The organism is Nitrospirota bacterium (assembly GCA_030645475.1).
In the GTDB taxonomy this organism is placed as follows: domain Bacteria; phylum Nitrospirota; class Nitrospiria; order Nitrospirales; family Nitrospiraceae; genus Palsa-1315.
Genome location: JAUSMA010000017.1, coordinates 1 through 114,847, shown reverse-complemented (window position 1 = coordinate 114,847; position 114,847 = coordinate 1). Strand labels below are relative to the sequence as shown.

The 114,847-nt window shown below is 56.3% G+C and carries 124 protein-coding genes (1 of these 124 cut by a window edge); 17 read left to right on the top strand and 107 right to left on the bottom strand.

Going from position 1 to position 114,847, the window contains the following annotated elements; translation table 11 throughout:
- The 8 genes from aspS to Q7U76_05380 all read right to left on the bottom strand — a co-directional run.
- Window positions 1-257, bottom strand: partial view of an aspartate--tRNA ligase gene (gene aspS, locus Q7U76_05415; GenBank protein ID MDO8355812.1) — the 5' end (the start) only. The gene continues 1,507 nt to the left of window position 1, outside the view; 257 of the gene's 1,764 nt are visible here — the first part of the coding sequence; it begins with the start codon at window positions 255-257; its stop codon lies beyond the left edge, outside the window.
- On the bottom strand, window positions 254-1,141 hold the full coding sequence (locus Q7U76_05410) for a pseudouridine synthase (GenBank protein MDO8355811.1): 888 nt from the start codon (window positions 1,139-1,141) through the stop codon (window positions 254-256). Before Q7U76_05410 ends, aspS begins: the two co-directional genes overlap by 4 nt.
- Window positions 1,142-1,195: 54 nt before the next feature.
- Entirely contained in the window at window positions 1,196-2,755 is a 1,560-nt protein-coding gene (guaA, locus tag Q7U76_05405) for a glutamine-hydrolyzing GMP synthase (protein MDO8355810.1), read from the bottom strand.
- A gap of 117 nt (window positions 2,756-2,872) precedes the next feature.
- Entirely contained in the window at window positions 2,873-4,339 is a 1,467-nt protein-coding gene (guaB, locus tag Q7U76_05400; GenBank protein MDO8355809.1) for an IMP dehydrogenase, read from the bottom strand.
- Between the two features lie 40 nt (window positions 4,340-4,379).
- Complete coding sequence (locus Q7U76_05395; protein MDO8355808.1) at window positions 4,380-7,361, bottom strand: SMP-30/gluconolactonase/LRE family protein; 2,982 nt, start codon at window positions 7,359-7,361, stop codon at window positions 4,380-4,382.
- 540 nt (window positions 7,362-7,901) lie between these two features.
- Window positions 7,902-8,762, bottom strand: coding sequence for an SMC-Scp complex subunit ScpB (gene scpB, locus Q7U76_05390; protein MDO8355807.1), 861 nt, complete (start codon window positions 8,760-8,762; stop codon window positions 7,902-7,904).
- Window positions 8,759-9,559 (bottom strand): segregation/condensation protein A, encoded by an 801-nt coding sequence (locus Q7U76_05385; GenBank protein ID MDO8355806.1) that lies wholly within the window; start codon window positions 9,557-9,559, stop codon window positions 8,759-8,761. Before Q7U76_05385 ends, scpB begins: the two co-directional genes overlap by 4 nt.
- Window positions 9,560-9,639: 80 nt before the next feature.
- A complete protein-coding gene (locus Q7U76_05380; GenBank protein MDO8355805.1) occupies window positions 9,640-10,701 on the bottom strand; it encodes a pentapeptide repeat-containing protein in 1,062 nt (353 codons plus the stop codon).
- 198 nt (window positions 10,702-10,899) lie between these two features.
- Between Q7U76_05380 and Q7U76_05375 the strand changes: the two genes are divergently transcribed.
- Entirely contained in the window at window positions 10,900-11,544 is a 645-nt protein-coding gene (locus Q7U76_05375) for a S16 family serine protease (GenBank protein MDO8355804.1), read from the top strand.
- A 214-nt stretch (window positions 11,545-11,758) separates the two neighbouring features.
- Here Q7U76_05375 and Q7U76_05370 read toward each other — a convergent pair whose 3' ends face one another.
- Both Q7U76_05370 and Q7U76_05365 read right to left on the bottom strand, forming a co-directional pair.
- Window positions 11,759-12,205: a hypothetical protein gene (locus Q7U76_05370; protein MDO8355803.1), complete on the bottom strand. Its 447-nt coding sequence runs from the start codon at window positions 12,203-12,205 to the stop codon at window positions 11,759-11,761.
- Between the two features lie 127 nt (window positions 12,206-12,332).
- The gene (locus tag Q7U76_05365) at window positions 12,333-12,842 is read right to left on the bottom strand and encodes a hypothetical protein (GenBank protein MDO8355802.1); all 510 of its coding nucleotides are present in this window, start codon (window positions 12,840-12,842) and stop codon (window positions 12,333-12,335) included.
- 257 nt (window positions 12,843-13,099) lie between these two features.
- On the opposite strand from Q7U76_05365, the gene Q7U76_05360 reads away from it, so the two are divergent.
- A complete protein-coding gene (locus Q7U76_05360) occupies window positions 13,100-13,477 on the top strand; it encodes a cupredoxin domain-containing protein (GenBank protein MDO8355801.1) in 378 nt (125 codons plus the stop codon).
- Window positions 13,478-13,911: 434 nt separating this feature from the next.
- On the top strand, window positions 13,912-15,402 hold the full coding sequence (locus tag Q7U76_05355) for a methyltransferase domain-containing protein (protein MDO8355800.1): 1,491 nt from the start codon (window positions 13,912-13,914) through the stop codon (window positions 15,400-15,402).
- 46 nt (window positions 15,403-15,448) lie between these two features.
- On the opposite strand, the gene Q7U76_05350 is transcribed toward Q7U76_05355, so the two are convergent.
- The 8 genes from Q7U76_05350 to recG form a co-directional block, all read right to left on the bottom strand.
- A complete protein-coding gene (locus Q7U76_05350) occupies window positions 15,449-15,733 on the bottom strand; it encodes a helix-turn-helix transcriptional regulator (protein ID MDO8355799.1) in 285 nt (94 codons plus the stop codon).
- Between the two features lie 7 nt (window positions 15,734-15,740).
- Window positions 15,741-15,953 carry a hypothetical protein gene (locus tag Q7U76_05345; GenBank protein ID MDO8355798.1) on the bottom strand — a complete coding sequence of 71 codons (213 nt, stop codon included), beginning with the start codon at window positions 15,951-15,953 and terminating at the stop codon, window positions 15,741-15,743.
- Between the two features lie 443 nt (window positions 15,954-16,396).
- Entirely contained in the window at window positions 16,397-16,942 is a 546-nt protein-coding gene (locus Q7U76_05340; GenBank protein MDO8355797.1) for a DUF4136 domain-containing protein, read from the bottom strand.
- Window positions 16,943-17,140: 198 nt separating this feature from the next.
- On the bottom strand, window positions 17,141-17,557 hold the full coding sequence (locus tag Q7U76_05335; protein MDO8355796.1) for a hypothetical protein: 417 nt from the start codon (window positions 17,555-17,557) through the stop codon (window positions 17,141-17,143).
- A 324-nt stretch (window positions 17,558-17,881) separates the two neighbouring features.
- Window positions 17,882-18,502, bottom strand: coding sequence for a DUF1080 domain-containing protein (locus Q7U76_05330; GenBank protein MDO8355795.1), 621 nt, complete (start codon window positions 18,500-18,502; stop codon window positions 17,882-17,884).
- A gap of 181 nt (window positions 18,503-18,683) precedes the next feature.
- Complete coding sequence (locus Q7U76_05325; GenBank protein ID MDO8355794.1) at window positions 18,684-19,646, bottom strand: Ppx/GppA phosphatase family protein; 963 nt, start codon at window positions 19,644-19,646, stop codon at window positions 18,684-18,686.
- On the bottom strand, window positions 19,643-19,966 hold the full coding sequence (locus tag Q7U76_05320; GenBank protein ID MDO8355793.1) for a hypothetical protein: 324 nt from the start codon (window positions 19,964-19,966) through the stop codon (window positions 19,643-19,645). Before Q7U76_05320 ends, Q7U76_05325 begins: the two co-directional genes overlap by 4 nt.
- Before the next feature lie 102 nt (window positions 19,967-20,068).
- Entirely contained in the window at window positions 20,069-22,621 is a 2,553-nt protein-coding gene (recG, locus tag Q7U76_05315) for an ATP-dependent DNA helicase RecG (protein MDO8355792.1), read from the bottom strand.
- Window positions 22,622-22,825: 204 nt separating this feature from the next.
- Here recG and Q7U76_05310 point away from each other — a divergent pair, with 204 nt between their 5' ends.
- On the top strand, window positions 22,826-24,256 hold the full coding sequence (locus Q7U76_05310; GenBank protein MDO8355791.1) for a hypothetical protein: 1,431 nt from the start codon (window positions 22,826-22,828) through the stop codon (window positions 24,254-24,256).
- Between the two features lie 98 nt (window positions 24,257-24,354).
- On the opposite strand, the gene Q7U76_05305 is transcribed toward Q7U76_05310, so the two are convergent.
- From Q7U76_05305 to Q7U76_05205, 21 genes are all read right to left on the bottom strand, one after another.
- On the bottom strand, window positions 24,355-25,275 hold the full coding sequence (locus Q7U76_05305) for a hypothetical protein (GenBank protein MDO8355790.1): 921 nt from the start codon (window positions 25,273-25,275) through the stop codon (window positions 24,355-24,357).
- A 170-nt stretch (window positions 25,276-25,445) separates the two neighbouring features.
- A complete protein-coding gene (locus Q7U76_05300; GenBank protein ID MDO8355789.1) occupies window positions 25,446-25,862 on the bottom strand; it encodes a DUF393 domain-containing protein in 417 nt (138 codons plus the stop codon).
- Between the two features lie 465 nt (window positions 25,863-26,327).
- Complete coding sequence (locus Q7U76_05295) at window positions 26,328-27,404, bottom strand: class I SAM-dependent methyltransferase (protein MDO8355788.1); 1,077 nt, start codon at window positions 27,402-27,404, stop codon at window positions 26,328-26,330.
- Window positions 27,401-27,838 (bottom strand): hypothetical protein, encoded by a 438-nt coding sequence (locus tag Q7U76_05290; protein MDO8355787.1) that lies wholly within the window; start codon window positions 27,836-27,838, stop codon window positions 27,401-27,403. Before Q7U76_05290 ends, Q7U76_05295 begins: the two co-directional genes overlap by 4 nt.
- The gene (locus Q7U76_05285; GenBank protein ID MDO8355786.1) at window positions 27,835-28,659 is read right to left on the bottom strand and encodes a tetratricopeptide repeat protein; all 825 of its coding nucleotides are present in this window, start codon (window positions 28,657-28,659) and stop codon (window positions 27,835-27,837) included. The genes Q7U76_05290 and Q7U76_05285 overlap by 4 nt, the downstream gene beginning before the upstream one ends.
- On the bottom strand, window positions 28,656-29,258 hold the full coding sequence (locus tag Q7U76_05280) for a hypothetical protein (GenBank protein ID MDO8355785.1): 603 nt from the start codon (window positions 29,256-29,258) through the stop codon (window positions 28,656-28,658). The genes Q7U76_05285 and Q7U76_05280 overlap by 4 nt, the downstream gene beginning before the upstream one ends.
- Window positions 29,259-29,303: 45 nt before the next feature.
- Window positions 29,304-29,543, bottom strand: coding sequence for a hypothetical protein (locus Q7U76_05275; GenBank protein MDO8355784.1), 240 nt, complete (start codon window positions 29,541-29,543; stop codon window positions 29,304-29,306).
- A gap of 73 nt (window positions 29,544-29,616) precedes the next feature.
- Window positions 29,617-30,150, bottom strand: a complete 534-nt coding sequence (locus Q7U76_05270; GenBank protein MDO8355783.1) for a TlpA disulfide reductase family protein — start codon at window positions 30,148-30,150, stop codon at window positions 29,617-29,619.
- Window positions 30,151-30,376: 226 nt separating this feature from the next.
- Window positions 30,377-31,495, bottom strand: coding sequence for a hypothetical protein (locus Q7U76_05265; GenBank protein MDO8355782.1), 1,119 nt, complete (start codon window positions 31,493-31,495; stop codon window positions 30,377-30,379).
- 260 nt (window positions 31,496-31,755) lie between these two features.
- Window positions 31,756-33,204: an amidophosphoribosyltransferase gene (purF, locus tag Q7U76_05260; GenBank protein MDO8355781.1), complete on the bottom strand. Its 1,449-nt coding sequence runs from the start codon at window positions 33,202-33,204 to the stop codon at window positions 31,756-31,758.
- Between the two features lie 59 nt (window positions 33,205-33,263).
- Window positions 33,264-35,495 (bottom strand): phosphoribosylformylglycinamidine synthase subunit PurL, encoded by a 2,232-nt coding sequence (gene purL / locus Q7U76_05255; protein MDO8355780.1) that lies wholly within the window; start codon window positions 35,493-35,495, stop codon window positions 33,264-33,266.
- Between the two features lie 97 nt (window positions 35,496-35,592).
- Window positions 35,593-36,315, bottom strand: a complete 723-nt coding sequence (purQ, locus tag Q7U76_05250) for a phosphoribosylformylglycinamidine synthase subunit PurQ (protein MDO8355779.1) — start codon at window positions 36,313-36,315, stop codon at window positions 35,593-35,595.
- A 100-nt stretch (window positions 36,316-36,415) separates the two neighbouring features.
- The gene (purS, locus tag Q7U76_05245) at window positions 36,416-36,655 is read right to left on the bottom strand and encodes a phosphoribosylformylglycinamidine synthase subunit PurS (GenBank protein MDO8355778.1); all 240 of its coding nucleotides are present in this window, start codon (window positions 36,653-36,655) and stop codon (window positions 36,416-36,418) included.
- 115 nt (window positions 36,656-36,770) lie between these two features.
- Entirely contained in the window at window positions 36,771-37,007 is a 237-nt protein-coding gene (locus Q7U76_05240) for a hypothetical protein (protein MDO8355777.1), read from the bottom strand.
- 155 nt (window positions 37,008-37,162) lie between these two features.
- Complete coding sequence (locus Q7U76_05235) at window positions 37,163-37,867, bottom strand: phosphoribosylaminoimidazolesuccinocarboxamide synthase (protein ID MDO8355776.1); 705 nt, start codon at window positions 37,865-37,867, stop codon at window positions 37,163-37,165.
- 31 nt (window positions 37,868-37,898) lie between these two features.
- Complete coding sequence (locus Q7U76_05230; GenBank protein MDO8355775.1) at window positions 37,899-38,690, bottom strand: chlorite dismutase family protein; 792 nt, start codon at window positions 38,688-38,690, stop codon at window positions 37,899-37,901.
- A complete protein-coding gene (gene purB / locus Q7U76_05225; GenBank protein MDO8355774.1) occupies window positions 38,687-40,015 on the bottom strand; it encodes an adenylosuccinate lyase in 1,329 nt (442 codons plus the stop codon). The genes Q7U76_05230 and purB overlap by 4 nt, the downstream gene beginning before the upstream one ends.
- Window positions 40,016-40,104: 89 nt before the next feature.
- Window positions 40,105-40,560 (bottom strand): transcription antitermination factor NusB, encoded by a 456-nt coding sequence (gene nusB / locus Q7U76_05220; GenBank protein ID MDO8355773.1) that lies wholly within the window; start codon window positions 40,558-40,560, stop codon window positions 40,105-40,107.
- Window positions 40,561-40,562: 2 nt separating this feature from the next.
- Entirely contained in the window at window positions 40,563-41,102 is a 540-nt protein-coding gene (gene ribH, locus Q7U76_05215; GenBank protein ID MDO8355772.1) for a 6,7-dimethyl-8-ribityllumazine synthase, read from the bottom strand.
- Between the two features lie 151 nt (window positions 41,103-41,253).
- A complete protein-coding gene (locus Q7U76_05210) occupies window positions 41,254-42,462 on the bottom strand; it encodes a bifunctional 3,4-dihydroxy-2-butanone-4-phosphate synthase/GTP cyclohydrolase II (protein MDO8355771.1) in 1,209 nt (402 codons plus the stop codon).
- A 99-nt stretch (window positions 42,463-42,561) separates the two neighbouring features.
- Entirely contained in the window at window positions 42,562-43,788 is a 1,227-nt protein-coding gene (locus tag Q7U76_05205; GenBank protein ID MDO8355770.1) for an MFS transporter, read from the bottom strand.
- 222 nt (window positions 43,789-44,010) lie between these two features.
- Between Q7U76_05205 and Q7U76_05200 the strand changes: the two genes are divergently transcribed.
- From Q7U76_05200 to Q7U76_05175, 6 genes are all read left to right on the top strand, one after another.
- Window positions 44,011-45,009 carry an RNA polymerase factor sigma-32 gene (locus tag Q7U76_05200; protein ID MDO8355769.1) on the top strand — a complete coding sequence of 333 codons (999 nt, stop codon included), beginning with the start codon at window positions 44,011-44,013 and terminating at the stop codon, window positions 45,007-45,009.
- A gap of 260 nt (window positions 45,010-45,269) precedes the next feature.
- Window positions 45,270-45,578 carry a co-chaperone GroES gene (locus tag Q7U76_05195; GenBank protein MDO8355768.1) on the top strand — a complete coding sequence of 103 codons (309 nt, stop codon included), beginning with the start codon at window positions 45,270-45,272 and terminating at the stop codon, window positions 45,576-45,578.
- Window positions 45,579-45,624: 46 nt separating this feature from the next.
- Complete coding sequence (gene groL / locus Q7U76_05190; protein MDO8355767.1) at window positions 45,625-47,262, top strand: chaperonin GroEL; 1,638 nt, start codon at window positions 45,625-45,627, stop codon at window positions 47,260-47,262.
- 137 nt (window positions 47,263-47,399) lie between these two features.
- On the top strand, window positions 47,400-47,705 hold the full coding sequence (locus Q7U76_05185; GenBank protein MDO8355766.1) for a BrnT family toxin: 306 nt from the start codon (window positions 47,400-47,402) through the stop codon (window positions 47,703-47,705).
- 1 nt (window position 47,706) lies between these two features.
- The gene (locus Q7U76_05180; protein ID MDO8355765.1) at window positions 47,707-47,907 is read left to right on the top strand and encodes a hypothetical protein; all 201 of its coding nucleotides are present in this window, start codon (window positions 47,707-47,709) and stop codon (window positions 47,905-47,907) included.
- Between the two features lie 107 nt (window positions 47,908-48,014).
- The gene (locus Q7U76_05175) at window positions 48,015-48,407 is read left to right on the top strand and encodes a hypothetical protein (GenBank protein MDO8355764.1); all 393 of its coding nucleotides are present in this window, start codon (window positions 48,015-48,017) and stop codon (window positions 48,405-48,407) included.
- Window positions 48,408-48,525: 118 nt separating this feature from the next.
- Here Q7U76_05175 and Q7U76_05170 read toward each other — a convergent pair whose 3' ends face one another.
- The 5 genes from Q7U76_05170 to Q7U76_05150 all read right to left on the bottom strand — a co-directional run bounded on the left by Q7U76_05170 (window position 48,526) and on the right by Q7U76_05150 (window position 55,997).
- Window positions 48,526-48,936 carry a hypothetical protein gene (locus tag Q7U76_05170; protein MDO8355763.1) on the bottom strand — a complete coding sequence of 137 codons (411 nt, stop codon included), beginning with the start codon at window positions 48,934-48,936 and terminating at the stop codon, window positions 48,526-48,528.
- A 117-nt stretch (window positions 48,937-49,053) separates the two neighbouring features.
- Window positions 49,054-49,929 carry a hypothetical protein gene (locus Q7U76_05165; GenBank protein ID MDO8355762.1) on the bottom strand — a complete coding sequence of 292 codons (876 nt, stop codon included), beginning with the start codon at window positions 49,927-49,929 and terminating at the stop codon, window positions 49,054-49,056.
- Complete coding sequence (locus Q7U76_05160; protein ID MDO8355761.1) at window positions 49,926-51,377, bottom strand: hypothetical protein; 1,452 nt, start codon at window positions 51,375-51,377, stop codon at window positions 49,926-49,928. Before Q7U76_05160 ends, Q7U76_05165 begins: the two co-directional genes overlap by 4 nt.
- A 22-nt stretch (window positions 51,378-51,399) precedes the next feature.
- The gene (locus Q7U76_05155) at window positions 51,400-53,472 is read right to left on the bottom strand and encodes an OmpA family protein (protein MDO8355760.1); all 2,073 of its coding nucleotides are present in this window, start codon (window positions 53,470-53,472) and stop codon (window positions 51,400-51,402) included.
- A 788-nt stretch (window positions 53,473-54,260) separates the two neighbouring features.
- Window positions 54,261-55,997, bottom strand: coding sequence for a hypothetical protein (locus Q7U76_05150; protein MDO8355759.1), 1,737 nt, complete (start codon window positions 55,995-55,997; stop codon window positions 54,261-54,263).
- Between the two features lie 66 nt (window positions 55,998-56,063).
- Here Q7U76_05150 and Q7U76_05145 point away from each other — a divergent pair, with 66 nt between their 5' ends.
- Window positions 56,064-58,334: a hypothetical protein gene (locus Q7U76_05145; GenBank protein MDO8355758.1), complete on the top strand. Its 2,271-nt coding sequence runs from the start codon at window positions 56,064-56,066 to the stop codon at window positions 58,332-58,334.
- A gap of 296 nt (window positions 58,335-58,630) precedes the next feature.
- Entirely contained in the window at window positions 58,631-59,146 is a 516-nt protein-coding gene (locus Q7U76_05140; protein MDO8355757.1) for a hypothetical protein, read from the top strand.
- Window positions 59,147-59,172: 26 nt separating this feature from the next.
- On the opposite strand, the gene Q7U76_05135 is transcribed toward Q7U76_05140, so the two are convergent.
- Window positions 59,173-60,201, bottom strand: coding sequence for a trypsin-like peptidase domain-containing protein (locus Q7U76_05135; protein MDO8355756.1), 1,029 nt, complete (start codon window positions 60,199-60,201; stop codon window positions 59,173-59,175).
- Window positions 60,202-60,730: 529 nt separating this feature from the next.
- Here Q7U76_05135 and Q7U76_05130 point away from each other — a divergent pair.
- The 3 genes from Q7U76_05130 to Q7U76_05120 all read left to right on the top strand — a co-directional run bounded on the left by Q7U76_05130 (window position 60,731) and on the right by Q7U76_05120 (window position 62,515).
- Window positions 60,731-60,961, top strand: coding sequence for a hypothetical protein (locus tag Q7U76_05130; protein ID MDO8355755.1), 231 nt, complete (start codon window positions 60,731-60,733; stop codon window positions 60,959-60,961).
- Between the two features lie 10 nt (window positions 60,962-60,971).
- Window positions 60,972-61,208, top strand: a complete 237-nt coding sequence (locus Q7U76_05125) for a hypothetical protein (protein ID MDO8355754.1) — start codon at window positions 60,972-60,974, stop codon at window positions 61,206-61,208.
- A gap of 233 nt (window positions 61,209-61,441) precedes the next feature.
- A complete protein-coding gene (locus Q7U76_05120) occupies window positions 61,442-62,515 on the top strand; it encodes an alkene reductase (GenBank protein ID MDO8355753.1) in 1,074 nt (357 codons plus the stop codon).
- A gap of 255 nt (window positions 62,516-62,770) precedes the next feature.
- Here Q7U76_05120 and Q7U76_05115 read toward each other — a convergent pair whose 3' ends face one another.
- From Q7U76_05115 to Q7U76_05105, 3 genes are all read right to left on the bottom strand, one after another.
- Window positions 62,771-63,133 (bottom strand): hypothetical protein, encoded by a 363-nt coding sequence (locus tag Q7U76_05115; protein MDO8355752.1) that lies wholly within the window; start codon window positions 63,131-63,133, stop codon window positions 62,771-62,773.
- Window positions 63,134-63,330: 197 nt separating this feature from the next.
- Window positions 63,331-63,993, bottom strand: a complete 663-nt coding sequence (locus tag Q7U76_05110) for a response regulator transcription factor (GenBank protein MDO8355751.1) — start codon at window positions 63,991-63,993, stop codon at window positions 63,331-63,333.
- Between the two features lie 15 nt (window positions 63,994-64,008).
- Complete coding sequence (locus Q7U76_05105) at window positions 64,009-65,208, bottom strand: sensor histidine kinase (GenBank protein ID MDO8355750.1); 1,200 nt, start codon at window positions 65,206-65,208, stop codon at window positions 64,009-64,011.
- A 353-nt stretch (window positions 65,209-65,561) separates the two neighbouring features.
- Between Q7U76_05105 and Q7U76_05100 the strand changes: the two genes are divergently transcribed.
- Entirely contained in the window at window positions 65,562-66,605 is a 1,044-nt protein-coding gene (locus tag Q7U76_05100) for a DUF2157 domain-containing protein (GenBank protein ID MDO8355749.1), read from the top strand.
- A 385-nt stretch (window positions 66,606-66,990) separates the two neighbouring features.
- Here Q7U76_05100 and Q7U76_05095 read toward each other — a convergent pair whose 3' ends face one another.
- From Q7U76_05095 to Q7U76_05035, 13 genes are all read right to left on the bottom strand, one after another.
- Window positions 66,991-68,550 (bottom strand): ferredoxin--nitrite reductase, encoded by a 1,560-nt coding sequence (locus Q7U76_05095; protein ID MDO8355748.1) that lies wholly within the window; start codon window positions 68,548-68,550, stop codon window positions 66,991-66,993.
- Window positions 68,547-68,765, bottom strand: a complete 219-nt coding sequence (locus Q7U76_05090; protein MDO8355747.1) for a hypothetical protein — start codon at window positions 68,763-68,765, stop codon at window positions 68,547-68,549. Before Q7U76_05090 ends, Q7U76_05095 begins: the two co-directional genes overlap by 4 nt.
- 30 nt (window positions 68,766-68,795) lie before the next feature.
- Window positions 68,796-69,623, bottom strand: coding sequence for a formate/nitrite transporter family protein (locus Q7U76_05085; protein MDO8355746.1), 828 nt, complete (start codon window positions 69,621-69,623; stop codon window positions 68,796-68,798).
- 151 nt (window positions 69,624-69,774) lie between these two features.
- Window positions 69,775-70,215, bottom strand: coding sequence for a cyanase (gene cynS / locus Q7U76_05080; protein MDO8355745.1), 441 nt, complete (start codon window positions 70,213-70,215; stop codon window positions 69,775-69,777).
- Window positions 70,216-70,266: 51 nt separating this feature from the next.
- Complete coding sequence (locus Q7U76_05075; protein ID MDO8355744.1) at window positions 70,267-71,115, bottom strand: nitrate ABC transporter ATP-binding protein; 849 nt, start codon at window positions 71,113-71,115, stop codon at window positions 70,267-70,269.
- Between the two features lie 2 nt (window positions 71,116-71,117).
- Complete coding sequence (locus Q7U76_05070) at window positions 71,118-71,999, bottom strand: ABC transporter permease subunit (GenBank protein MDO8355743.1); 882 nt, start codon at window positions 71,997-71,999, stop codon at window positions 71,118-71,120.
- Between the two features lie 21 nt (window positions 72,000-72,020).
- The gene (locus Q7U76_05065) at window positions 72,021-73,319 is read right to left on the bottom strand and encodes a CmpA/NrtA family ABC transporter substrate-binding protein (protein MDO8355742.1); all 1,299 of its coding nucleotides are present in this window, start codon (window positions 73,317-73,319) and stop codon (window positions 72,021-72,023) included.
- A 389-nt stretch (window positions 73,320-73,708) separates the two neighbouring features.
- Window positions 73,709-75,118 carry a type I glutamate--ammonia ligase gene (gene glnA, locus Q7U76_05060; protein ID MDO8355741.1) on the bottom strand — a complete coding sequence of 470 codons (1,410 nt, stop codon included), beginning with the start codon at window positions 75,116-75,118 and terminating at the stop codon, window positions 73,709-73,711.
- 47 nt (window positions 75,119-75,165) lie between these two features.
- On the bottom strand, window positions 75,166-77,850 hold the full coding sequence (gene glnD, locus Q7U76_05055) for a [protein-PII] uridylyltransferase (protein ID MDO8355740.1): 2,685 nt from the start codon (window positions 77,848-77,850) through the stop codon (window positions 75,166-75,168).
- Window positions 77,851-77,852: 2 nt separating this feature from the next.
- Window positions 77,853-78,191: a P-II family nitrogen regulator gene (locus Q7U76_05050; protein MDO8355739.1), complete on the bottom strand. Its 339-nt coding sequence runs from the start codon at window positions 78,189-78,191 to the stop codon at window positions 77,853-77,855.
- Between the two features lie 97 nt (window positions 78,192-78,288).
- A complete protein-coding gene (locus tag Q7U76_05045; GenBank protein MDO8355738.1) occupies window positions 78,289-79,689 on the bottom strand; it encodes an ammonium transporter in 1,401 nt (466 codons plus the stop codon).
- 30 nt (window positions 79,690-79,719) lie between these two features.
- Window positions 79,720-81,081 carry an ammonium transporter gene (locus Q7U76_05040; GenBank protein ID MDO8355737.1) on the bottom strand — a complete coding sequence of 454 codons (1,362 nt, stop codon included), beginning with the start codon at window positions 81,079-81,081 and terminating at the stop codon, window positions 79,720-79,722.
- A gap of 44 nt (window positions 81,082-81,125) precedes the next feature.
- Window positions 81,126-82,604: an outer membrane beta-barrel protein gene (locus Q7U76_05035; GenBank protein ID MDO8355736.1), complete on the bottom strand. Its 1,479-nt coding sequence runs from the start codon at window positions 82,602-82,604 to the stop codon at window positions 81,126-81,128.
- Window positions 82,605-82,913: 309 nt separating this feature from the next.
- Here Q7U76_05035 and Q7U76_05030 point away from each other — a divergent pair, with 309 nt between their 5' ends.
- On the top strand, window positions 82,914-83,900 hold the full coding sequence (locus Q7U76_05030) for a hypothetical protein (protein ID MDO8355735.1): 987 nt from the start codon (window positions 82,914-82,916) through the stop codon (window positions 83,898-83,900).
- Between the two features lie 15 nt (window positions 83,901-83,915).
- Here Q7U76_05030 and Q7U76_05025 read toward each other — a convergent pair whose 3' ends face one another.
- The 46 genes from Q7U76_05025 to tuf all read right to left on the bottom strand — a co-directional run.
- Window positions 83,916-85,694, bottom strand: coding sequence for an NAD+ synthase (locus Q7U76_05025; GenBank protein ID MDO8355734.1), 1,779 nt, complete (start codon window positions 85,692-85,694; stop codon window positions 83,916-83,918).
- A gap of 108 nt (window positions 85,695-85,802) precedes the next feature.
- The gene (locus Q7U76_05020) at window positions 85,803-87,068 is read right to left on the bottom strand and encodes a GAF and ANTAR domain-containing protein (protein ID MDO8355733.1); all 1,266 of its coding nucleotides are present in this window, start codon (window positions 87,066-87,068) and stop codon (window positions 85,803-85,805) included.
- Window positions 87,069-87,075: 7 nt separating this feature from the next.
- Window positions 87,076-88,245, bottom strand: coding sequence for a 3-dehydroquinate synthase (gene aroB / locus Q7U76_05015; GenBank protein MDO8355732.1), 1,170 nt, complete (start codon window positions 88,243-88,245; stop codon window positions 87,076-87,078).
- A gap of 289 nt (window positions 88,246-88,534) precedes the next feature.
- Window positions 88,535-90,478, bottom strand: a complete 1,944-nt coding sequence (gene pilQ / locus Q7U76_05010; GenBank protein ID MDO8355731.1) for a type IV pilus secretin PilQ — start codon at window positions 90,476-90,478, stop codon at window positions 88,535-88,537.
- On the bottom strand, window positions 90,475-90,855 hold the full coding sequence (locus tag Q7U76_05005; GenBank protein ID MDO8355730.1) for a pilus assembly protein PilP: 381 nt from the start codon (window positions 90,853-90,855) through the stop codon (window positions 90,475-90,477). Before Q7U76_05005 ends, pilQ begins: the two co-directional genes overlap by 4 nt.
- 282 nt (window positions 90,856-91,137) lie before the next feature.
- Complete coding sequence (pilO, locus tag Q7U76_05000) at window positions 91,138-91,764, bottom strand: type 4a pilus biogenesis protein PilO (protein ID MDO8355729.1); 627 nt, start codon at window positions 91,762-91,764, stop codon at window positions 91,138-91,140.
- Between the two features lie 5 nt (window positions 91,765-91,769).
- On the bottom strand, window positions 91,770-92,321 hold the full coding sequence (locus Q7U76_04995) for a PilN domain-containing protein (protein MDO8355728.1): 552 nt from the start codon (window positions 92,319-92,321) through the stop codon (window positions 91,770-91,772).
- Window positions 92,318-93,436: a type IV pilus assembly protein PilM gene (pilM, locus tag Q7U76_04990; GenBank protein ID MDO8355727.1), complete on the bottom strand. Its 1,119-nt coding sequence runs from the start codon at window positions 93,434-93,436 to the stop codon at window positions 92,318-92,320. Before pilM ends, Q7U76_04995 begins: the two co-directional genes overlap by 4 nt.
- 356 nt (window positions 93,437-93,792) lie before the next feature.
- Window positions 93,793-94,659 carry an RNase adapter RapZ gene (rapZ, locus tag Q7U76_04985; protein MDO8355726.1) on the bottom strand — a complete coding sequence of 289 codons (867 nt, stop codon included), beginning with the start codon at window positions 94,657-94,659 and terminating at the stop codon, window positions 93,793-93,795.
- A 13-nt stretch (window positions 94,660-94,672) separates the two neighbouring features.
- Window positions 94,673-95,191: a ribosome-associated translation inhibitor RaiA gene (gene raiA / locus Q7U76_04980; protein MDO8355725.1), complete on the bottom strand. Its 519-nt coding sequence runs from the start codon at window positions 95,189-95,191 to the stop codon at window positions 94,673-94,675.
- Window positions 95,192-95,327: 136 nt separating this feature from the next.
- Window positions 95,328-96,839: an RNA polymerase factor sigma-54 gene (gene rpoN / locus Q7U76_04975; protein MDO8355724.1), complete on the bottom strand. Its 1,512-nt coding sequence runs from the start codon at window positions 96,837-96,839 to the stop codon at window positions 95,328-95,330.
- Window positions 96,840-96,858: 19 nt separating this feature from the next.
- The gene (gene lptB, locus Q7U76_04970; GenBank protein ID MDO8355723.1) at window positions 96,859-97,578 is read right to left on the bottom strand and encodes an LPS export ABC transporter ATP-binding protein; all 720 of its coding nucleotides are present in this window, start codon (window positions 97,576-97,578) and stop codon (window positions 96,859-96,861) included.
- 59 nt (window positions 97,579-97,637) lie between these two features.
- Complete coding sequence (locus Q7U76_04965; GenBank protein MDO8355722.1) at window positions 97,638-98,219, bottom strand: LptA/OstA family protein; 582 nt, start codon at window positions 98,217-98,219, stop codon at window positions 97,638-97,640.
- Entirely contained in the window at window positions 98,194-98,766 is a 573-nt protein-coding gene (lptC, locus tag Q7U76_04960) for an LPS export ABC transporter periplasmic protein LptC (protein MDO8355721.1), read from the bottom strand. Before lptC ends, Q7U76_04965 begins: the two co-directional genes overlap by 26 nt.
- A gap of 191 nt (window positions 98,767-98,957) precedes the next feature.
- Window positions 98,958-99,380 carry a 50S ribosomal protein L17 gene (gene rplQ / locus Q7U76_04955; protein MDO8355720.1) on the bottom strand — a complete coding sequence of 141 codons (423 nt, stop codon included), beginning with the start codon at window positions 99,378-99,380 and terminating at the stop codon, window positions 98,958-98,960.
- Between the two features lie 18 nt (window positions 99,381-99,398).
- Window positions 99,399-100,400: a DNA-directed RNA polymerase subunit alpha gene (locus tag Q7U76_04950; GenBank protein ID MDO8355719.1), complete on the bottom strand. Its 1,002-nt coding sequence runs from the start codon at window positions 100,398-100,400 to the stop codon at window positions 99,399-99,401.
- A gap of 86 nt (window positions 100,401-100,486) precedes the next feature.
- Window positions 100,487-101,113 carry a 30S ribosomal protein S4 gene (rpsD, locus tag Q7U76_04945; GenBank protein ID MDO8355718.1) on the bottom strand — a complete coding sequence of 209 codons (627 nt, stop codon included), beginning with the start codon at window positions 101,111-101,113 and terminating at the stop codon, window positions 100,487-100,489.
- An 81-nt stretch (window positions 101,114-101,194) separates the two neighbouring features.
- Window positions 101,195-101,578 (bottom strand): 30S ribosomal protein S11, encoded by a 384-nt coding sequence (gene rpsK, locus Q7U76_04940; protein ID MDO8355717.1) that lies wholly within the window; start codon window positions 101,576-101,578, stop codon window positions 101,195-101,197.
- A gap of 37 nt (window positions 101,579-101,615) precedes the next feature.
- Complete coding sequence (rpsM, locus tag Q7U76_04935; GenBank protein MDO8355716.1) at window positions 101,616-101,996, bottom strand: 30S ribosomal protein S13; 381 nt, start codon at window positions 101,994-101,996, stop codon at window positions 101,616-101,618.
- 137 nt (window positions 101,997-102,133) lie between these two features.
- A complete protein-coding gene (rpmJ, locus tag Q7U76_04930) occupies window positions 102,134-102,247 on the bottom strand; it encodes a 50S ribosomal protein L36 (GenBank protein MDO8355715.1) in 114 nt (37 codons plus the stop codon).
- Between the two features lie 15 nt (window positions 102,248-102,262).
- The gene (gene infA / locus Q7U76_04925; GenBank protein ID MDO8355714.1) at window positions 102,263-102,481 is read right to left on the bottom strand and encodes a translation initiation factor IF-1; all 219 of its coding nucleotides are present in this window, start codon (window positions 102,479-102,481) and stop codon (window positions 102,263-102,265) included.
- Window positions 102,482-102,511: 30 nt separating this feature from the next.
- Window positions 102,512-103,261 (bottom strand): type I methionyl aminopeptidase, encoded by a 750-nt coding sequence (gene map, locus Q7U76_04920; GenBank protein ID MDO8355713.1) that lies wholly within the window; start codon window positions 103,259-103,261, stop codon window positions 102,512-102,514.
- Window positions 103,258-103,914, bottom strand: coding sequence for an adenylate kinase (locus tag Q7U76_04915; GenBank protein MDO8355712.1), 657 nt, complete (start codon window positions 103,912-103,914; stop codon window positions 103,258-103,260). The genes map and Q7U76_04915 overlap by 4 nt, the downstream gene beginning before the upstream one ends.
- A 9-nt stretch (window positions 103,915-103,923) precedes the next feature.
- Window positions 103,924-105,243 carry a preprotein translocase subunit SecY gene (gene secY, locus Q7U76_04910; GenBank protein ID MDO8355711.1) on the bottom strand — a complete coding sequence of 440 codons (1,320 nt, stop codon included), beginning with the start codon at window positions 105,241-105,243 and terminating at the stop codon, window positions 103,924-103,926.
- Complete coding sequence (gene rplO / locus Q7U76_04905; GenBank protein MDO8355710.1) at window positions 105,236-105,691, bottom strand: 50S ribosomal protein L15; 456 nt, start codon at window positions 105,689-105,691, stop codon at window positions 105,236-105,238. The genes secY and rplO overlap by 8 nt, the downstream gene beginning before the upstream one ends.
- Complete coding sequence (gene rpmD, locus Q7U76_04900) at window positions 105,688-105,897, bottom strand: 50S ribosomal protein L30 (protein ID MDO8355709.1); 210 nt, start codon at window positions 105,895-105,897, stop codon at window positions 105,688-105,690. Before rpmD ends, rplO begins: the two co-directional genes overlap by 4 nt.
- A complete protein-coding gene (rpsE, locus tag Q7U76_04895) occupies window positions 105,897-106,406 on the bottom strand; it encodes a 30S ribosomal protein S5 (protein ID MDO8355708.1) in 510 nt (169 codons plus the stop codon). The genes rpmD and rpsE overlap by 1 nt, the downstream gene beginning before the upstream one ends.
- Window positions 106,407-106,465: 59 nt before the next feature.
- Complete coding sequence (gene rplR / locus Q7U76_04890) at window positions 106,466-106,831, bottom strand: 50S ribosomal protein L18 (GenBank protein MDO8355707.1); 366 nt, start codon at window positions 106,829-106,831, stop codon at window positions 106,466-106,468.
- Window positions 106,832-106,839: 8 nt separating this feature from the next.
- Entirely contained in the window at window positions 106,840-107,376 is a 537-nt protein-coding gene (gene rplF, locus Q7U76_04885) for a 50S ribosomal protein L6 (GenBank protein ID MDO8355706.1), read from the bottom strand.
- A 56-nt stretch (window positions 107,377-107,432) separates the two neighbouring features.
- On the bottom strand, window positions 107,433-107,825 hold the full coding sequence (rpsH, locus tag Q7U76_04880; GenBank protein MDO8355705.1) for a 30S ribosomal protein S8: 393 nt from the start codon (window positions 107,823-107,825) through the stop codon (window positions 107,433-107,435).
- A 74-nt stretch (window positions 107,826-107,899) separates the two neighbouring features.
- Window positions 107,900-108,085, bottom strand: coding sequence for a type Z 30S ribosomal protein S14 (locus Q7U76_04875; GenBank protein ID MDO8355704.1), 186 nt, complete (start codon window positions 108,083-108,085; stop codon window positions 107,900-107,902).
- A gap of 21 nt (window positions 108,086-108,106) precedes the next feature.
- The gene (gene rplE / locus Q7U76_04870) at window positions 108,107-108,676 is read right to left on the bottom strand and encodes a 50S ribosomal protein L5 (protein MDO8355703.1); all 570 of its coding nucleotides are present in this window, start codon (window positions 108,674-108,676) and stop codon (window positions 108,107-108,109) included.
- 102 nt (window positions 108,677-108,778) lie between these two features.
- Window positions 108,779-109,114 carry a 50S ribosomal protein L24 gene (rplX, locus tag Q7U76_04865; GenBank protein ID MDO8355702.1) on the bottom strand — a complete coding sequence of 112 codons (336 nt, stop codon included), beginning with the start codon at window positions 109,112-109,114 and terminating at the stop codon, window positions 108,779-108,781.
- A gap of 19 nt (window positions 109,115-109,133) precedes the next feature.
- Entirely contained in the window at window positions 109,134-109,502 is a 369-nt protein-coding gene (gene rplN, locus Q7U76_04860; GenBank protein ID MDO8355701.1) for a 50S ribosomal protein L14, read from the bottom strand.
- Between the two features lie 36 nt (window positions 109,503-109,538).
- Entirely contained in the window at window positions 109,539-109,805 is a 267-nt protein-coding gene (gene rpsQ, locus Q7U76_04855; protein ID MDO8355700.1) for a 30S ribosomal protein S17, read from the bottom strand.
- Between the two features lie 2 nt (window positions 109,806-109,807).
- Entirely contained in the window at window positions 109,808-110,029 is a 222-nt protein-coding gene (gene rpmC, locus Q7U76_04850) for a 50S ribosomal protein L29 (GenBank protein MDO8355699.1), read from the bottom strand.
- 42 nt (window positions 110,030-110,071) lie between these two features.
- Window positions 110,072-110,485 (bottom strand): 50S ribosomal protein L16, encoded by a 414-nt coding sequence (gene rplP / locus Q7U76_04845; GenBank protein ID MDO8355698.1) that lies wholly within the window; start codon window positions 110,483-110,485, stop codon window positions 110,072-110,074.
- 14 nt (window positions 110,486-110,499) lie between these two features.
- Window positions 110,500-111,171, bottom strand: coding sequence for a 30S ribosomal protein S3 (gene rpsC, locus Q7U76_04840; GenBank protein MDO8355697.1), 672 nt, complete (start codon window positions 111,169-111,171; stop codon window positions 110,500-110,502).
- Between the two features lie 56 nt (window positions 111,172-111,227).
- A complete protein-coding gene (gene rplV / locus Q7U76_04835) occupies window positions 111,228-111,581 on the bottom strand; it encodes a 50S ribosomal protein L22 (protein ID MDO8355696.1) in 354 nt (117 codons plus the stop codon).
- Window positions 111,582-111,625: 44 nt separating this feature from the next.
- Window positions 111,626-111,913, bottom strand: coding sequence for a 30S ribosomal protein S19 (rpsS, locus tag Q7U76_04830; protein MDO8355695.1), 288 nt, complete (start codon window positions 111,911-111,913; stop codon window positions 111,626-111,628).
- A 9-nt stretch (window positions 111,914-111,922) separates the two neighbouring features.
- Window positions 111,923-112,747 (bottom strand): 50S ribosomal protein L2, encoded by an 825-nt coding sequence (gene rplB / locus Q7U76_04825; GenBank protein ID MDO8355694.1) that lies wholly within the window; start codon window positions 112,745-112,747, stop codon window positions 111,923-111,925.
- Between the two features lie 50 nt (window positions 112,748-112,797).
- Entirely contained in the window at window positions 112,798-113,091 is a 294-nt protein-coding gene (locus Q7U76_04820; GenBank protein MDO8355693.1) for a 50S ribosomal protein L23, read from the bottom strand.
- Entirely contained in the window at window positions 113,088-113,711 is a 624-nt protein-coding gene (gene rplD, locus Q7U76_04815; protein MDO8355692.1) for a 50S ribosomal protein L4, read from the bottom strand. The genes Q7U76_04820 and rplD overlap by 4 nt, the downstream gene beginning before the upstream one ends.
- Window positions 113,712-113,714: 3 nt before the next feature.
- Window positions 113,715-114,335: a 50S ribosomal protein L3 gene (rplC, locus tag Q7U76_04810; GenBank protein ID MDO8355691.1), complete on the bottom strand. Its 621-nt coding sequence runs from the start codon at window positions 114,333-114,335 to the stop codon at window positions 113,715-113,717.
- A 29-nt stretch (window positions 114,336-114,364) separates the two neighbouring features.
- Window positions 114,365-114,679, bottom strand: a complete 315-nt coding sequence (rpsJ, locus tag Q7U76_04805) for a 30S ribosomal protein S10 (GenBank protein ID MDO8355690.1) — start codon at window positions 114,677-114,679, stop codon at window positions 114,365-114,367.
- Window positions 114,680-114,706: 27 nt separating this feature from the next.
- On the bottom strand, window positions 114,707-114,847 hold a 141-nt coding region (gene tuf / locus Q7U76_04800), incomplete at its 5' end, for an elongation factor Tu (GenBank protein MDO8355689.1).

The following is a 114,847-nucleotide window of genomic DNA, read 5'->3' as shown; positions in this document are numbered from 1 at the left end:
TTCGACTCGTCGGGGCGGGCCATGACTTGACCGGTCACCGACACGACGCATTCGCTCCGTAACGCATGGGAAGCTTGGTGCATGCCGGCATTCCGCTCGGCATTGAACACCACCTGCGTCAGCCCGGTTCGATCACGCAGGTCGATGAACAGCACGACGCCATGGTCGCGCCGCCGCTGCACCCACCCGTTTAAAACGACGGTTTGCCCGACCGCGGCTTTGGTAAGTTCGCCGCACCGATGAGTCCTGACCTTCATACCACCTTCGCTTTCTTCGAACGAGCCCATCCAACCCGGCTGATCCGCTTCTTCGGCCTGGGAACCTGCTTTTCTGCAGCCTCTTCCGTGGCGAGTTTATGCTCGGCGAGTTCGCGCAGGGCGTTCGCTTCACGGTCGGTCAGGTACCGAAACTCTCCGGCCCCCAAATCGCCCAACGACAACGGTCCCATCTTAATTCTCGTGAGCTTCAAGACCGGATGGCCGACCGCTTCCATCATTCGCTTCACTTGATGCTGGCGCCCTTCGCGGATCGTAATCTCCAGCCAGGAATTCAGCTTGGCTTTCTTCACCTTCTTCACCACAGCTGGACCGGTCATGCCGTCTTCCAACTGCACACCCTGCTCTAACTGCCGGATATGGTCATCCGTCACCACCTGCTTCACTTTAATCAGATAGGTCTTCGGCACATGGTAACGGGGGTGGAGCAGCGTCTGCGCCAAATCGCCGTGATTGGTCAAGAGCATCAACCCTTCGCTATCGAAGTCCAATCGCCCGACGGGAAATACCCGCACCGAAATTCCCCGGAGATAGTCCTTCACCGTCGGCCGACCTCCCGGATCGTTCAACGTCGACATCACGTTCTTCGGCTTATTCAGCAGCAGATAGACATACGGCTGAGCGGAACTCAGGTGCTTGCCGTCCACCTTGATGTGGGCGCGCTCCGGATCGACCTTGGTGCCGAGCTCCGTCACGACTTTACCGTTGACGGTCACGCGCCCGGCGGCAATCCACTCCTCGGCCTTCCGCCGCGAAGCGAGCCCTGATCCGGCAATGATTTTCTGCAGGCGTACCCCGCCTTCAGGCAAAGGGTCAGCGGCATTAGGCAAGGGGCGCGGAGTATTTTTTCCAGTCTTGTCTGTCATTTCAATCTATCCCCTAATCCCCTAGCCTCTCGCCTCGTGCCACTAACCAGCTCTTTATTCCCACTCGATTGTGGCCGGCGGTTTCGAACTGATGTCGTACACCACCCGGTTCACACCCTTCACTTCGTTGATGATCCGGTTCGAGATCTTGCCCAATACGTCATTCGGAATCTTGGCCCAATCGGCCGTCATGCCATCCAAACTGGTCACGGCACGAAGCGCAATGACATGCTCATAGGTCCGTTGATCGCCCATGACGCCCACAGTCCTAATCGGCAGAAGCACGGCGAGCGATTGCCAAATCTCCCGATACAAACCGGCGGCGCGAATCTCCTGATCGAGAATGGACTCGGCCGCTCGAAGGATCGTCAATCGCTCCTTCGTCACTGCGCCGAGCACCCGGATCGCCAGACCAGGTCCTGGGAAAGGCTGCCGCCACACGATCTCATCGGGAAGGCCCAATTCCTTCCCCAATACCCTGACTTCGTCCTTGAACAGTTCGCGCAACGGTTCGATCAGCTTCAGCTTCATCCGCGCCGGCAACCCGCCAACATTGTGATGCGTCTTGATCGTGGCCGACGGCCCCTTGAAGCTCACACTTTCAATGACATCGGGATAGAGCGTGCCTTGAACGAGAAATTTCACTCCGCCCGATTTCTTCTTCGCTTCCGCATCGAATTGTTCGATGAACTGTTTCCCGATAACTTTCCTCTTACGCTCGGGATCGATCACCCCTTTGAGCTTAGCCAGAAACGAATCGGACGCGTCGATCATGCGCAAGTTCAAGTGGAGCTGTTTGGCAAACGTCTGTTTGACTTGCTCCTTCTCCCCCGTCCGAAGCAGGCCGTTGTCGACGAAAATGCAGGTGAGCTGATCGCCGATCGCGCGATGCGTCAATGCCGCAGCCACAGAAGAGTCGACGCCCCCGCTCAAGGCACAGATCACCCGCTCCTTGCCGACCTGCTCGCGAATCTGCTGCACCGCCGTCTCCACATAGGACTCCATCGTCCACGTCGGCTTACAACCGCAAATGTCGTAGACGAAGTTACGAAGCAACGTCGTCCCTTCAGGCGTATGCACCACTTCCGGATGAAACTGCAGGCAATAGATCCGACGCTTGTGATCGTCGCGCTTCATCGCAGCAATCGGCGAATTACCGGTATGCGCGATGGATCGGAAGCCAGGCGGCATCCGTTCGATACGGTCCCCATGCGACATCCAGACAACGGTCGACCCGTTTGTGCCGATGCCCTTGAAGAGATCGCTCTTGTCGTCGATGGTCAGATCGGCTCGGCCGTACTCCCGATGCTTGGACTTGGCCACCTCTCCGCCGGAGAGGTGTGTCACCAGCTGCATGCCATAACAAATGCCGAGGATGGGAATCCCGAGGTCGAATAGTTCCTTAGAAACGCTCGGCGCCTTCTTCTCATACACGCTGGAGGGGCCACCGGATAACACGATGCCTTGCGGGCGATAGGCGAGAATGGTCGCCATGGAAGCGGTACAGGGCAAGATCTGAGAATAGACATGCGCCTCGCGGATGCGTCGCGCAATCAGCTGGGTATATTGCGACCCGAAGTCGAGAACCAGAATTCTATTGTGCCAAAGTTCCATGTTTTGAAAAGAGCTTATAGCTGAGGGCTGATAGCAGTAGAAAGAAAATGGGTGAGCAACGGAGGAGATACGCGACCGGCGTTCAGGCTATCGGCCATACGCCATTCGCTCTTGGCTCTATTCCCAATCCATCCGGTAATTCGGCGCTTCCTTGGTGATAATCACATCGTGCACATGACTTTCGCGGAGACCCGCAACCGTCTGCCGGATAAACGTGGCCTTCTGTTGGAGGTCCGAAATCGTCTTACACCCGCAGTAACCCATGCCGGACTTCACTCCGCCGATCAATTGGTAGATGACGGCTGAGAGTTTCCCCTTATACGGTACGCGGCCTTCAATCCCTTCAGGGACCAGCTTCTGCACCGGACGGCCGCCTTGGCCGTACCGATCTCCGCCGCCGCGCTCCATCGCGCCGATTGAACCCATGCCTCGGTATACCTTATAAGTTCCGGCTTGGTAGAGTTCGGTTTCACCAGGCGATTCGTCTGTGCCTGCCAAGAGTCCACCGAGCATCACAGAGGAGGCCCCGGCTGCCAACGCTTTCGTGATATCGCCTGAGAACTTGATCCCGCCATCGGCAATGATCGGAACCCCGGTGCCCGCGAGGACTTTTGCGCAGTCGGCAATCGCCGTCAACTGCGGCATCCCGGCACCCGACACAATGCGGGTGGTGCAAATTGAACCAGGCCCCACGCCCACCTTGACGGCATCGACACCGGCACGAAGAAGATCCTTCGCCGCCTCGGCAGTGGCAATATTCCCGGCGATCAGTTCAAGCTCCGGATACTTTCGCTTGATCATCTTGACCGTGTCCAGCACTGCACGGGAATGTCCATGAGCGGTATCGACCACGATCACATCCACCCCCGCCTTCTTGAGCCGCGCCACACGATCTGGCGTATCCGGCCCTACTCCGACAGCCGCACCCACGCAGAGCCGGCCATGTCCGTCCTTGCAGGAGTTGGGATACATAATGCGCTTTTCGATGTCTTTGATCGTAATGAGCCCCTTGAGCTCGAAATGCTTATTGACGACGGGGAGCTTCTCGATCCGATGCTCGTGCAGCACCTCGCGAGCTTTTTCCAAGCTCGTCCCTTCGGGCGCCGTGATCAGCTTATCCCGCTTCATCACTTGCGAGACCTTCAGATCCATTCTGGTTTCGAACCGCAGATCGCGATTCGTGAGAATACCCACCAGCTTTTTATCTTTCGTCACGGGAATACCTGAGATCCGGTATTTGGCCATCAAGCCGTGGGCATCGCGAATCGTTTGATCGGGCGAAATCGTAATCGGATCGAGAATCATCCCGCTCTCTGATTTCTTGACGCGGTCCACTTCAACCGCCTGATCCGTCGGCGACAAGACGCGATGAATAATCCCAAGACCGCCTTCGCGGGCCATGGCGATGGCCAGACGGGACTCGGTCACGGTATCCATCGCCGAACTGATAATGGGGACATTGATTTTGATATGGCGCGTGAGCATCGTACGCATGTCGACCTCACTCGGCAAAATCTGAGACTTGGCCGGAATCAACACGACGTCGTCGTAGGTCAATCCTAAGCGTGGTTCTTTATCGAGCATGTCGTCCCTTCACTAGATCCTCAATCCCTTGTCGCCGCGCTTACGACTTCTTCGACGCTACTCCTGTCACTTGTGCATTTTCGATTTCAGCCACGCTCTCGGCATCTTCCTGGAGCCGTTCGCTCCCCTCGTCGGCCGGCATGAACTGTTCGACCCTGGTATTTCCGCTATCGACGGCAAATACGCTGCCCCTGACATCGACCGCGATACCGTAGGGGAAATTGAATTGCCCTTTTCCGTTTCCGAACCCACCCCACTGGGTGATGAAATTGCCTTCTTTATCGAACTTCTCGATGCGATGGTTGCCGGTGTCCGTCACATACACATCGCCGGCGCCATCGACCGTAATACCCCAGGGAGACCGCAACTGACCGGCCTCTTGGGCCAGCGGACTGCTGGCATGGCCCGGCTCAGAGCTGCCGCCCCACTTGGTCAACAACTGTGGCAACACGTTGGTGCTGGTGTCGAACTTCTGAATCCGATGGTTTCCCATATCGACGACGTACACAAATCCATCTGTCTGATCCACAGCCACACCGCGCGGGAAGTAGAACTGGCCATCTCCGTTCCCGAAGCTGCCCCAGGACATGATGAACTCGCCGTTCATGTCGAACTTCTGCACGCGGAAGTTGGCGCTGTCGACCACGTAGACATACCCGCGCACCCGGTCGACCGCGATACCCCAGGGTGAGTTGAATTGGCCTTCGCCGTTTCCGCGCGACCCGAATTTCATGAGATAGCCGCCGAGTTTCCCGTCGAACTTCTGAACGCGATGATTGTTCGTATCGACCACCCAGACGTCGCCCTTGCCGTCGCAGGCGATGCCGGTCGGGTTGTGGAAATTCGAATTGGCAGAACCGAAGTTACCCCAGAGAATGATGAAGTTTCCGGCATTGTCGAATTTCTGAATGCGGTTGTTGCCGTTATCGACCACGAACAACGACCCTTGCTGATCGACACACATGCCATACACCGGAGCCATAAATTCGCCGCCATGCAACAGCGACGCACCGCGGCCGGTCCGGCCCCATTCAGCCACGCACAGGTACCCCGACGTGTTGACCAAAATCGTGGTGCTGGCCGGAGTGGAGACGTTTCCGCCCAAATCCTTAAACCAGACGTAGATCGCTTTCTGCCCGTCTCCCAGCGACAAAATAAACGGAATCGTTGCGCCGAACTTGGTAGCCGGCGTCACATCGACCCATCCCGGCGTCCCCGCCATGGGGGTCATCGGCGCCTCGGAGATAAAATAGGCCGCCACTCCGGTATCGACATCGTTCGCTGAAATCGTGACGATGACTTCCGGCGTATTCGTCATGAAGGCGCCATGATTGATCACGGCATAGGGATTTTGCGGCGCCGTGATATCGATGAGGACCGGCGTGGCCGTGACTTCGCTCGACAACGCACTTTCAGCGCCGGTCTCGAATACGGCGGTCACGGCATAGAAATAGGGGGTATCGTTCGAAAGCCCGGTGTGCGCATAGGGGTTCGTCACGCCTTCGATTTTTGTCGCCGTCTGCGTGGTGAGCTCCGGAATGGTATTGAAGTACAGGTTATAGGAATGGGCGCCAGGGACCTCCATCCAGCTCAGGAAGGCTTCCGTATCTCCTGCTTTGACTGCCACACTGTAGGGCGGCGGCGTCTCACTCGGGACCTGACTGATGGCCGCGGCGTCCTTCCCGCGATTGAGCTCTTCCTCCGTCGGCACATACTTGAGGATGCGGCCATTGCCGCTGTCGACTACATAGACCGCGCCTTCTTTGTCAACCGCGATCCCGTAGGGATAATTGAGCTGCGACTCTGCCCGTCCGCGATTACCCCAGGCACAGAGGAACGTCCCGTTGCCGTCAAACTTCTGAATGCGGTGGTTCCCGGTGTCGACCACATAGACATTGCCGAGCGCATCGCAAGCAATGCCCCAGGGGGACTTGAACTGCCCAGGGCCTGCGCCCTCACGGCCCCACTTGGCCAGGAAGCTCCCGCGCGCATCGAACTTCTGAATACGATTATTGCTTTCATCCGCCACGAAAATGTTGCCGACAAAGTCGACGGCTACGCCACGCGGGAAAAAGAACGCGCCATCGAAGCTGCCGTCACGACCCCACTTGAGCAGAGCCTGTCCATCAGACGTGAACTTCTGAATCCGCGCGTTGCTCGTGTCGGAGACATAGAGGTTCCCCTCGGCGTCCGTCGCCAATCCCCAGGGCACGTCGAACCGGCCCAGATCCGCCCCACGCCATGCAAACCCGAACTTGCCCCAGGCCTGCATCACATTGCCGTCGAGGTCGAATTTCTGGATGCGGTTATTCCCGCTGTCTGCGATGTACAACACGTCGTTCGGCCCGACCGCCAAACCACGCGGATAGTAGAAGCTCCCTTCCTGAGAAGAGGGATCGCCGCCCCAACGCGCGAGAAATTTTCCGGTTTTATCGAGCTTCTGAATCGAATGGTTATCGGTGTCGGCCACGTAGATATTGCCGTCTTTATCGAGCGTGATTCCCGTGGGCGAGCTGAACTCCCCGTCATCCACGCCTTCTCGGCCGATAGACATCGCCAACAGATAGGGCGAGGGAATCGCCATGACCTCTTTCGACTCGAGGCTCTCCCCCTTTTGCGTGACGACGGTCACCACATAGTAATAGCAAGTCCCGTTGGCCAGATCGTCATGGACAAACGGACTCTGAATGCCTTCCACACAGGCGCCATTCTCTTTTGTCACCCCAATGACGGCTTTGAAATCATCGTCGCCGGCAATCGGACGCGTGAGGTCGGAGAACTTGATCATCACGCCCTTGGTCGTCTTGAAATAGAGATTGTAGTACATGGCATCGGGAACGGAGTCCCAGGTAATGGTCACCCGGCCATTCCCCGGTTTTGCGGCCACGTTCGCCGGAGCCGGAGGGAGCTCTTCTTCTTCGGCGATTGAATCACCGGCACCCCATTCTCCCTGAATTTCTTCGATGGTCAGATGCGTTCGATCAAACCGAAACATCTCGTCGAATAGCCATGCTTTAATCATTGGTGGTGCCTCGTGTGACAGGACCGGGTGAAATCGAAGAACTTCGCCTCTTTCAACAACTTAGATTGAGAACGGGAAGTCTAACAAAGCGGCTTGAGGGGAGTCAACGGGGGAACGGGGATGGAGCCTGATGATCTTCTGTGCTCGCGGAACGCGCACGATAAGAATGTGCTCGTCCGACGCGCGCCAGTGGAAGATCAATCAGCCCCCATCCCCTGAAGAGAACATGAGCGGCTTGGAGGGATCACTTCGAGGTGTGGGATCGTCCAAATGCGCACAGTGAAGAACAGCCTGCCGACTCCCTGCCGGGACAAAAGGCCCTCGTTGACGCGCGCAATTCAAGGAGCACTCAGGCTCCCGTTTTTGAAAGATGTGGGGAGGTGGAAGGAAATGGGGAATCAAGGGGGGCGGGAGTCTCGGTTCTAAGTCCGAGGCTTCCAGAACTTCGAACCGCAAACTTCGAACTTCTAATCGCGCTATTCTCGCCTGTCTCGCGCTTCGTGCGCTATCAAGACGCTGGCGAACTTTTTCAGCATCCTATTACGCCTGTTCAACCGGCTCTTCGAGCGAATCTTGAAGTACCGTCTCGTTGGTTTCTACATCAAAGGCCAATACCGCCTCACCTTCCGCAAGGTCACTCGTGACGGGAAGGTCTTCAGAATAGGACGATTCGGATGTCTCAACCGTTAGCAACGACTCCTGTTCAATCGGCAAGAGCGCCTGCTCGGATTCGCCCAGTTCTTTGAACTCACGCAACGGAGGAAGCTGGGTCAGGTCTTGTAGGCCGAAATGCTCAAGGAAGAACTTGGTGGTGCCGTACATGATAGGCCGGCCTGGCACGTCTTTTCGCCCGACGATCCGCACCAGCTTACGCTCGCACAGGGTGCGTAACACACCGGACGTTTCGACGCCACGAATCTCTTCGATCTCAGCCCGCACGAGCGGCTGCTTGTAGGCAATAATGGCGAGGGATTCGAGGGCGGAGCGCGAGAGCTTTTGCGCCGCCTTCGCCTTATCCATTCGCTTCAACCAGGGCCCATACTCCTGCTTCGTCACCAGCCGATACCCGCCTGCAACCTGCACCAGCTGAATGCCGCGCCCTTCCTGATCCAAGTCGTGCGCGAGAATATCCAAAGCCTGCACCACTTCGGCTTTTGAGACCGTCCCCACAATCGACATCAACCTCGCCACCGGCACCGGTTCGGGCGACACGAACAAGACGGCTTCAAGAATCGCTTTCAGTTCCCGCACGTCGATGGCGACAGCCTGGCTGTTCATCGTCGTCTCGGCAACGGCTTCCTGAGCAACGACTTCAGGCTCCGGCACCTCGCCGCCGTCAAGAAGCGGCGTTGGTTCCACCAATGTCATGTCGACTGTTTCCTGTTCCACGGTTGAGCTCATGCTCCCCTCCATTCAGCATCATCTAATTCCGCCGGGTCTGGCACGAGTGAAAAGGCGCGCGACACAAGGATCGGCCCAAAATGCTCCGCCTGGAATATCCGGGCCGTTCGAAGCTTCATGAGCTCCAGCAAGGCCAAAAATGTCACGATGATCACCAGCCGATGACAGGACGGCTCGAAGAGATCGACGAAGTTTACCGACTCCTGCCCTTCCAACATTTCTAAGATCGAATTCATCCGATCCCGAACCGTCAAATTATCGGGTAGGATATCCATGAAGGTCTTGCCGGGATTGCGATTCAAAATCCCCTGCAACGCATCCACGAGATCGAACAAGCTGACATCGACCATCAGCGACTCATCCGACTCCAATTCGACCGTCGGGCTCTGTTCACGACTGTAGATCTCCCGCCACAACCGCTCGTGCTCGTCCAACTGGTTGGCTGCCTCTTTGAACTGCTTATACTCGAGCAAACGCCGTACCAATTCCTCACGAGGATCCGGCCCATCTTCCTCGTCAACCGCCGTCTCATCGACGGGAAGCAGCATCTTGGATTTAATCTGAATCAGGGTCGCCGCCATGACCAGAAACTCCCCTGCGACCGTCAGGTTGAGGTCTTCCATCGCCTCAATATAAGTGAGGTATTGCTGGGCAATCAGATGGATGGGAATGTCATAGATATTGATCTCGCTCTTCTTAATCAGATGGAGCAGGAGATCAAGCGGCCCCTCAAAGTTCTCGATGCGAACCTGATAGGGCAATTCGGTTTGTTCGGTATCGTCTGAGTGGTTATCCACAAGCGGACTTATACCAGCTTTGGGGGGAGAGGAGCAAGCCTCCATCTATTAGTAGTGGTCACAGAGAGAAACCGCCATCTTCACCGCGAACGAATCAGATAGGCAATCAGCATGGCACTGAAGATCAGGAGGGAGAGGATGATCGCATACTGCACAGTCTGATTTTCGAGCCCCAGGGGAGCCTGTCCGGTCGCCGATCTGGTCGCTCGGGTAAACAGTGGACCCTGTTCGAAAAAGACTTTGGAAAAGTCCTCTCGCCCTTTGAACTTCGCATCGGAAAAGTCTGCCGTCGATCGGAACGTCGCCCGGCGGAAGTAGGCGTCTCCCTCGAACAGGGTAAAGGTAAAGAACGCCTCCCGATCAAACGTGGCTTCAGAGAAATCCGCCAAACCCTGGAACCGGCTTCCGGAAAACCCGGTGCCCAACTTGAAATAGGTACGCGACAGATTGGCATCCTTCTCGAAGACCACTTCCAAGAACTCCACCAGCCCATTGAATCCCGATTGCTGGAATGTCACCGGCCCGTGAAAGACAGATCGATGGAATCGCGCATGGGGGCCAAAGGCCGTCTTCTCCGCAAAGAGGTCGCGCAGAAATCGCCCCTGCACAAAATAGCTCTCTTGCAAGAACACCGCACCTGACAACGTCACAGGCTGCACGAACAGAGACTGTGAGAGATCCACGATCTGTTCGAACTTAGTCCCGCTGAACGTCACAGGCCCCTTCACCACCAGCAGCCCTTGCCTCGATTGGTGCCTGATCGCTCCGCGCACCACCGAATTGACGATCGTCAGGGAACCGGCAATCACGCGGACCTCCCGCCCCTGCAGTTCCTTCATCCCCTCAAGCTCGGACGGCAACGAACCAACTGGCAAGGTATCCAGCGACAGATCGCCGCGAACCACCACCCCTGAAAGATCGAGCCCCTTCCCCTCCTTGAGCGCCTGGAGTAACTGCGCCGCATCCACCGCTCGCGCCTCTCGCTCCGGTTCCGTGCAGTCCGCGCCAAGATGCAGCGTAAACGCCGCGCCTGGCCCTGAAGCAGACTGCTCCACCGAACAGGTTGACGCCACGGCACCGATCGGCAGACCGAGAAGCGCCATCCCGCCCGCTATGATCCCTGCACATATCCGATTCATCATGCAGGCCCTTATACGGAATGCCAAGGCCCAACGCAAGACAAGAACCGCTGAATGACTGTACGGCCCAACAGAAATTGCTACACTTTCGAGAACGAACAGCGCTGAACGAGAAACGCGGAACGCTGAAGGGACAATCGTGCCTCTCATCATCGTTCATCGCTCACTGCTCAGCGTTTCATCCCACGAAGGAGCCCCACGATGCCACGTCATCTTGCTGCCATTTGCACGTTAGTCCTCACCCTTCTCTGTGGAATCCCAGCCTCAGTCCGCGCGGATACGGTCATTGAGCTCCCAGTCCTGGCGGCGATTCACCAAAATAATCTCGGCGTGTTTGAAGTCCTCATGATGTGGTGGGATAAAAACCCCGACCCGAATCCCATTCGACTCCAATGGCTCCTTGCCGGCGTACGGCTGGGCGATGCCCATTTAGGCGCCATGGCTCAGGCCTTTAGCTATGCCGTCGAACGGACACCCTCGCTCCAGCATAGTGGAACCGTCTCGGTGCAAGGGGTCGCCTATCGGCCCACCGGCAGCGACGGACCGAGCGCCGGGGCGGCGATGACAGTCGGATTCATTGCCCTATTCAAGGGCGACCGCATTCAGCGAGGCATTGCTTTGACCGGAACCATTGAGCCGGGAGGACAGATCGGCCCGGTGGGCAGTATCCCCGATAAGATTCGGGCGGCTGCACGAGAAGGGTTTCGCACCGTGCTTGTTCCGCGCGGGCAGATGTATGACGCGAGATGGAACCTGAACGAATTGGGGCTTCAGCTCAATGTGACGGTGAAAGAAGTCGACACAATCGATGAGGCGTATCTGCTCATGACAGGCCAACGAATCTAGAACAGGATGCTGAAACAGTCCGCCAGCTTCGTTCTCGCATCGTTCAGACCCTCAACGTACCGAAGAGAGGCTCACGGATATCGGAATCACTGGAGGGGCCTTTCCGTTCGCCAAGATCCATTCAAAGGGCGAACGGCCCACACGAAGTGCGGTTTGTACCTCCTCGGCTCTTCACTCGCTGCGGCCTTGCTGAACGGCCTTTTTGAGCATCCTGTTAAGCTGCGGCGACTTGCATGATTGCGTCATACTCCGCTTGCGTCAACCGATGCATGCCCAAGGTTAAACGTCGCGTGAGTTCGGCCTGATCGGCAATCTGCAACACGTTCAGCAAGAGGGGTTGACTCACAGCGGATGGGCAAGCCAACCGACGTACGCCGTCGATCCGCACAAAGCCAAATCTGGCCTCCGTTCTCAACTCATCGCTGAGGAACGCGTCCAACGCGGAAAAATCTAACACGGGAGAGAGGATTCGAAACTCGGCACAGAGCCCGACCTTCAGCACATACACCAACCCACGAGACTCTGCATCGAGGTAGGTCTGGAGATTCGTCCGGATCAGTCCGGTGCAGAGGCCCCAGAGGCCATGCCCGAGTTGCAACTCAGCACTTTCCTCCGAGGTGCGCTCTCGCAAAGCCCCGGCCACGAACAAAAAATGACTCATAGGCAATTCATCGCGGGTATTCAGCAGGAAGATATTACACGGGCAGAACGGATACCATGAAACCGGAACAGAGTCCCAGCCTCATCTCGCCGGACGACTCGGCGAGACCTGGCATCCCATGCGGGTGTCAATGCGTGTGGTAATCGTCTGAGTCCTCGAGCAGGCTCTCTGGTTTTTCGAGGAAATCCGAGTCTTCATCTTCCCCATCCAGCGTAAGCTCTTCTTCCACGTCTTCATCGGTCTCGTCGGCGTCATCGGCCAGATCGACATCGTCATCGAGCAACTCATCCTCAAGATCGGCATCTTTCGGCATCGGAGACGCCGTCGGCCGCGAGGATACTGGCCTCTGGACCTCGTCCTCATCCATGAACGACTGCACGGGCTTCTTGACGTGGGCTGGAGACGCGGACTTGGACGACGGGGCTGACACCGTTTTTGCTGCCGGTTTTTTCAGCGCGGGCTTGGGTGCCGCCGCAGAACGTTTCGGGGCAGCCTTCTTGGCAGTTTTCATCGTGACTTTCTTCGCAGCAGATTTCTTCACGGCCTTCTTGACTGCGGGTTTTGCTTTGGGTTTTGCTTTGGCTTTGGCCGTTGCCTTCGCAGAGGCTTTCTTCGCCGGTTGTTTCTTCTTCACCATCGAAATTCTCCTCTTTCATCCAGTGGATGTGTGACGCGGCCTCCATCTAGCATGAACTTATGGGGTCTTGCAACTCACACCCCCCATCGCCTCCGAAAGGATGCCACAAACCCGCTCCTGCAACCAATCCGCTCCACGACGGCTCACCCCCATACGCGCGCGTCACCGGCATGATAAAATAGGCAGTAGAAGAGAGCCGAATCCTTCTCCATCCAAACGGCTCTATGGTATAGAAAGAAAACTGTCTGGGAGCCCTCATGAACCCTCGCCTCCTCATAGCCCTGCTTCTCACCCTGGGACTGTTCTCGGCCTGGCCGACGGCCGCGACACCCCCTTACACAGCCATCATTATCGAGAGTGGTTCCCCCTACTTTGTGCCGAAATCCGTCACCGTCTCGACTGGATCTCCCATCCAGTGGGAAAATCCCACAGCAACGGAACATACCGTCACCCATACCGGCTGTTTGGAGGACGGCGATCACTGCGCCTTCGACTCCGGCCTCATGCTTCCGAACGGCACATTTACACTCCCCGGACTCGCTCCCGGCCGTTACCCCTACCTCTGCCGCATTCATCCCATCATGCGCGGAGTCATCACCGTTACCGACGGCCCCCAGATCCCATCCCAGCTCTAACGTTTGTCTGAAGAAAAGAGCCTATAGTGTATGGCTGATGGCTAGAAACCAGAGCCGGAACTGCCCAACCCGATGATCGACTGATTCTCACGACAGATCGTGCGTTCCCCGAGCCATCATCTATACGCCATTCGCGATCAGCTCCCCCACCAACGGCGCTTCACGTCCCTTTGGGCCTTGCGAGAATCCTGGCCCCTCGTGTAGGCTGCGGCGCTCACACAGGTTGTCCAACAGGCTGCGGAAAACTCTGTGAAAGAAAAAAGTACAGCTCAAATGTTTCGCATGCATAGAAACTCCAATAGCTTCAGGATGCTCAAAAAGGCCGTCCAGCAAGGCCGCAGCGAGCAAAGAGGCGAGGCGGACCCTTGTGGTACGTTGAGCCTTTTCGTGAAGCGAGAACGCCGCTGGCGGTCTTTTTCAGCATCCTGCTAAACATGAAACCAGCTGTCGCCGCGCATCAACCGCTCAGCCTCACCGGAGAGACGCTCAGTCTCCTGGCCTGGCATATCCCCGATCTCATCGCCTATCAGCACCACGAAGACGAATGGTGGTTCGCCCCCCTCGATGACAATCTGCCCATCGTGCGATTGAATCGCACCGGCCTGGAGATGCTCCAGGCGATGAACGGCCACACCTCCGTTAGCGCACTGGTGGAAAAATATGGGACGAAGATCTGCGGACCGGATGGACAGCCTGGGCAGTGGCATTTGGAACATTGGTCCCTGCCCACCTACTCGCTGTGCTACTTCGGAACGGAACCTCCTGGCGGCCACCGCCACAAGGCCAAGTGGGACCTGCTCCTCCAAGAAATCAGGGAAGGCTGGTCAGGGCAAGAGGGGTTCGAGGGGGAAGAACACCTTGAAGACTTTCATCATCACGAACTCTCCGACAGCGGCGAAGACGACGGCCACTTCGACCTCATCGAAACCACCGTGTCACACCTCTTCCGGGAGCCGAACGAGACACTCAACGGCTTGACCTATGGCCGGCTGCTGATGAAACAATTGCGGAAGCTCGGCTGGTTCAACCCCAAGCCCCGCGTCATCGTGGAAGTAGGCGGCGGACTCGGCTACCTCGCCCGAGAGTTGGGCAAGGAACTGTTGCCGTTTGAAAAGCAGACCATCCGCTACATCTCCCTCGACATCACCCAGCCCTTCCTCAAGCTGCAAGTCACCCGCGCCAAGACCGGAGGCTGGGGTGGCATCGGCACCCGCGCCAACGGCGAAATGCTGCCCTTCAAAGACAACTCCGTCGACCTCGTCATCGACAACGAAAACATGGCCGACATGACCCCGGTAAAGCTGACCAGGAAAGAACTCCAAGAGGGAACGGGCGAGACGCCGCAGCATCAGGAAGCATTAGATTGGATCAGACGCACAAGGCTGCCGCTGGGCCAGGACCTGCCGGAAGATGTGATCTTCAACCTCGGCCCCTTTCGCTTCGTGGCGGAGCTCTGGCGCGTCTTGAAGCCGGGCGGCAGGGCTTTTCTCACGGAGTTCGGGATCGAAGAAGGCTGGCCGGCACCGGTCAAGCTGCCGGGCCATACGGAATACGAAGTCCAATACAGCCACTTGCGCCAAGCCGTGCGCTGGCTGGGATTCCAGGAACGTTATCTCTCGCTGCCACAGTTCCTCGCCATGAAGCCTGACACCAAAGTGCTTTGCACCGGCGCGGCCTATACCATTCAGCGGTTCTGCCAGGCTATGAACAAGCCCTTCCCCGTGCGTGCCTATACGGAGAAGGAACTGCAACAGGCTCTGGGCGACATGCTCCCCAAACTCCATGGTTGCCACTACCACGACGTGGTCGATCCCGCCTGGTTCGGCCTCCTCGACTTCAAAGTCTTGTTATTGGAAAAGCCAGGCGGAGCCCCGAAAGCCAGCTTCTCTGAGAACCAAGGCTATCGGTGGTATTCGCAGAAATAGGCAGGGAAGCTGTCAGCCTTCAGCGATCAGCCGCGACAAAGACTCTCTACTCTGCGAATTCAACTCGAATGGTACGTCCCAGCCGCACTTCAAGGGTGATAAGCATTTCGAGGCTGAACTTGTCCCATTTGCCACACACAAGATCGGACACACGGGATTGTGCGATGCCAAGACGCTTGGCGGCTGCTGCCTGAGTGAGCTTCTGCTTTTCGATGTAGAGGCGAAGATCGCTCATGAGATTGGCTCGCATCTGGAGCACGGCTGCCTCGGCTGGATCGAAGCCGAGATCAACAAAGATATTGTCGCTGGATTTAGTAATTTTCTTTTTCATGACCGGTCTATGCCCACTCGTCGCGCAAGCGACGCTGATAGTCAACAGGGTCCTCCGACAATCGGATCACACCCTCGTGATGCCGGAGTTGTTCAACTCCGCATGCCGAGGCAGCACCCAACAACTGCCGTTCGATGCGCAGCCACTCCTCATAGGGGATTAAAACCCCGACAGGGCGCCCCTCTTCGTCAGTCACAATCTGCTTGTGAATCGCGCTCATCAAAACACCACTCCAGACGCCCTATTATAATCAACGACGAGCAAAAGGGAACGCTGAATTGGGAGCACAGAGACTGACCATGCACCCTGTGCTCCCGGAACAGAGGAAGGGATGGAGCCTGATGATCTTCCGTGCTCGCGCAACGCGCGGCCTCCGAAGGGGAAGAGGGGGCAGCCTGGCCGTCCTCCTGCTCGCGGAACGCGCACGATGAGGCTGTGCTCGTTCGACGCGCGCATTCGAGGATCGACCAGGCCGCCCCATGAATAGAAAAGGAAGCGAGCTTGGAAGGGTCACTTCTAGAATAATGCCGAGCTGGATGCGCACAGTGAAGGAATGCCTGGTTAGCCTACTTGAAGAGTAACGGGGAGAGCACGGAAAGGAGTCGTTCGATCGGAAGACGAGATGTATGATTACAAGACCTGACCCTGAATGCCGCCGCACAATCAGTCGATAAATTGGGTGAATCGTCTATTTGTGACAGTCGCCCCGTAGTTCTCAAAAAGGACATCAATAAAGTGTGGAGCCAGTCTGGAAATGTTTGTTGATGAACCTGAACTATATACCTCCCCCTGCCAAATAGTTCTGATGGCTTCAGGAGCCTGGGATTTCTCAAGATCTACCAAGACGATCTCGAAAAACCGGGCATACTCAGAAGAAGATTCTACCCTTTGACCTCCCCAAACAAAGTCTGGGCTGCTACTAACGCTGGCTATGCCAGAACCAACTGAGTATTTGTAGATAACGGCAACATTCGGAACCTCTTCGGGGGAAGCCTTTCGATACCCATGCTCTGCCATTTTCTTTTCAATATGCTCTCTGATAATGCGTTCGGTTAGGCTTATGGAATCTGGAGAGATAACTTTGAACAGAGGATTATGTGGAGGCTCCATATGCGACAAAGTGCTTACTCTACCAGTAAGCGCAGCACAGCCAGCAAGCAAAGAGCCAACAACAATGAATGATGCCAGTCGCGAAGGTTCCGTCCGCATCCAGTGCCTCCCCCTTGAAACATTAAAAAGGCTTCGACAACCATTCGCCCCATAGTCGTTTATCGAGCATATTCACGCGTTTCGTTAGTCGAGGTATCCAATTAGATAGATGATCCCCCCTGAGTTTTCCTGACAATCCAGTGAATGGTTCCTTCTTTAAAGCAAAATGAGCTAACCCTACTTTTCCAATAGAGCAGTTCAGGCTCTAAGTCTCAGAGCCTGTTCAATGTTCTGCTGTCGCCTACTGTTGTCGAGGCTCTGTCCTTGAACTCCCACTGCGTTGGACAAGCCAATTAGGTTCGCCCGTGCCTTTTCGATGTCCTTAAACGTAGGAGTAATGCGCAGACACGACCAGACGCCATAGAAGGGTATTGAGTTAGCTTGTGCTATCAGCGTACTGGCCAGTTCACGATATTTCGCCCTCGCCTCCCGAGCCCGAGCATCATCGGAGCCCGTAACATTCACCACCGTGTCTGCATTCGCGAAGAGCACAAGTGACTTGGCAATCGCCTCTCTAGTCGTTCTAAGTTCTGAAATGGGTTTTACGGCAAACTGCGCTCCAACATACCCGATGACGCCTAATGCTGCGGACGCAAAATAACCAACGTAATCCATGTAACCCTCTCGTAAACCGATTAAAGATCAAGTCTTGGGTTGAGGGTCAAGTCTTGCAACCGAACACTTCTAGCGTCCGGTCCTTCGAAGACTTCTCAGTCATCGTGTCCGCGTTGCTAGGTCGATAAGCACCCCTTCCCGCAATCCCAGATCGCTGACTAACACGCTCGGCATTCCCAATGTCTCCATGATCGTCCGAATGATGATCGCGCCAGCAGCGATGACTTCTTAACGGCCTTTTTCGAGACCAGGCCGAGCTTAAGGAGTCAGACCCCTTTGGTTCCATTCGCAGCTGGTGCAAACGCTATTTCGCGAGCTTGAAGGCTACCGCAGCGTCCGAACGCTGACTTCCCTGAAGAACACGATATCTTCATTGCTGTGGTTCTGAAGACCGATGTACCCGGCCAGCGGCCTAGGGCCACGATCGGGCTCCCAATCCTCCTTCTTAGGGGGCACAGGCTGACCTTCCCGATAATCAGTCACCTGTACGCCGTTGATCGCTACAGTGGTGCAACCGTTATCGAGCGTGATCTCCATCATGTTCCATTCGTCAGCATGAGCCGGTCTGGCAGTCGCTCGAGTCAGAGAATAGAGCACGCCGGTCGTATGGTACTCATCGGCCCGGTCATCGATCTGGACTTCATAGCCGCGGTTGACAGGCATCCACGGCTCGGACGGTTTCTCCGGGACTCGAATGAATACCCCGGAGTTGACGCCCCCTGGATTTCGGTAGATAACTCGAATCACCATGTTGCCGAACGTCTCGCGGGTGTACCACAGCAGCCCCATGCCACCTTCCGTCTTGAGCGAGCCGTCTTGAACAACGAACTGACCTGAGCCTACATGTTCCCACCCGGCAAGATCCCGTCCGTTGAAAAGGGGCCTCCATGAAGTTCGCGGTATATCGGCACACCCGGATATCAGAACAGCAACGGCCAGGCTCACGGCTAATCTGCGTGCCAAACGACTGAGAAGACTCACCGCGCCTCCTTCACTCACTCAGTCTCAACCTGTCCAATAACTCCTCAACTGTTCGAATGTCAGAGCCGCTTTCAAGCAGATGCATGGCAAAATATCAATTGAGTGTCACGTCTTGCGATCATATATTCCTTACAGTCCGATCCTATTAGGTCCTCACGGTCATCCGTATTCGCCTAACCAGATCGATCAGTACCCCTTCGCGCAAGCCCAGATCGCTGACCAGCACCGCCGGCATCCCGAGCGTCTCCATGATCGTCCGGATGATGATCGCGCCGGCGGCGATGACTTCTTCGCGGCCCTTTTCTAAGCCTGGCAGACCTGCTCGGTCGGCTTTATTGCGGCTGAGGAGTGTCTGTTCGGTTTCTTGGATCGTGCTGAGCTGTAACTGATAGTTATGAATTCTGGCTGGCTCGTAGGTGGAAAGTTTCTGGGCCATGGCGGCTAGGCTGGTGATGGTCCCCGCCGTACCGACGAAGGTGGCTGTCCGATAACCATCCATGCCGGCGACTGCTGCTTTTGTTTCTCTTGCGACCCATTCGCGCGCCTGTTGCACTTCATCGGCAGTCGGAGGGTCGTGACGCAAGATCCTCTCGCAGAGACGCACGACCCCGATATCGATCGAGCGCACGACCGGCTTTTGGCCTGGCCTGTCTAAAATAAACTCGGTGCTGCCTCCGCCGATGTCGAGGGCCAGGACGTCGGTCACGCCATCGGGCAAGCCGGAGCGAATGCCCAGCATTGTCCGCCGAGCTTCTTCGTCGCCTGTGATGATCTCGACGTCGAAACCTACCTCACGTTTTACGCGATCGAGAAACTCGTCACGATTGGCTGCATCGCGCACGGCGCTCGTCGCGACGACCGCCACAGCATCGACATGAGAAGCCTCGATCAGCTCCCGCCATTCCCTCAGACACTGGATCACCCGATCCATCGCCATAATGTTCAGTCGCTTGGTCTGATCGACGCCTTCACCCAGCCGCAGAATACGTCGCTCGGATCGGACTTCCTTCAACCCCTTATCGGGAAGCAAATCGGCAATGAGCAGACGGCAGGTGAGCGTACCGATATCCAGGCCAGCGAGACGCATCGTATTTGGCGAATCCTTCATACGTCGATCCGAACTTCCGTCATCTCCGACTCAAACTTCCCGCGGGTCTCTTTGAGCTCCTGGATCTCTTTGACAAGTCGGCCGATTTCCGCGTCGTACAGGACCCGCTCAACCGGCTCGCCTCCCTCGCGAAGGTTCACTGCTCGTTCACCGACATCCCGATGGAGTTCGGCTAATTTCTGATCGAGCTTGCGTATTTCGAGCCGGATACGCAGTAACTCCGTTTCTTCCAACGCGCGGTTCGCCACCTGCGCCGTGCCAAGACGCAACGTCGCGACTCCCGCCTTCAAATCATGTTTCAACCGCTGTAGTAAGCCCACGTAACACCTCTGGCTAGGGGCTAGAGGCAAAGGGCAAGGGGCTTGGAGGAGAATCGCTTCCCACCCCTTGCCTCTAGCCTCGTGCCTCTCGCCTATGATTTATTAACTCACCGACCCCAAATCCAACTTCGTTTCCCATCGCCGCAACATGGTCTCTCGCAAGGCACGATGCGTCACAGCCTTAAGCTGTGGGTCTTGCTTCAGCAGGGCAAAGGCTTCCTGCCGCGCCTGCTGAAGCAGCTCGACATCCCGCACCAGGTTCGCAGCGCGAAACTCCGGCATGCCCCATTGCCTGAGTCCAAAAAACTCCCCAGGCCCGCGGATGCGAAGATCCTCTTCGGCAATCACAAATCCATCGGTCGATCGCACCAGCGCGTCCAACCGCTCCTTGGCCACTGACGGCGGTTCGCCTGCCTCCTTGGGCTTCTTGGATCGAAACAGCACCCCGCCCGAGGCCATCAGCAGACAATAAGATTGGTGTGCGCTTCGCCCGACCCGTCCGCGCAATTGGTGCAACTGCGCCAGCCCAAACCGCTCGGCATGTTCGATCATCATGACCGTGGCATTGGGCACATCGACTCCGACCTCCACCACCGTCGTCGCGACCAGGACCTGGATCTCCCCCTTCTTATACGAGGCCATGATCTGTTCTTTCTCGTCCGACTTCATTCGTCCGTGCAACAGCCCGACGCGAAACTCGGCTAACTCATTCGCTTGCAGTTGCTCGGCTCCTTGCATGGCCGCCTGCAGATCGGTCTTCTCCGATTCTTCGATGAGCGGATAGACCACATAGGCCTGACGGCCGCTCCGTAGTTCATCCCGAAGAATCTGATAGGCCCGCCCCTTCTGACTGTCGCTCAACAGAAACGTCCGAACCGGCTTGCGCCCCGGCGGCATCTGGTCGATCACCGAAACATCCAGGTCTCCATAGACCGTCATGGCCAGCGTACGTGGAATCGGCGTCGCAGTCAGCACCAGCACATCGGGCTTATAGCCCTTTTCCATGAGCGTCTTCCGTTGGAGCACGCCGAATCGATGTTGCTCATCCACCACCACCAGTCCAAGCTTCGCGAAGGTGACGCCTTGCTGAATGACCGCATGGGTCCCGATCACGACCTGCGCGGTCCCGGAGGCCACCTGCTCACGCACGGCTTTACGCGCCGCCGCACGCCCCCCGCCACTCACCAGCACCACGGACAGTCCGAGCGGTTCCAGGAATCCCTTCATCGTCCGATAATGTTGTTCGGCGAGAATTTCCGTTGGGGCCATCAAGGCAGCCTGATAGCCCGACCCGCAGGCCAGCACCATCGCCTGCACCGCCACGATGGTTTTACCGGACCCGACATCGCCCTGCACCAGACGGTTCATCGGTTTGCTCGACGTCATGTCCGACAGGATCTCGCGATTCACCCGCTCTTGCGCTGCGGTTAACTGAAAGGGCAGCGCCCGATCCAGCTTCCCCAGAAGCGGCGTTTTCGGATTGAACGAGACCTGCTTCACCTCTTCCTTCATGACTCGTTGCCGCGAGGCTAACGCAAGTTGGAGCACGAACAGTTCTTCGAACGCTAAACGCCGATGCGCCGGCGTAAGCCCTCGATCGAGCTGGCCCCCATCAGTCCCTGGCTGAGGGAAATGCACATCCTGGATGGCTTGCTGAATGGGAGGCAATCGATAGCGAGCACGGAGCGAGACCGGCAGCACCTCTTGTGCCTCGGCGGCATGGGCGTCCAGCAGGCTTTTCATGAGCACCCGCATCTGCCGGGAGGTCCAGCCTTTGGTTTCGTGGTATATCGGAACGATCCGGCCCACATGCAGCGGCGCTTCGGATTCCGCGCCCACCACTTCGTATTGCGAGACCTCCATCTTCATCGCCACAAACCCCTGCGCGCCGGCTATCACCCGCCCGGTCAGCATGACGCTCGTCCCAACGGTGAAGACCGGTTCGAGGAACGGCTGATTGAAGAACACTACCTGAAGCCGCCCGGTGGCATCCTCTACCACAATGTCGAGGATGGAGAGGCGGCGACTGCGGGCCTTCTTGGCCTCGCTTCGGATAATCGTGCCGCAGATCGAGGCCTCCGCCCCAGGCACCAGTTCTCCGATCGGGGTCATGACCGAGCGATCTTCATACCGCCACGGTAACGTCCAGAAGGCATCCTCAATCGTGTCGATCCTGAATCGTTGGAGCAATGCGGTGCGCTTCGGGCCGACTCCCTTCACGAAACGAATAGGCTGTTCCCACCATGGTCGAGAGGGAATGTCATTCATCACAGGCTCACGCATCACCACGGGTTCCGGTTCGCCCCATGCTCTGGCCGGATCGCAGGCTGCCTTGCGCAACGTCCCGAGGATGGCCATAGCGTCCTGCAGTCGGCGCTGCTGCTCCTCTGCCGGGAACCGCTGCTGGTCATCTTGAAACAACCTCCTGAGCTGAAGCAACGAGGCTTCAATCGCCCGAGGATAGACGCGATCGGATAGGGCCTGCATGACCTGTGATGAGACAAAATGATTCAGATTCTTAACGGTGGGGAGATGTGCAAAGGCATCGCGAGTCGCGAATTCGATCGGACGCGCGACTCGGTCCAGCCATTGCTGAAACTGTTCAGGGGGTGTGGGCTCGGAAGAGCGCCGTATCACAATGGCGAATCGTAACACAGCCTCTTCCCCGCCTCAACGACCACGACAGCCCGAAGGTCGTGGTGCGAGACTTACGGGAGCGGCGCGACTCGAAGCTCTAGGTCAGACCTTCCGAACACTTCAGCCTTCAGCCTACCCCCCTGTCTCCCGTACAATTTGGCGACATTTCTTTGCCTCCCTTCCCTAGGGTGCTACATTGGAGCTCATCCACAGAGGTCTTCTATGTACCGCCGTAATATTGGCCACATTTTGTATCCCATCGCCTGCCTCCTGGGGCTGTTCATCGTCTATCAAGCCTGGTTCAAACCGACCTACCTCCTGACGCCGCCGCCAAGCCAGCCCGAGACTGTCGTGGAAAGCGCAAAGGAGGCGCCACCAGAACCACAATATACAGGTCCCGCAGAGCCGGAACCGAAACAGATTCGCCTGATCGATCCCTCGGTGGTCCCGGACACGACGCATCATGAACTCTTAGAAACGATTCGCGACGAAATCGAAAAAGGAAACGTCAAAATCGCAGAAACCAAACTGACCGATCTGCCGCCCGGCCTATCATCGGACGAAAAGACCCGTCCCTATGTCGCGGTGCTGTGGAACAATCTCGGCATCCAACTCGAAAAGGCCGGAGGGACCTCTGCCTCGGTCTATGCATTCAAAAAGGCCTCGTCGCTGGACAGTAAAAGCCCGACCATTCATCTCAACCTGGCCCATGCCTACTGGGAGCTCCGTGATCCGGCCATGACGCAGAGCTTTTTGGAAAAGCTGGTGGCCCTGGCTCCGAACGAAGCGTTCCCCCATCTGGCATTGGCCGAGCTCTTTCAGGAACGGGACCGACTCGGTGAAGCCGCCCGCCACCTCGACCTGGCCACAGCCCGCGCGGGCAAAGATCCCGCCGTGCAATCCTATCTGAAAACCGTCACGGCCAAGGTCCGCCGAACCGAGAAGAGCGATGCGCGGCTCACCAGCCGGGACAGCACCCACTTTACCGTCAAATTCGACGGGGAAGCCGATCAGGCAACCTGGGTCGCCGTGCTGGAGATTCTGGAGGAGGCCTATCGGGAGATCGGCCAACGATTCGGACATTTCCCGTCAAAACCCATCGTCGTCGTCCTCCAAGCCAACTCCACGTTCCAATCGGAAACCGGCAGTCCGGCCTGGGCCGATGGACTCTTCGACCCTGTGCTCGGACGCATCCAAGTCCCTGTGCAAGGCACCCTGGTAAACCGTGCCTGGCTCAGGCAGGTGCTGCGGCACGAATTCGTCCATGCGCTACTGCACGACCAACAGGGCCCAGCCAGTAGCGCCTTCCCGACCTGGCTGAATGAAGGGTTAGCGATGGAGTTGTCCGAGGATCGCTGGTCGGACCTCGACCGGATGATGAAGCAGGACTACACGCTGCTTCCTCTGCCTGCCTTAGAAGGGGCATGGGGCGAATTGCCCCCTGAAACCGCAGCCCTCGCCTATCAGGAAGCCAACTCGGCCGTTCGTTATCTGATCGACCGCTTCGGCATGCACCAAGTGCACGGCCTGCTCTCACATCTCAAAGCCCGGCAGGCGCTCTCTGCCGCCATGCAATCGCAGTTATCGCTGTCGTATGAGCAATTCCAGTCTCGGTGGCTCGATCAGTTACAGGTGCAGGTGAAAAAGAGCTAGCGGGGAAACGGTGAGCGATGAGCGATGCACGATGAAGAGCAAAACAATTGTCGCTTCAGAGGTCTGGCTTTCGATAGATTGAACCCACTCCTTCCTCTCTAGATCGTTTCCTCGATCACATCCTTGGGTTCTGCACTATGCCAAGCGGGCAGGATCTCAGCGGCATCATCCTGCCCGACTGCGACTTCAGTCTCCTCCTCGCTCGGCTCGATCGTATCTTCCCACAACAGCTTCCGGCTCCCATCATCGAACATCCTGATGCGAAACTCGATCTGTTGAGAAGGAGCCGAGAACCCTTCCGTCTGGCCGACGACCGCCCTGCCGATACGTTCTGCGCGAGCGAGCGTACCAGAGCCCGCTGAGAAATGATCGGTCCATACCAGTTGTCCGCTTACCGAATCGACCGCACGAAGGAAGAACTGGGGTTGACCGTCGATCGCGCCCCGGCTTCGGACCTGAGTCACCATCGCTTGTGGCGCAAGATGAGCCACGACCCGGTGCGTGAAATCCGACTCCTGATTGCTGACATTGAGATTGAGGAGACCTTCCCAGAGAAACTTGCCTGTGGCCGCGTCATAGACGCGAAGGGAAAAGGTTGAGAGTCCGTCTGCTCCCGGGCCGACTCCTCCCGCAAAAATCCGCTCACGCGGTTGACCGGCTGCTGACGTGGCATCCTCTCGCACGTTCAGTTCATAGGTGTCCTCGGTCAACACCGTACCAGTCTCAGCATCGTAGGTTTTCACGGTAATCGAGGAGGTCTCGGCATTCTCATAGCCAACCCCAGCTGCCACGACTTTTCTAACTTTCGCAGGAACGAGAGACGGCACATCTGCGGACCAGGCGGTGGCTGGAACGCCGGAGCTGAAACTGGCCACGACGGCCAACGCGACGCACAAGACCTTCCTCCTCCGCCCGCCGATCTGCCGCCTCTGATAGACCGGGGCTAACTCACGCCAGATCGGCCTGAACCATTCGCTCATTTCGTCTATCGTCTGAGATAGCCACTGCATCATCGTCATGTGCTGGTCCCCCTTGCTTGTGCTGGAGTCTCGCATTGACAGCTTTCGGGGTAAATTCCCCACTGTGGGAGGAACCCCCTCCGAAAGGGGGGAGACGGGCAGGCTTACCGCACTGGATTAGGGAAAATGCGAGGAGGAATGCGACCGTGATACGGGGGTTCTTTAGCCGATTAACGAGGTTTTCCCGCGCCCTCGGCCAGAGAAACCTTGCCAAAGACCGCGTACCGGCACCGGGCCACACACCAATACAAGAGATAGCCGATGGGCTTGACCAGCGGGATACTGAAGAGACCTGACAGAATGCGCCCGCCCTTGAGGCCCGGCAGGAGGGCCAGAAAGGCATCGAGCCCACTGGCAATCTCCCCATTCGAGCGAATCAGGAAAGCGACGTCGGGGCGACCAGGCCGATAGACCGCCCCCAAGGCCTGCTTGGCCTCTTCGCTCTGATACGGAACCATCCTGATCGTGGTGGCATCTACCTGCGTCTCCAGCCGTTCGAGCCCCTTCTTGGCTGTGACGCAGAGGCGGCATTCTCCGTCGTAGATCAACAGACAGACTTGCGGGGCATTATCAGATGGATCGGCCATCGTCTCTCCCCCACGGTCGCTCACTCAACGGTTCGGCGCGAAATTGTGCAACTGTTCCGGCAAGTGGCGAGCGGGAAGCGCCATGCTTTCGGCGTAAAGTCTTCGCCCCTAGCCTCTAGCCCCTTGTCTCTCGCCAGAATGACGGAGTCCTGTTGCTGTATGGAGCAAACCGCAGGTATCATCTCTTTATGCGCCATACCTGGACGATCATCGGCCTACTCGCAGGACTCTGCCTCATTGGAGCCCAGACCACCCAGCTCACACCCGCTGCGACTCCGGCAGGCCGAATCGCATGGATGCTCTATCTGGTTGTCTGTCCTCTCGCCCTCGCAGGACTCGTCTGGATTGGATGGACCTGGACCGCCATGGCCTGCGTCATCTATGGAACGGTGGGATTGGCCTTGGATCTTGCCACGGTCACAAGCATCTTGGGAGGACAGGCCGAAATTGGCACCCTGTTGTTCTTCAGTGTGATGAGCGGGGCCGCGAACTGTTCGCTGATTGTGTTCGGCGGACGCGCGTTTTTACAGGCGTTCCAGGAGACCGTGCTTCCAGGATCCCATCCTCCCAGTCCTCCGTCCCCTTCTTCATCCGCACAGTCTTGATCCGCGTAAATCCCGCATCCGTCAACCAGGCCTTTGTTTCGGCTGCCGCATAGGTATTGCCTCGCTCAGTGAACAACAACATCGAGACCGCAAAGAGACTCGACTCATCGGGATGCAGTCCTTCCCGGTCATGGAGAAAAGCATCCTGAATCAGCAAGCGGCCCCCAGGGTTCAAGGCGGCCAACGCCCGCTGAAATACCGCCCGATTGTCTTGCGGTGAATAGATGTGGAGGACGTTCGAATACCAGATGACATCGTAGGTGCCGGGGATGCGGTCCGTCTGCAGGTCCAAAGGGAGACAAGAGAGTCGGGAGCCCGCCTTGTGAGTCGCGGCAATCTCCTTCGCCACGTCGAGGGCTGCGGGACGGTCGCAGACCGTGGCACGAAGTTGCGGATTCTTTGCGAGGAAAGCCATGGCATAGGTACCGGGACCGCCGCCAAGATCGAGCAGCGTCCGCGCCCCACGCAGGTTGAGTTGGGCGGCAATCTGTGGCGCCGTCTCCAAGGTCCGGTGATGCATGGCCCACGTGAACCGGCGACGATAGTCCGGCTCATCCGGTTCATCGTGATCGAGCGGCAGTCCGCTCTGTACCGATTCCAACAGACGGCCCCAATCGGCCCAATGGCTTGTCATGAGCCGGAGATAGTCTCCTCGATAGGCGGGATGCGCTGCGTTCAAGGCCGTGGCGCCCAATCGGCTGTTCCGGTAGGTTTCGCCTTTCTTCTTCAGCAGGCCGGCCATCGCGAGATTCCGGCAGAGGATGGACAACCCCCGCTCACTGACCTGCATCTCGCGAGCGAGAGCGGGAATCGTCCAGGTCTTGGTACTGACGGTCGTACAGAGATTCAGTTCAAGGGCGGCGATCAGAACTCGCGGTAACCGGTAGGCCGTAATGGCATCGCGCAAATCATCGAACGTCGCGATCTGCCGGCTCACCGCTCCACGCCGATCGTCCTCACACACCAACGCATCAAGTCCTGCGCGGCCAGAGGATTGGTCATGTCCACACTTCGTTCAAAGCAGGCCGCCACATAGTTGTCGTTCATCTCCGTCCGTTCGGAGAACCCCGACTGCAACAGAATCGCACGGTACTTTGCGACGGCCGGCTGGATATAATACTTGGCCTGCTTGGCGATCTCGTCGGTGCCAAGATCCTCCGGCGTCCCATCGGAGAGCAGCGTCATCACATCGTCTAACGCCATCCCATACTGGCAGAGAAGCTTCCCGTCCGGCGTCAGCTCCAACAGCCATCCATCGTGACCAAGTTCCATCGCCATCGGACCGCCCGGCTCCAACTCGATTAACCGCGGAAACACAGGGGCCAGCGAGGCCTTAAATGCCGTCCAGGCTGTCGGGGCTCCAGTACTCATGCGCGCGCCTTTCGATGGGGTGGTGGACCGTCCTGCCCGGCAAGACTGGCACGCAGGGCCGCCAACCGTTGAATATTCTCTTCGAGTTTCGGCAGCTGGTACTTGCGATCCATCCGCACCACCAGTTCAAGAAGATCTGCCGCCTCTCGCAACTTGCCGGTTTCTTCATAACATTGTGCCAACAGATACCGGGCCCCGCCGGTCCGCAACTCGTCGCGCGAACGCTCGGCAATGGACTGGCTGGTCTGGCAGCAGGCAATGGCATCGTCGTACCGTTGCTGCATCAAAAACGTTCGCCCGATCATGCGCCAGGCATCGGCCACGCCACCCTGATTCGCCAACCGCCGCATCAGGACCAGCGACTGCTCGTAGTATCCGATCGCCTGGTCGAACTCTTTGGTCTCGCGGGCGACCAAGCCAAGATCCGAAAATAATACCGCCTTGCCCGCCTCATCGTGGACCTTACTCATGAGATCCAACGCTTCGAGGTAATAGGCCTTGGCACGATCCCATTCGCCCGCATCGGCTCTCAGATTTCCCAAGTTGCCCAGCGTCGTCCCGATCCCCTTCTCATCCCCCAGAATCTTCTGCAGCTCCAGCACCTCTTGGTAGTAGCTCTGCGCCGACTCTCGACGCCCGCTGACCGCACAAATGTTTCCGAGATTGCCCAACGTGGATGCCAACGCCCGTTGGTTGCCGGTCAGCCGGTCGCATTCTAACGCCTTGGCATAACAGGTATAGGCATCGGTATAGAGACCGCGCGAGAAATGCTCGTTGCCCTGGCGATTGAGTTCTTCGGAAAGTCCGTTCCGTAGCGTCATGATGCGGGCTGGAGCAATCGTTCGACCGCCGGCTTGGCGTCGGTGAGAATCGAGGTCCCGTCGCCGACGAGCAGACTATCGAAGTTGTACTTGAGGAGGCGACGGAGTCCCTCCTGAGCTTTCGCCATGTCGGCATATTTTTCAGCGGGGAGCATACTGACGGAGCCGGCGGGTTTTCCGATCAGGGCATCGCCGACAATCAGCACACCTTTTCGCTGCTGAATGAACAGGGCCGACTCGCCGGGAGACTTCTGGTCTTTGAGCTGGATCACCCAGATCCCGCCGATGAGCAATTCCCCATCTTTGAACGTCTTCGACGGCTTCAGATCCATCAGCGGCGCGTCCACCTCCGGCACATGCAGCTGACAGCGAAACTCATCCTGATACTTCACCGCTTCGCGCACGTGATCGCGATTCGTGACGATGATGTAATCGACAGGTCCGTTTCGAAGGATCACGGCACTCGCGTCCCCGGTCATCGGAGGAGGGTCGACGAGAATCTTATGTTCCCCGACGGTCAAAAAGAGCCCGTTGAAATCGATCTGCTTCTCCTCAGAGAACCAGGACCATTGCCAGATACCGGGAAGAATGTTTTTCATAGTAGGATAACAATCGATGACTGATCGTTGATAGCACGAACAGACTCACAATGCGGCGACGGCATCTTTCACGACTTTCGTGACTTTCGTCAGGATGCTGGCTTCGTTCGGCAGATCGATAATGTCGTCTTCAGAAATCGTAATGAATTTCCGATTCGGCCCCTTCGTGAGGGAGATCAGAAACATACTATTTGAAGGCGTCACAGGAATCACAACCTGCACGGCGGCATCGGCCCCCTTCACCAGCTCCAAAAACTTCTGCTTGCCCACTTCCATCTCATCCATCGTCTTCTTCTTTCCTCTCCCTCACGGAAGTCGGTTCGCCGCTAAGCAGGGAGAGTCCCCGTCTTCCTGCTTCTTACATCTTATTGCTTCCAGCCGCCAACAACTTTTCGACTTCCGCCACAATCACCGCATCTCCGGCCAGATCCATATTACCGACACGCTGCCACCGGATCACGCCCTGTTGATCGATCACATACACGTTGGGAATAAACTTCCCACCGCCGTACAATTTATCCGTCACCTTGCTCGGATCGAGCAGATAGGGATAGGTGACTTTCACCGGAAAGGCGGACAGAAACTCGCCGACACTCTTCTTGGAGTCGCCAGACGAATTGACACCCAGTACTGCAACCTCTTTGCCTTTCATGACCTCTGACACTTTTTGCAGCGTCGTGCCCTGCATCATGCAGGGGTCACAGATATGAAACAGCCCGAGGACCACAACCTTTCCCTTATAGCTATCCAGCCCCACGGTCTCGCCCGTAACGGCTGTCAACGTAAACGACGGCGCCTTCTCGCCGAGCTTGAACGATCCCGCGGCAAGGACCAGATGGGCCGCAAGGATCGGAGACAACAGCGCGCCCAATACCCACAATGTTCGTTTCATGAGAGCCTCCATTTCGAGAAGAGCTTATAGCCGATAGCATATAGCTGATGGTGTAAAGAGTTGCCTTCAGATCGAACTCTTTACTGTTGCCATACGCTATACGCCATCAGCTCTTCGTCGCTGCTATCCTACCATGCAGAATTTTTCAGGGGCAATGGAGGCCGGGCAACGTCGACGTGGCAGAAAAAAACAATGGCTCATTGTGGAAGCATGCAGGACGGACAGATCAGTTCCGTCCCAACAAGGGAGTAATCAGTCGAGGCAGATCGAGCACGTCCTGCCCAAAGTGCAGGCGATAACAATCGGCCTGCTGCACCAATCTCGACAAGGGGTGGAAATCCTGTCGCGCAATATCCCGATCGGACAGGAATGCGGCTTGCGGCAGAATGGCGTCAAGCGCCTGGCTCTTGGACAACGGTTCAAGACAACTGTAGGGCATATCCGCCACAAGAGGAAAGAGCAGCATGGCCGGTGCACAGGACGTACCGACTGATTCCGGATACAGATCCACTGCATCAAAATGCTTCTTATAGGCACCCTGGCGCACCAAGCCTGGCTCGGCCTGCTGGAGCTCAGGGAAGAACCCGATCGTGCAGTCCGTCACCTCGATCGTCATCGGGAAGGACAGCAGTTCTATATTCGAGCCATGATCCCGCAGCAACGGATGATCGTCGGAAAGATAGCGGTAGCCGGCGCGAAGCAGTGCGAGCATCGCGGTCGTTCGACCGCACCCCCGGTGGCCGGCAATAAGGACCCCGGAGCCCTGATACTCCAACGCCGCGGCATACAGCATGTGCGCGCGACGGCTCTTCAACAGCTCCGCCAAGGCGTAATGAAAAAAGCTCGCGCGTAAGTCGGCATGCATCGCCTCCGGATGAACGAAATATCCCCGCGCAGTCCCCCGGTCGCCATCGATCACCAGCGCTCCCTGTTCATGAAGATCCACCACGAGGCACCCGCCGTCTTGTGCGATCGTGCAGTGCCAGAGAACGCGTAATGCGTCACCGAGCGCGGGCTTGGTCCCGGAGAACAGTTGTCGTGCCGAGGGCGATAGATGGACCGGCACGTCTCCACGACTTCCCACCTCTTCGAATTGAATCGTGAGCGGATTATGAGCCACATCATCACATCGATAGTGCTGGCGGAACAGGGCAACGGGACTGAGCAATGCAGGGGAAGAGGCCAGATACCGGACCGCCACTCCATGGAACGAGATCAGCAGTTCCTGCAGCGTCGACGTCATGATCATCGTGGCACCTTCCTTATCGTCTCTGGCCAATACCAGCACTCGTGATGTCACTCCATATCCATGGACCCCTTGGCCTGCAGGAGTCTGAGCGGACATGCAGGCACGGTAATGCAATCCCCTCTCTCTGCCTAGATCCCTAAAAGCTGGGAACGGCCCCTACTTTGGTAGCGAGAGAGGTGAAGACCTGCACAAGAACGAACGGTGAATGTCAAAGGAGAGAGTCTGTCTGTCAGGATCGTGAAGCAGGATCTGGAGCTCGTTGGATTTCGATAGTCGAACGTCTGGCAGTAGCCTCAACAAGGCCCTACAGCGTGAAGAGTGTGGAGGACGAGCGGATGGCTCTTGAGCGGGACGGTTTACGTATCCTGCGAGAGGGAAGGGTCGAAGAGGCCCAACTGCCATTCCTCAGCGCGGGTCAGAGGAATGGGGTACCGCTCGGTAAAGCAGGCGTTGCAATATTGGCCCGGTGTGCCGGGGGCGGCGTTCAGCATCCCATCGAGACTCAAATAGGCGAGACTGTCGGCCGTGATGTATTTGCGGATCTCTTCGGTGGAATGGCTGGAGGCGATCAATTCCTTCCTGGTGGGCGTGTCGATGCCGTAGAAACAGGGGGAGATGATCGGCGGCGAACTGATGCGCATATGCACTTCTTTGGCCCCGGCATTGCGAAGCATCTTCACAATCTTACGGCTCGTCGTGCCCCGCACGAGAGAGTCATCGACCACAACGACCCGTTTCCCCGCTAAGACCTCCGGCACGGCGTTCAGCTTCACCTTCACACCGAAGTGGCGGATCGATTGCTCCGGCTCAATGAACGTACGCCCGACATAGTGGTTCCGGATCAGCCCGAGCTCAAACTGAATCCCCGCTCCCTCGGCATACCCAAGCGCGGCAGGCACCCCGGAGTCCGGCACGGGCACAACGATATCCGCCGGGACTGCGGATTCCTTCGCCAACTGTCTGCCCAACGCCTTGCGCGTCGCATAGACTGCGTTGGCACCGAAAATCTTGCTGTCCGGCCTGGCAAAGTACACATATTCAAAGACGCACATGGCGGGACTGACCGGCGGAAAGGGCTGATAACTTGTGACACCCTTGTCGTCCAATACGACGAGTTCTCCTGGCTCGATCTCACGGACGAGCTCAGCGCCGAGCAGATCGAACGCACAGGTCTCCGATGCCACGAGATAGGTATCACCCAGCCGGCCGAGACAGAGCGGACGGAACCCATGGGGATCGCGCACCGCAATCACCGCGTCGTCCGTCTGCATGACAACCGAGAAGGCTCCGCGCACCTGGCTCAAAGCATCGATGATACGGGCCAACAAGGTATCGGCCCGCGAATGGGCGACCAGGTGAATGATGACTTCGCTGTCCGAGGTGGATTGGAAAATGGCGCCGTAGGCTTCGAGCTCGTGACGCAACACCTGCGCATTGATGAGGTTCCCGTTATGGGCGAGCGCGAGATTCCCGAGCGCAAAATTCACCGAGAGCGGCTGCACATTTTTGAGATCGTTTCCGCCAGCTGTCGAGTAGCGATTATGACCGATCGCCCGCGATCCGGTTAATTGATCCAGCGCCTTCGGATTATAGATATCCGCGACGAGTCCCTTGCCCTTATGCACATGGAACTGCTCCCCGTCGCCCGCGACGATGCCGGAGGCTTCCTGCCCGCGATGCTGCAGCGCATACAAGCCAAGATAGGTGAGGTTCGCCGCTTCCTTGTGGCCATAGATGCCGAAGACGGCACATTCATCGTGAAACTTATCGGGAGAAATCAAGTTCAAATGTGCATCACCAGCCATGGCGGGCGACAGGACAGGAAACTCTTTCTTGGTGTGCGGCATATCCATGTTTCTAGGTTTCACGCCTGGTTCAGCGTACGTTCGATTGAAAAAGCCCATCGGTCGTACAGTTGATCGATCGTGAGATCGATGCGGCAGCCTTCGCTCCACTGGCCCTTCTCGGCCTCGACAACGAAACGATCGCCACCCACCGTTCCGATCTTCATCGCCGGAACCGCCGCATCCCCTGCAAGCTTGAGAACCTGATCGGCCAACTCCGGCTTCACGGAAAGCACCACTCGTGATTGGCTCTCACCGAACAGCAGCGCATCCCGCCGCAACGCATCGAGGGACAATCTTACCACAGCCCCTCGCCTATCGCCCGGGGCCGAGATGCAACATTCAGCCAATGCGACAGACAGCCCGCCATCCGAACAATCATGCGCGGATTGCACGACTCCTTCACGGATCACCTTCAACAGGAAGTCGTGAAGCGATTTTTCCGTCTCCAGGCTGAGGAACGGCGGCGACCCTTGTTCCCGATGATGGAGGACTTTCAGATACTCACTGCCGCCCAGGTCCTCCTTCGTCTTGCCGAGGAGAATAATCGCATCCCCATCCTGCTTGAACCACTGGGTCATCGTCTGCTCGACCGACTCGATCAGACCCACCATCCCCAACATCGGCGTGGGATAGATTGAGAGACCGTTCGTCTCATTGTAGAAACTCACATTGCCGCTGACGATGGGTACTTTGAAATGTTCACAGGCATCCTTCAGCCCCTCGATGGCCAACACAAACTGCCACATGATGTCCGGCCGTTCCGGGTTCCCGAAATTCAAACAGTCCGTCAGCCCGATCGGCTCCGCACCGGAACAGACCAGGTTCCTCGCCGCCTCAGCCACCGCAAGGCGAGCGCCTTCGTAGGGATGCAACAGGCAATACCGGCTATTGCAGTCCACCGTCATGGCAAGAGCTTTATTCGTTCCCTTGATCCTGACCACCGCAGCGTCTGAGCCAGGACGAATCATCGTGTTCGTCCGCACCATGTGGTCGTACTGTTCATAGACCCAGCGTTTACTCGCAATCGTCGGCGACTCCAGCAACGACAACAGCGCCGCATTCGCATCCTTCACATCGGGCAGCGCATCGTAGTTCAGATTCGTCAGCATGTCCTGATAGGCCGGTGGCGAATAGGGGCGCTCGTAGCGCGGCCCGTCATCGGCCAGCGACTTTGCGGGGATCTCCGCCACGACCTTGCCCTGATCCCTCACGCGGAGGATGCCGTCGCCCGTGACCCGCCCCACCACCGCCACATCCAAATCCCACTTCTTGCAGATCCTGATACATTCGTCTTCTTTGCCCGCCTGCGCCACCATGAGCATGCGCTCTTGGGATTCCGACAACATCAATTCATAGGGCGTCATGCCCGGCTCGCGCCGCGGCACATCGGTCAGGTCCAGATCCATTCCATTGCCGGCACGCGACGCCATTTCGCAGGACGAACTGGTCAACCCGGCTGCCCCCATGTCCTGAATACCCACCAACAGATCGCCCGCCATCAATTCGAGACAGGCTTCCAGCAACAGCTTCTCGGTAAAGGGATCGCCCACCTGCACCGTCGGCCGTTTCTGCTCTGATTGGTCGTCGAAGGAGTCTGACGCCATCGTCGCTCCGTGAATCCCGTCGCGGCCCGTCTTCGAGCCGAAATAGATCACCGGATTGCCAATCCCAGCTGCCGTTCCAAGAAAAATCTTGTCCTTGTGCGCAATGCCGAGACAAAACACATTCACGAGCGGATTCTGCGAGTAGATATCGTTGAAGACGATTTCGCCTCCGACCGTCGGCACGCCCATGCAATTGCCATAGCCGGCAATGCCCGCCACGACACCCTTCACCAAATGCCGGTTCTTCGCGTTGTCCAACCCACCGAACCGCAGCGCATCGAGCAAGGCAATCGGCCGCGCGCCCATCGTAAAGATATCGCGCAGAATCCCCCCCACCCCCGTCGCCGCGCCCTGATAGGGCTCGATGAACGAAGGATGGTTGTGCGACTCCATCTTGAACACGGCGCAGAGCCCGTCGCCGATATCCACGGCGCCGGCATTTTCCCCCGGTCCCTGAACCACCCGCGGCCCCGTCGTCGGCAGCTTCCGCAAATGCACGCGTGAACTCTTATAGGAACAATGCTCCGACCACATCACCGAGAACATGCCCAGCTCGGTGATATTCGGCTCCCGCCCCAAAATCCCGACAATCTTCTGATACTCGTCGTCCGTCAGGTTATGTTGCGAGATGAGGTCTTTGGTCATTGGCTGGCTCACAGGTCCCATAATTTGGCTTCACACTCTAAGGTTACTTATTCAAAGACAGAATCTACTCATCTGTTAGGTAGAGACAGAGCAGAGCTTAGCCAGCCACCATCTTCAATGGCTTCTTGTCTTTCTTCAGCGACTCCAGCATCGAGAGGAAGATCAGCTTCCCGTCGTCGTTGCCCAAGACCGCTTCCGCGCAACGCTCCGGATGCGGCATCATGCCCAACACATTCCCCGCGGCATTGACGATTCCGGCAATATTATCCAGCGACCCGTTCGGATTCGCGTCCGGCGTCGACTTGCCCTCGGGAGTGCAATAACGAAGCACGATCTGCGCGTTCGCTTGCATAGCCGCGAGCGTGACCGGATCGGTGTAGTAATTTCCATCCGCATGCGCGATCGGAATCTTGAGCACCTGGCCTGGCTGGCAGGCGCCGGTGAACGCCGTCGCCGCATTCTCAACCTTCACCGACACATCCTTGCAGATGAAATGCAGCGACTTGTTGCGGAGCATGGCCCCTGGCAGCAACCCGGCTTCGAGCAGAATCTGGAACCCGTTACAGATGCCGAGCACCATCCCGCCGCCCTTCGCGAACTCCTTTACCAAGCCCATCACCGGCGAAAACCGTGCAATGGCGCCGGTCCGCAAATAGTCACCGTAGGAAAACCCGCCCGGCAGGACAATCGCATCCAACCCCGCCAGCGAGGTCTCCTTGTGCCAGATCATCTCCACAGACTGCCCCAGCACATCCTTAAAGATATGCTCACAGTCGTGATCGCAATTACTGCCTGGAAAAACCACCACGCCTATTTTCATAATTCACAGAGCTTATGGCGTATGGCAAATGGCGTATAGCACGAGACCGGAAAGAGGTCTGGGCTTCTGCCATAAGCTATAGGCTATAAGCCAGCTGCTCCTATCCGAGTTCGTACCGATATTCTTCTACAATCGTGTTGGCCAACAACTTTTCGCACATGGATTTCACGGCAGCATCGGCCTTCGCCAGATCCGTCTCATTCACATCCACTTCCATATATTTCCCAACTCGCACATTACCCGCATTCTTGAACCCCAGCGAGCCAAGCGCATGCTCGATCGCCTTCCCCTGCGGATCCAAGATTCCCTGTTTCAGCGTCACATGAATTTTGGCTTTCACGATTCCCCCTTAACTCTTCCTGCACCCCTCAACGAAGGGCGGCATGGATGCTCTCAGGTGCGCGCGTCGAACGAGCACATTCTCATCGTGCGCGTTCCGCGAGCACAGAGAGCGTTCATGTCGCCCTTCCCTCCCCACTCTCCTGCTCAGATGCTTTGGTCTGTCTGTCCACGTATCTCCTGATCCAGAAAATTCCTGCGATCGTCCCGAACCCACCGAATACAAGCGCCACAAACGCCCAGCGCCAGGGTGACTCGTTCAAGCGATAGGCCATCATGCCCACCACCGCCGCCCACACCACAATGGACGCCACCAACCCGTAATTCATGAACAACCGAAGAAAACCCTTCACTCTTTTTCTTCCTTCTTCCCTTCCTCTAAAGGAAGGATTGGGAAACTTGCAAGGGGATGGTGAGGTTGCCCTCGACTGCGCGCGTCCAACGAGGGCCTTCTGAGGCCGCGCGTTGCGCGAGCAAAGAGGACGGCCTCACCGTCCCCTACGCCCCCTCACCCACAGACTCTCTTCAACACTTCTTGATACGCCTCTTCAATCTTCCCCAAATCCTTCCGAAACCGATCCTTGTCCATCGACTCCTTCGTCGTCTGGTCCCAAAATCGGCAGGTGTCCGGAGAAATCTCATCGGCCAGGATCATCTGACCGTTGTGCAGCCCGAACTCTAATTTAAAATCGACGAGGATCATCTGGCGCTCACGGAAGAACGGCTGCAACACACTATTCACCTTCAACGCGAGCCGCTTGATCTCCGTCATCTGCTCCGGTGTCGCCAGCTTCATCAATCGGATATGTTCATCGGCAATAAGGGGATCACCCAGCGCATCGTTCTTGTAATACCACTCCACGATGGCCGGCTCGATGGGATCGCCTTCTTTCAACCCCAGCCGCTTCGCCAAACTGCCGGCCACGACGTTACGGACTACCACTTCGACCGGCACGATGGTCACCTTCTTCGTGAGTAACTCCCGGTCGCTCAGTCTCTCGATAAAATGCGTCGGCACACCGGCCTGCTCCAGCAACCGGAAGAGCCGCTCGGATATCTTGTTGTTGACGACGCCTTTCTCGACGATGGTCCCGCGCTTCTGTGCATTGAACGCCGTCGCATCGTCTTTGAAGTACTGAACGACCTGATCCGGCTTGTCCGTGGCGAACACCTTCTTCGCCTTGCCTTCGTAGAGCATGCTGCCTATGGTCATGATCTGCCCTTCATCTCCGCGGTCACGCAAACTACTGTGCCAATGCTTCCATGATTTCCGGCAAGGACATCGCCGTCCCGATTAACGTCGGATGCCCGAACCGTCTGGTGTACTGAAACTCTTTCACCTTCTCCAGCGAGAGAATCAGGCTGTGAAAATCCTCCAGTTTGGAAGTTTCAAAATACGTGATGAAGTCCAGGTCATCGAGTCCGCTGGAGTGATAGAGCTTCCGTTTGACTGTCTTGAGGTAGGGCAACGTGGCTTCCGTATGTTCCTTCATCATCGCCGCCCGCTTCTCCTGATCGAGGGCCCACCAGTCGGCGCTCTTCCTGATCGGGATGACGATCGCATAGGGCTTGGGGCCTGACTCGCTGGCGGCCTTGAGGTCGGCCTTTAATTGCTCCGGAAACCCCGGCACATAATTCGCCTTCTTGGTCAGTCCGTGCATGATGCCGGCCGTCTTCAGATGCTTACCGAAGAGGCTGCTCTGAAGGTCGAGCAGAAACTTTTGCGTCTCGCGCAGCTCAACAGCATGCATGCGAAACATGATGTCAGCGTGATCAGACAGGCCGCGCGTCAGATAGAGATCGATCGCAATCTTCTCGCGATGCTGTTCGACCACACCCCGCAAGACCGTCAAATGCGCGATGCGCGTCGCTTGGTCTTCTTTGGCCCAGTCCTCATCCAACGTAAAGGCGGCAATGGTCCCGTAAACTCCGGGCTCGTTCAGAAGTTTGTCGCGATCGGCGGCCTGAGAGGTCGACACCATCATGAGCCCGACCAATACCAGCAAAGCAAACCGCACGATTCTAGAAGGCCTCATCGCTTCCCCCTCTTCACTTGTGTACGCGGGACCGGGCCGAACACCCGCCGGAAAATCTGGTCGAGATGGCGCAGATAGTACTTCGGATCAAAACAGGATTGGATCTCTTTTGCCGTGAGATGTTTCGAGACGAAGGGGTCCTTGCCGACTAACCCTTGTAATCCCCCGGCCCCTTTCCAGGAGGCCATGGCATTGCGCTGAACCGCTTCATACGATTCCTTCCGCTGCGCGCCCTTGTCGATCAGCAACAACAGCAACCGTTGCGAATAGACCAGCCCCCCGGTGAGATCGAGGTTGCGTTGCATGTTCTCTGGATAGACCACCAGATTCTTGATCACGTCGGTGATCCGCCCCAACATATAATCGATCAGAATCGTGCTGTCCGGCATAATCACGCGCTCGACAGACGAATGGCTGATATCGCGCTCATGCCAAAGGGCGACGTTCTCCATCGCCGCGAGACTATTGCCCCGCACGACGCGCGCCAAGCCACAGAGATTCTCCGAGGCAATCGGGTTCCGCTTATGCGGCATGGCCGAGGACCCCTTCTGCCCTGCAGAAAAATACTCCTCCGCCTCGAGCACCTCGGTCCGTTGCAGATGGCGAATCTCCGTTGCAAACTTTTCGATGCTGGCCGCCAACAGGGCCAGGGCCGAGGCATAGGCCGCATGGCGATCGCGCTGCACAATTTGATTGGAGACGGGGTCCGGCGTGAGCCCCAGCTTGGCGCAGACATACTCTTCGACTTCGGGCCCTTGATGCGCAAAGGTGCCCATCGCACCGGAGAGCTTGCCCACGGCGATTTCCTGCCTCACATGCGTCAACCGCTCCCGATGCCGGCGGGCCTCTTCGTACCAAATAGCCAGCTTGAAGCCGAACGAGATCGGTTCGCCATGGATACCGTGCGAACGGCCGACCATGACCGTATTCTTGTACTTCAGCGCCTGCTTCTTCAGCACCGCGATCAACTCGTCAAGATCCTCAAGAATGAGATCCAGCGCCTCGGTCATCTGCACGGCCAAGGAGGTGTCCACGATATCCGAGGAGGTCAGCCCCATATGGAGGAACCGATGTTCGGGACCGACCGAATCCACAAGCGATTCGAGGAAGGCGATCACATCGTGTTTCGTCACCTTCTCGATTCGCTCGATCCGCTTCACATCGATCGTGGCTTTCTTCGCAATACGCGCCGACGTGCCACGCGGAACCTGTCCAGCCCGCTCGAACGCCGCACAGGCAGCCAGCTCGACTTCGAGCCAAATCTCGTACTTCCGCTTCAACTCCCAGATGGCTTTCATCTTGGGACGGGTATATCTATCGATCATCTCCACCTCACGGTGCAGGCTCGCGGCAAGGGGCTATCGGCAAGAGGCACTGATGAATCGAACAGAAAAAACCGCATGAAGTTCCCCCTCTAGCCTCTTGCCCCGTGACTCTCGCCAGCCGCTTCGGCCCGTTTCGTGGCCAGCATCAATTCTTTGTTCAACACCTGGTCGAGCACGCCGTTCACGAACTTCGACGCTTCGTCATCGCCGAAGCTTTTCGCCAACTCGACAGCTTCATTCATCGTCACCCTGGCCGGCACATCATCCATCCACATGAGTTCATAGACGCCGGCACGCAGAATATTGCGATCCACGATCGGCATGCGACTGATCTTCCAATTGGTGGCGTATTTCGTGATGAGGGCGTCCAGCTCAAGCTTCTGCTCCAAAACCCCGGCCACAAGCCGTTCAGCAAAGGCCCTCGCCTCTCCGGAGGCCTCGTTCTCCTTCCAAAATACATCCAGCCACAGACCCGACTTGCCGTGAATATCGTATTGAAACAAAATCTGGAGCGCGCGCTCCCTCGCTTGATGGCGTGTTCCCATGGCTAGGCCTTGGGCTTCCGCGGTGCCCGCTTCTTGGCTGACGTTGTACGCTTCACGCTCACCGGAGTCTCCTCGTCCACCCGTAACAGACGCATCACCGTCGCCATCTCAATCGCAGACTTGGCCGCTTCGCCCCCACGGTTAAACTTCGTCGGCTCAGCCCGCTCAATCGCCTGCGCAATCGTATGCGTCGTCAGGACGCCGAAGATCATCGGCACGTCGGCATCCAGCGCCGCCTGCCCGATCCCGCGGCTCGCCTCCGCACTGATGTAGTCGAAATGCGGCGTGTCGCCGCGAATGACCGCCCCGAGACAAATCACCGCATTGAACTGCTTCGTCCGCGCCATGGCCCTCGCCACCAAGGGAATCTCGAAGGCCCCCGGCACTCGCACCACCTCAATGTCGTCGGCCTTGACCCCATGCGAGGTCAGCCCCTCGACGCAGGAACTCAGCAACTTACTCGTGACGAACTTATTGAACTTCGCGACGACAATCCCAAACCGCAACCCCGTCGCATCCTGTGAACCTTTACGCAGCTTCATGTACCAATTCCTTACTCAATGACAATGATAGGCTGCTCAAAATGGTCATCCAGCGAGGCCGCAGGGAGAAACGACCGGAGGCGTACCCTCAGGGGTACGTTGAGGATCGTTTTGAGCCGAGAACGAAGCTGGGGGCCATTTTCAGCAGCCGTTATACCTTTTTTAAAATGTGCCCCATCTTATTTTTTTTCGTCCGCAGATACTTCACATTCGCCGCACCAGGCTGAATCTCGATCGACACACGCTCAACCACTTTCAATCCATACCCCTCGATGCCGACGATCTTGCGAGGATTGTTCGTGATGAGCCGGATCTGGTGCAGCCCGAGATTCACGAGGATCTGCGCCCCCACACCGTAATCGCGCAGGTCAGCCTTAAACCCCAACTGGAGATTCGCCTCGACGGTATCGCACCCCTGATCCTGCAATCCGTAGGCTCTGATCTTGTTCAGCAGACCGATACCACGACCCTCTTGATTGAGATAGAGCAGGACCCCGCGCCCTTCTTTTTGGATCACTTCCATCGCCTTATGGAGCTGGTCTCGGCAGTCGCAACGGATGGAGCCCAACGCATCAGCCGTTAAACAACCGGAATGTACCCGGACCAACGTCGGCTCCCCGCTATCGACTCGCCCTTTGACCAGCGCAATATGGGTAATGCCGTCCACTTCGTTTTCGAAGGCCACCGCCTCGAAATCGCCGAACGTCGTCGGCAGCCGCGCACTGGCCATCCGCCGCACAAAGGTCTCGCGCTGCATGCGGTATTCAATGAGCGCCTTGATCGTGACCATCTTCAGCTTGTGCGCCTTAGCAAACTTCGTCAGCTCCGGCACCCGCGCCATGGTGCCGTCCTCGTTCATAATTTCGCAGATCACACCGGCAGGACTCAGCCCGGCCAACCGCGCCAGATCGACAGAACCCTCCGTCTGCCCCGCGCGCCTCAGCACGCCGCCTTGCTGCGCTTTCAACGGGAAAATATGACCGGGCCGCGCCAGATCGCTCGGCTTCGCCTTCGGGTCGATGGCGACATGAATCGTCGTCGCCCGATCTGCCGCAGAAATCCCCGTCGTAATGTCTTTTCGCGCATCGATGGACACGGTAAACGCCGTCCCGAACGTGGCGGTATTCTCGGCCGCCTGCTGCGGTAACTGCAGTTCTTCGACCCGCTGGGGAGTCAGCGCGAGGCAGATCAACCCACGGGCATGTTTGGCCATGAAATTGACGGCTTGGGGCGTGACATGCTCGGCGGCAATCACGAGATCGCCTTCGTTCTCTCGATCTTCGTCATCGACGAGGATGATGAACTTCCCCTTCTTAATGTCTCTAATCGCGTCTTCGATACTGTGAAATGGAGTAGCCATAATTTTGCTGGTCGCTATTCTAATGGGGCACGTTGTACGGGAGGATCAATTTATCATTTCACATTGCACATTTGACATGGTTTTTTTGGCCCCTCACCGTCAACGGGAAAAACGGCCCTGTGCATCCATAGGCTGAGTCAAGCGCTGTGCCCGTCGTTCTGCCAACAGCACGGTACCCCAGGCGCAAGCCGCGGCGGCGGCAAAGAGCCACAAGCCGACTCGATAGGAGCCAGTAACCTCTTTCAGCGTTCCCAACCAAAGAGGCAAGAGAAACCCTCCAACCCCGCCCGCCGCCCCTACGATCCCAGAGGCAAGACCAATCTGTTTGGGAAACCATTCCGAGGCCAGCTGGAGAATCACTCCGTTGCCGACCCCCATGGCGCCCACGGCTGCGACGATCAACCCGACGGCGACCGTGACATCCGTGACATGGCCCAGCACCGCGACCAAGCCTGCGACGAAGGGTAAGGCCAATAAGAGTGTTCGCAACCCCCCGATCCGGTCAGCGGCATGACCGCCAAGCGGACGGATGAGACTGCCCACCAATCCACACAAAGCAGCAATCGAGCCGGCGGCAATGCCATCCACGTGGTACTGCTCGTGGAAGAAGAGCGGCAGCATGCTGCAGAACCCGACAAACCCGCCGAACGTCACGGCATAGAGCCCGCAGAGCCAATAGGCTTTCGGGTGCCGGACCATCAGGGCCACATTGTGCCACCAATGGGTATCGCGTTCGGCCCGCCGGCTCTGCCGATCGTCACGCACGAAAAACACGAATACGGCCAGGCTGAGAAGAATCGGCAGCACCATCCATCCAAATACGGCATGCCATCCGCTCATCGCCGCAATCCGTGGCGCACAAAAGAGAATCAACACGGTGCCGACATTCCCCGACGCCACGATGCCCAGCACCAACCCTTGATGGGCGGGCGGATAGGTCCGGCCCGCCAACGGCAAGGTCACCGCAAAGCTCGCCCCCGCGATACCGAGCAAAAATGCGACCGCGAGCAGCTCAACATAACTATGAACGCCCAACCACCCCCAGACGACGACTGCCAACTCGCCCACCAGAATGAATATTCCCGTCGGCTTCGCCCCGTACCAATCGCTGCTCCAACCGGCCAGCACCCGGAGCAACGCACCGCCCAACATCGGGAGCGCGACGATCACTGCCGTCTGCGTACCGGTCAATTGCAGACTGTCCGCGAGCACAATGCTCAGGGCGCCAAGCAGCAGCCACACCATGAAACTGACCGCGAGATGCAGCCACGATCCAATCAATGTGGGCCAATGGCCACGAGTGAGGGCGAGAAACATGTCCGTCATCGCAATCGACTTTCTCCCAATCTACAGAGCCGTCTACTATATGGGACCACCTTTCATTCGCGCAAGCGAACGACCACCGTGGACGATAACCCGACCGACGATTGCGGAACTGAGAAGCGACGCCCCCCTTTTTCATCACTCATCGCTCACCGTTCAGCGTTCCCCCGGTGGCGGACTTTTTCAGCACTCCGCTGACGGTTCTTTATGATAATCTCGCCCGTTATGAGTCCGCGCGACAAAGATCTAGACGAAGAACCGCTCGAACCCGAGGTCCTGGACCCGTCCGAGGAGGAGATCGCCGAGATCAGCCCGCCTCCCGAAGCCTCTCACGGTGCAACCCCTGACGGCGCGCAGGCCTCCGATATCACGGCCGTGGCGCCGGTTACCGCACTCCAGCAATACCTGGCCGAAGTCCGGCGCTATCCCTACCTCACCAAAGAAGAAGAACTGCGCCTGTTCCATGAATACCGGAACAACGGGGACCGCGAAGCCGCCGTGAAGCTCATCATGGCCAACCTGCGGGTCTCGCTCTCCATTGCCGCTGAATATCTCCACACCGGCGCCGACCACATGGACCTCATTCAAGAGGGCAACGTCGGGCTTATGCATGCCATCAAGAAATTCGACCCGTCGAAGAACGTGCGTTTTTACGCTTATGCCGCCTGGTGGTCGCGAGCCTATATCCTGAGGTATTTGTTGAATACCTACCGGCTGGTCAAGATCGGGACGACCCAAGATCAACGCAAGCTGTTCTATAATCTGAAAAAAGAAAAAGCGAAGCTTGAGCGCGAAGGCTTTGCCCCGGACACGAAGCTCCTCGCAGACCGTTTGAATGTACGGGAGCGAGACGTCATCGAAATGGGTCAGCGGCTGGGCAACTGGGAACTATCGCTGGACCAACCGCTGGGCGAAGACCAGGAAGGCAGCCTGCTGGATGTGCTGCCCTCGCAACAGGTACCAGCCGATGAGCAACTGGCACAGACCCAGCTACAGACACTCTTCCGCACCAAGCTCGCCGAATTCATTAAGACGCTCGACGAACGGGACGAAGACATCTTGCGAAACCGGATTCTCTCAGAAACCCCTCTCACCCTCGAAGACCTCGGCGGCAAATACTCCATTACAAAAGAGCGCACCAGGCAGCTGGAAGCTCGAATCATCAAGCGCCTGCGTGACTACATTAAGAAAGACATCAAAGATTTCGACCGCTTGCGGATCTGACCACAGGGAATCCCCACCGAAAGAATGTCTAGAATACCCCGTTCTCAATAGGTTATGATGCCTCCGTCCCTGTTCTGAGGGCGTGGAAGAATTTCCCCATTTCTCCCCCTTGACTTGGACGAACCCGAGGCTATCTCTACTCCCGTGTTCAGCAGACCAGGGCTTCTGCTCGTCGGGAGTACCACGATTACGCCATCGAGTTCGCACCTGTTCTACATCGTTTATTTTCACTGGGTTAACTTTAGGAGGAGGGTATCGTTATGAGCACTGCAGCCAAGGAAAAGACGGAGAAGAAAGACCTGACCAAGGGGTTCCAGCCTTTGGGTGACCGGGTGTTCGTCACCTACACCGAGGAATTGGACCGGACCGCGGGCGGCATCTACGTCCCAGACAGCGCGAAAGAGAAGCCACAACGGGGCATCATCCAGGGCATCGGCAAGAAGGTGGAGAGCGTCAAAGTCGGCGATCAGGTCCTCTTCGACAAGTACTCAGGCAGCAAGCTCCGCATCGAAGACGAAGAATGTCTCATCCTGAAGGAAGAAGACATCCTCGGCGTCTTCAACAGCTAATCACCACGACACATTACGACGATACTTTTTAAGGGAGGCATATCTAATGGCAAAGCAACTTATGTACGGTGATGCAGCGCGCGCGTCCATCCTCAGAGGGGTGAACCAGCTCGCCGATGCCGTCAAGGCAACACTCGGACCCAAGGGCCGTAACGCGATTCTCGACAAGAAGTTCGGCGCCCCGACGATCACCAAGGACGGCGTGACCGTCGCGAAGGAAGTCGAACTCAAGAACCCCTACGAGAACATGGGCGCCCAGCTCGTGCGCGAAGTGGCCAGCAAGACCAGCGATACCGCCGGCGACGGCACCACGACCGCAACCGTGTTAGCCCAGGCGATCTATCGTGAAGGCGTGAAGAACATCACCGCCGGCGCGAACCCGATGGAAATCCAACGCGGGATCAACAAGGCTGTCGAAGTGGTCATCAATGAGCTCAAGAAGCTCAGCAAGCCCTGCCAGAACAAGACCGAGATCTCCCAGGTGGGAACAATTTCAGCCAACAACGACAAGACCATCGGCGACCTCATCGCGGAAGCGATGGAGAAGGTCGGCAAGGATGGCGTGATCACCGTCGAAGAAGCCAAGTCCATGACCACCTCGCTGGACGTGGTCGAAGGCATGCAGTTCGATCGTGGCTACATCTCCCCGTACTTCGTGACCAACGCCGAGCGGATGGAAGCGGTCATGGAAGATCCCCTCATCCTCATCTCTGAAAAGAAGATCAGCAGCATGAAGGACTTGCTCCCGGTTCTCGAGCAGGTTGCCAAGATGGGCAAGCCCCTCGTCATCCTCGCGGAAGACGTGGAAGGCGAAGCCTTGGCCACCCTCGTGGTGAACAAGCTCCGTGGCACGCTCAACGTGACCGCCATCAAGGCCCCTGGCTTCGGCGATCGCCGCAAGGCCATGCTGGAAGACATCGCCATCCTCACCGGCGGCCAGGTGATCTCGGAAGACATCGGCATCAAGCTGGAGAACGTGAAGTTGACCGACCTCGGCCGCGCCAAGCGCGTCACGGTCGACAAGGACAACACCACGATCGTGGAAGGCTTTGGCGATCCGAAGAAGATCGAAGGCCGCGTGAAGCAGATCAAAGCGCAGATCGACGAGACGACCTCGGACTACGATCGTGAGAAACTGCAAGAACGCCTCGCGAAGCTCGTAGGCGGTGTGGCCGTCATCAACGTCGGCGCCGCGACCGAGACCGAAATGAAGGAAAAGAAGGCGCGCGTCGAAGACGCCTTGCACGCCACCAAGGCAGCAGTCGAAGAAGGCATCGTCCCGGGCGGCGGAACGGCCTATCTCCGTTGCATCACGTCCTTGGATTCACTCAAGCTGAACTCCGAGCAGCAGGTGGGTGTCAACATCATCCGCCGTGCACTCGAAGAGCCGATCCGCCAGATTGCGTTCAACGCCGGCATGGAAGGCTCCGTCATCGTTGAGAAGGTCCGGAACGACAAGAACCTCAGCGTCGGCTACAACGCCGCGACCGAGGAATATGTGGATATGATCAAGGCCGGCATCATCGATCCGACCAAGGTGTCTCGTTGTGCGTTGCAGAACGCCGCGAGCGTCGCGGGCTTGATGCTCACGACCGAGGTCATGATCACCGAGTTGCCGGAAGAGAAGAAGGAAGCAGCCGGCGGTGCAGGTGGTCACAACCACGGCATGGAAGGCATGTACTAAGAGAAGAATAAGAGCTAATAGCGTATAGCTGATAGCTCGGAGTGCGCAGCGAAGGCCTCAGCGGTGATCCCGCTGGGGCCTTCGTGTTTCTTGAACATGCCCTTGGCGGATCAGAAGCTTTATGAAATAATACCGCTGTGGCCAAACCGTTTCAGTACCATTTCTCTTGGGATCCCTTGAAAGCCAGGCAGAACCTCCGCAAACATGGGGTTGCCTTTGACCATGCAGCAACAGTGTTTCACGATTCTGACGCGCTATCGGAATTTGACGAGCCTCATAGTCAGCAAGAAGACCGATGGATTACTCTGGGACTTGATAGTATGGGCAAGCTCTTAGTCGTCTGTCATACCTATCAGGAGATTTCTGAATCCAGCGCGAAAATTCGCATGATCTCGGCGCGCAAGGCAACGAGGACCGAGGCGAAACAATATCGGAGGGTGTAACATGAAGCGCGAATATGACTTCTCAAAAGCCGTTAGAGGAAAGTTTTTCCGTAAAGGAGCAGAGCTAAATCTGCCAATCTACGTTGACAGTTCAATGCGCAAGCGTCTGGAGCGCATCGCCAAGAGAAAAGGAAAACCAGTAGCAGAACTAGTCAATCAACTGCTCAAGAAAGATGTGGAACTGCTGGAAAGTTTGGCCTGACTACCCTGCCAAGAAATGATACGCTCTGATCACTATCGGAGCAATGCAAAGGCCCCATCGGTGATCCCGCTGGGGCCTTCGTGTTTCATGACTCGTATCGCGTTAGAATGAGCCTCGGCGACAACGAGTCTGGAGGATCTGCCCTGTTTATCGAAGTCGAATCAAATGAGAATTGCGAGATCGGCTTCTTTGGCCGGTTCAAGGAAATCGGCCCGGCTCGACCGGTCGTACAAGTAAAGCTCTACGACCGGAACCCCTCCGGGGAATGGTACTGGGTCATTGGCTGGAGCGACGATGCCACGTCGCCTGTGTGCCAGGCTCATGCCCAGTTAGTCGAAGACTCGGGAGCGGGACTGACGCACTTGGTCTACGGAGGGATGTATGGCCTGCGGTTCAAGCCCATCTCGACAGATGAAGCCTGGGGCCTCGACAGTCCGCACCAATGGGGAGAAGCCTATCTGTCACTCTCCAGCGAGCGCGACCTGCGCTATGCAGGCTAGGGTTCGCTGCCCTTATAGAAGAAAGACACATTCAAGAGCCAGTCGCAACAGAGCAAAGAACGCAAGGCTCAGCGGGTATGCCGTTGAGCCCTGCGTGTTTCTAGAACACAATGAATCATCAGTCCAGTAGGCGCTGAACTGTCCGAGTACGAGACCGTGCGGCTTTCTTCCTCGCTCTGACAGCGACCTGGAATTCGTCGCGGTACATCACTTCAACAGAACGTTCCTTGATTCGAATGACCCGGTACTGCTGCTCGGCCTTCTGGCAGGCTGCCACTGTTGGACGGCCATAGCGTTTCCACCCCTCTTCGGTAAAATAGAACCGGCAGTTCTTGTAAAGCGCTCGCCTAGGGGCATTAATATCGGCCCAGGCTTCAGCAACTCCTACATAGCTGATTCCCATAAGGCCGGATTTCCAAGACCGAATAGGCAGTGGTTGACCATCGTTGCCCGACTGGCAAAAAGTCTTCAAAAATGCGCGGTACTCTTTCGGAATCAACTGGTGGATGAGTTCGATTCGGCGAAACATGGCCGTTCGTGCTGGGGTCGGAGAAGTGGCTCGACCTCTATCTGTTTGGGGACAAAACCAGTTTCCCTACAGGGAGAAGAGTTGAAGCAAATACCAATACATCCTTCAAACGCATGGTCACTGCACCGGAGAGAGCAGCGCCGGCATCCCGAACTCTTCCAGCTTGGCATTGGATTTCGTAAAGTAATTCGTCCAGAACTGCTTCAATGCTCCCATGGTTTTCGGGTCCCGATAGCCAATATTCGATTTGTCTTTTGAGTTCCCCTTGGATAAGTCAGGGATGAGCCCCGCACCCATCACATAGACCGACGCCCCGCCAAAATCCCCGATCACGTTATTTTCTTCCACCACCTTCATCTCTCTTACAGGATCAATCTTCCGCACCCGGTTGTTCGCATAGAAGCTGGAGATGGTGGAATTTTCAAGCATATCGGACACGACCAAAACTATCCGCCGCGGAGCCGTCGATTGCTTCACAATCTGAGAAATCTCGGTCAGGCTGGTAAACACATCGGACTTCGCTAAATCGGTAGTGGCCTCGGCAACTGCCTGTTCAATTGACGACAGGACCAACCTTACCCCGTAGTTAGTTTGCTCACTTAGACATGAATCAAAGTGTTTCAGAGACTTCACGCTAATTGAGTCCCGAACATCATGGGGAATGAGTTGCTCCAGCACACCCGTTGAAACGACACTCAAGTACCGCCCCTGCGAGAATGCTGAAAAGCTTACGACCGTAAAGCTTGTTCCTGGACGAAGGGCACCGCGCACAGAATCAAAAAGCACTTGCTTGAGCTTTGGATCCAAGACAGTCGTCTGATCCACCAGCACAAAAAGACTTCTTTCGATCTCAGGCGGCTCGACATTCACCTTGCTAAGCGCGTAACAACTGGGGACCTGGTTTGGGGAGGTCGCAGCAAAACTCACCTCCCCATAAAACCCCAGGATACAACTGAGCAGCAATAGTGTCCCCCTATACACCTGTATGGTCACACTAAATCCTCCAATTCTTGATCTTCCCGTTCAGCTCTCCGCTTAGAATCAGCCTCTTTCTTATCTCTCAGTATCTGCTTGAATCTTTCTTTTACCGTTTCGGGTTGAATCGATTTAATGAATTGCATTCGACGTTCCTTATCGCCCGGAGAAATTGCATCGTACTGGCTCAGGAGTTCTTCAATACTCGCCTCGGAAGGCTCCACTGATGCCGTAGCTTGCATTTGCACCGTGGCATTGAGCGTGGCCTGAGGCTGTCCGGAAGTGAGACGCTGGTTTTCGGCAAGGTAGTCTTCGAACGTGTGCTCTAGGCGCAAGTTCTTGTTGGCTGGCCGCTCCATCAGGCGCTGCTGCAACGCCTGCAGCTTCGCACGAGCGATTTGAACGATCGGCTCAAAATATCTCAGGTAGTCGTCATATGTTGCAAACCCGCGCGTCCCCTCGTAGGCTTGATGGCTCTCTTTGCCCACAAACCCCCATCTGTACCCTGCTGAAATGGCGACCATCTGAGTCGCAACGAAAATGATGGCCAGCATAAGGAACGCCGCCAAACCTTCACTACTAGTCGCCTTGCCGGCATCCTGGGCACCCTTATTCTCAGCTTCCTGCTGCGGCTTAAGAACATCTCCCGGCAAGGCCGTTCCTCCACTCGAAAGAAAGGGATTTACTGTTTGCGTGGTTGCTTGGGTGAGCTCTCCCTCCAAATGTTTGACTCGCATCCATGTCGAGCCAACGGCAATTAGTGCAATGAGAATTGCAGCACTAATGATCCAAAAATAATTCCCCTCCGTTCCAACCCTATTGACGCACTGCGTGTATTCTGGTTGCTGATCGTCTTTCGATTGGCCATCGTTCAGCATCACATTGCCGCTCTTGAAGCTACCTGGCTGACCGTCGTCTCGCCATTCTTTCTCGCACCGCCGAATCAGGCCGGTTCGATAGAGCTGATGGCCGGCACTATGGGTGATAAAGAGAAGGATCACGCACAGCACAAATACAATGGCGACCATCAGTAGTTGCCGAGTGTTCTCACTACCCTCCATGGCCATCCAGGAACCAAGCAGATAGGAAAAGCCTAAACCTTCCGCAATGACGAGAGTCGCCAGGAGAAGGATGAGCCACCCCGGAAGGGGTGTCCGACCTAGGTCGTGGGCCTTCGATAAATAGACCAGTCTCTTGCGAAACTCCGACTCAGTGGTCAGATGAAGAAACTGCTTGTAGTCATGACACAGCGCGCGTTCCCCGTTTGTCCAACTTTGGTCACGCGATGCGCGAGTGTTGTCCTGAGATAAACGCGCCAGCTTGCCGATAACCGGCAAGGAGTACAAGAAGTTCATCCACCAAAAGCGCACACGGAAGCTCGACAGATACAGCACGATCGTGGTGGCGAGAACGACCATCGTCAGGATAGCAGTGAGATACTGATTCAGCTGATTCAGCAACGACATAATGGCAACCTCCTCCGGGAATTTACCTGTCCGTTTTCGCGATATGTGGGTTGAATCCCGTTACGAATGCCCCACCTGTGCGGTCGTAATAGAGCCAAGAGCCCTTTGCCTCACGCGGGTTGGCGTGAGGAATGACCATATCCAGGCAGCGAATCGGTCCATCAGTGAATACGCGGTACAGCAAAGCGTTCTCGCCACGATAGGTGTTCACCACTGGACGAGCCTGATAATCCGGCTTCCTCTGAGCGTTCCCTTTTCCATCCATGGGGTCAAAGTTGCCGTACACCAACAGCTCAGGATTTCTGGCTGGAGCGCCCCCATCGCGCAACACGGCGACATGGGTCAAGGCCACAAGATGGCCGTTCACCGTATCAACCCAGGAAGTATTGTAGAGATTCGGCATGTACTCCCCGGTCGACACCTCGCGGTCGTCACGGAGCGACTTGACCCCATGTGAAACCCGCGGCCGGTCGTTGCGGCAAGTGGTGACGACATCGTCTTCTGCCGCATGGGCAGAGGGAATAATCACATCTGAGATTGACCGTTGCACTTCAATCTTCCCTATAGCGACTACGGTATTCTGTGATTGCGCGGACTTTCCTCCGAAATCTAGCGCGACTAACGAAGGCGGCTTCGACAACGTGGGCCGCGCAGCAACGGCGCTGGAATCTGGTATTGGGGCCTTCACAGTTGGCTGATTCAAAGGAACTGTCGGAGGAGAAGCCTTCTTCGTTTCCGGGATTATTCGATCTTGAGGCTTGTCCGCCTGAGCTATCTTCTCATGCGTCGTATTCTCCGAGGCTTTACTCTCCCGGATTTTTGATTCCTGCGCATTCGTCTCCCGAGGGACAGAAACTGTGGCAGCGGGCTCAGGCTTGGAAGCCACAGGGCGATAGTAGTCGACTCGTGGTTTTCGCGAATTCAAATAACGTTGAAACGTGTCGCCGTTGGAAAGATCCACAATCTCTACCCTGCGGTTCTTGGCTCGTCCTTCTTCCGTGCGATTGTCGGCAAGGGGCAACGTCTCGCCTGCCCCCTGATAAAAAATCTGGCCGTTGGGAACCCTCGCAGCCATAAACACTTTCGCGACCGCGCGTGCGCGCCGCTCTGACAAATCTGCGTTGATCTGCGAACTCCCTGTATCGTCCGTATGACCGAGCAACAACACCCGTCTCTGTTTCAACTCCTCTGCCTCTTTCTTCTGTTCGGCCGAGGCATTCGGCGACAAGGGAAGCTGCTTCTCAACGACATACAACTCGGCGATTTCGCGGAAATAGACTTGCGCCTTCGGCAACAGGTCGGCTGACCCACGAGAAAAATGACCACCCTCCGTGTCCTGCAGCGACACAGACAACCCAGCCCTGTCTCCTTTTTTAGTGGTTTCACTCGACTTCGCCGACGAGTCCGGCGTTGAAGCCTGCGCGACGGGTTCGACAGGACTCCGCTTTGCTGGAGAAGACGCTTCCAACACTGTCGTGCTGTGCTCGGAGTGGGCTGGAGTAGCTGGTGCCGGCGGCTCGACGATGACCGCTGGCTGATCGGATTGAGCCGGTATGGATTGGCCACTCGACTCGACGGACTGAAGCACCTGTTCGATCTGGCCAGATCTTGACTGACTATCTTCCTCTGTCAAATGGAGCAAAGGTCCGACTTGACTGGGTTTCACCTCTGCAACCTGCACGATCGATTCATTTTGGCTAGGTTTGGGCGCAGGGTCCTCCTCTGCCGGGGGAACCACCACCTCAGACATCTGCACTTTCAGATCATGTTTCTTGGCAATCTTCGAGAGCTCGCATCGCCGTCGGTCCATCTCATAGCCGACAATGCCACCCGCCAGCGCACCCCCTACCGCACCTAGGGCCAAGCCCTTCCCGGTGATCCTTCCCGTGGCAACCTTTTCGATCCCAGCACCCAATGCCGCCCCTGCAACCGTGCCGATGACCGCACCCCAATTTCGAGAGGTATTGGCGCAGGGGTCGTCGCTGCCAAAAGACTCTTTCATGTTTTGTGAAAGACCCGTACACCCGGTCAAGCCGAGCATACAGACCACCACCACACACAAAGCTCCTTTTTGACGGAAACGGGTCGAGTCCATCGGGCCCTCACCAGTTGTCGATATTGGAATGGCGGCGATCATAGATCTCGGAAGGTTTTACGTCAAGCCGTCCGCATCTGAAGCAATCGCTAGTTGCCATCAAACAGTCGGTGCTCATTCTGCCATTGCCTGGAGAGCACGCGATCGAAGGCGTTCGGTTGAAACGCCTTCGACAACCCATAATGATTGTATAGCCTGAAGAATGTGGGACGATCGCACTGTGGCCCGCTGCACTTGATGACACTCGCGAGAATCTCAGCGGCATTCTAGTGCTGCAGCACACATCCGGCAATGACAAACCATCGCTCCCACCTAAAGAGGGGGTCCTAGGAAACTTATTTTATCGGGAGAGTACGCATGCGGATGGCACACAATAGGCCAATGTAGCGGGTCAGAATCAGTCGATTCCGGACTAGATCAGACGACGAGTCAGCATGCAACGGTGGCGAAAAAGGATTATGTTGAGTCCAGCCCATACCTAATGAACTCAAGCGGCTCTGAAATGGTTGCATCGCTAGGAGTCACAACTTCGGGTGATACATCGTTGATCTCGGTCCCTCTTCCATAGCCTCACCCCAGCCTTTAGACGCACTCAAACCCTCGTGCCTGCGAAAGCAACGCGACCCCACGGTGAGGCGATCTTGAAGAACAACGTTCGGTGCCGGGACAACCGGAACAGATGTTGCGGATGCATGGCGCGGAGCCCAGAGATACAGGGCGTACTTCACTCGCAGCAGCAACCTGCACCGTAACCAAATCCGAGTACCGTTTCCCAGCTGAACGTTTTGCTAGCGATCGCTCACGGCGCGCAACGTCGCCTTGAAGTGGGGAGAGGTCTTGGGGCTGTCGAAGAACGAACGGAAAATGTCATGCACGAGAGTGCGATGGGCGGCATGGTCGGCTTGAAACTCTGTGAGCGCAGCCGGTCGATCGGTCCCGTCATAGCCCATTCGGATTGCACAACGTTCGAGTTCGTCTTCTTGATCCGGGAGCGAATGCGTCTGCAGATCATGCACCATCTGTAGTTTGTGCTCCACGTCACGAAGAAAGACGTAGGCAGCCGCCAGCGCATCCCGCTCCTTGCCGGAAATCAACTTGAGGCGGACAAATCGCTTGAGCGCATCGAGCGTGCTGCGGTCAAGGAGAGCCGGCACCCGACTCCCCGCCAGCACCTGGATCGTTTGCACAAAGAACTCGATCTCGCGAATGCCGCCGACGCCGAGCTTCACATTGCGCTGCTCATGCCCGCGCTCCGCCATCTTCGCATCGATCTTCTCCTTAACCGACCGCACCTCGTTCACCACCGCGAGCCCCTGCTCGACGTCCAGGCGTTTCGATGAAGGCGCTAACACAAATGGTTGCACCATCTTGATGAAGGCCTTCCCGACCGTCATGGACCCGGCTACCGGCCAGGCCTTCAGCAGGGACAGCCGCTCCCAGACCTGCCCTCTGGTCCGATAGTACTTGGCATAGTCGTCCAGCGAGCGAGTGAGCTGTCCCACCGAACCTTCCCCCCGCAAGCGGAGGTCCACCCGATAAACATACCCTTCATGGGTCTGTTCGGTCAGGACCTTCGTCAGATCGCGCGCCAGACGCTCAAAGTATTCTTCGTTGGAGATCCCGCCCTGCGCTGGGCTTTTCAATTTCGTGCGGCCTGATACAACCGGCCTGGTTTCCCCCTCATGGGATTCGCAGACATAGAGCACATCCACATCGGAACTGTAGTTCAGCTCATGCCCACCCAGCTTCCCCATCCCGATGACGGTGAAGCCGGTCTCCACCCAGCGCCCTTGCCGATTCTTATGCATGGGAACGCCATACCGGGCCCGTAGATCAGCATCCACAATGCGATAGGCCTCGTCGATCAGGATCGACGCCAAATCCGAAAGGGACGCCGTCGTTTCCACTACATCCGCCAGGCGAAGCAGATCCCGCACGCCGATCCGCAGCATCTCGCGGCGGCGGAAGCGTCTGAGTGCATCCAACTTGAGCTCCGTCGCCAGCACCAGCCCGACCTGTTGCCGGACCGCTCGCTCCATCCCGACCCTGGTCGGAGCCGTGGACAAGACATTCTGCTCGGCCAGCCAGTAGATCAGCAGAGGATCGCGGACGAGGGTGAAGGCCAGCGAGTCGCTGTTCCCGAAAATCGAACAGACCAGGTCCAACATGCGGGGAGAGCTGCGCAGATATTCCAGAATGGCAGACCGGTTGACCCCGCTGCCGAGCCACCGTTCCCAATGGTTCAAGGCCTGATCCGGATCGGCGGTCCGGCCAATCGCCTCAAGCAACAAGGGCAGGATGCCGGCCAACTGATGTCGCTGGTGCGGCTCACCGGCCATCGACTGCAGATTCGCATCGGCTTCTTGAATCCGGTTGAGTCCGTAGGATCGAAGGATCGCCTCAGCCTGGCCCTGGTCCAGCCCTGACGCTAAAATAATGGGGGTGGGATCCGGTCGCGCGACCGGCTCTCGTTCCGGAAGAACTGGCGCAGCGCGCGTCACCGGCTTCTTGCGACGATCAGTCATGGGCGGGCATTATACCGGCCATCCCCCACTCACACAATGAAGCCAGCTTCGGCTATACTCGTGGCCATGACGGATGAATCGGGAGCACGCGAGTCCCTGATCAAGACCTTGGCCCCCCTCTGTCCTGATGTCGAAGATGAGGTGCTGCGGGACTTCGTGTCACGGATGGACCCCGAGTACTTCGAGCGGTTTCAACCGAACGCCATCGCCCACCATATCAAGCTTGCCGACAGACTCACCCCGGAACACCCCTGCGAACTCTCGGTGCTCGACCGGCAAGCAGGGCAATCGGAAATCAGCCTTGTCGCCTACGACTACTTCTCCGAGTTCGCCACGATCTGCGGCCTCCTCTCCGCCTTCGGCCTGAATATCGAAGAGGGCCGCATCTATACCTTTGCCGATGTTGCAGCCCCGCCGGCTCGGCCTGCTACAGCCTGGCCCTCGAAACGTCCCACAGGCCGCCCGGGCCTGAGCCGCAAGAAGATCGTCGATGTCTTCCTCGTGCATCCGGTGAGTGGCGAGCGCTTCTCCGCGCCCGAGCGGACCGCCCTTGCAGAGGCGCTCACCCACATGATCCAGCTCCTCGATGCCGGACAATTCGAAGAGGCCCGCCAACAAGTGAACCGACGCCTGGTCGAACGATTGGGAAAACAGCGGAGCGCCTTCACGGGGCTCCTCCACACCGTCCAGATCACCTTCGACAACAGTCAGTCGCAGACGGACACGATCATGGACATCCGGTCGGATGACACCCCGGCCTTCCTCTATGCCTTTGCCAATGCCCTGGCCATGCGCAACATCTACATCACCAAGGCCCAGTTCGAAAACGACGGGACCAAACTCCACGACCGTTTCCACGTCAGGAACCGTTATGGGCAAAAGCTCCTCGACCCGGCCGATCAGCAGCAACTGCGCCTGACCGCCGTGCTCATCAAACAATTCACCCATGCCCTGACCTGGGCTCCCGATCCGGGCAAGGCGCTCGAATCGTTCGACCAATTCCTGGATCTCATCGTCGCCGAAACGGGCAAGAAGGGAAAACAGCAGGCGCTCGACGTCATCAGCGACAAGAAAACCTTTCCCCTCCTCGCACGGCTCCTCGGTGCCAGCGACTACTTGTGGGAAGACTTTCTGCGCCGCCAACATGGCAACCTCCTGCCCCTGCTCGCGGAATACCGGGATGCGCCCCTCATCAAGCCGCGAGCCACCCTCCGGAAGGAACTCGACCGGCTAGTCGCTCGCACCAAAACGGACGAGGCGCGCAAGGAAGCGCTGAACCAGTTTAAGGATCGCGAACTCTTCCGGATCGACATGAAACATATCGTCGAACCCTCAAGCAATCTCCCCGACTTTTCGCTCGCGCTTACGGAACTGGCCGAGGTCATCATGGAACGGAGCGTTACCGATTGCCGAGCCAAGCTGGAGAAGACCTATGGAAAGCCGCGACTCGCCGATAAGAAGCCCTGCCCCTTTGCCGTCCTCGGCCTGGGGAAATTAGGAGGGCGGGAGCTCGGCTATGCCTCAGATATCGAAGTGCTGTTCATCTATGAAGGATCGGGCAAGACCAGCGGGAAAAATGGAATTGAGAACAGCGAATTCTTCGAACGGCTGACGCAGGAACTCCTGGGTTGGATCGAAGCCAAGCAGGAAGGCATCTTTCATCTCGACGTGCGATTGCGCCCGCATGGAGGCAAGGGCTCATTGGCCAATGCCTTCGAGGAAGTCTGCCGCTACTATAGTCCAACAGGACTCGCCGCCCCCTACGAACGGCAAGCCCTCATCAAGCTACGGCATATCGCGGGCGATGCTGCATTAGGACATCGACTGGAAGCCTACCGGGATTCGTTCGTCTATGGCGGAGCCCCCTGGGACATCCCCACGGCACTGGACCTCCGGAAGCAACAGCTCCAACAACTGGTCAAACCGGGCCAGGTCAACGTGAAATACAGCCAGGGCGGGGTCATCGATATCGAATATGCGGTGCAGTATCTCCAAGTGATGCATGGGCACGGGCGCCCAAGCCTCCGCACCCCGAATACCCTGCAGGCCCTCGCAGCCCTGGTGGAGGCAGGATTGGTCACACGTGCCGATGGGGAAAGCCTCCGGAAAGCCTACGTCTTCACCCGAACCTTGATCGACGGATTGCGCATGGTCCGCGGCAACGCCAAGGATCTGGTACTCCCTCCGCCCGACTCAGAGGAGTTCATCTTCCTCGCCCGCCGTGTCGGCTATGCTACAGATGATTGGCAGGCAGGAGCGAGGCATTTGCAGTCGGATATCGAGCAGCATATGGGAAAGACGAGGGAGTTTTTTGAGAGGACGTTTGGAAAGGTGTGAGGACAGACTAGATGGGCTCCTGTGCTCGTGCAACGCGCGGTCTAAGAATCCCCTCGTTGGACACGCGCAATGGGAGACCATCTAGCCCGCCCTCTAGAGAAACGGTGAAAACGCATGAATACAGCAGTGCGAACAGACTCCCTCCCACTTCTACTTACCCCTCAACCAGAATGAGTAGACGACACATTCGGCACATCTTTTTCTGGAAATGGTTCCCAAGTGATGATCCAATTGCTGCTTCAGTAGCAAGACTTTGCATTCTAAGAGAGGACCTATATTTAGAAACAATGGCACTTATGGAGGAAAGTATTCCTTCTCTCGACAAGAATTCGCCACCCTGGAGGCTGATGTACTTCTGGAGGAATTCCGTCAGAACCCTGTTCGAAATACGAAGCGCTCTTGAGGCTTTGCAGGGAGATGAAGGCTTCCGCTCTTCTCTCTTAGCCCAACCAAGACATTTCCAAGAAGCATTCAACGAACTGGTCCAAAAAATACGGACTGCACATGAACTCCTTAAAGATATTCGAAACGAAATCAGTGGCCACGTAAAGCTTCAAGCTGTACAAGAAGCGCTCACAACTATGGACATGGATAGCAACGGCTTGATTGAGCTAGGGCCAGTAATCTCGGAATCTCACTATCAGTTTGCAAGCCAGTTAGTCGGACAAATCTTGCTTCGAGATGTTCCTACTGCAAATTGGGAAAGCCACTTGGAGAAGACCCTGGGAAAAACAGCTGCGCTATCCGCAGCCCTTGAAGCAATAGACATAGTCCTTGTTGCATACAGGGATACTAAAAGATTGTGGGACTAGGCGAAAACAAAGGGGTCACGACAGATCTATCCAAGCTTGTCATTACCATCAGAAGAGATGGCTTGAGGCCTCTGTTTGAACCTACGAAAAGGATAAGTTATGAGCCAGTGTATTCCCTTGAAAGCCAAATAAAGAAGGTAGAATGTGACAAAGATAAGTGGAAGCGCCCACCCAAACCTATCGCTGAAAACTAGGGCGAAAACCCCAAACACTATGTAACCAATCCATTTGAGAACAATTCGGTACCAGACACTTTCCTTGGCTAACCTTAGCTCTTGGTGCTTTACGCCCTGCGGATCATCATTTTGATAGCCTTCGATAAAGGCGTAAATCGTGTTGAGACTGATTGCGAAATTTATATTTTGACCACCTTCAAATGATGACGAGGTTATCCCAATCAACTCTCCTGAAGTGTTGAGCAAAACCCCGCCGCTACTTCCGTGCGAAATCGGAACTGTTGTCTGAATCAACTCAACTCCGTCGCCCTTGTGTCTGATACCACTTATTAGGCCGTCCGAAATCGTTCTCTCAAGACCTAACGGATTGCCAATGGCTATTACACGCTCTCCAGGCTTAAAGTTAGTATCTTTGGCAAAACTCGGTGGGCTTGATTTGTCTGTTGGTATTGCAATTAGAGCGAGATCACGCTTGCTATCCCGAGTAAGTATTCTCACTTTGTCGAATGTTCCAAGACTCGAAATAACCTCTGCTGAGTATGCATTTTCGACCACATGCGCATTCGTAAGAATGATTCCTGTTTCAGTTATGAATACACCGCTCCCTTGGGCAGTGGGGGAACCTGTTACATCGTAAGTAATAATCATTGCGACTGAGTTTCCAACAGTCTCTGCAATCTCAGCGATGGACTGAGCGTGTGCTCCCACAACAAAACAGGAATAAATTATGAGGAGCAGAAGTAGTTTTAGACCTAGGCGTCTTACTGGAGACCCCAACCCCCAAAAGTAGGCCGGCGGCTGATTGAGAAAGGGGCCATCGTTGTATGCGGCGAAGGATTGCACAGGAAAACGACAGCAGGGACGAATCGAGAAGGGCATGAGAGCCTCCCAGGGGGAGGCGTATTGTAGGGGCGAGGCAAAGGAAGGCGCAAGGGCCGATTTAAGAGATGATAATCGGAAAAATAAGGGAATCGGGAGTTTTTCTGATCCGCACAGTGTGATGCAATCCCGAGAAAGAAAAAGGGCTATTTATCCGCCAATGGGCCAAACAACGGGGACATTCTACATTTCTTGGCGCGAAGCTGAGGCTCAGAGCTGACGTTGCCGGAGGAGCGGGGACTCGTCGAGGGTCTGCTGAGGAGGAAAGCGGAAGCTGACCAGGATTCGCGAGGGAATGCCCGAAGGCTGCCGCTCAGCGGAGCCGGAACGGGTCGCTCAGTGAGGCGCGGGAGCGGTTGAACCTCAGCCCCGCGCAGACGAGCCGGCGCTAAAGAACGGAAGGGATCGGGAGCTTTCCTGATAGCCCGGCGTGATACCATCCCTCCAGGCTTCTCGGCGCGTGGAGGCCTTTCCTCACCTCCTATCTTTCCCGTTGACGACCGCGGTGTAATTTTGGGATCATGATGTTGTGTATTTCAAGTTGCTTGGCCCCATCACGCAGATTGAAACATTCGCGGTTGGGTCTGGAATTCGAGAGATTGCTCGTCTTCGAAAGTTCTATGGCAAGGGTCGCTGGCGCAAACGGAAAGGCATCGTGAAGGTTCGACTCTCTGACGGATCCGTTCATCTCGCTGAAATTCATTGGTATGAGGCGACGGGTATGGGCCGGAAAGAATACAAGATTAAACGATTGCTCTGAGGTCACCACAATGCCAAAACTAAAGTCTGCTGCTTCACGATTTGTGATCTGTGTAGAGAATAAGGGATATGTGGTCTCTCTCGAAAAACGAAAGATCTATATCGCTCTCCCCGATGCAATAGCCCTCAAGCACGGTCAGGTGCGCGTGATCGACGAATCGGGTGAAGACTATCTCTATCCGAAAGTCTTGTTCCTGCCCATTACCGTCCCCCAGTCTCTTCGCAAAGCCATCCTGAAGGCGGCATAACACAGCGTATAGGCTCACGCCTCGCTAGGGGAAGCAACAGTCGGGAGTCTTTTCTCGCTCCGGGAATACACCATAGGCGTTCCTCCATCCCTGTGACTCACCTACAACCACCGTTCCCGGCAGCAGCGACAGCCCGTCTGCCCATGCGGCTCACTCTGTTGCCTTGACTCCCGCACCCTCTCGCTTATAGGTTCTCTCACCCACGATCTACCTCTTATGCAAAGGAACGTCCAATGACCACGTTGTTTACCCCGCTGCAGGCCGGGGACATCCGCTTACCCAACCGCATCGTCATGTCGCCCCTGACCCGTGTGCGGGCCGGGGCCACACACATTCCCAACGACATGATGGTGGACTACTACTCCCAACGGGCATCGAGCGGGCTCATCATGACGGAATGCACCATGGTCGATGCCCATGCCTGCGCCTTCATCGGTGAAGGCGGCATTTACAGCCCCGCGCACGTGGCCGGCTGGACACGAGTGACGGACGCCGTGCATGACAGAGGCGGCCGCATCTTCATGCAGATCTGGCATCCCGGCCGTGCCGCGCACTCGTTGTTGAACGAGGGCGAGCAACCGGTCTCCAGCAGCGCCACCGCGATTCGCAATGGCGTGACCCATACCCCGGAGGGCGCCACACCCTACGAAGTCCCGCGCGCGCTCCGCACTGAGGAAATCCCGCGGTATGTGGACATGTTCCGACGCGCCGCGCAGAACGCTCAACGGGCCGGCTTCGACGGGGTGCAAATCCACGGTGCGCACGGCTATTTGGTCGATAATTTTCTACGCGACGGCGTCAACGCACGCACGGATGCCTATGGCGGCTCTGTTCCCAACCGTGCTCGGTTTCTGCTGGAGGTGACCGATGCCGCCATCGGCGTCTGGGGCGCCGGGCGCGTCGCGGTACGAATCTCGCCCCTGGTCCCGTTCAATGACATGGTCGATAGCCAGCCCGACGCGCTGGTGACCTATGTGGCGCAGGAATTGAGCCGACGAATGATCGCGTTCCTCGAAATACGGCACGAGAGCCACGCCTTGCCTGAGGAGCAAGCCATCCTGACGATCGCCCGCCGACATTTCCATGGTGCCCTGATGAGCAACGGGAGTTATACGCGTGAAAGCGGCGAATCGACGGTGGCACGCGGAGCGGCCGATGCGATCGTGTACGGACGGCCATACATCGCCAACCCGGACCTGGTCGAACGCTTCGCGAAACAGACCCCGCTCAACGAGGTCAACTACGATCGGCTCTATGGAGGTGGACCAGACGGCTACAGCGACTATCCGGCCCTGGCCGCAGGCTGATTCCCATTAAGACGGGCCAATAGAAAAGGGGATGGGGCTCAGAGCGGACATCGCCGGATGAGCGAATCCCGTCGAGAGTCCGCTGAGGAGGAAAGCAAAAACTGACCGAGTCCGCGAGGGAATATCCGAAGGCTGCCGCTCAGGGGAACCCGACGGGTCGCCCCGGGAGGCGCGGGAGCGGCTACGCCGCTGCCACGCGCAGACGCATCGAACCACAGCAGGAAATTCCCGGAAACGGCCCCCCACGCACGGGACTTATCGGTTTGCCGTATTCGGCTGCTCTGCATGGATGGCAGCCAGTTCCTCTAGCGTCACGGCCTTCGCGCGATGCGCTTGTGCGGCCGTGGTGAGTCCGCTCCGGACGAACCCTTTCGTGTCGGTATATTCACCCAACGACTCGGCTCGCCGTTCGTATGCTTCGGCTTCGGCACGTGCCGCCTCAGCCTGCCGGCGATACGACTGCGCGGCGGCGGAACGCTCTTGTACTCCCAGCGTTCCCTGAATAACTGGCGATGACTGGTGCGGGAATTCTGAACAACCGACCATTCCCACACACAACAGAACGATGCTGCCAATGATAGCACCAGGTCCCTTGCCTCGTGATGCGAGCTGTCTCATCGATACCTCCTTGAGCCATAGGCTCACGACATCCGACCATCCGTGACTTCCTTGCACATACGATAGTCCGGAAGGCGTTGTGCCGCTAGAAGGTAGATACCTCGCTGGGAGGGAGAGAGTTCCTTGGGTTGAACCAAGGGATTTCCTTGGTTCGCTCGATTGGACACACGATCGGGATGGACGGAACCGAGGACGGACTAGGAGTCTACCGGCACCAATCCTATGCGAATGGCATAACGCACGAGACCCGCTACGTCATGGATTTCCAAGCGCCTCATCAATTCGGCCCGGTGACCCTCCACGGTCTTGGCGCTGAGTTCAAGCGTTCCGGCAATCTCCTTGGTGGAACGGCCCTCGGCAATACGTTTTAACACCTCACATTGCCGTGGCGTGAGGGCTCCGCCTTTCGTGGAGGCCGAGCCCTGCCTGAGATACTCATCCACTACCTTTTTGGATACGCTGGGCGTCAAATACGTCTCCCCTCGCATGACTGCCTTGAGGGCCAATTCCAATTCGGACGGCTCGGCTCCTTTCAACAGATACCCCGAGGCGCCGGCCCGAAGGGCTTGGCGGACGTATTCTTCGTTCGCATGCATGGAGAGGATGATGACCCGCACCTGCGGCCAGGACTTGGTGATACGGGCGGTCGCTTCGAGGCCCGTGAGGCCTGGTAGCGCAATGTCCATCAACACGAGGCTGGGCCTCTCTCGCTCGACCAGCTGGATCGCATCCTGTCCGTTTCCTGTTTCGGCGACGACCTGAATTCCATCGAGACTGTGCAGCAAGACACGAAGTCCGGCGCGAAAGAGCGCATGGTCATCGGCCAGCAGAACCCGTAGGGTCTTCGCTTTGACGTGCATACGGCCTCCCCCACTTCACACAGGCTTGTCGAACGGAATCATCACCGATAGCCTCGTGCCCTTTCTTCTCGTTGAACTGATCTGGAATTGTCCATTGAAGGTTCTGACTCGCTCTTGAATGCCGATCAATCCCAAATGCGGCCGTTCACCGGAGGCGGCCATGGCCTCTTTGACGGAAAAACCGGCGCCATCGTCTTCGATGACCACCTCGACTCCCTCTTTCACAGCCCGGAGCTTCACGGCCATTCGACTGGCCTCGGCATGCCTCAAGATGTTGGTCACCCCCTCTTGAACAATCCTGAAGCAGGCCACCAAGGCATCGGGGGACAGTCCCGGGGGAATACCCTTGGAATCCACCTTCGTGCGAATCCCAGCCCGCTCCCCCTGCTTCTCCACATACCAACGCACGGCAGAGACCAGCCCCAGGTCATCGAGCATCGATGGGCGTAAATCGAGGGCCATGTCGCGCACCCGCTGTACCGTCTGATCGATGATACTGAAACTGTCGTTCAAGGACGCAATCCGGCGGTTCGGGTCCGTGGTTCTCTGGATCGCCTGTAAATTCACTTTCAGCGTCGTAAACGCTTGTCCGATTTCATCGTGGAGATCATGCGCCAGTTGTCGACGCTCCTGCTCTTGCAGATGCATCGACTGCTTGGAGAGAGCCTGTAACCGTCCATGGGCCGCCAGTAGCTTCTCTTCTGCCTGTTTTCGCGTGAGATAGGAGGCACAACTGTCGGCCAATGAATTGATCAGATCCCGTTCTTCGGCCAGAAACGGCCCTTCGACTTCCGGCGGATTTTTTTCCGTGTAGACCACCTCGAGCATCCCCCGGCGTCCGTCCGGCGTCGCAAAGGCAGCCCGCTGTATCCAGGGCGTCTCCTTGAAACCAGGCGTGGGAAACTGCCTCCCGTCGAAGGTGATGCAGGCTTCCGTCACCTCAGGATACTGCCAGGCGGGAGGCATGAACGAGGCGATCTCCATCAATACGGTCGATACCGGTTTGAGACTGTCTTGCAGGAGATGAACTGCGCGATGGAGGGCGCTCAACTCCTTCACCCGCTCGCCCAGCCGATGGGCCAGTCCTCCGTGCTTCGGCATGAATGCCCGCCGCGTCGCTGTACCAGACTTCTCCGTACCTGTCTTATCCACAAGACCGGAGCGGCTCACTGCGACTCGCTTGGCCCCCGGCTTGTTTTTCTTGGTTGGCTTCATGTTCACGGCTCGAAAAATGAGACCGCCTTCGACACCGCTCTCCCGTTTCTAGCGGCCGGTCCATTCTACTCCGAAGTCTTGGCCTAACAACAGAACGAGCACCGGTCTTTCTCAGAGAGGAGAAAGAATGGGATAGAACGAACATACGGAGATATTCCACAATGCTCCGACAGATCTACCAGCCACCCAATTCCCCTCCCCACTTTGCTGCGAGCGGCGTCCCACGATTACCTTCGTTTATCTTCGCCGTTCCCCCCTTGGTACGTTTGCCTTTCTGAATAGCCTGCCTCCCCTTTCCGCCATATAATTCAGCGTGAAGAAAACGTGTTCAGTCCTACCCGTAAGAGGCCTGCATGAAACTCCCACGTAAACACGCCATCGTGGTCCGCGAAGCCATCGAGCGTTGGAAACACGATGGCGTGATTCCCGACACACAGGCGGCATCGCTGGCTGCGACGATCGAAGTCCAATATTTCGACTGGCGAAAGCTGGCGAAGTATTCCTTCTGGATCGCGCTCGTTTCGATCGTCTCCTCCGTGAGCGCCGCGCTCTCCGACCGGATGCTCCGGGACATGCTCGACGTACTCTTCAAGGCCCCCGCGACGGTCAAGTGCGCGGCCCTCTCACTCGTGGCGGCCGGGCTCTACCGATGGGGACTCACCAAACGACAGCAGGCCCCCGACAAGGCCTATCGCAACGAAGCCATTTTCTTTCTTGGCGTGCTGGCCACAGCCGGAGCGATTTCCCAACTAGGCATCGCACTCGACACAGGCAGCGGGCATTTCGCGATTCTGCTCTTGCTCTCGTTTCTGGTCTATGCCGTCCTCGGCGCGATGCTCGAATCGAATTTGATCTGGGTCTTCTCCCTGGCCTCGTTGGGCGGCTGGATGGGTACGGAAACGGGCTACATGTCCGGCTGGGGCGCCTATTACCTTGGGATGAACTATCCCCTGCGCTTTGTCCTCTTCGGCGGGCTCCTGACCGGCTGCGCTTTGGCGCTGGAAACTCACCCGAGCGGACAACGCTTCTTCCGCAGCACGCTGGTGATGGGATTACTGTATCTCTTCATCGCGCTTTGGATCATGTCGATCTTCGGCAACTATGGGGATATCCATGCCTGGGAGCGGGTAAAACAGATCGAACTGTTCCATTGGTCGCTCCTCTTCGGCGCAGTCGCAGGCTGGGCCGTCTACCATGGATTGAGGCACGACAACGACATCACGAAAGGGTTCGGTCTGACATTTCTCGGCATCAACTTGTATACGCGATTCTTCGAATTATTCTGGAACGGCCTGCACAAGGCCATCTTCTTCGCGCTGCTGGGGCTCAGCTTCTGGTACATCGGCAGCAAAGCCGAGACGATCTGGAACCTGGGCAGACGAGAAGAGCGAGGATGAAAAAAACAAAAAATCGAGCGTCTTTCCTGATCGCACGGCGAAATGCAATCCTGACCACCCCGTTTCACGGCGCGCGGCGAACGGTGCTACGGATGATCCCTCCAAGCTCGCTCGGTTTCTCTTCAGGGATGGGGGCTGAGTGGTCTTCCATTGCGCGCGTCCAACGAGGGCCTCCCTCCCTCTTGCTACATCGCCCCAGAGGGGGAGTGGCCAAGGTTGCCTTCGACTGCGCGCGGCGGACGAGCACATTCTGATCGTGCGCGTTCCGCGAGCAACGAGGGCACCTGGCCGCTCCCTCCTCATCCTTCTGAGGCCGCGCGTTGCGCGAGCACAGAAGATCATCAGCCCCCAGCCCCTCCCCTGCTCCGGGAGCAAAGAACGCTCCTCACGCCCTTGCGCTCAACACCTCTTTGCTGACTGCAGCCTTCTTCACTGCCCCGCCTCTCACCCGATGCATCTTCTCACGCGAATGGTAGGGCACCAGTCCTTCCAGCACCATCGGCAGTCTGTCACAGGGCACATCTTCCATAATCTTGACCGCCAACTTGGGGTCGGGCCCCGAGCGACCTCCCACGTAGATATCGACTGCATCGACGACTTTCCCATCGATCTTGGCCTTCTTCCCCAAGAACCCGATATCCGCCACGAGATGATTGCCGCAGGCAGCAGGACAGCCGGACCAATGCATGGTGATCGGCTTGAGCGTGCTCCCCAGACGAGCCTCCAGCGCCTTCGCTGTTTCTACTGCCCGGCTCTTCGTTTCGATGACCGCGAGATTGCAGTAGTCGCTCCCGACACAACTGACCAGCCCCTTGTAGACTGGTGAGGGGTTATAAGCGAATTGCTTCACCAACGACTCTTGGTCGAGGTCGCCGATTTTCCGATCGGACACGTTCGGAACGATCAGGGCTTGCGCCGGGGAAATCCTAATCTCCCCCGTTCCATATTTCTCTGCCAAGGCTGCGATCTTGGACAGGTCATCGTGTTTGATACGGCCCACTAGGACTTTTAATCCCACATAGTTCATGCCCGGTTGTTTTTGCCGATAGATCCCGACATGGCTCTTCTCGACTGCTTTTCGCGCATCGATGCCGGCCTGCGACAATTTCTTGCCCATACGCGTTTCCACTTCCTCACGGAACCGGTCTTCGCCCCATTCCTCCAGCAGGAAGGCCAGTCGGACCTGCGTACGATTCTCCCTCGATCCATGGTCTCGAAAGATGTGAATGATCGCGCGGCACACGGCCAAGGCTTCGCCCTCAGTCACAAAGATGTCGAGCGGCGTCGCGATCCGATATCCGCCGGACCCGAGCTTGCCGCCGGCCAAGAGGTTGTACCCGAGACTCTTACCGTTGGCGCCGTCGTGATAGGCCGGCACAAGGGCCAGATCTTGGGTTTCCATGTGCACGCAGTTATCCGGGCAGCCTGTCACCGCTACGTTGAACTTCCGCGGCAGGTTCGAATAGGCCGGATTGCCCAGGATCTCTTCGTTGATGGCGCGCACGATAGGCGTCGCATCCGATAGTTCCTCAGGACTCAACCCAGCCACCGGACAGGTCATCACGCCTCGCACGTTGTCCATGCCGGTTTGGAGGGAGGTCAGCCCGACCTCATCCATCTTGGCAAAGACCACCGGTACATCTTCGATCCGGATCTGCCGAAGCTGTATCTGTTGCCGTGTCGTCAAGTCCAACACCCCGTTGCCGTAGGTCCCGGCGATCTCGGCCAGGGCCCGCAGTTGATACGAGCTGCTCTTGCCGCCCGGGATCCGCACCCGAATCATGAAAAAACCAGGCGTAGGGTTCCGCAGAAAGAGGCCATACCATTTGAGGCGCTGGACATCGTCCTCCGGGATCGATTCCCATCCCGTTTTGGCGTACTGAGCAATCATCTCCTTCACCGCCAACCCGTCGCGCTCCGTCTTGATGACCTCGATTTTATTCATGTTCCCTTCTCCAATGACACACGGTAATCGGCCCCGGTTCGTTCGAGCACCACGAGGCCGGCACGATTGAGCCGGTCGACAACTGAGAACACCGTGACCCAATCAAGCCCGGGCAACCGGGCCAGGTCTTCGAACGAACTTGCGCCGCATTCACGCAGCCGTTGTACCACACAATCTTCATTCGACATCACGGCACGATCAATAGAAGTCGCCATGGCTCCCTCCTCTCTTGTTGAATCCTGGATTCAGCAGGCCTCCCGTGCCGGAATGACACGCGGCAATTCCTTTGGCTCAATACAGGCGACGGTATAGGGACTCGCGAGCCAATACAGACCACCGACGAACAGCCCGCCGCCGACGATGTTTCCCAAGACGACATAGAACTGGTTGTACCAATAACCTGTCCAACTGACTGCGTCCCCATGGGGGAGAAACAACGCCATGCCGAGAAACGATTGATTGGCAACGCTATGTTCAAACCCGGTCCCGATAAACGCGAACAGACACCAGAAGATCAGCATGATCTTGGCCGCATCGTTCGTCGTCCTCCCGGAGGTCCAGACCGCCAGGCAGACGAGCCAGTTACACAAAAGACCCCGAAGGAACAGCTCCCACGCCGGCAGCGACATTTTCATAGCCGCCACATTTCCGATCAGGTCGGCCTGCGGGCCCTTGGACAGGACGCCCGATTGGACGACCAGCCAGGCCAGCACCAGCGAGCCGATGAGATTACCGACCCAGGACCATACGTTGAGCTGCGCCACTTGAGTCCAGGTGAGACTGCGCGACAGCCCGCCGATCACTCCGGTCATGTTATTCCCGGTGAACAATTCCGATCCGGCAAAGATCACCAATGTCAGGGCGATCCCGAAGGACAGACCCATCACCAGCTTGACCATCGGCGATCCGACCGCGGCCAGCGGCCCACCGAGGCTGAAAATCAACGCGATGCCGAATCCCACATAGACGCCTGCCAGGGCCGACAGTATGAGGTAGCGTGACAGCGAGACCTCCAGGAACCGATGTTTCTTCGCCGCCAACGATGCAATCCGCTCGTGATCCGTCGTATACATCGAGGCCTCCTTTATCATCACATTCAAAAAGCACAACGGCGTCCGTCTTCCCGCATAGGAGACGGACGCCGTTGTCCGCTTCGCATCTCGCTCTGTCGTTACGCGGCAGGAACGCCTTTGTTCCCGCACCAGACCCACTCTCGGATGGTCGCTAAAACGTCTTATACTCGAGCCACTTCCCGTTCAGCGTAATCTTGCACCGGGCCTCGCCCTGGCTGCCGGTCACCTTTTCCATGTCGAGCGTGAAGTCAATCGCGCTCATGATGCCGTCGCCGAACATCTCGTTGGCCTGTTCGCGCATCGAATCGCCATAGACCCCGATGATCTCCATCAAGCGATACTTGAACGGATCAGTCGTAATCGGGTAATCGGTGCGAACCGGGAATTTACTCAACGACGCGGTCAGGTCTGCATCGAGGCCCAACAAGTCGCCGACCTTCTTCGCCTCCTCAGCCGGCAACTTGTGTGTCCCCTGCAACACCGCTGCAACAAAGGTTGGATTTCTCCCGACCGCTTTGGCCACCTCAGCGATCGTTACCTTTTTCTCCATCCGCTTTGCTTTAATCGCGTCTTTCGCTTTCTTCACTTCCATCGCATATTCCTCCTTTGTTAATGCCTCTGGCACAGGCGCACTCCCGTTCCTTCAGAACCTCACGACGAGCGGAACGGCCTCCGACGATTCTCCTGGCACCGCCCCCTCACCCACCACTCCATGCGACGCATGACGGACGAGAAAATGAATCACATGGTTCCTGATCTTGTAGTAATGGGGATGTTCAATGACCGAATCTCTCGATCTGGGACGCGGGATCGTCACATCCACAATCTCCGCAATGCGCGATGATGGCCCGTTCGTCATGAGCATGATGCGGTCAGACAAGAGAATGGCCTCGTCCACATCGTGTGTGACCATGAATACCGTGTTGCGCGTGGCGTTCCACATCTGAACTAATTCCTCTTGAATGACTCCTCTGGTCAGCGCATCGATCTGAGCGAAGGGCTCATCGAGCAGCAACACCTTGGGCTCAATTGAAAAGGCCCTGGCGAGACCGACTCGCTGCTTCATGCCTCCTGATAAGGCGATCGGCCGCTTATCTTCAGCTCCCTTCAGTCCGACCAACGCAATGTACTTATGCACATGCGCCACCACCTGTCCGTGTTCCCAATCCGGGTAGGCCGACCGGACGGCCAGCGAGATGTTCTCGAACACCGTCATCCAGGGCATGAGAGCAAAATTCTGGAACACCACCATCCGGTCCAATCCAGGGCCGGACACCTCGCGCCCATTCAAGATCACGCCGCCTTCCGACAGGGTTTCCAACCCGGCGATGATGTTGAGCAAGGTGCTCTTGCCGCATCCCGAATGGCCGATCACGGTGACAAACTCGCCCTTGTCGACTTTCAAGGTCACGTCTTTGAAGATACACACGTCTCCACCTCCGGCATGACCGGGGAAAAACTTGCTCACATGATCGACAACGAGAAATGACATGGTTACTCCTGATAGGTTACGAGACCGGCAAGTTTATTGAATCCTGAATCCAGAATGACGCCGACGACCCCGACCACCAAAATCGCGAAAATGACCCCGGCAATGTCGAGATTGTTCCATTCGATCCAACTTAGGTAGCCGACGCCCAACTCACCCAGCAGCATCTCTGCCGGCACCACGGCCACCAATGCGCTCCCGAACGCGATTCTCAGACCGTTCACGATGGTCGGGGCTGCCCCTGGCAAAATCACCCGATAGAGCCGCTTGAACCAAGACAGCTGCAGAATCGCCGCGACGTGTAAATATTCCTTCTTGAGCGAACTTACTCCGAACGCCGTCGTCGCCAGAGTCGGCCAAACGGCTGCCATAAACACGACCAAGACGGCTGTCCATTTGGGGTCCTTGACCGTGTACAGCAGCAAGGGCATCCAGGCCAGCGGCGAGATCGGTTTTAAGACCTGAATGAACGGGTTGACGGCTCGGAACAGGACGCGGTTCAGCCCCAGGAGGACACCGAAGATGATCGCTACGACCGATGCCGCAAGGAACCCTCCCGCGAATCTCGAGACGGTGTAGAGAACCAGGTAGCCGATGCCGTGGTCGTTGGTTCCCTTGATGACGAAGGCCTCGCTCAATTCAGTTCTCGCTTTCTCCACCACTGCGAGAGGACCCGGCACACCCTTCATCTTCTCAGGGTTCCAGACGTAGCCTCCCGCTCCAGCTCGAACGATGTCTCCGTTGAACTCCATCATCTGTAGTTGTTCGTCCGTCTTGCCCTTCGCGTCAAAAGACGACCGCAGCGTCAGCAAATGCCACCCGCCGAGAAAAATCACGAGGATAAACACCGAAATCATCCACGGACTGCCATTTCCATTTGTTTTCATAGTTCCAGGCCTTTTCGACTATTACGCCATACTGTGGATTTTAAAGCTGCGAACATAGGCATCCGGTTGGGTTGCATCGAACTCCCGGCCCATGATCGTATGTTTGGCCATCACTCCCTGATGCGTTGGATAACCAAGCTCCTTGGCGATCCGATCGCAGTCGGCCGCTCGATACACTTGCTCGGCCACGGCGCTGTAATTGACCTCGCCCTTTAAATGACCCCACCGTTTCATTTGGGTCATGATCCAAATCGCCATCGAGTGCCAGGGAAAGGGATCGAAATCGATACGGCTCGGATCCTTCTTGATTGCGCCCAATCCGTCCGCGTAGGTTCCCGTCAGCACCTGTTCCAAGACCGTCACCGGCTGATTCAAATAATTCGTCGGTGCAATCGCCTCGGCAATCTCTTTCCGATGAGCCGGGTTCGACGCGTAGTGTGTGGCATCCACGATAGACCGGAAGAGCGCCAGAAACGTATTCGGGTACTGCGTGGCAAAGTCCTTGGAAATCGCGAAACCGCAACAGGGATGCTTATCCCAGATTTCCTTGGAGAGTTTGAAGATGAACCCTGCGTTTTCGTAGACCGCCCGTTGGTTGAAAGGATCGGGAGCCAGATATCCATCGACGTTGCCAGCTTTCAGATTGGCCACCATCTCCGGTGGCGGCACGACACGGATTTGCACATCTTTGTCAGGATGCACGCCACCTTCCGCCAAGAAATAGCGCAGAAGATAGTTATGCATCGAATAGTCGAACGGCACACAGAACCGAAACCCCTTCATGTCGGCGGCAGTTTTGACGCCCTTGTGCTTGTTATGCAGCGTGATCGCTTGGCCGTTAATATTCTCCACCGCCGGCATGTAAAACGGCACGGGGACGGAACCGGCCCCCAGGGTGATCGCCAGTGGCATGGGCGACAACATATGCGCCGCGTCGACATCTTTGTTGATGGCCCAATCCCGCACCATGGCCCAGCCGGCTGCACGTTTGACCTTGGCATTCAGGCCATGCTTGCTATAGAACCCCAGCGGCTCCGCCATGATAATCGGCGTGGCACAGGTAATGGGAATAAAGCCGATACTGAGGTCTGTCTTTTCCGGCTTCCCGACCGGATCGGCCGCGAATGCGGCGAACTCTTTCAACGGGAGTAATTCAGCGACAAGCGCCGTTAGCGCTGCGGCTCCCATGGATGCGAGAAACCTCCGGCGTGATGGAACGGCAGCTTGGATAACAGCCGACACCACAGCTTGCTCGACGTTGCGCTCAAAATACTCCTCGGAGGATTCGGCTTTCACGACAGCTTTTGGATTCGCTGTCATCGTCCGCTTACTGGCCCCATCTCCTTCGCTCATGACCGCCTCCTTCTGTGTGTTTCGGCAACTGTTTGTTTACCGAGTCCCAAGATCCGATCACTGAACATGCTGAAAATAAAAAGCGTCCGCCTCCCAGTCGTGAGAGACGGACGCCATTGTCCGCATTGATAGGTCGGCACCGGCCTATCCACTGTGTACGTTGGCACCGATCTCCGACGACCTGTGCCGAAAACAAAACGGCGTCCGCCACTCTTTCCAGAATGACGGACGCCGTTGTCCGTTTGCCGTATGTCGAGAGCCTTACCGAGGCGCCGTTGCCTCGACTCCGCTCATAGGGAGATATGTACCATGCCTCCCCGACCAGGTCAACCCATACCTAAGATGGGTCCTGTACTCTAGACGTCGTAATAGAGGTAGAACTCATACGGATGCGGACGCAACCGCATGGTATCGACTTCCTTGGTCCGCTTGTACCCGATCCAGGCTTCGATCAGGTCCTTGCTGAAGACCCCGCCTTTGAGCAGGAACTCATGGTCCTTCTCAAGGTTGTTCAACGCTTCGTCGAGGCTGCCCGGCATGGTTCGAATCTTCGCCGCTGCCTTCGCCTCGAGATCGTAGAGATCCTGCTCAGCCGGTTCACCGGGGTTGATCTTGTTCTGGATACCGTCCAACCCGGCCATGAGCATGGCGGAGAAGGCGAGATAGGGATTCGCGGCCGGGTCTGGGAACCGCACCTCGATCCGCTTCGCCTTGGGGCTCGGTGAATACATGGGAATCCGGATGCCGGCCGACCGATTCCGGCTGGAATAGGCCAACAACACCGGAGCTTCGAACCCTGGCGTCAAGCGCTTGTAGGAGTTCGTCGTGGGATTGGTAAAGGCCGCCAGCGCCGGCGCATGTTTCAGAATGCCGCCGATGTAATGCAGGCACATCTGCGACACGCCCGCATATTCCTTCCCGGCGAACAGGGGCTTGCCGTCCTTCCAGATGCTCTGGTGGCTATGCATGCCCGATCCGTTATCGCCGAAAATCGGCTTCGGCATGAAGGTCGCAGTCTTGCCATGTCGGCGAGCCACGTTCTTGACGATGTACTTGTACATCATCATTTTGTCTGCTGTCCTGACCAGCGAGTCGAAGCGGATATCGATTTCCGCCTGACCGGCCGTGGCGACTTCGTGGTGATGCTTCTCGATCTGGATACCGGCTTTCTCCATCTCCAGAATCATCTCGCTGCGGATGTCCTGTTGCGTATCGGTCGGAGCGACGGGGAAATAGCCTTCCTTCTGGCGGATTTTGCCGCCCAGGTTGTGGCCTTCCTGCCCCATGTTCCACACGCCTTCTTCGGAGTCGATGAAGTAGTAACCGCTGTGACCATTCTGATCGTACCGGGCTTGATCGAAAATGAAGAACTCGGCCTCGGGACCCCAGTAGGAGGTATCGCCGATCTTCGTGCTCTGGAGGTATTTCTCCGCCTTCTGGGCGACATAGCGCGGATCGCGATCGTAGGTCTCGCGCGTGATCGGATCGACCACGTTGCCGATGAGGCTCAGCGTCGGGACCGCACAGAACGGATCGAGACAAGCCGTCGACGGATCCGGCACGACCAACATGTCGCTGTTGTTGATGGCCTTCCAGCCGCGAATGGAGGAGCCGTCCAGTCCGGACCCGTCCTTGAAGAGGTCCTCCGTCAATTCATTCGTCGGGATACTGAAATGCTGCCAGGTCCCGATGAGATCGACAAACTTCAAGTCGACGATCTGGACTTTATGTTTCTTCACATACTCCAACACTTCACGTACGTTCATCCCCTTCTCCTTTCAAATGACCCCTGAATGAGACTGCGCCGCCTCTGCTAGGCCGCTTTCGCCTCGAGAAAATTCTCGATGGCCGTTTCGACTCCCGTTCGTAACCGCTCCAATTGCCCGTGGTCCTCCAGCTTCTTCCCCTGCTGATCGGCGACGTAGAACACGTCGGCCACCTGATCCAGGCGCGTCGAGATGCGCGCGGCATGGATGGATAACCCAAGCTGAAAAATGGTGTTCGTGATCACATACAATAAACCCTGGCGGTCATCGGCAAAGACATCGATGATCGTATAGGCGTCCGACGTTTCATTGTCGACCCGCACCTCCGTCGCTTCAGGAGCTTTCGGCAGCGATCGCGTCAGCTTCAACCGCGCGCCCCGTCGCAGCACATCATCGACATGCTCCCACCCCTTGAGGACCGACGCGATCCGGTCGCCCACCGTCCGGAGCCGCTCGGCCGGAGGTGCGCCCTGATAGTCCGGATCCATCACCTGGAACGTATCGACCACAATCCCGTCGGCTCTGGTAAGAATCTGCGCATCGAGAATCTGCACCCCGCTGCCTGCCATGACACCGGCGATCTTCGAGAACATGCCCGGCGTCACGTCATTGTGGGCCACGACGGTATATTCGCAGGTCCCCAGTTCCCCGTTGAACTCCGTCTCCACCAGCACTTCACCGACATGCAATCGCCGCACGGCCGCCAAATGCGCTGCCATACGAGACGATACCGTGCCGTAGATATAGCGCTCGGGGAATTGGCTCAGTTGCTGTTCGACCCAGGCCAATGTTCCATCGGATTGTCCTGCCATGAGCGGATGCCGGCTCACCTCTTCGGCAATCTGGCGAACCCGTTCTGGCGCCCCGACGCCGTTCCGCTCTCCGGACACCTCCGACATCGTGCGCTGGTAGAGTTCGATCAGCAGCGATTCTTTCCACTTGGTCAAGACACCGGGACCGACGGCCGCGATATCCGCGGCCGTGAGCACCAAGAGCTTCTTCAAGACTTCGGGCGTCCCGACTTCGCGGGCAAAGGGCAGCACCACCTTCACGTCGTTCGGGTCTCGTCGAAACGCCGTGTGAGCCATGAGCAAATGTTTCTGCACGAGGAATGCAAGGGTGCGCTTGTCCTGCTCGTCGAATCCAAGCCGAACCGCTGCCTCTTCAACCAATCGCTTCCCCGCTTCACTGTGATCTTCTTCCTGGCCCTTGCCCAGATCATGGAACAACACGGCGAGATGGAGCAGATCTTTTCGCTTAATACTGCGATAGACGTCCCCCATCACCCCCTGATCCTGTGCCAAGTCTTCCGCCCGCGTCACCGCAAGCAAACTGTGCTCGTCGACCGTATACTTATGGTACTGATTGAACTGCATGAGGCCACGCACGCGTTTCATCGAGGGAACCAATTTCTCCAGCACCGAGGCCCGATGCATGGCCTCCAGCGTCTTGGCGGTGCCAGGCCCCGAGAGAATCGCGAGAAAGGTGCGATTGACCTCCGGCGTCCGATAGGCCTCCGCCGAGACCGTATCGACATGGCGGTGGATGTCTTCGAGTAATGGCGGCACGATGGTCAGCCGCCGCGCTCGCGCGACATCGAACAGGCGGAGGAGCAACGCCGGGCTTTCCAATACCTTGGCGCGATATTCATCCGCAACCGTCAACACCCCGCCCCGGACTACGAAGTATTCATCGACGCGGGGCGCCGGCAAGAACCGCGCGATTCTGCGCCAAAACGGCACGCTCCGACAACGCTCGACAAACCGCATACAACTTTCATGCAAGCCCGTCGTGTGCCGGTAATACTGCTGCATGAACTGTTCGACGGCCAACAAATGCGGCTGGTCCTGAAATCCGAAATGTTGGGCCAGCCAGATCTGCTCATCGAACGACAAAATCTCCTGGGCCGTGCCGGCATGGACATGGAGGAGCGCCCGGACTCGCCACAAGAAATCCCGTGCCTCTGTGAGGGCGATGGAATCGGCCCTGGACAGGATGCCGCGATCGGAGAGTTCACGGATCGTCGGCGCCTGATACCGGGCCATACCGGCCCATTGCAACAGGTGCAAGTCGCGAAGACCACCGGTGCTTTTCTTGACATTCGGCTCAAGCAAATATACCGTCTCGCCGAACTTCTGGTACTCCCGCCGGCGCTCATCCAGTTTCTGATCCAAGTAGGTATCCGGGTTCTTGACCACGACCTTCCGCATATACCGGCTGTGAAACTGCTCGAATAACTCGGGGCTTCCCGCAAGAAACCGGGACTCCATCATCGAGGTCTTCACGGTCGCATCGGCCTCCGCCAGCTCGATGCAGTCGGCAATCGTCCGTACGCTATGTCCGACCTGAAATCCAGAGTCCCACAAGGGATGCAAGACCGCACGCACCAGCATCTCGACCTGTGACTTCGCCTCGGGGAGGAACAGAAACATGAGATCGACATCCGAATGGGGCGCCAACTCACGGCGGCCGTATCCACCCAAGGCGATGACGCAACATTGGCGAAGACCCGCGTTCGCTAACGCATCACCGCCATGCCGGATCGCCTCGCGATAACGCCCGAGGATCAACCCATCGACGAGCTCGGTCATGGCGGCGAGGGTCTCGGCGCCCGATGCGCCACCCATGACACGCTGACCGATGATACGGCGCTGCTCGGCCAGAAAGAGGCCAAGCTGCGCCGCATCGCCATCCCGCACAGTCAGGTCGACCACGTCTTGTTTGGCACTCATCGTCACAGAGCCGTTTCTCCAGTTTCACCCGTCCTGATACGCACCGCGGCCACCAAGTCGCGCACGAAAATTTTGCCGTCCCCGATGCTGCCGGTCTTGGCTGCCCGGGTAATCGTCTCGATGACCCGCGGCATCTGTGCGTCCGTGACGGCCACCTCAATCTTTACCTTCGGCACGAACTCGATCGTATATTCCTGACCACGGTAGGTTTCCTTGTGCCCCTTCTGGCGGCCGAATCCTTTGACTTCCGTGACCGTCATACCCTGCACACCCATTTCGAGCAAGGCATCCTTCACTTCATCCAACTTGAACGGCTTCACGATGGCTTCAATCATTTTCATGTCGCTGCCTCCTTACCTGGCTGACCCGAGGACGCTGATCATTCATCGTCGCGAGGATCGCCGGCATGATTGCATGGTCAATAGTGTCATGGTCTGTTTATGAATAGGCCCGCTCGTTGTGTTGACTGAGGTCCAACCCCGTCGATTCGTCTTCCGGGGCGACCCGCAGCCCAACTGCTGCATCAACGACCTTCAAGATAACCCAGGTCCCGATCACGGAAAACAGCGCCACCGCCGCGACCATGATCGCCTGAATCCCAAGTTGCCCTGCATTTCCGAACAAGAGCCCGTCTGCCCCGGCGGCATTGATGGCCTTGGAGGCGAAGACCCCCGTCGCGAGGATGCCGAAGACGCCGCCCACACCGTGGATTCCCACGACATCGAGCGAGTCATCATAGCCCATCCTCCCCTTCCACACAACGGCGAAATAGCACAGAATCCCAGCAAAAACACCAATTATGATCGCGGAGAACGGTCCGATATACCCGGAGGCCGGGGTCACGGTGGCCAGACCGGCTACCGCGCCACTGGCCAGACCAAGGACGGTGGGTTTCCCGCGATGCGCCCACTCGACCCCCATCCAGACCAACGCCGCTGCGGCCGCTGCCGCATGGGTCGCCAAGAAGGTACTCGCGGCCAGCCCATTCGCACCCAACGCACTGCCTGCGTTGAATCCGAACCAGCCAAACCACAAAAGACCGGTCCCCAACAACGTGAACGGCAGGTTATGCGGAGCCATGTAATCGGCTCCATGCCCCTTCCGTTTGCCTAGCACGATGGCACAGACCAAGGCACTCACACCGGAGCTGATATGCACCACCGCGCCTCCGGCGAAATCTAACGCGCCCATCTTCCCCAACCATCCGCCTCCCCAGATCCAATGGGCCACCGGCGTATAAATCACCAGGGACCACAAGGCCGCGAACAGCAGCAGCGCGGAAAACTTCATCCGCTCAGCCACCGCCCCCGTAATCAAGGCCGGCGTAATGGCCGCAAACATGAGCTGGAATAACATGAACACTTGGTGAGGAATCGTAGGGCCATACACTGGATGGGGCTCGCTCCCCACCCCGCTCAACCCGATCCATTCAAGGCCCCCGATGAGACCGCCCTTGTCGGGGCCGAACGCCAGGCTATAGCCGACAAGAATCCAGAGGAGGCTGACCAGACAGAGAATGACGATGCTCTGCATGATCGTCCCCAGGACGTTTTTGCCCCGGACAAGTCCTCCGTAGAACAGCGCTAAGCCCGGCATCGTCATCGCCAGCACCAGCGCCGTGGAGGTGAGGACCCAGGCCGTGTCCCCCGTATCGATCTTCAGCACAGGAATTGCGGCGACGGCTTGAGCCGATGCGGCCGCTGTATCCTGCGCCGCGACTGACCCTGTGAAGACCGCCAAGGTTCCCAGCATCACGACCGCGATAGTCAGGCCTATGACACTGAGCGCCCCTTGGCGCCTACGCTTGCGACTGTCGATTCGTGCAGGGTCAATCACCATCGTCCTCCTTGCCTTCGGTCACCCGTTGCCTTACGAATAGGCCCGTTCATCATGTTGACTGAGATCGAGGCCCTTTCGCTCATCTTCTTCACTCACACGCAACCCGATCACTCCATCGACCAACTTCAGAATCACAAAGGTCCCGACAAACGCAAACACGACCGAGACCAGGACGGCCATCGCCTGGATGCCCAACTGTGCCGGATTGCCATAAAACAGACCGTCTGCGCCTGCGGCATTGATCGCCTTCGACGCGAAGAGGCCGGTTGCCAGCGCACCCCAGATACCTCCGACTCCATGAATGCCGACCACATCGAGGGCGTCATCATAGCCCAACTTGGTCTTCCACAACACCGCTAAATAACAGAGGACTCCCGCCACTAGCCCGATCACAATCGACGCCACTGGGCCGACGAATCCGGAGGCCGGCGTGATCGCCACCAACCCCGCAACGGCACCACTCGCGGCGCCCAACACCGTCGGTTTGCCTCGATACATCCACTCCACGATCATCCAGGCCAAGGCCGCGGCGGCGGCTGCCGTATTGGTGACGACAAAGGCACTGACCGCTAGCGCCCCGGAAGCGACGGCGCTGCCAGAGTTAAACCCGAACCACCCGAACCAGAGCAAGGAAGCACCCAAGACCGTCATCGGCAAATTATGCGGGACCATATGTTCCCTGCCGTAACCCAACCGCTTCCTCAACACGATGGCACAGGCCAAGGCAGCGGCACCGGAACTAATGTGGACAACCGTTCCACCGGCGAAGTCCAGGGCTCCAAGGTTTCGGACCCAGCCCCCGACCGCCCACACCCAATGGGCCAAGGGATCGTAGATGAAGGTTGCCCAAAGCAGGGTAAACACCAGAAAGGCGCTGAACTTCATCCGTTCCGCCACCGCCCCCGTGATGAGCGCGGGCGTGATGACCGCAAACATCATCTGAAAAATCATGAAGGCTTGATGCGGAATCGTCGCCGCATAATCGGCATTCGGCTCCAAGCCAACCCCATTAAGTCCGATCCATTCGAGCCCCCCGATCAGGTGCCCCTTATCCGGCCCGAAGGCCAAACTGTAGCCCCACAAGACCCACTGGATGCTGATCAGACAGAGAATCACAAAACTCTGCATGATCGTCCCCAGCGCATTTTTCGAACGCACCATGCCTCCATAGAACAGCGCAAGGCCCGGCGCCGTCATCGCGAGCACCAGCGCCGTGGAGACCAAGACCCAGGTGGTGTCTCCGGTGTCGATCTTCGGTGCAGCTGGCACGGCCGCCGCTTCCGGAGCTGCGACAACCGGGGCTGCGGGAGCTGGTGCCCCCGCGTCTTGTGCATAGAGACCCGTCGTCCCCACCAAGATGGCGCAGGCTAGGACGGGAAGCATCGATGTCATGATACGAAGATATCGGTTCATGATGAGGTCCTTTCCTCTCCTGTTCAGAACAGGTAAATGACTTGGAATGACAGGGTTTCTTGGTTGTTGACAGGCCGGCTGCCGTACAAGAAGACGTTCTTATCTGATTTGTCGTACCGGAACTCGGTCCGCGTGATCAGAGACGGAAAGGGCTTGTATTGCAATGTGAAGGTATTCTCCCAGAGGGTTTGGGGAATCCCACCGGCTCCCGCCGTGATCACGCCAGCACCCGAACTGCCGCTGGCACAGGTATTGGCACCTCCAGCGAAATTCACACCGCCCGTACAGGTCCGGGCGCCCCCGGCATCTTCGAAGATCTCTCCACGGAATCTGGCGCTCCATTGATCGGTGAAATCATGGATTAAGTAGCCAGCAAATCCGTTCCAACGGGCATTCTTCGCGCCCTTGACCGTGCTGGCATTGCCCTCATTGCCGTAATAGGGTTCCAGGATCACGGTATCCTTGTCGGTGGGCTTCAACGTGATGATCGACCCCACCACCGTCCGCTTAGCCGTCGGATCGGCCTGGGTGGTGAAGGCAGCCGCCCCTTGGCTGTTCGATTGCTCCGCGCCATAGGACCCGTAGAAGCTCACGCCGATCTTCTCGTGGGGGGTAAGGGCCACCAACCATTCAAACGATTTCCCCTTGTTGTTGTCGTCGATGTTGTCCCAGCCGTTGATCACGCCGATCGACGCGGTCACGAGCGGATTGAAGGTATACGTCATGCGCACGCCCGTCGTCGTAAAGGCTTGGCCCAAGCCGAACATGAAGCTGCGCGAGAAGTTCGGGTTTTCATAACTGTTGATCACTTCATAGCCGATCAAGGTGTTGATCTTGCCAGCTTGAATTTTCAGCCCATTGCCGACCGGGAGGATGTACTCGGCATAGAGTTCTTGGAAATCCATCTCGTTGTTGCTGGTGCCCGGTTGAAAGTTGGTCCGGGCCCTGGTGACTCGGGCATCGGACCCGAAATTCAGCCGCGCGCGAAAACCGGCCCGATCCATGCCGCTGCCGGCGGCATCGGCCGGCCGCTCCAGCATGAGCTGGGCCAGGTGCGGCATGAAGCCGTTGGCATTCGTGTCGAAGATATGCAGTTGATTGAGGTTGGTGTTCGGATTGTTGAAGTTCTGCGTATAAGCCACATCCAGAAACCCAGAGGCCTTGAACCCCAGAGTCTTCCACAACGACGGCGCATCCGACTTCTTCTCCAACGCCTCCAACCGCTCTTGCACGGTCGGCGCAGGCGTCGGTGGAGCCACTTGAGCCAAGGCAGCCTGGCTACCCAGCAGCGAAACCAACGCGCAGATTCCTATCCCGATAAGACTGCGTACTGACATAATGACGGCCTCCCTCGTCCGATTGGTGATGTTGTGACTCACAAACCTTCTCTCGTTCACCTCGACGACGTTGTCGCCACGCACGCCATTGTGCGCAACCTCCAGCCCCTCCAAGCCCATTCGATTTTCAGCTCCACATTGATTCCCACCAGCCAATACATACATCTCGCTTCTCATGTTCCTCGCCACTCAGACTGCTCGAATGCGGTCAAAAAAAAACGCCCTCTAGCCCGTTTGGGCCGGAGGACGCCATTGTCCATGCCGTACTATCTTGAGGCCGGTGGGAAACGCCGTTGTTCCCCTGTCCGATGGGGACTCTTGTAACATGCTCCCGGAAAATCTGTCAACGCCTTTGCGCGCCCTATACGAAAGAGGGGAATGGCACATCTCACGAGACTGGCACCCTCAGTGAACGACCGCACGACCTCTCCATCCTGGCGGTGATCTGCCATCTATGCTAGATTTGCCGCACCTATGGCTCTCTTATTCCTCTCTTCGACATTTAGTCGCCTTCGCAAGGCATTGTTATTACTCGCGCTAGCCTGCTTAAGCGGCACAGCCTGTAGCGCAACCGGCCAGACAGGTCGAGTTCTTTCTGAAGATCCCCGAGGAACCGTATCCCTTCAGGCCCTATCTGACCGGTCGATTCAGGCCAGTCACCCGATCCACATGGAACCAGCCCTCATCGCCCGAGTCTTGAGCGGGATGCGGGTCCAGGAACAGCAGAGAGGACTCCAAGACCTACTGGCAGGATCAGCTTCTCCTGTCCCGGTTTTTTCGCCGGAAGAAGTTCAGTTCCTCACTCCCAGAATTGCCAAAGCCCTGACGACCGCGGGAACGGGAGAGGCTGTGTCATTTCAGGTCACTAGTCCTCGCCAAGGCACGGGGCGCTTGGAGCACTCCGTTACAGAGACTACAGCCGGCTCCCTCTACGCCTATGGGCTCTCGCTGTATGTCACACTCTCGCAATACCGATATGCACCGGGCCAGCCTCACACCAACGACCCAGCCCACCGGCGCCTACCAGATCCCTCTGGCCTCTCGAACCGAACCCTGCTCTTCACACCGAGCGCGGCCCAACGGTCCGATAGTTTTCACTATCCGGCAGGGGGAAGCTCCACCGACAGGTTTCTCGCCATCGATTATCAGCTGCTTCAGCATGCATCGCCATCGATAGCAGCCATTGAGCAGGCTTTGCCCTTGGTCCAACAAGAGGCTACGTCGAATCGAGAGCCCCTCGCAGGAGCCAAACGATCCGAGAACCAGTCAGAATCGCTTGCTCAACGCGAAGCAGAAATCCATACGTTGAAGGATCTCGTCATCAAGAAAGACTTGGAGTTGGAAGTTCTCAGGAAGGAACTGCAATCGGTTCGGAAACAACTCGACAGCCAAACGGCCAAGCCCGACAGCCAGAAGCGAAAACCCGCGCTCCCCTCAAAACCACAGCAAACAGCCCCGTAACCAGCATATCGCGGCCTATCGATTACGATAGCCGTTCGTAATCGGCATCCGCCGGTCCTTACCCAAGGCCCGGTGCGTAATTTTGATGCCGATCGGCGCCTGCCGGCGCTTGTACTCGCTGCCATCGACCATCGCCATCACCCGTGCCACCGTCGCGCGGTCGTACCCTGCGACGACGATTTCTTCGAGGGACCGGTCTTCTTCCACATAGGCCTGAAGAATGGGATCGAGGACCTCATAAGGCGGCAACGAATCTTCATCCTTCTGATCGGGCCTCAATTCGGCGGTCGGGGACCGGCTTAACGTCCGTTTGGGAATGACCGGGGCCGAGCCTCTGAGATTGCGAAGCCGCGCCAAATCATACACCATCGTCTTGGGAACATCTTTGATCACGGCAAATCCGCCGGCCATATCGCCGTACAACGTGGCATACCCGACACTCATCTCGCTCTTGTTGCCCGTGGTGAGCACCAGATGGCCGAACTTATTGGAGAAGGCCATGAGGAGATTGCCCCGAATGCGGGCTTGGAGATTCTCCTCCGTCGTATCGGGTGCCCGCCCCTCAAACGTCTTCACAAGCGCATCCCGGTATGTATCGAACAGCTTCGTGATGGGGAGAGTCCGGACAGAGATCCCGAGTCGTGCCCCCAGCTCTGCGACATCTTCATAACTATCTTGTGACGTATAGGGCGACGGCATGAATAGACCCCAGACGTTCTCGGCGCCGAGCGCATCCACGGCAAGCACGGCGGTCAACGCCGAGTCCACTCCCCCGCTCAAGCCGATCACAGCTCGGGCAAATCCATTCTTCCTCACGTAATCTCGCACCCCCAACGTGAGTGCCAGGTAGACCTCCTCCAGCGGATCCATGGCTGCTACCATATCGGGAACTGCACGCACCCGAGTCTTTGAAAGGATAGGAAGCGCGGCGTTGCACATCTCCACCGCAGCGGCCACCTGTTTCGGCAAAACTTTTTTCCTCCCCTGAGTGCGCCGCTCTCGCGCGACCGCCTCCATGTTGAGGTCAGCAACGATCAAGTCTTCTTCAAACGCTTTCCCCCGCGCGATGACCTCGCCCCGGTGATCGAGGATCACACTATTCCCGTCAAACACCAGTTCATCTTGCCCGCCAACGATATTGGTATAGGTGAGCACCACCCCGTTTTCCCGCGCGCGGGTTGCCAGCATCTGCTCGCGTATCCGGCTCTTGCCCAAATGAAACGGCGACGCATTGATATTCACGATCACTTCGGCGCCCGCCGCCGCCTGGAAACGAGTGGGCCCTTCCGGCAACCAGACATCTTCGCAAATATTGACCCCGACCACCGTGCCGCGCAGGCGAATGAGCGGAAGCCGCCTGCCAGGATAGAAATACCGGCTCTCGTCGAACACCCCGTAGTTCGGCAAGTACCACTTACAATAGGTCGTGACGAGTGTCTGATCGGCAATGACCGCCGCCGCATTGTAGAGCTCGTGAGCACCGGCCGGTACGACCGACGAGCGAGCTGGCTTTGGATCGGGGCCATCGCTCTGGCTGACGTAGCCCACCACTGCGGCAAGGCCCCGGCAATGACGGACTATTTCTTGAAGCGCACGGCGATTGTCCGCAATAAAACGTGGTTTCAATAAAAGATCTTCTGGTGGGTAGCCGGTGATCGCCAGCTCCGGGAAGGCCACCAAATCGGCCTTCGCCTTCCTCGCCTCGCGCAACCAGCCAGTAATCCGGCGGACATTCCCGTCCAGATCCCCGACCGTCGGATTCATCTGCACCATGGCGATTCGAAACGTTCGCATAGCGACCACCAACGACATTTCACAGTTACAGCAACATGCGAGGGCAACACTGCGGGATTAGCGTGCCCGGATTAGGCGGGTGAGAAAGACAGACGTTTCAACATCCTGTTAGCCCCGCTGCCTATCCACCCGTCCGTCGATTTCCCCAGCCAGCAACACGGCCTCGGCGATCTCGCGCATCGACTTCCGCAGATCCATACTTTGCCGCTGAATGAGTTTGAAAGCCTCTTCTTCGGTCAGCTTCTTCGAGCGCATCAGGTAGCCCTTAGCCCGCTCCATCAGCTTTCGAACCGCCAGCGCTTCCTGCATCTCAAAAGACTTCTCAATCAGGGTCGTATGCTCGATGGCGATGGCGGCTTGATTGGCGATAGCCTGGAGCAGCTTCACCTCTTCACTGGTAAACACGTGCGGGACAGACGTATAGCTATTGATCACACCCACCGCCTTCTCCCGCACCATCATGGGCACCGAGACCATGGAGCATAACCCTTCTTTCTTGGCCATGTCCGGGTACATATAGTCCTGCTCTTTGGTGACATCAGCCACGATAATCGGCCGACGGTCTTTCACCGCACGACCGCTGATGCTCTGGCCGACCTTGAGGTTCGGCTTGCGGCGATATTGCTCGCTGAGGCTTTGTGTCGCCTCGATCCGCAGCTCTCCGCTGGTTTCGTCCAATAACATGATCGAGCAGATCTTGGAACTCATCATTTGGGCGGTCATGGTCACCAGGAGCTGCAACACGTCTTCGATCAATCGATTGGAAGCCACCGTTTCGGAGACCAGCGACAAGGTTTCCACTTGAAGGGCTTTGCGTTTCATCTGATCGTAGAGTCGCGCGTTCTCGATAGCGCCGCCGACCTGATTCGCGATGGTCGAGAGCAGCGCGATCTCATCAGGCCGATAGCGTTTCGGCCGCTTATGTTGGACATTGATCACACCGACCACTTCCTTCTTCGCCATGATCGGCACGGAGACGAAGGCTTGATGGCGGTCTTCCGGAAGGTTGTGGAAAAATTTAAACCGCGAGTCGTCGCTTGCGTTGCTCGGAATCACGACGCGCGTTCGTTCCTGGGCGACCCACCCGGTGATACCCTCTCCCAACCCGATCGTAATCCGCCCAATCAATTTCGGGTGAGGGTTTTTCGAGGCTCTCAGAATGAGCTCATCCTGGCCATCTGACAGGAGATACAGGAGGCAGGCGTCGGCCTTGGTGACTTCGACGACCACTTCGACGATATGCTTGAGAACTGCTTCGAGGTCTAGTTGGTTGCTGATCGAGTCGGAAATACGGTGGAGCACATCGACTTCGCGTGTCTTTTCCCGCAACGACTGTTGGAGCTGGGCCACGGATGGAGTGCGTGCGGTCGTCATGATGGATCTACCTTCGCGTTGAAGATTTTCGGCGAGCGGAGCCCTTGCCTGACTGGCGACCACTCGTTAGTCGGCTCCCACGACCATGCTTCGCGTGAAACCACTCGGCGCAGACCTGCTGCTCAATCGGACGAATGACCACCTCGCCAATCCGCATCGGCCATACCCCGATGACTTGCCCTCCAATCACTTTCTTGTCATGTTGCATGGCGCTCCAGATGGACTTGAAGGAGGTCTCTCTCACCTGTTCGGACAAACCGGCCCGCTGCACGAGACTCCTAATCCGTTCAACCACCTCATCCCCGCACAAGCCCATATGACGAGCCAGATCTGCCTCCTGCACCAACCCGACCCCAACCGCTTCACCATGAATCAATCCACGATAGCCACCAAGTGACTCCAGTGCATGCCCAATCGTGTGGCCATAATTGAGAATGCGCCGGCGATCCGATTCTCGCTCGTCTGCTGCGACTACCTGCGCTTTGATCTCGCACGATCGTGTAATGACACGGATAACAGGCGCTGCTTTCAGCTTCAACAATGCGGGGATTTCATGTTCCAGAAACGAGAAGAACTCTTCATCGGCGATAATGCCGTATTTGATGACTTCCGCTAGGCCAGCGACCCATTCGCGGCGAGGCAAGGTACGCAATGTGAGTGGATCGATCAGGACGGCCCGTGGTTGGTAAAAGGCCCCGATGAGATTTTTACCCAATCGGTGGTCCACGCCAGTCTTACCCCCGACACTGGAATCGACTTGCGCCACAAGCGTCGTCGGCACCTGGAGGAACGGGATTCCTCGTTGATAAATCGCGGCAGCAAATCCGGTGATATCACCGACGACCCCACCGCCGAGTGCCAGCAGCAGAGACTGACGTTCAAATTTGTGTTTGGCTAATACATCGAGGATCTTGCTGATTGTCCCAAGCGTTTTAGTCGGCTCTCCAGGCGATAAGATAATCGGAGTGGGATCGTACCCGGCCTTGCGAAGCGAACGGAGCGTCCCTTGAAGATAATGGCTTGCGACATGCCGATCTGTCACAACCCCTATCTTTGGAGAAGTTGTAAAGCCCCTGATCCTGTTACCAACCGTGGCCAATAGCCCTGGCTGGAGCACAATGTCATAACTCCGCTCCCCCAAGACCACGGGTACGATCTGTTCTGCTACCTTAGGCATGCTCTAGGCATTCTCCCCTACCTCAACATACAAGCCCCCGGTCCAATCCCTTTAAAATGAACGGACGTGGACTCAATGCACATTTCAACTGCAGGAATGATGAACTGCGAGGGCTGAATTCTGAGGGATGGTATCACAATGGCATGGAAACTAGAAGATTGCCAACGGCTTTGGCAATCAGGAATGATCGGTGGGTTGAAATAGATCGCTTAGGAAATGAGGAAACAAACCAGGGAGAAGCCCTGCAGCCGACATTCGATCATGCCGGTGCAGGGCAAGGGATTTGCGTTTAGCTCTTCACAATGCTGGGCGTTAAGAAAATGAGCAGTTCCTGCTTGGCGACAGACTCGGTTTTCTGCTTGAAAAGCCATCCCAGCAAAGGAATGCGGGAGAGATATGGAATTCCGGCCACACTGTTGTTCTGCGAGTCGATAAAGACTCCGCCGATCACCATGGTCTCGCCATCGCGGATATTGACCAGGGTATTGGCTTCCCGGCGGTCGATACTCGGACCGGCCGGATTGCTTCGCGCGCCAACGGCATTTCTGGTTGCACGAACTTTTAGCTGAATGGTCTTGCCCGATTCCTTCGGATCGCGAGACGTAATCTGAGGAGTCACGTTCAGTTCCAAATTCGCATCCACAAAAGTTGTCTGAGTCCCCTGGAGAGAGGTCGTCTGAAACGGGATCGATTCTCCCTGTGAAATCTTGGCCTCTCGCTTGTCCAAGGTCGTGATCTTCGGCGAAGCGATGACCTTACTCAAACCGAGCAACTCACCTGCCGACAACCGCATGTCCAACTTTGCGCCATCTGTTCTTCCAATCGTAAACCCAACACCAGGAGTTGCCACCAACCCGCCAACTGTCGCGGGAAGATTGACCAGAAAGTCAGATGTTTGATTCCCAAATGACCCGACGTTACCTGTCTTGAAATTGGCCACCCCACCGCCCCCAAGCTGGTTCACATTCTGCACGCCCCACTGAACACCCAGCGAACGGGAATAGGTCGTATCAGCCTGCACGATTCTGGCTTCGATTTGGACTTGAGGCACTTCGAGGTCAAGGCCATCGACCAACTGCTTCATCACCCCGATCTTACTTTCAGTATCCCGAACGATTAAGGCATTCGTTCCCTGACTAGTTTGCATCAACCCCCGTGGACTTAAATACGATCGAAGAGCTGTCATGATTTCTGAAGCCTGGAGGTTCCTAATGTAAAACACCCTGTCGACCAGATCTTCAGCTTTCGTCTTGGCATCCTTGGCCTGCGATTCCTCATTTTGCTGTTTCGCAATATTCGACAAAGAATCGATCCAGAGAATATTACCCTGCCGGATCTTGCCTAACCCATTCATCTTCAAAATCATATCGAGCGCCTGATCCCATGGCACACTCACGAGTTTCATCGTGACCTTGCTCTTGACCCCTTCACCAACCACCATATTAAAGCCGCTCACTTCGGCAATGAGGCGCAGCACATTACTGATATCCGCCTGCTGGAAGTCGAGTGAGATGCGCCGGCCGACGTAGCGCGTTTCCCCCACGACCAAATCTTCCTTGGGCGTGCTCTTTTCTCCACCATCGGACTCAGAAGTCATCTGAACCGGTCGCACATAATACTTCAGTGCCGATTGCCGAACAGCAGTTATTGCACGCTGAACCCCACGAGAGTTCACACCCACTTGAGACGGCTGTCTTGCCGATTTCTCCAGCTTGATCGTTTCGGCCTCTGCACCACGGGAATAATCAGCAACCGCGCGCATGTCCGCAGCGGCATCATGTCGGAGTGTAACGATGAGATTCGCCCCTTGAGGTTCAACCGAGTAGTCTGCCTGACCGGCAAGATCCAATACCACTCGTACTTTATCGGCATGATAACCCAAGCGAACTTGCTTCAAAAACTGGTGATTCACCGACAAGACCGGCTGACGTATGGCTGATGCAATGTGTGGGATATCGATGATCAGACGCCGCTCGTCGAGACGCGTCACCTCATGTGCCAACCTGCCGTCGCCCGAGATGACAACACGAATATCGTGAGACCCACGCTGAATGTCGATGCGAGTCAGGGTCTGCGCCAGTTCGCCTTCAGTACTCGAGGGCAGATGTGAATCGACAGCGGGCCAATCGGTTGATGCCCCCATCGATGGCACAGCCATCGGAATACTGAGCGCTCCCACGGCTGAGAGCACACGGACAAATGATGTAGTGGTCACGGTCAGCTTAGGTATCATTCTGCGCCCTCTTTCGGGTGAAGGAGCTTGACGTACTCCCGCTCCTGTTTGCTCCCATACACATCTGTAAACCTTTCTTGCACCACAATGCCTTTCTCCGTCACTGCACTGACTACGCCATTATTGGGACCGATACGCGTTCCGCGACGCACCGTATATCCATTCCCATCTGGCGTCTGCACCATAGCGGTATAGCCATAGGCCCCCCACACTACAGCGATCAGGTTCATCTCAGTGAGCCCTACTCGTTGAAGAGGAGGCAAGGTCGGATCAATCGGTCCAAGCCCTAACTGTTGCAGAACTGGAGCGAACGGATCTCGCCGCCCTGAAGGATCATACGAATGTGCCCCTGCTGGCTCCAGCACTGAATTGGGCATGCCGGGTTGAGCATTCTCCTCAGTGGCTGCCGCAGCCACGGATGGAAACGGCGCGTGTCTCGATACGTCATTGAGAGAGGGAACTTTCAAGGCATCCTGACGCATCGGGCTAATTTGTCTGGCATGAGAGCTCAGACCTGTATCCGCAAACACCAGTCCAACTGAGATAAGCAGACAGACCCATCCAATGAGAGTGAGTGGTGCTGTCTTCATAGTCGACCGCCAGTGTTCACAGATAGCATTCATCACGCATTGCCTCATACACATCAAAAGCTCTGTCACCTATTTCTTCGGAGGAACCGGCTGAACCGCTATAACCGGTTTGGATTCAGGAGTTGCCGCATAGGCGACTAGGTCAAATACGGTCTGTGTGACAACCCGCCCCTTCTCAAACTTAGGGGCGCCCATCTTGAGTCCGGATACGGTCACAATCCGAGGTAGCGCATTGATACGATCGAAAAATAAGGCGGCCGTATGGTAGCCGCCTGAAACCTCTACGTTCACCGGCATTCGCACAAAGAGTTTCGAGGCATCTTCCGTCCTGGGACTTGGCTTCCACAATTTGATATCGAGACCAAGCCGGACGCCTAAATCGGATACCTGCTTCAGCAACATCACCGCCTCGTCTTCAGGTGGCAGTCGCTCCTTCTTCTTTGCAAGCTCAATCTCAAGTTGCTTACTCGCGGCAATGAGTTCGTCAAGATGCTTAACCTTAATCGTCAACGTTCGAATCTCACCATCAAGGGTGCCAATCGCGCCTTGAAGCCCTGCAATTTCGGTCGACTTTGGCTCCGCCACATAGTAGTAGAAGCCAACGATAATCCCCGCAAGAACCATCAGAAGCAGCCCTGCCTTCTGAATCAGTGGGATTGACCGCAATACATCAAGATTAATAGACGGCAGGTTCATAGATTTTAGCCTTTGAGACGGAACCCCAGTTTGAACTGATAGATGTTGAGTTGGCTCTCCACCGCAGCTCGGCTCTCCTGAAGGTTGATATTCGTAAAGTAGTCGGTGCGGCGCAGATTATTGACGAATTCCACCACATCGTCATTGGTCGCCGCTCGTCCTTCAAGATCGATCTCTTTCCCCGTGACCGCGACTCTTACCAGCCATACCTTGAGCGGCTCCAAGCTCTGACTGACATGGTCGAGCACCCTGACAGGGCCAACTCGTGACTTCTCAAGCTCGTCAATAATACGGTTTTTGTCTTCCAACACCTTCTTCCGGCTTTCAAAGTCGGAAACCTGCTTGACTTGTTCTTTCAACTGCGCAACCTGCTTCTCCATCTCCATCTTTTTGGTCTGCTGCTCGCTTATTTCTTCGTCAAGCGACGCCGAATACCACCAACAGCCGGTCAACGTAATCAGCACCAACCCCACACCCAACAACGCCTGCGCTCTGACATCATACTGCGGTTTGGCCTTGCGCCCCTTCGGCTCCGGCAATAAGTTAATACGAATCATCGATCGCCTACCGATCTAAGGGCTAAGCCAACCCCTACGGCAGCCAAGGGAGCTAGCGCGGCTAACGCGTCCTGATCAAAATCACTCCCCGATGTATCGATTTCACTAAACGGATTGGCGACCTCGACATCGGCCTGCATGCGATCTTTCAGTTGTACGACCAAGCCCTTGACCTGAGCGCCCCCTCCACACAAGAGGACATGCTGAACATCCGCATCTGCCAAGGTGGACTTGAAATAGTCGATGGTTCGGGCGATCTCAGATGCAACCTCAGCATTCACACTGTCGATAACCGTGGTCACTGCAGCCTGATTGCTCCCAGCCGAGCGCTCGCCTTTTTTTGTTTCTTCTGCCTCTTCGTAGGACATACCCATTTCTCGTTGAATCGCTTCCGTATAGCGATTCCCTCCGATGGGAATATCACGTGTAAACAACGACGTACCGCCTCGAACAATGTTGATATTCATGACACTCGCGCCAATATTCACGAGCGCCGTCGTATCCTCCTGCGAAACGGGATAGTTGACCCCGTGCATGTTTTCAATCGCAAAAGCATCCACATCCATGACGAGCGGAAACAACCCGGCCCCTTTGACAAGTTCGGTCAGCTCATTGATCTTATCCTTCTTGGCCGCAACAAGAATGATCGACATATCTCCCTGTGCATCGCCCGAAGCCTCAGGAGAGAGCAACACACTGAAATCGATGTTCACCTCATTGATATCGAAAGGAATATATTGTTCTGCAGCCAGTCTCACCTGTCCCTCCAGCTCCTCATCGGGCATTGGCGGCAGACTAATCTTTTTAATAATTACGGCATGGCCGGAAATCGACACCGCGACCTGCTTTACCTTGACATTCGTTTCCTCAAACAATTCCTTGATCGCCGATACCACCCGCCCCTCGTCCATCACCGTACCATCGACAATCACTTCCGGTTCGAGCGCTTTAAACCCAAACTTCTGGAGAATGAAGCGCCCGCGGCTTTCCTTCAATTGAACGAGCTTGATACCGCTCGATCCAATATCCAGCCCCACAAGCTGCCGCTTGGGGGTGAACATCGTGAACAGATCGGTTTCCGCAAGACCCTTGAACGAAGTAAATGAACTCAACATTGATGCCTCTGAATGTATAGGGCTACCCCTGAAGAGCACATAATCGTGTGGGGATCGTATCGACCATCATTCATATTCGAGCATGGCTCCAGACATTGCATGCCGTGACCCTCTCGCAATAGGTATTGTCAAACATATGACATTTGCACGTTAACGCGACTTCACTGGGAGAACTGAACAGCAACGACCTCTTCACCTGACGTTCGATCCGGGCTTGCCTACTGGTGATTCTCTTCAGGCACAGGCTAAGTATAGTCCATATGCTCTACCTGTCAAGCAAATGACTTTTAGATACACAAGAACAGAAAAAGCACCCGTGGAAGCTTGGAAGTGAGACCCAACAATGTTGGCGAGGGTTACTGCTTATTGAGATCGCGGTGGGCAATGGTCACTTGATATCCAAATGCGGCAAAGCTTTCCTGGAGCCGCCCGGCAATAGCCACAGACCGATGACGTCCGCCAGTGCAGCCAATCCCAACGTTCACATAGCTGCGACGTTCTCGCTCGAAGAGGGGGATCAGAAACTTAAAGAGGCCTTCAAGCTGCCCGATGAATGCGACAGCGTCCGGATCGGTCAGCACATAGTTCCGCACTCGAGGATCTTCCCCGGTCAATGGCTTGAGGTCAGGGACAAAAAACGGATTCCGCAAGAACCGGACATCGAACAAAAGATCAATGTCGTAGGGCACACCGAACTTGAAGCCGAACGTCACCAGTGAAATCGTCAGCCGGCGCGGCGTCCCTTCCTGTCCGAACCGCCGGGCCAGTAATTCTCGCAATTCATGCACCGTCAAATCGGAGGTATCAATAATACGGTCGGCATGGCGTCGCAGCTCCGCGAGTCGTTCTTTCTCAAAACGGACACCTTCCAACACCGGAAGATGCGGCAGGAGTGGATGGGGCCGCCGAGACTCCGAAAAGCGCCGAACCAGCACTTCTTCGCGCGCCTCAAAAAACATGAGCTCAACCGAATGGCCAAGCACCTTGACCCGCTCAAGGATACCGACAAGATCAGAGAAAAACACGCGTTCCCTGACATCGATGCCGAGCGCGACGTTCTTAATCTCCCCCCCCTGCTGATGGCACAACTCGACAAACGTCGGCAGAAGCGCCGGCGGTAAATTGTCGACGCAAAAGTACCCGACATCTTCGAAACACTTGAGGGCGTGCGACTTCCCTGATCCAGAAAGACCGCTGACCACCACCAACTTGAGTCCGGCCATACAGACCTACCCTTTACGAAAGATCGATGAGAACGACTTGATCGCGATCGACACGCTGAAGAATCTGTAATTTCCCTGAGGATCGTTCGGTGAACACCAGCAACGAACCAGGCAGAGAATCCAGCCGATGCGTCGCCTCTTTCAAGGTGATCACAATCCGAGCCGGACGAACCACCTCAATTTCAGGCCCCGGCTCTTCCTTAGGCAGAGCCAGCCGTAGAATCTTCCGCGCCGACTTCTTGATCGGTGCCTTATGATCGACCTGACGTTCCTTGAGCTTTCGAAGCTGCACATCCAGTCGATCCACCAACTGATCGATCGTTGCATACATTTCTGACGTCGAAGCTTTTGCCTGAATCCGCCGCCCCTGCACGGTACAGACCACCTCCGCTGCATGCTGAAGCTTGCTCACACTCAGAATCACTTCCAGATGGCTCAGCTTCAGGTCATATCGCACCAGCCGCTCAAACCGGCTTTCTACATGCGCCCTGAGAGCTGCCGTCACCACGAGATGTCGACCTGTAATTTTCATCGGCATGTATCCTTTCATACTCACTGGCCTCGGCCAGCGCTGACACTCAAAGATATGGACGAACGCAAACCGCCATCACATCAGAGGGAATAACAGATACGCGGTGGGAACGCGCTTGAGGCTGAACACAATAGGCTTAAAAAAACCGCTTACGCTGGGTTGCCGAGGGAATATGTTCTTCCGCCCGGTACTTCGCCACCGTCCGTCGTGCGATCACCACTTGCTTCGTAAGCAGCTGGGCCGCAATCTCTTCATCTTTGAGGGGGTGACCAGGATCTTCCTCCGCCACCATGACCCTGATCATCTCTCTCACCGTGACGGACGACATCATATCGGACGGCTGATCCGCTCGCTGCAGGCCCGCATTGAAGAAAAACTTCAGCTCCAGCATGCCCTGAGGACAATACATATATTTGTTCGCCGTCACACGGCTGATCGTCGATTCGTGCATCCCAATATCCTCAGCCACCTGCTTCAGTACCAGCGGCTTAAGATACTGCACGCCTTTTTCAAAGAATTGCTCCTGAAACTTTACGATACTCGACACGACCTTCACAATCGTCTTATTCCGCTGTTCGATACTCCGAATGACCCATTGTGCCGCTCGCAGCTTCTCATCCAGATAGGCCTTCGTCTCCGCCGATCCGCTCTCTCCCGCCCCCATCAATTGCTTATAGTAGGGACTGATCCGCATGCGCGGCAATCCATCATCATTGAGGACCACCACCCACTCCCCTTCATTTTTGACGACGAATACATCCGGGACAATCACATAATTTTGGGTATTGATAAACGGTCGCCCCGGCTTCGGCTCAAGTACTTCGATTACCTTCGTCGCCTGAAAGACCTCTTCCACCGTGACGTCTAACGCCTTTGCGATCCTCGCATACTGCCTTTTCTCCAGGTCTTTGAGATGGTGCTGGACAATAGCTTCAACAATCGACCCCTTCAGTGCGCCAGGCCGAGCCCCCAACGATCCCATGGGACTCTTTCCTAAATGTCCAATTTGCAAGAGTAGACATTCCGACAGATCTCTGGCTGCCACACCAGTCGGATCGAAACTCTGAATATCTTTCAGGACTGATTCAGCTTCGACCGGAGTGAAGTCGGTCCCGCTGACCATTTCGTCCAGCGACATACGCAAGTAGCCATCATCGTCAAGATTCCCGATGATCAACCGTCCGATCGCCTTGTCACGATCCGACAACCCTGAAAACGAAAGCTGCCACAGGAGATGGTCCTCCAAGGAAGTCGCTTTCGCCATGGTTTGCTCATAGGATGGGAACTCATCCTGAGAGGGCGACCGGGACTCAGACCCTCCGATCCTACGATCGCTGCCAAAGTATTCTTCCCACCCCGCTGCCGAGGCCTCATCCGGCGTATCGCGCTCCTCTACGGTCGACTGCTCCGCATCCGGCGATTCGCTATTTGCTGCCACCGCCGCATCTTCCGTCTTTTCCTCAGCGCTTCCAGCCTCGCTGTCATCCGCCTCGGTTGGGAGCTCCTCCAGAAGAGGATTTTCCATCAAATGCTGGGTCAAGCTCTGCTGGAGCTCAAGACGAGACAGTTGCAGCAGTTTAATGGCTTGCTGCAACTGCGGGGTCATGATGAGCTTTTGACTAAGCCTGAGATCGAGCCTAAGCTTCATAGAAACACACTCTCACGCGTTACAACTTGAACCGATCACCTAAATAGATGGCCCGCGCCCTCTCACTTTTCACAATAGACTCTGGAGACCCGGCTTCGAGGATCAGCCCCTCGTTGATGATGTAGGCCCGATCAGTAATAGACAGCGTCTCTTGGACATTATGGTCGGTAATCAAAATACCGATGCCTTTTTCTTTCAAGCGGGTAATAATCTGTTGGATGTCTGCCACGGCAATCGGGTCGATCCCTGCAAAGGGCTCGTCCAGCAGCATAAATAACGGGTTCGTCGCAAGCGCCCTGGTAATTTCTAACCGTCGCCGTTCTCCACCGGACAAGGCATAGGCCATGCTGGTTCTGATATGGCTCAGGTCCAATTCTTTCAGTAGGGCATCGACCCGTTCACGACGCTCTGCCCGAGAGTAGTCCAGCATCTCAAGAATTGCCAGAATATTATCCTCAACCGACAAGCGCCGGAACACCGAGGACTCTTGAGGAAGGTACCCGATTCCCTTTCTGGCACGTCTGTACATGGGCAGGTCGGTGATCACCTCATCGCCAAGTGAAATCGTTCCTTCATCTGGCTGCCCCAAACCCACAATCATATCGAAAATGGTCGTCTTGCCGGCTCCGTTAGGACCAAGTAACCCCACAACTTCCCCTGCAAGCACTTCAATCGAGACACCTTTCACGACTTTGCGGGCCCGAAAGCTTTTCACCAGCCCTGCTGCGCGCAAACCCATAATGTTCATGCCACTCACCGATGAGCCGGCTGATGCCGCATTCCCCTGAGCCAACCCCATCACTTGGCGCCCCCCTCATCCGGCTCGATCCGCACATGCGACCCGCCCTCCACCACACTCCGATCTTCCGCTAAAAACATCGTGATTTGCTTACCACTGACTCGCGTCCCCTTATCCCAAGCCACCGGGTTGCCGGTCAACACGATCTTATCTCCATCATGATAGTAGATGGCTTTCTCACAGGTCGCACTCCCTGAATCCTTCTCGATTTTCACCCGTCCGGTCGCCTCAATCTGATTGACCGAACGATTCGACACCGCCGGTACAGCATCAGGCCCTTTTGAAGGCACAGCGCCCTTCACCGCCTCACGCCCCTTCCGGTCATCACTCGCGGGAGCCTCCTGCGCGCGAAACATCACCACCATACGATCGGAATAGACAACCAGCGACCCACGAGTCAGCACAACCGATCCCTCAAAGACCGCTTGGCTATCCTGATTTTTCACGGTCATTTTCTTGGCCGTAATGGTCGTACTGACCGCTTGCTCGGCGCCGCCTTGAGGCAGGGCCGCATCAGCCGATCCTCGCAATGAGGCGAATCCAAACAGGCACAAATTAAGAAGCAGGAGCCAAATCCACATGTACGTCCTCAAGTACGTCAAACTCTTCTCTGTCCAAATGTCCAATCAACCCTCGTCCAGTTACCTCTAAGCCGTGCCCCACGATACGAACCGCGTCCTGCGTACGTATTTCTCTGGTCTCATCCGTCCAAGCAAGATGATTGGTATAGATCACATACCCGCTCTCGGTATGAATCACAAGTGGCTCTGAGCGGTTAGAGAGGAGAAAATTCTTCGTCTCCGTATTCAGAACCCCTTCATCTCCCGTCACCGTCAATTCCTTCCCCTGCTGGCCAAATAGAGTGACGGCAACAACCTGAAGCATCGCCCGCCTGTCTCGCTCAAAAAGCCGAGCCTCGTGCGCCTGCACCTGCCACTGCACCGCATCGCCCTTTGTTTGGGTAAAGGTAAAGTTGGAGATCGTTGCATCCGCAGCGTCCATGGAGCCAGGCACCGTTGCCGTCGGAGTGGATACTGCGGTCGAATGCGTTATGAGCAGATAGACCAGGAAACAGGCCAGCACCCCACTCAGCGCTAACAAACCGCGCCGTATTACACGTTGCCACACTTTTTATGTGCTTCCTTCTCAACTAACGAAGATTAGACTGGCACGATAGTAGCATGGGAGAAAAACCAAGTAAACTCATGCCGGCACCGCGGCATAAGTTCACTTGGTGAAGATGAGGGTAGTGGGATAGGAGATTCGTTGAAACAACAGGGCGACGTCGCACGCGCGACTAGATCTCCTTGACTGGAGACCTAGTCGGCAGTGGGACTCGCATGAGCTGCAACTGCAGGCACTTCGCTCTTCACTGTCGATACCTCTAGACGTGTGACGAGTTCGATCGCAACCATCTTAGCCGCATCGCCGATTCGCCGTCTCGTCTTGATCGTCCTCGTATAGCCGCCTGTACGGTCCTTAAACCGAACCGCAACATCGCTGAACAATTTTGACACGACATCCTTGCTGCGGATAAAGGCAAGCGCTTGCCGACGAGCCGGCAACGACCCTTCCTTGCCGAGGGTAATCATCCGGTCCGTGAACCCTCGAATTTCTTTCGCCTTCGCCTCGGTCGTCTCGATACGTTCATGTTCAAGGAGCGACGTTACAAGACTCCGGAACAGGGCCCATCGATGTTTCGTTTTACGTCCGAGCTGTCTGCCATTTTTTCTATGACGCACGGGTTGCCTCTTGTTTCGTTACTCGCTCTTCGGATTACCGCTAATGGGCTGCACCGCATCCAGCTTGACGCCGAGCCCCAAGCCCATTTCCGTCAAGATTTCCTTAATTTCATTGAGTGACTTCTTGCCGAAGTTCTTCGTGCGCAACATCTCCCCTTCGCTCTTCTGGACCAAATCGGCGATGGTCTTGATGTTCGCGTTCTTCAAGCAATTCGCGGCACGAACCGACAACTCCAGCTCGTTCACACTGCGGAAGAGATGCTTGTTCACTTCGCGTTGAGCTTCATCGCTCCCTAAATCAGCGCGCCCTTCGACTCGCTCATCGGGATTGATAAAGATATCGACGTGATCGCGCATGATGCCAGCCGCCGTGGACAACGCATCACGAGGAGAGATCGTTCCATCCGTCCAGATTTCCAGGGTGAGCTTATCATAATCGGTCATGCGACCGACACGAGCATTTTCCACATGAAAGTTCACGCGTTTGATGGGAGAAAATACGGAGTCAATGGCGATTACACCAATGGGCAATCCCTCTTCCTTGTTTCGCTCAGCTGGCACGTAGCCTCGGCCATGCTTGACCGTCATCTCCATATCGAACACAGCGTCTTTGTCCAGGGTCGCAATATGCAGGTTCGGAGTCAAGATGGTCACGTCTGCATCATGAATAATGTCGGACCCCTTGGCTTCTCCTGGGCCCTTCTTCTTGAGACGCAATGTCTTAGGCTTATCGGTATGAACCGCAAGTCGCAACCCTTTGACGTTTAGAATAATAGAGGTCACATCCTCTGTAATACCAGGGATCGTGGAGAACTCGTGCAAAACCCCTTCGATCTTCACAGTGGTTACCGCCGCGCCGGTCAGCGACGATAACAGCACACGTCGCAAGGCATTACCAACCGTCGTGCCAAACCCACGCTCATAGGCTTCAGTCGTAAACCTGCCGAACGTTTGGGTCTGTGTATCCTTGTCGACTTCCACCCGCATCGGGATCTGAAAGTCCTTCATCGCTTTAATCATGACTCCCCCTTCATCTCATCGAGTAGACAGCCACTGAACGGCACCAGCGCACCGCAGAAAGCTAAACCCCGTCCACAAATCCGCACCTACCTGGAATACAACTCCACCACCATCTGTTCGTTGACCGGCAGTGTAATCTGATCCTTGGACGGCAACGCACGGACCACACCTTTAAATGCCGTCTTGTCTAGCTCTAACCACTCTGGAATGCCTCGACCATCTACCGCCTCTAAGGCAGCTTGGATCGAGATCAGCGTGCGGCTTCGCTCACGAATGCTGATGATATCACCAGCCTTTACCTGAGCGCCTGGCACATTGATTTTCCGGCCATTCATGGTTAAATGCCCGTGGCTCACGAGTTGTCTGGCTTCCTTTCTCGAGGCGCCGAACCCTAATCGATAAGCTACATTGTCCAAGCGACATTCCAACAATCGTAAAAGCACTTCGCCGGTAATGCCAGTTTGGCGTTCCGCCTTCTCAAAGACACCGCGGAATTGGCATTCCATCAGACCATAAATTCTGCGCAACTTCTGTTTTTCTCTGAGCTGGGTGCTATACTCCGAGTTCCTCGGACGCTTTTGCCCATGTTGTCCTGGAGGATAGGCGCGACGCTCAATGGCGCATTTTTCCGTCATACAGCGTGAGCCTTTCAGAAACAGCTTCTCACCCTCTCGACGACACAACCGACAGACGGGACCGCGATACTTTGCCACTGCTCTACCTCCGGTTACCGGACATCACCACGTGGGTGCGCCCAAGAATTCTCGTGTATTCGACTCTCCCGACATTCCTCGCTAGACGCGCCGCCGCTTAGGAGGACGGCAGCCGTTGTGAGGAATCGGGGTCACATCACGAATCATATTGATCCGCATTCCAGCCGCTTGAATGGACCGAATCGCCGATTCACGTCCGGACCCAGGCCCATTCACATAGACGTCCACTTGCCGCATTCCGCACTCCATCGCCTTACGTGCAGCAGCCTCGCCAGCCCGCTGAGCCGCAAATGGCGTGCTCTTGCGCGACCCCTTGAAGCCTTGGTTTCCTGAGCTGGCCCACACGATGGTGTTTCCGCTCATGTCGGTGATGGTGACGATCGTGTTATTGAACGAGGCCTGGACATGGGCCACTCCGCTCGTCACGATCCGCCGCTCTTTCTTCTTCCCTTTTTTAACGCTCATACAGGCTCCCTACTCAGGTAACGGTCACGCGCTACGCCTAACGCGTAGGCGGTTTCGGTTTGCTTCCCACACCGGAGCGACGGCCTTTTCTCGTCCGCGCATTCGTCTTGGTCCGCTGGCCACGGACAGGCAACCCTTTGCGATGGCGCAGCCCCCGGTATGTACCGCTATCAATCAATCGCTTGATGTTCATCGAGAAGGTTTTCCTCAAGTCGCCTTCGACTTGATAACTCTCCTGAATGATTTCACGAATCTTGACGATATGCTCTTCGCTCAAATCCTTAACCCTTATCGATCCATCGATCCCCGCCTTACCCAGGATATCGACTGCGGCCGCCCGCCCGATGCCATAGACATAGGTCAGGCCGATGTCCGCCCGCTTGTCTTTTGGTAAATCTACTCCGGCAATACGTGCCATACGTCCCCCTTACGATTACTGCTTTCAACTCTTCGTCGCTGAGTGCCTGACCAAGCTCTGTTGCGCGCGCCCTGCGAAAGCCCTACAGGCCCACGCGACGCGAGCAGGTGGCCGGTCCAGTCCTCCTGCGGCGCTCCTTACCCTTGTCGCTGCTTGTGACGTGGATTCTCACAGAGAATTCTCACCACACCCTTGCGTCGAACCACCTTACATTTGGCACAAATCGGCTTGACGGATGATTTCACTTTCATGTCTGTTACACGCTCCTACTTAAACCGATAGGTGATGCGCCCGCGCGTCAGGTCGTACGGCGAGAGTTCGACAGTCACCTTATCGCCAGGAAGAATACGGATAAAATGCATGCGCATTTTTCCTGATATATGTGCAAGAATTTTATGGCCATTATCTAACGACACTCGAAACATCGCGTTCGGTAACGTTTCGTTCACCGTGCCTTGTATTTCAATAACATCTTCTTTCGGCACGTACCTCTATCCTTTCTGCCCAAACCGGAATCATAACTGACTTAAAATGCGAGGAGGACCGCTCGGCTGAATCGCAATGGTATGCTCAAAATGCGCCGAGAGACTTCCATCAACCGTCACCGCTGTCCATCGATCCTCAAGCACCTTGACGGCGGCCTTACCCATGTTGACCATCGGTTCGATCGCCAGAACCATTCCTGCCTGCAACCGCGGGCCCTGTCCTGGCTTCCCGTAGTTCGGCACCTGCGGTTCTTCATGCAACTGTCGACCGATGCCATGACCGACGAACTCTGTGACGACCGAGAAGCCAGATGATTCCACATGCTGCTGGATCACATGCGAAATTTCTGACAGCCGATGCCCCACTACCGCTTGCTTGATTCCGAGGTACATCGCCTCTTCGGTCACTCGAACCAAGTGGGCGATTCGTTCATTCGTCTGACCCACCGCAACTGTGACCGCAGAGTCACCGTAAAACCCGTCAACGATCGCCCCAAGATCCAGCCCGATAATGTCCCCCTCCTTCAGCACTCGCTTGGAGGGGATCCCGTGAACAACCTGCTCATTCACTGAAGCACAAAGGGTCTTGGGATAACTCCGATACCCTTTAAACGCCGGGCGCGCACCACGCGATCGAATCTCGTCTTCAGCCAACCGGTCCAGTTCATCGGTCGTGATGCCGGGCCTAACTACTTTTTTCAGAACCGCGAGTACCTCAGCCACCACGCGTGACGCCTGAGCCATCACGGCAATCTCATCCTGCGTCTTGAGGATGATCATCGCGCCAGAAAAGGCGTCAGCACCTTTGCGAGATGCTGAAAGACAACGTCAACCGAGCCAGACGCATCGACGGATGACAACAGACGCCGTTCATCGTAATAGCGGACAAGTGGGGCCGTCTGCTCGTCGTACACTTTCAGACGCGTCTCAATCGCATCTCTGCGGTCATCGTTGCGCTGCACGAGTGACTCCCCACAACGATCACACACCTCATCAACTTTCGGCTTTGCAAAGTCAATATGGAACGTTGCTTGGCACTTTGGACAGCTCCGGCGACCGCTCAGCCGACGAACCACATCTTCACGAGAAACCTTGAAATTCACAACTAGGTCGAGCGCAGTGGATTTCGAAGCAAGCGCCTTACCCAACTCTTCCGCTTGCGGGACAGTTCGGGGAAACCCATCTAGGACAAATCCGTTTGCACAGCTTGAATCGCCTAGCTTTTCCCTGACTAGCCCGATCACGACAGAATCAGGAACCAATTGACCCTGATCCATAAAGCTCTTCGCTTCAAGACCCAGCGTCGTCTGATTACGAACGGCTTCCCGGAGTAGATCCCCTGTCGATATTTTCGCCAACCGGTATTGCGATGCGATACGCTCAGCCTGAGTCCCTTTACCTACGCCAGGCGCACCGAGAAACACGACCCTCATCACTTCCCCTTAACCATTCCGTCCACGGAGAGGGGCCATACCCTTACCGAGAAACCCATCGTAATTCCGCATCAACATATGAGACTCAATCTGTTGTGCCGTATCCAGGCCGACACCAATGACAATAAGCAGCGACGTACCGCCAAAGTAGAATGGCACATTCAGCTTGTAGATCAGAAACTCGGGGATGACACATACAATCGCGAGGTAAATTGATCCCGCAAATGTGATACGAGTCAGCACCTTATAAATATAATCTGACGTCCTCGTTCCTGGGCGAATTCCTGGAATAAATCCACCATACTTCTTCATGTTATCTGCCATATCCACAGGATTCAAAACGACGGCAGTATAAAAGAAGCAGAAAAACAAGATAAGTCCGACATACATTAACGTATAGAGCAAAGACCCAGGCGCAAGTTGCGCTCCAAATGCTTTCACCCATGGTGTCTCAAAAAACCCAGCAATAGTTGCTGGAAACGCAATGATCGATGACGCGAAAATAGGAGGGATAACCCCTGCCGTGTTGATTTTCAGAGGAATGTGCGTACTCTGCCCGCCAAAAACCCTTCGCCCAATGACACGTTTCGCATACTGAACCGGAACTTTTCGCCGTCCACTCTCCAGAAAGACAATCGCCGCGACCACCACAACCATCAAGAGTGCAAGGGCAACCAGGAGGACGAAGCTTAACTGACCGACCTTATATAAATCAAATGTCTGAGCGACGGCCGCCGGCAACCGTGCGACGATGCCAGCAAAAATAATCAATGAGATACCGTTTCCGATACCACGCTCGGTAATCTGCTCACCAAGCCACATCAGGAAACCCGTACCCGCGGTCAAGGTGATGACGGTCATCAGGCGGAACCCCCACCCAGCGGTCATCACAAATGCGCCTTGATTCATCTGCTCGAGCCCCACGGCGATTCCGAAGCCCTGAATCACCGCAATGCCGATTGTGCCGAATCGAGTGTATTGAATAATCTTTTTACGCCCGCGCTCGCCCTCTTTCGCTAACTTCGAGAGGTGCGGGACGACCACCGTCAATAGCTGGAGAATAATCGATGCGCTGATGTAGGGCATGATGCCCAAAGCGAGGATCGTGAGACGTGAAAGAGAACCACCGGAGAAAATATCCAAAAATCCGAGCAACGCGCCGCCTTGCTTTTGCAGAAAGTCAGCGAGTGCGTCGCCGTTAATTCCAGGCGTAGGGATATGCGCCCCGATCCGATACACCACCAACATCCCCATGGTAAAGAGGATCCGGGTGCGCAGCTCGGGAATTTTGAAGATATTCTGAAAACTGGTCAGGAGTCTCTCAAACACCGGGGATGACCTCGACTCTCCCTCCAGCTGCTTGAATCTTTGCCTCTGCGGACTTACTGAACTTATGCGCCTGCACGACAATCGCTTTCGTGAGGTCGCCGTTTCCAAGAATCTTGATTGGCAACGACTTACGCTTGACTAATCCGGCATCGACCAGCGCTTGCGGAGTGATGGTGCCGGACACCGTCATCTCACCCAAACTCTTGAGATTAACAATTGAAAATTCTTTACGGAAGATGTTGGTAAAGCCATGCTTCGGCACCCGGCGGATCAAGGACATCTGACCGCCCTCAAACCCAACTGCTTGCCGACCACGACCACCAGACCTGGCTAACAGACCCTTGTGGCCTTTACCTGCCGTTTTCCCATGACCTGAACCGGGACCACGTCCAATACGCTTGCGTTTTTTTCTTGATCCTTTTGCAGGACCGAGCTCATGTAAGTTCATTGTGGCTGCACTTCCAATAGATATCCAACTTTGTCAATCATCCCTCGTACTTGTGGCGTATTGGGACGAGTAACGGTCTGTCTAATCTTCCTCAAGCCGAGGCCGCTCAACACAAGTCGATGCTTTTGCGGGGTACCGATTGGGCTTCGCCGCAAGGTAATCACAAACCCTTTTTTCGTGACCTTGGGAATCTTCGGTGTAGGCATTAGGCACTCACTCTGTTCTGTGCATCACTCACCGCACCTCGGCGCAGCTTCAACACGTCTTCAGCATTTCTCAGCTGACAGAGGCCGTTGAGGGTGGCACGAACCGTATTAAATGGATTTCCACGGCCAAGTGTCTTGGCGATGACGTTATGCACGCCGACCACCTCAACCACCGCTCGCACTGCGCCACCGGCAATGATCCCCGTCCCCTTCTTTGCGGGCTTCAAGAGAACATGTTCGGCGCCGAAGAGCCCATGCACCTCATGCGCGATCGTTCCAGACGTAAGGGCGACATGCACCAGGTTCTTCTTGGCCTGCTCAACCGCCTTCGCAATCGCGACAGGCACTTCAGCCGCTTTCCCTTTCCCGATGCCGACCCACCCCTGTCCATCTCCGACAACAACCAGTGCGCAAAAGTTAAATCGCTTTCCACCCTTGACGACTTTCGCGACGCGGTTGATAAAGACGACTTTATCTTTCAGGCTTAATTCATCTGGATTAACTCGCACGTAACGTCTCTCCTCTTTGTTCCCCTCGCTCCGGCACCGTCATGGAATCGAGGTACGACCTAGAACTGCAGACCGCCTTCGCGCGATGCTTCAGCCAATGCCTTCACACGTCCGTGGTACATTCGACCACCACGATCGAACACCACCGCCTGAACCTTGGCAGCCTTCGCCCGTTCGGCCAACAACTTTCCAACTGCTTTTGCCCCATCAATGCTGCCGGTGGATTTCACCGACGTGCGCAGAGACTTATCCAAGGAAGATGCCGCGGCCAATGTGGCTCCCTTAAGATCGTCAATGATCTGGGCATAGATATGTGAGCTGCTACGAAATACGTTGAGTCGAGGCCTCTCGGCCGTTCCAACGACACGCTTGCGAACCCGCTGCTTCCGGCGTGTTAACTGATCTGCTTTATCTGCACTATTCATGAATCACCTTACTTCCCTGTCTTTCCAGCCTTCTTACGTAACACTTCCCCGGCATAGCGAACGCCCTTTTGCTTGTAGACGTCTGGCGGCTTGATCGCTCTCAAGTTTGCAGCAACCTGGCCCACCAATCGCTTATCGGTTCCCTTCACATTGATCAGCGTCTGCTTATCCACCTTCACATCGATGCCTACGGGAATCGGATATGTGACCGGGTTGATATAGCCGACGTTGAAGCTCATCGTCCGTCCCTGCACGGCAACCTTGTAACCGACTCCCGTGATTTCCAGATTACGCTCATAACCCTTCGTCACACCCTGGACGATGTTACTCAGTTCTGCGCGGGTCAGTCCATGCATCGCACGGACATGGCGGTCTTCGTTTTGGCGATTGACCGTAAGCACTCCGTCCAGAATCGTGACCCCAAGACCTGGAGACAACGACCAATCGAGCTTCCCGAGTGGCCCCTTGACGGAGATGACAGGACCGGCAACTTTAACATCCACTCCTGCTGGAATCTGGATTGGTTTTATTCCTATGCGTGACATCGATTCCTCGTTATTCTAGCAACCGGCTACAATGACAATCTGATTGGCGCTCATCATTACCACACCGAGCACAATACTTCACCGCCAAGACCGGCGCGGCGAGACTCCTGATCCGTCATCAGCCCCTTGGACGTCGACAAGATGGCCACACCGATGCCGTTCTTAACTCGCGGGATATCCTTGATTCCCACGTAGACACGGCGGCCAGGCTTGCTGACTCGTTGCATACCGGTGACGACAGGCACTTCATCGACATACCGCAGCTGCACCTTCAGGACAGGATGGCCATCAGCCATATCAGCCTGGACGCTCTGAATATAGCCTTCGTTCTGGAGTACACGAAGGAGCTCCCGCTTGAGACGGGAAGCCGGCATGCTCACAGACTCGTGCCGACGCCGAAGTCCGTTTTGAATTCTAACCAATAGATCACTAATGGGATCTGTAACCATACCAACCCTTTCACCAACGCTCTTCGTGCAACGAGACGGCTATCAACCGCCCAGTGACACGGAAGGCAGATAATCTACCAACTCGACTTCCGAACCCCAGGAATCTCACCCTTCAGGCTCAGTAATCGAAAACAAATTCTGCACATGCTAAACCGGCGCAAAAACCCTCGTACGCGGCCGCAGATCCCGCACCGGTGATAGTCCCTGACGGGGAATTTCGCCTTGACGGACGATTTATTTCTCAGCGCTAATCTCGACACCTACAGCTCCTTCGTTTGACGTTACGTCCGGAATGGCATCCCCAAATGCTTCAATAGTGCCCGACCCTCATCATTCGTCTTGGCGGTCGTGACGATCGTGATGTCCATCCCGTGGATCGACGCGACCTCGTCATACTGAATCTCGGGGAATATGAGCTGTTCTTTCAGCCCAAGGGTGTAATTGCCCCGTCCGTCGAAGGACTTGGGCGACACACCCCTGAAATCCCTGATTCTCGGCAACGAGAGGGTGACAAGCCGATCAAGGAACTCCCACATCCGTCGGCTTCGCAGCGTCACTTTGGTGCCGATCGGCATCCCCTGACGCAGCTTGAAAGTTGCAATGGCTTTCTTCGCCTTCGTAATAAGAGCCTTCTGACCGGTGATCAAGCCTAACTCGGCAGCGGCACTCTCTAAGAGCTTCACGTTCTGAATGGCTTCACCCATTCCGACGTTCAGCACAATCCGTTCAACCTTCGGCACCTGCATGATGTTTTTGTAACCGAACTCTTTCATGAGTGCGGGTACAACTTTCTGCAAGTACGCCTCGCGCATCCGCGGGTTAAACTTGGACTCTTCGCTGCCCTCGTCCATCACCTGAGGGGCCGCCGACCCTTCTTTTTTCTTGGGTGGCCGCTTCTCTGACGTCTTACTGCCTTTTCCTGATTCAACCTTCGCCATCTGGCGTCCTCACTCCTACTCGACTGAGTCGTTCGATTTTTTGCTGAACCGGACCCGCTTGCCATCTTCGAGCGTACGCACGCCCAGTCGGGTTGGTTTCTGTGTCACAGGACACAGATACATCACATTGGAGATCGCAAGAGGCGCTTCCCGCTCGAGAATGCCACCTTGCTTGACTTTCTGATTCGGCTTGGTGTGACGCTTGATCATGTTGAGCTTCTCAACCACGACCTTGCCCACTCCAGGATCGACCGAGAGCACCTTGCCGGACTTGCCGCGGTCGCGCCCAGAGATCACGACGACCACATCGCCCTTACGAATTCGACTTTTTGCCAACGCCTGCTTATTCATCCGGCCGTCACCACCCTCGTTAAAGCACTTCAGGAGCAAGAGAAATAATCTTCATGAACTTCTTCCAGCGCAGCTCACGCGCGATCGGCCCGAAGATACGCGTGCCAACCGGATCCCCATCTTTGTTGATCAGTACGCAAGCATTCCGATCGAACTTGATATAGGAACCATCCTCACGGCGCACTTCTTTCGTCGTCCTGACGACCACCGCGCGGCTGACATCGCCCTTCTTCACCGTTGCCGCAGGGATGGCCTCCTTGACCGCCACCACGACAATGTCTCCGAGAGACGCATATCGGCGCCTGGTGCCACCGAGCACATGAAAACACATGGCCTGCTTCGCGCCAGAGTTGTCGGCCACGTCCATGTATGTATAACTTTGAATCATAGTGCCTGTTCCCTCTACCCTTCAAACGATCTCAGCCTAGCTGCCCTGTCCCTTTTCCACGACCTCGATCACACGCATATGTTTATCTTTACTGATAGGGCGCGTCTCAATCATGCGTACACGATCGCCGACCTTACATGCGTTCTCTTCATCGTGGGCCTTGAACTTCGTGACCCGACGCAGCACCTTCCGATAGAGTGGGTGTATGACCGACCGTTCAATCTCGACTACGACGGTCTTATCCATTTTATTGCTGACCACACGGCCAACCCACTCACGCCGCTTGTTTGCTGACTCCGCCATCCTCAGGCCCCTTTCGCCGTGGTAGAAGTTGATTCGACCTGCGCGAGCTCACGCTGAATCGTCTTGACCTGCGCGATGGACCGCTTTGTCTTTCGCAGCTGCATGGGGTTTTCCAATCGCCCGGTCCCCATTTGAAAACGAAGATTGAAAAGCTCCTGCGTAAGCTGCTGCGACTTCTCCGCAAGCTCAAGTGCCGTTAGTTGACGTAATTCCTTCAGATCCATGGATGCGCTCGCTCCCTACCCTTGTGTCCGATTCACTCGATATTAAAACTCGCCGCGAACTACGTATTTCGTGGCAATTGGCAACTTATGAGAAGCCAAGCGGAAGGCCTCCTTGGCAACTTCCGGCGTCACACCGTCCATCTCATACATAATTCTGCCGGGCTTCACGACGGCAACCCAATACTCCGGATTACCCTTTCCCTTACCCATTCGAGTTTCAGCCGGCTTCTTGGTAATCGGCTTATCGGGGAATATTCTCGTCCACACCTGACCACCGCGCTTCACGCAACGAGTGATCGCGATACGCGCCGCCTCAATCTGCCGACTGGTGATCCAGCCCGGCTCGAGCGCCTTCAATCCGAACTCCCCGAGCGTAATTTGGCCGCCACGATAGGCCTTGCCAGTCATACGCCCCTTCATCATTTTGCGGAACTTAACTTTCTTTGGTGCTAACACAATACCCTCATCAATTAGCCAATTCTGCGTTCAAATGGCGATTCTTTTTTAATGGGCTGTAGCGGAAGGACTTCCCCCTTATAGATCCAAGTCTTGATCCCGATCTGCCCCATCGTCGTGTGAGCTTCAGCGAATCCGTAATCGATGTCAGCCCTGAGCGTATGAAGCGGCACGCGGCCTTCGCGGTACCATTCAGATCGCGCAATTTCAGCTCCACCGAGACGACCACCAACCATGATCTTGATACCCTGAGCGCCAAGACGAAGCGCGGACTGCACACTACGCTTCATCGCCCGACGGAAGGCAACACGCTTCTCTAATTGGGTGGCCACATTCTCACAAACCAACTGGGCATCCAACTCAGGCTTCTTAATTTCTTTGACGGTAATGTAGACCTGCCCAGAGTACATCTTTTCCAACTCAGCCTTGAGCTTGTCAACCTCAGCACCCTTACGACCGATGATGATACCAGGACGCGCGGTAGAAATGATCACACGGGTCTGGTCTCCGGATCGCTCGATCTCGATCTTGGCCACACCAGCATGAAAGAGACGCTGCTTGACCATTTTGCGAATCTTGATATCCTGATGGAGCAGCTTTGCATAGTCCTTGCTGGCGTACCACCGAGAGCTCCAGTTGACGTTGTATCCCAGTCGATACCCGATTGGATGTGTTTTATGACCCATAACTCCTTATGCCTCACTCAGCCAGGAAATGAATCGGCTCCATTAGCCGTCGCTACCTATTGCTTCTCTTTAACATCTACCGTCGATACGACGACAGTAATATGGCTCATGCGTTTCTGAATGGCATTCGCACGCCCTTGCGAGCGGGCACGAAAGCGTTTCAGCGTCGGCCCGCAATCGACAAACGCCCTCGACACGACCATAGACTCACTGTCGCCCATCTCCTTTTGCTCCGCATTGGCGACGGCGGACCGCAGAAGCTTTTCGACGACCTTGCAGGCCTGGCGCGGCGTATTGCGGAGGAGGGCCAATGCCATCGGAACCTGCTGCCCGCGGATCAAGTCGATCACCGGGCGAGCTTTTCTTGGAGAGACACGGACAAATTTTAAAACTGCTTGTGCTTCAGCCATAACATTCCAATCCAATCGAGTTTGCCGAGACCGCGGTCTGACACCTATTTAAGGGCGACTGATTTCTCTGTTCTGGCATGCCCATGCCCTTTGAAAAATCTGGTCGGAGCAAACTCTCCAAGTTTGTGTCCCACCATGTTTTCCGTCACAAACACAGGAATAAACTTCTTCCCGTTATGAACCGCAAAGGTATGTCCGATCATATCTGGAATGACGGTAGAGCGTCGTGACCAGGTTTTAATGATCTTCCGATCCTTGTTCTGATTCATCCGCTCTACTTTTTCAAGCAGATGATCGTCGACGAATGCGCCCTTACTTACAGACCTCGGCATCGCGTACTCCTACTTGCGGCGGGAAATAATGAACTTGTCCGTCGCCTTATTGTTCCTGGTCTTATATCCCTTGGTCGGGAGACCCCATGGGGAGACTGGATGGGGATTACCCTGTCCAGACTTTCCTTCACCGCCACCATGCGGGTGGTCGACAGGATTCATGACGACACCGCGTACATGAGGGCGTCGTCCCTTCCATCTCGTCCGACCGGCCTTGCCAACACTAACATTCTCATGGTCCGTATTGCCAACCTGCCCGACCGTCGCCATGCAAGTCGCAAGGATTCGACGCATTTCGCCGGACCTGAGTCGCACCTGAATATACTCGCCATCGCGGCCCATGACTTGAGCAGAACCACCCGCACTACGAATCAGCTGTCCGCCCTTGCCAGGCTTCAACTCGATATTATGGATCGTGGTACCCAAGGGCATGCTGGACAATGGCAAGGCATTTCCAACACGAACCTCAGTGCCGAGACCGGCCTGCACAACATCCCCGACCTTCAGTCCGACAGGCGCCAGGATATACCGCTTCTCTCCGTCCTTGTAATGCACCAAAGCAATACGGGCCGAACGATTAGGGTCGTATTCAAGCGCGGCAATGGTGCCTGGGATCCCGCTCTTATCACGACGAAAATCAATCTTCCGATAGAGGCGCTTATGTCCACCCCCACGGAATCGCACGGTTGTCCGCCCCTCGTTGTTTCGCGCACCGGTGCTGCGACGGAACGAGGTCAGCGATTTCTCTGGCCGCTTCTTCGAGAGATCCTCGGTCGTCACCGCGGTCATTCCGCGGCGCCCCGGGGTTCTCGGCTTGAATACTTTGATTCCCATGCTACAGTCGTCCTTCCAATACACCGAGTTAATCCCGGTGCAGCGTCACGCTATGCGCTCTCGTAGAGCTCCAATTTTTCGCCTTGCTTGAGCTTGACGAAGGCCTTCTTCCAGTCTGATCTCTTACCTGAGAAACGCCCTAAGCGCTTCACCTTCCCGCGCACGTTCATCACATTCACCCGCTCAACCTTTACCTTCAAGAGCGTTTCGACCGCTTGCTTGATCTGGACACGGTTAGCATCCGGGTGAACGAGGAAGGCCACGGTGTTATTGGCTTCCCGCATGGCCGTAATTTTTTCCGTCAACAAGGGCTGCAACAGAATGCTATGGAGACCTGCCTTCATGACCAGACCTCCTTCACCCGCGGCAATTCCCGCTCAGGAATCAGAATCAACTCAGCCCGAACAATGTCGTAGACGTTCAATCCTTCAGGACCCACCACACACACGTTTGGCAAATTACCTGCTGCTTGAGCCAATCCAGGATGTCCTTCGCCAGCCACAATTAAGGCATATGCCCCGGGCCCAAAATTCATCAGCACTTGAGCCAGCAATTTCGTCTTCGGCTGATCCAATGCCAGATTCGACACAATCACGATTTGCCCATCTGCCAACTTGGCAGACAACGCGCTCTGAAGCGCAGCGCGGTACTTCTTTTTCGGCATGCTATACGAATAGTCACGCGGCTTCGGACCAAACACCGATCCGCCGTGGCGCCATACAGGGGAACGGATGGATCCGGCTCGAGCCCGCCCCGTATGCTTCTGCTTCCATGGCTTCTTCCCTGATCCCGCCACTTCGCCACGCCGCAATGTCGATGCCGTACCTTGACGCTCACAAGCACGCTGCATCACCACCGCTTCATGAACCAAGGCCGTGTGCAGCTTGCAGCCAAACACTTCCTCAGGAAGTTCGACGGACCCAACTTTTTGTCTCTTCAAATCAACGACATCAACCGTGGGCATGACCTACCCCTTCTTCGACTTTCTCACCATGATCAGTCCATTTGCTGCACCAGGGATCGCCCCCCGAACAAACAGCAAGTTCTCATCAGGCCTGGATTCAATAACTTTCAATCGCTGCACCGTAATCTGCTTAGCGCCCATGTGCCCAGGCAACGTCTTGCCTTTCCAGACACGAGAAGGATACGAACTCGCGCCCATCGAACCAGGATGACGATGGAACATCGAACCGTGAGATTCAGGACCGCCGGCATAATGATGCCGCTTCACCACACCCTGAAATCCCTTCCCTTTGGAAATCCCGATGACATCCACCCAGTCGCCTTTTTTAAAGATATCGACTTTAATGGACTGCCCAACCTCTACCTCGCCAACCTTCTGAAACTCTCTCAGTACACGCGTAGCCGGCGCCTCCGTCTTCTTCAGATGTCCCAGCTCAGCCTTCGAGAGCTTGCGCTCCTTGACTTCCCCAAAAGACAACTGAACCGACTCATACCCGTCACGCTCTTTCGTCTTGATCGTTACCACTCGGCAAGGACCAGCTTCGATGACGGTGACAGGCGTGAACCTCGTCTCATCAAATATCTGAGTCATCCCCAGCTTTTTACCCAATAACCCGTTCGTCATGTGTGACGTTCCTTGTCAATCAACTACAATTAAAGCTTAATCTCGACATCCACGCCGGCAGCTAAATTCAACTTCATCAGCGAGTCCATGGTCTCAGGCGTCGCATCCATGATATCCATCAAACGCTTGTGCGTCCTGATTTCAAACTGCTCACGAGCCTTCTTGTCAGCATGCGTCGCGCTTTGCACCGTAAACTTCTCAATACGCGTAGGGAGCGGAATTGGTCCGACGATCTTCGCTCCGCTTCGGCGAACCGTCTCGACAATTTCCGCCACGGACTGGTCCAGGACGCGATAATCGAACCCGCGCAACCGAATTCTGATTCTTTGTTCAACCTTAACCATTCATTCCTCTATTCATCCGACCAATCATTACGCCAGAATTTCGGTGACGACGCCAGAACCGACAGTCTTGCCGCCCTCGCGCACCGCGAACCGCAGCCCTTGATCCATCGCGATCGGGCTAATCAGCTCACCCGTCACACTCACATTATCGCCCGGCATGACCATCTC

Bases quoted from the DNA above. Each gene is read 5' to 3' on its own strand.
- Q7U76_05410 (MDO8355811.1), bottom strand. From the start codon at position 1,141: ATGACAGACAAGACTGGAAAAAATACTCCGCGCCCCTTGCCTAATGCC.
- guaA (MDO8355810.1), bottom strand. From the start codon at position 2,755: ATGGAACTTTGGCACAATAGAATTCTGGTTCTCGACTTCGGGTCGCAA.
- guaB (MDO8355809.1), bottom strand. From the start codon at position 4,339: ATGCTCGATAAAGAACCACGCTTAGGATTGACCTACGACGACGTCGTG.
- Q7U76_05395 (MDO8355808.1), bottom strand. From the start codon at position 7,361: ATGATTAAAGCATGGCTATTCGACGAGATGTTTCGGTTTGATCGAACG.
- scpB (MDO8355807.1), bottom strand. From the start codon at position 8,762: ATGAGCTCAACCGTGGAACAGGAAACAGTCGACATGACATTGGTGGAA.
- Q7U76_05380 (MDO8355805.1), bottom strand. From the start codon at position 10,701: ATGATGAATCGGATATGTGCAGGGATCATAGCGGGCGGGATGGCGCTT.
- Q7U76_05375 (MDO8355804.1), top strand. From the start codon at position 10,900: ATGCCACGTCATCTTGCTGCCATTTGCACGTTAGTCCTCACCCTTCTC.
- Q7U76_05370 (MDO8355803.1), bottom strand. From the start codon at position 12,205: ATGAGTCATTTTTTGTTCGTGGCCGGGGCTTTGCGAGAGCGCACCTCG.
- Q7U76_05365 (MDO8355802.1), bottom strand. From the start codon at position 12,842: ATGGTGAAGAAGAAACAACCGGCGAAGAAAGCCTCTGCGAAGGCAACG.
- Q7U76_05360 (MDO8355801.1), top strand. From the start codon at position 13,100: ATGAACCCTCGCCTCCTCATAGCCCTGCTTCTCACCCTGGGACTGTTC.
- Q7U76_05355 (MDO8355800.1), top strand. From the start codon at position 13,912: ATGAAACCAGCTGTCGCCGCGCATCAACCGCTCAGCCTCACCGGAGAG.
- Q7U76_05350 (MDO8355799.1), bottom strand. From the start codon at position 15,733: ATGAAAAAGAAAATTACTAAATCCAGCGACAATATCTTTGTTGATCTC.
- Q7U76_05345 (MDO8355798.1), bottom strand. From the start codon at position 15,953: ATGAGCGCGATTCACAAGCAGATTGTGACTGACGAAGAGGGGCGCCCT.
- Q7U76_05340 (MDO8355797.1), bottom strand. From the start codon at position 16,942: ATGCGGACGGAACCTTCGCGACTGGCATCATTCATTGTTGTTGGCTCT.
- Q7U76_05335 (MDO8355796.1), bottom strand. From the start codon at position 17,557: ATGGATTACGTTGGTTATTTTGCGTCCGCAGCATTAGGCGTCATCGGG.
- Q7U76_05325 (MDO8355794.1), bottom strand. From the start codon at position 19,646: ATGAAGGATTCGCCAAATACGATGCGTCTCGCTGGCCTGGATATCGGT.
- Q7U76_05310 (MDO8355791.1), top strand. From the start codon at position 22,826: ATGTACCGCCGTAATATTGGCCACATTTTGTATCCCATCGCCTGCCTC.
- Q7U76_05305 (MDO8355790.1), bottom strand. From the start codon at position 25,275: ATGACGATGATGCAGTGGCTATCTCAGACGATAGACGAAATGAGCGAA.
- Q7U76_05300 (MDO8355789.1), bottom strand. From the start codon at position 25,862: ATGGCCGATCCATCTGATAATGCCCCGCAAGTCTGTCTGTTGATCTAC.
- Q7U76_05290 (MDO8355787.1), bottom strand. From the start codon at position 27,838: ATGAGTACTGGAGCCCCGACAGCCTGGACGGCATTTAAGGCCTCGCTG.
- Q7U76_05285 (MDO8355786.1), bottom strand. From the start codon at position 28,659: ATGACGCTACGGAACGGACTTTCCGAAGAACTCAATCGCCAGGGCAAC.
- Q7U76_05280 (MDO8355785.1), bottom strand. From the start codon at position 29,258: ATGAAAAACATTCTTCCCGGTATCTGGCAATGGTCCTGGTTCTCTGAG.
- Q7U76_05275 (MDO8355784.1), bottom strand. From the start codon at position 29,543: ATGGATGAGATGGAAGTGGGCAAGCAGAAGTTTTTGGAGCTGGTGAAG.
- Q7U76_05270 (MDO8355783.1), bottom strand. From the start codon at position 30,150: ATGAAACGAACATTGTGGGTATTGGGCGCGCTGTTGTCTCCGATCCTT.
- Q7U76_05265 (MDO8355782.1), bottom strand. From the start codon at position 31,495: ATGTCCGCTCAGACTCCTGCAGGCCAAGGGGTCCATGGATATGGAGTG.
- purF (MDO8355781.1), bottom strand. From the start codon at position 33,204: ATGGCTGGTGATGCACATTTGAACTTGATTTCTCCCGATAAGTTTCAC.
- purL (MDO8355780.1), bottom strand. From the start codon at position 35,495: ATGACCAAAGACCTCATCTCGCAACATAACCTGACGGACGACGAGTAT.
- purQ (MDO8355779.1), bottom strand. From the start codon at position 36,315: ATGAAAATAGGCGTGGTGGTTTTTCCAGGCAGTAATTGCGATCACGAC.
- Q7U76_05235 (MDO8355776.1), bottom strand. From the start codon at position 37,867: ATGACCATAGGCAGCATGCTCTACGAAGGCAAGGCGAAGAAGGTGTTC.
- Q7U76_05230 (MDO8355775.1), bottom strand. From the start codon at position 38,690: ATGAGGCCTTCTAGAATCGTGCGGTTTGCTTTGCTGGTATTGGTCGGG.
- purB (MDO8355774.1), bottom strand. From the start codon at position 40,015: ATGATCGATAGATATACCCGTCCCAAGATGAAAGCCATCTGGGAGTTG.
- nusB (MDO8355773.1), bottom strand. From the start codon at position 40,560: ATGGGAACACGCCATCAAGCGAGGGAGCGCGCGCTCCAGATTTTGTTT.
- ribH (MDO8355772.1), bottom strand. From the start codon at position 41,102: ATGAAGCTGCGTAAAGGTTCACAGGATGCGACGGGGTTGCGGTTTGGG.
- Q7U76_05210 (MDO8355771.1), bottom strand. From the start codon at position 42,462: ATGGCTACTCCATTTCACAGTATCGAAGACGCGATTAGAGACATTAAG.
- Q7U76_05205 (MDO8355770.1), bottom strand. From the start codon at position 43,788: ATGACGGACATGTTTCTCGCCCTCACTCGTGGCCATTGGCCCACATTG.
- Q7U76_05200 (MDO8355769.1), top strand. From the start codon at position 44,011: ATGAGTCCGCGCGACAAAGATCTAGACGAAGAACCGCTCGAACCCGAG.
- Q7U76_05195 (MDO8355768.1), top strand. From the start codon at position 45,270: ATGAGCACTGCAGCCAAGGAAAAGACGGAGAAGAAAGACCTGACCAAG.
- groL (MDO8355767.1), top strand. From the start codon at position 45,625: ATGGCAAAGCAACTTATGTACGGTGATGCAGCGCGCGCGTCCATCCTC.
- Q7U76_05180 (MDO8355765.1), top strand. From the start codon at position 47,707: ATGAAGCGCGAATATGACTTCTCAAAAGCCGTTAGAGGAAAGTTTTTC.
- Q7U76_05175 (MDO8355764.1), top strand. From the start codon at position 48,015: ATGAGCCTCGGCGACAACGAGTCTGGAGGATCTGCCCTGTTTATCGAA.
- Q7U76_05170 (MDO8355763.1), bottom strand. From the start codon at position 48,936: ATGTTTCGCCGAATCGAACTCATCCACCAGTTGATTCCGAAAGAGTAC.
- Q7U76_05160 (MDO8355761.1), bottom strand. From the start codon at position 51,377: ATGTCGTTGCTGAATCAGCTGAATCAGTATCTCACTGCTATCCTGACG.
- Q7U76_05155 (MDO8355760.1), bottom strand. From the start codon at position 53,472: ATGGACTCGACCCGTTTCCGTCAAAAAGGAGCTTTGTGTGTGGTGGTG.
- Q7U76_05150 (MDO8355759.1), bottom strand. From the start codon at position 55,997: ATGACTGATCGTCGCAAGAAGCCGGTGACGCGCGCTGCGCCAGTTCTT.
- Q7U76_05145 (MDO8355758.1), top strand. From the start codon at position 56,064: ATGACGGATGAATCGGGAGCACGCGAGTCCCTGATCAAGACCTTGGCC.
- Q7U76_05140 (MDO8355757.1), top strand. From the start codon at position 58,631: ATGGAGGAAAGTATTCCTTCTCTCGACAAGAATTCGCCACCCTGGAGG.
- Q7U76_05135 (MDO8355756.1), bottom strand. From the start codon at position 60,201: ATGCCCTTCTCGATTCGTCCCTGCTGTCGTTTTCCTGTGCAATCCTTC.
- Q7U76_05125 (MDO8355754.1), top strand. From the start codon at position 60,972: ATGCCAAAACTAAAGTCTGCTGCTTCACGATTTGTGATCTGTGTAGAG.
- Q7U76_05120 (MDO8355753.1), top strand. From the start codon at position 61,442: ATGACCACGTTGTTTACCCCGCTGCAGGCCGGGGACATCCGCTTACCC.
- Q7U76_05115 (MDO8355752.1), bottom strand. From the start codon at position 63,133: ATGAGACAGCTCGCATCACGAGGCAAGGGACCTGGTGCTATCATTGGC.
- Q7U76_05110 (MDO8355751.1), bottom strand. From the start codon at position 63,993: ATGCACGTCAAAGCGAAGACCCTACGGGTTCTGCTGGCCGATGACCAT.
- Q7U76_05105 (MDO8355750.1), bottom strand. From the start codon at position 65,208: ATGAAGCCAACCAAGAAAAACAAGCCGGGGGCCAAGCGAGTCGCAGTG.
- Q7U76_05100 (MDO8355749.1), top strand. From the start codon at position 65,562: ATGAAACTCCCACGTAAACACGCCATCGTGGTCCGCGAAGCCATCGAG.
- Q7U76_05095 (MDO8355748.1), bottom strand. From the start codon at position 68,550: ATGAATAAAATCGAGGTCATCAAGACGGAGCGCGACGGGTTGGCGGTG.
- Q7U76_05090 (MDO8355747.1), bottom strand. From the start codon at position 68,765: ATGGCGACTTCTATTGATCGTGCCGTGATGTCGAATGAAGATTGTGTG.
- Q7U76_05085 (MDO8355746.1), bottom strand. From the start codon at position 69,623: ATGTATACGACGGATCACGAGCGGATTGCATCGTTGGCGGCGAAGAAA.
- cynS (MDO8355745.1), bottom strand. From the start codon at position 70,215: ATGGAAGTGAAGAAAGCGAAAGACGCGATTAAAGCAAAGCGGATGGAG.
- Q7U76_05075 (MDO8355744.1), bottom strand. From the start codon at position 71,115: ATGTCATTTCTCGTTGTCGATCATGTGAGCAAGTTTTTCCCCGGTCAT.
- Q7U76_05070 (MDO8355743.1), bottom strand. From the start codon at position 71,999: ATGAAAACAAATGGAAATGGCAGTCCGTGGATGATTTCGGTGTTTATC.
- Q7U76_05065 (MDO8355742.1), bottom strand. From the start codon at position 73,319: ATGACAGCGAATCCAAAAGCTGTCGTGAAAGCCGAATCCTCCGAGGAG.
- glnA (MDO8355741.1), bottom strand. From the start codon at position 75,118: ATGAACGTACGTGAAGTGTTGGAGTATGTGAAGAAACATAAAGTCCAG.
- glnD (MDO8355740.1), bottom strand. From the start codon at position 77,850: ATGAGTGCCAAACAAGACGTGGTCGACCTGACTGTGCGGGATGGCGAT.
- Q7U76_05050 (MDO8355739.1), bottom strand. From the start codon at position 78,191: ATGAAAATGATTGAAGCCATCGTGAAGCCGTTCAAGTTGGATGAAGTG.
- Q7U76_05045 (MDO8355738.1), bottom strand. From the start codon at position 79,689: ATGGTGATTGACCCTGCACGAATCGACAGTCGCAAGCGTAGGCGCCAA.
- Q7U76_05040 (MDO8355737.1), bottom strand. From the start codon at position 81,081: ATGACATCGATGCTTCCCGTCCTAGCCTGCGCCATCTTGGTGGGGACG.
- Q7U76_05035 (MDO8355736.1), bottom strand. From the start codon at position 82,604: ATGTATGTATTGGCTGGTGGGAATCAATGTGGAGCTGAAAATCGAATG.
- Q7U76_05030 (MDO8355735.1), top strand. From the start codon at position 82,914: ATGGCTCTCTTATTCCTCTCTTCGACATTTAGTCGCCTTCGCAAGGCA.
- Q7U76_05025 (MDO8355734.1), bottom strand. From the start codon at position 85,694: ATGCGAACGTTTCGAATCGCCATGGTGCAGATGAATCCGACGGTCGGG.
- Q7U76_05020 (MDO8355733.1), bottom strand. From the start codon at position 87,068: ATGACGACCGCACGCACTCCATCCGTGGCCCAGCTCCAACAGTCGTTG.
- aroB (MDO8355732.1), bottom strand. From the start codon at position 88,245: ATGCCTAAGGTAGCAGAACAGATCGTACCCGTGGTCTTGGGGGAGCGG.
- pilQ (MDO8355731.1), bottom strand. From the start codon at position 90,478: ATGATACCTAAGCTGACCGTGACCACTACATCATTTGTCCGTGTGCTC.
- Q7U76_05005 (MDO8355730.1), bottom strand. From the start codon at position 90,855: ATGCCCAATTCAGTGCTGGAGCCAGCAGGGGCACATTCGTATGATCCT.
- pilO (MDO8355729.1), bottom strand. From the start codon at position 91,764: ATGAACCTGCCGTCTATTAATCTTGATGTATTGCGGTCAATCCCACTG.
- Q7U76_04995 (MDO8355728.1), bottom strand. From the start codon at position 92,321: ATGATTCGTATTAACTTATTGCCGGAGCCGAAGGGGCGCAAGGCCAAA.
- pilM (MDO8355727.1), bottom strand. From the start codon at position 93,436: ATGTTGAGTTCATTTACTTCGTTCAAGGGTCTTGCGGAAACCGATCTG.
- rapZ (MDO8355726.1), bottom strand. From the start codon at position 94,659: ATGGCCGGACTCAAGTTGGTGGTGGTCAGCGGTCTTTCTGGATCAGGG.
- raiA (MDO8355725.1), bottom strand. From the start codon at position 95,191: ATGAAAATTACAGGTCGACATCTCGTGGTGACGGCAGCTCTCAGGGCG.
- rpoN (MDO8355724.1), bottom strand. From the start codon at position 96,839: ATGAAGCTTAGGCTCGATCTCAGGCTTAGTCAAAAGCTCATCATGACC.
- lptB (MDO8355723.1), bottom strand. From the start codon at position 97,578: ATGGGTTTGCGCGCAGCAGGGCTGGTGAAAAGCTTTCGGGCCCGCAAA.
- Q7U76_04965 (MDO8355722.1), bottom strand. From the start codon at position 98,219: ATGTGGATTTGGCTCCTGCTTCTTAATTTGTGCCTGTTTGGATTCGCC.
- Q7U76_04950 (MDO8355719.1), bottom strand. From the start codon at position 100,400: ATGATTAAAGCGATGAAGGACTTTCAGATCCCGATGCGGGTGGAAGTC.
- rpsK (MDO8355717.1), bottom strand. From the start codon at position 101,578: ATGAGCGTTAAAAAAGGGAAGAAGAAAGAGCGGCGGATCGTGACGAGC.
- rpsM (MDO8355716.1), bottom strand. From the start codon at position 101,996: ATGGCACGTATTGCCGGAGTAGATTTACCAAAAGACAAGCGGGCGGAC.
- rpmJ (MDO8355715.1), bottom strand. From the start codon at position 102,247: ATGAAAGTGAAATCATCCGTCAAGCCGATTTGTGCCAAATGTAAGGTG.
- map (MDO8355713.1), bottom strand. From the start codon at position 103,261: ATGATCATCCTCAAGACGCAGGATGAGATTGCCGTGATGGCTCAGGCG.
- Q7U76_04915 (MDO8355712.1), bottom strand. From the start codon at position 103,914: ATGAGGGTCGTGTTTCTCGGTGCGCCTGGCGTAGGTAAAGGGACTCAG.
- rplO (MDO8355710.1), bottom strand. From the start codon at position 105,691: ATGAACTTACATGAGCTCGGTCCTGCAAAAGGATCAAGAAAAAAACGC.
- rpmD (MDO8355709.1), bottom strand. From the start codon at position 105,897: ATGCCTACACCGAAGATTCCCAAGGTCACGAAAAAAGGGTTTGTGATT.
- rplR (MDO8355707.1), bottom strand. From the start codon at position 106,831: ATGAATAGTGCAGATAAAGCAGATCAGTTAACACGCCGGAAGCAGCGG.
- rplF (MDO8355706.1), bottom strand. From the start codon at position 107,376: ATGTCACGCATAGGAATAAAACCAATCCAGATTCCAGCAGGAGTGGAT.
- rpsH (MDO8355705.1), bottom strand. From the start codon at position 107,825: ATGGTTACAGATCCCATTAGTGATCTATTGGTTAGAATTCAAAACGGA.
- rplE (MDO8355703.1), bottom strand. From the start codon at position 108,676: ATGGACGAGGGCAGCGAAGAGTCCAAGTTTAACCCGCGGATGCGCGAG.
- rplX (MDO8355702.1), bottom strand. From the start codon at position 109,114: ATGAATAAGCAGGCGTTGGCAAAAAGTCGAATTCGTAAGGGCGATGTG.
- rplN (MDO8355701.1), bottom strand. From the start codon at position 109,502: ATGATTCAAAGTTATACATACATGGACGTGGCCGACAACTCTGGCGCG.
- rpsQ (MDO8355700.1), bottom strand. From the start codon at position 109,805: ATGGCGGAGTCAGCAAACAAGCGGCGTGAGTGGGTTGGCCGTGTGGTC.
- rpmC (MDO8355699.1), bottom strand. From the start codon at position 110,029: ATGGATCTGAAGGAATTACGTCAACTAACGGCACTTGAGCTTGCGGAG.
- rpsC (MDO8355697.1), bottom strand. From the start codon at position 111,171: ATGGGTCATAAAACACATCCAATCGGGTATCGACTGGGATACAACGTC.
- rplV (MDO8355696.1), bottom strand. From the start codon at position 111,581: ATGGCTGAAGCACAAGCAGTTTTAAAATTTGTCCGTGTCTCTCCAAGA.
- rpsS (MDO8355695.1), bottom strand. From the start codon at position 111,913: ATGCCGAGGTCTGTAAGTAAGGGCGCATTCGTCGACGATCATCTGCTT.
- rplB (MDO8355694.1), bottom strand. From the start codon at position 112,747: ATGGGAATCAAAGTATTCAAGCCGAGAACCCCGGGGCGCCGCGGAATG.
- Q7U76_04820 (MDO8355693.1), bottom strand. From the start codon at position 113,091: ATGAAGGCAGGTCTCCATAGCATTCTGTTGCAGCCCTTGTTGACGGAA.
- rplD (MDO8355692.1), bottom strand. From the start codon at position 113,711: ATGCCCACGGTTGATGTCGTTGATTTGAAGAGACAAAAAGTTGGGTCC.
- rplC (MDO8355691.1), bottom strand. From the start codon at position 114,335: ATGACGAACGGGTTATTGGGTAAAAAGCTGGGGATGACTCAGATATTT.
- rpsJ (MDO8355690.1), bottom strand. From the start codon at position 114,679: ATGGTTAAGGTTGAACAAAGAATCAGAATTCGGTTGCGCGGGTTCGAT.